Origin of the sequence: Amycolatopsis sp. cmx-11-32, from assembly GCF_047608695.1 — a bacterium.
GTDB lineage: Bacteria > Actinomycetota > Actinomycetes > Mycobacteriales > Pseudonocardiaceae > Amycolatopsis.
The window spans coordinates 115,344-229,680 of record NZ_JADNQN010000008.1; the positions used below are offsets into that span (position 1 = coordinate 115,344).

At 67.7% G+C, this 114,337-nt stretch carries 100 protein-coding genes, 1 tRNA gene and 6 pseudogenes (1 of these 107 running past the window's edge); 64 read left to right on the top strand and 43 right to left on the bottom strand.

Going from position 1 to position 114,337, the window contains the following annotated elements; translation table 11 throughout:
* Positions 1-396 precede the first annotated feature (396 nt).
* Together ACM6LR_RS24130 and ACM6LR_RS24135 are read right to left on the bottom strand one after the other, a co-directional pair.
* On the bottom strand, positions 397-855 hold the full coding sequence (locus ACM6LR_RS24130; RefSeq protein WP_414942850.1) for an ATP-binding cassette domain-containing protein: 459 nt from the start codon (positions 853-855) through the stop codon (positions 397-399).
* Between the two features lie 117 nt (positions 856-972).
* Positions 973-1,773, bottom strand: a complete 801-nt coding sequence (locus tag ACM6LR_RS24135; protein WP_414944546.1) for a CPBP family intramembrane glutamic endopeptidase — start codon at positions 1,771-1,773, stop codon at positions 973-975.
* Positions 1,774-1,906: 133 nt separating this feature from the next.
* Between ACM6LR_RS24135 and ACM6LR_RS24140 the strand changes: the two genes are divergently transcribed.
* The 4 genes from ACM6LR_RS24140 to ACM6LR_RS24155 all read left to right on the top strand — a co-directional run bounded on the left by ACM6LR_RS24140 (position 1,907) and on the right by ACM6LR_RS24155 (position 5,371).
* Entirely contained in the window at positions 1,907-3,190 is a 1,284-nt protein-coding gene (locus ACM6LR_RS24140) for a histidine kinase (RefSeq protein ID WP_414942848.1), read from the top strand.
* A complete protein-coding gene (locus ACM6LR_RS24145; protein ID WP_414942859.1) occupies positions 3,190-3,840 on the top strand; it encodes a response regulator in 651 nt (216 codons plus the stop codon). Before ACM6LR_RS24140 ends, ACM6LR_RS24145 begins: the two co-directional genes overlap by 1 nt.
* A 405-nt stretch (positions 3,841-4,245) precedes the next feature.
* Positions 4,246-4,617 (top strand): VOC family protein, encoded by a 372-nt coding sequence (locus tag ACM6LR_RS24150; protein ID WP_414944547.1) that lies wholly within the window; start codon positions 4,246-4,248, stop codon positions 4,615-4,617.
* Between the two features lie 73 nt (positions 4,618-4,690).
* Entirely contained in the window at positions 4,691-5,371 is a 681-nt protein-coding gene (locus ACM6LR_RS24155; protein ID WP_414942846.1) for an alpha/beta fold hydrolase, read from the top strand.
* Positions 5,372-6,665: 1,294 nt separating this feature from the next.
* On the opposite strand, the gene ACM6LR_RS24160 is transcribed toward ACM6LR_RS24155, so the two are convergent.
* From ACM6LR_RS24160 to ACM6LR_RS24170, 3 genes are read right to left on the bottom strand one after another with little or no spacing between them, the layout of a single operon-like run.
* Positions 6,666-7,178: a carboxymuconolactone decarboxylase family protein gene (locus tag ACM6LR_RS24160; RefSeq protein WP_414942845.1), complete on the bottom strand. Its 513-nt coding sequence runs from the start codon at positions 7,176-7,178 to the stop codon at positions 6,666-6,668.
* Between the two features lie 45 nt (positions 7,179-7,223).
* Positions 7,224-7,667, bottom strand: coding sequence for a DoxX family protein (locus tag ACM6LR_RS24165; protein ID WP_414942844.1), 444 nt, complete (start codon positions 7,665-7,667; stop codon positions 7,224-7,226).
* Between the two features lie 39 nt (positions 7,668-7,706).
* Complete coding sequence (locus tag ACM6LR_RS24170; RefSeq protein WP_414942843.1) at positions 7,707-8,879, bottom strand: serine hydrolase domain-containing protein; 1,173 nt, start codon at positions 8,877-8,879, stop codon at positions 7,707-7,709.
* A 206-nt stretch (positions 8,880-9,085) separates the two neighbouring features.
* Between ACM6LR_RS24170 and ACM6LR_RS24175 the strand changes: the two genes are divergently transcribed.
* Genes ACM6LR_RS24175 through ACM6LR_RS24185 form a run of 3 tightly spaced genes read left to right on the top strand, consistent with a single transcriptional unit; the run spans position 9,086 to position 10,794 of the window.
* Positions 9,086-9,967 (top strand): sigma-70 family RNA polymerase sigma factor, encoded by an 882-nt coding sequence (locus ACM6LR_RS24175; RefSeq protein ID WP_414942842.1) that lies wholly within the window; start codon positions 9,086-9,088, stop codon positions 9,965-9,967.
* 9 nt (positions 9,968-9,976) lie between these two features.
* Positions 9,977-10,405, top strand: a complete 429-nt coding sequence (locus ACM6LR_RS24180) for an LLM class flavin-dependent oxidoreductase (RefSeq protein ID WP_414944548.1) — start codon at positions 9,977-9,979, stop codon at positions 10,403-10,405.
* Positions 10,375-10,794, top strand: coding sequence for an LLM class flavin-dependent oxidoreductase (locus ACM6LR_RS24185; protein WP_414942840.1), 420 nt, complete (start codon positions 10,375-10,377; stop codon positions 10,792-10,794). The genes ACM6LR_RS24180 and ACM6LR_RS24185 overlap by 31 nt, the downstream gene beginning before the upstream one ends.
* Positions 10,795-11,124: 330 nt before the next feature.
* Here ACM6LR_RS24185 and ACM6LR_RS24190 read toward each other — a convergent pair whose 3' ends face one another.
* Complete coding sequence (locus tag ACM6LR_RS24190) at positions 11,125-11,490, bottom strand: hypothetical protein (RefSeq protein WP_414942839.1); 366 nt, start codon at positions 11,488-11,490, stop codon at positions 11,125-11,127.
* A 348-nt stretch (positions 11,491-11,838) separates the two neighbouring features.
* Here ACM6LR_RS24190 and ACM6LR_RS24195 point away from each other — a divergent pair, with 348 nt between their 5' ends.
* Both ACM6LR_RS24195 and ACM6LR_RS24200 read left to right on the top strand, forming a co-directional pair.
* On the top strand, positions 11,839-12,465 hold the full coding sequence (locus tag ACM6LR_RS24195) for a hypothetical protein (RefSeq protein WP_414944549.1): 627 nt from the start codon (positions 11,839-11,841) through the stop codon (positions 12,463-12,465).
* A gap of 732 nt (positions 12,466-13,197) precedes the next feature.
* The gene (locus ACM6LR_RS24200; RefSeq protein ID WP_414944550.1) at positions 13,198-13,533 is read left to right on the top strand and encodes a hypothetical protein; all 336 of its coding nucleotides are present in this window, start codon (positions 13,198-13,200) and stop codon (positions 13,531-13,533) included.
* 310 nt (positions 13,534-13,843) lie between these two features.
* Here the strand turns inward: ACM6LR_RS24200 and ACM6LR_RS24205 are convergent, their stop codons facing one another.
* On the bottom strand, positions 13,844-14,218 hold the full coding sequence (locus ACM6LR_RS24205) for a histone-like nucleoid-structuring protein Lsr2 (RefSeq protein ID WP_414944551.1): 375 nt from the start codon (positions 14,216-14,218) through the stop codon (positions 13,844-13,846).
* A 203-nt stretch (positions 14,219-14,421) separates the two neighbouring features.
* Entirely contained in the window at positions 14,422-14,712 is a 291-nt protein-coding gene (locus ACM6LR_RS24210) for a LysR substrate-binding domain-containing protein (protein WP_414942835.1), read from the bottom strand.
* Between the two features lie 42 nt (positions 14,713-14,754).
* Between ACM6LR_RS24210 and ACM6LR_RS24215 the strand changes: the two are divergent.
* Positions 14,755-15,061 (top strand): annotated as a pseudogene (locus ACM6LR_RS24215) (WhiB family transcriptional regulator).
* A 542-nt stretch (positions 15,062-15,603) separates the two neighbouring features.
* Here the strand turns inward: ACM6LR_RS24215 and ACM6LR_RS24220 are convergent.
* Positions 15,604-15,780, bottom strand: a complete 177-nt coding sequence (locus tag ACM6LR_RS24220) for a winged helix-turn-helix transcriptional regulator (RefSeq protein WP_414944552.1) — start codon at positions 15,778-15,780, stop codon at positions 15,604-15,606.
* The gene (locus ACM6LR_RS24225) at positions 15,735-16,508 is read right to left on the bottom strand and encodes an AfsR/SARP family transcriptional regulator (protein WP_414944632.1); all 774 of its coding nucleotides are present in this window, start codon (positions 16,506-16,508) and stop codon (positions 15,735-15,737) included. Before ACM6LR_RS24225 ends, ACM6LR_RS24220 begins: the two co-directional genes overlap by 46 nt.
* Positions 16,509-17,372: 864 nt before the next feature.
* On the opposite strand from ACM6LR_RS24225, the gene ACM6LR_RS24230 reads away from it, so the two are divergent.
* A complete protein-coding gene (locus ACM6LR_RS24230) occupies positions 17,373-17,852 on the top strand; it encodes a hypothetical protein (protein ID WP_414944553.1) in 480 nt (159 codons plus the stop codon).
* Positions 17,853-18,176: 324 nt separating this feature from the next.
* On the opposite strand, the gene ACM6LR_RS24235 is transcribed toward ACM6LR_RS24230, so the two are convergent.
* Entirely contained in the window at positions 18,177-19,655 is a 1,479-nt protein-coding gene (locus ACM6LR_RS24235; protein ID WP_414944554.1) for a S8 family peptidase, read from the bottom strand.
* A gap of 385 nt (positions 19,656-20,040) precedes the next feature.
* Here ACM6LR_RS24235 and ACM6LR_RS24240 point away from each other — a divergent pair, with 385 nt between their 5' ends.
* Complete coding sequence (locus ACM6LR_RS24240) at positions 20,041-20,313, top strand: hypothetical protein (RefSeq protein WP_414941187.1); 273 nt, start codon at positions 20,041-20,043, stop codon at positions 20,311-20,313.
* Positions 20,314-20,632: 319 nt separating this feature from the next.
* The gene (locus ACM6LR_RS24245) at positions 20,633-21,088 is read left to right on the top strand and encodes a hypothetical protein (protein WP_414941186.1); all 456 of its coding nucleotides are present in this window, start codon (positions 20,633-20,635) and stop codon (positions 21,086-21,088) included.
* Positions 21,089-21,227: 139 nt separating this feature from the next.
* On the opposite strand, the gene ACM6LR_RS24250 is transcribed toward ACM6LR_RS24245, so the two are convergent.
* Entirely contained in the window at positions 21,228-21,491 is a 264-nt protein-coding gene (locus ACM6LR_RS24250) for a hypothetical protein (protein WP_414944555.1), read from the bottom strand.
* A gap of 694 nt (positions 21,492-22,185) precedes the next feature.
* Here ACM6LR_RS24250 and ACM6LR_RS24255 point away from each other — a divergent pair.
* From ACM6LR_RS24255 to ACM6LR_RS24275, 5 genes are all read left to right on the top strand, one after another.
* On the top strand, positions 22,186-22,359 hold the full coding sequence (locus ACM6LR_RS24255; protein ID WP_414944556.1) for a hypothetical protein: 174 nt from the start codon (positions 22,186-22,188) through the stop codon (positions 22,357-22,359).
* A gap of 331 nt (positions 22,360-22,690) precedes the next feature.
* On the top strand, positions 22,691-23,047 hold the full coding sequence (locus tag ACM6LR_RS24260) for a peptidase inhibitor family I36 protein (RefSeq protein ID WP_414944557.1): 357 nt from the start codon (positions 22,691-22,693) through the stop codon (positions 23,045-23,047).
* A gap of 1,130 nt (positions 23,048-24,177) precedes the next feature.
* A complete protein-coding gene (locus tag ACM6LR_RS24265) occupies positions 24,178-24,324 on the top strand; it encodes a hypothetical protein (RefSeq protein ID WP_414941182.1) in 147 nt (48 codons plus the stop codon).
* 1,155 nt (positions 24,325-25,479) lie between these two features.
* Positions 25,480-25,722, top strand: a complete 243-nt coding sequence (locus ACM6LR_RS24270; RefSeq protein ID WP_414941199.1) for a UvrD-helicase domain-containing protein — start codon at positions 25,480-25,482, stop codon at positions 25,720-25,722.
* 505 nt (positions 25,723-26,227) lie between these two features.
* Complete coding sequence (locus ACM6LR_RS24275) at positions 26,228-26,677, top strand: 3'-5' exonuclease (protein ID WP_414944633.1); 450 nt, start codon at positions 26,228-26,230, stop codon at positions 26,675-26,677.
* Positions 26,678-27,261: 584 nt separating this feature from the next.
* Here the strand turns inward: ACM6LR_RS24275 and ACM6LR_RS24280 are convergent.
* Positions 27,262-27,334, bottom strand: a tRNA-Ala gene (locus ACM6LR_RS24280).
* A gap of 269 nt (positions 27,335-27,603) precedes the next feature.
* Here ACM6LR_RS24280 and ACM6LR_RS24285 point away from each other — a divergent pair.
* The 10 genes and pseudogenes from ACM6LR_RS24285 to ACM6LR_RS24330 all read left to right on the top strand — a co-directional run.
* Positions 27,604-28,059, top strand: a pseudogene (locus ACM6LR_RS24285) (RICIN domain-containing protein); the annotation flags it as partial.
* 649 nt (positions 28,060-28,708) lie between these two features.
* Positions 28,709-29,755 (top strand): hypothetical protein, encoded by a 1,047-nt coding sequence (locus ACM6LR_RS24290; protein WP_414944558.1) that lies wholly within the window; start codon positions 28,709-28,711, stop codon positions 29,753-29,755.
* Positions 29,756-29,860: 105 nt separating this feature from the next.
* On the top strand, positions 29,861-30,415 hold the full coding sequence (locus tag ACM6LR_RS24295; protein WP_414941180.1) for an HdeD family acid-resistance protein: 555 nt from the start codon (positions 29,861-29,863) through the stop codon (positions 30,413-30,415).
* 105 nt (positions 30,416-30,520) lie between these two features.
* Positions 30,521-32,176: an FAD-dependent oxidoreductase gene (locus ACM6LR_RS24300; RefSeq protein ID WP_414941179.1), complete on the top strand. Its 1,656-nt coding sequence runs from the start codon at positions 30,521-30,523 to the stop codon at positions 32,174-32,176.
* Positions 32,173-33,594, top strand: a complete 1,422-nt coding sequence (locus ACM6LR_RS24305) for an ATP-binding protein (protein ID WP_414941178.1) — start codon at positions 32,173-32,175, stop codon at positions 33,592-33,594. The genes ACM6LR_RS24300 and ACM6LR_RS24305 overlap by 4 nt, the downstream gene beginning before the upstream one ends.
* A 387-nt stretch (positions 33,595-33,981) precedes the next feature.
* Entirely contained in the window at positions 33,982-35,070 is a 1,089-nt protein-coding gene (locus ACM6LR_RS24310) for a hypothetical protein (protein ID WP_414944634.1), read from the top strand.
* On the top strand, positions 35,070-36,236 hold the full coding sequence (locus ACM6LR_RS24315) for a toxic anion resistance protein (protein WP_414941177.1): 1,167 nt from the start codon (positions 35,070-35,072) through the stop codon (positions 36,234-36,236). The genes ACM6LR_RS24310 and ACM6LR_RS24315 overlap by 1 nt, the downstream gene beginning before the upstream one ends.
* Positions 36,233-37,858, top strand: a complete 1,626-nt coding sequence (locus ACM6LR_RS24320; RefSeq protein ID WP_414941176.1) for a substrate-binding domain-containing protein — start codon at positions 36,233-36,235, stop codon at positions 37,856-37,858. The genes ACM6LR_RS24315 and ACM6LR_RS24320 overlap by 4 nt, the downstream gene beginning before the upstream one ends.
* Entirely contained in the window at positions 37,855-38,448 is a 594-nt protein-coding gene (locus ACM6LR_RS24325; RefSeq protein ID WP_414941175.1) for a hypothetical protein, read from the top strand. Before ACM6LR_RS24320 ends, ACM6LR_RS24325 begins: the two co-directional genes overlap by 4 nt.
* A gap of 136 nt (positions 38,449-38,584) precedes the next feature.
* A complete protein-coding gene (locus tag ACM6LR_RS24330; RefSeq protein ID WP_414944559.1) occupies positions 38,585-39,688 on the top strand; it encodes a peptidase inhibitor family I36 protein in 1,104 nt (367 codons plus the stop codon).
* Positions 39,689-39,736: 48 nt separating this feature from the next.
* On the opposite strand, the gene ACM6LR_RS24335 is transcribed toward ACM6LR_RS24330, so the two are convergent.
* From ACM6LR_RS24335 to ACM6LR_RS24350, 4 genes are all read right to left on the bottom strand, one after another.
* Positions 39,737-40,531, bottom strand: a complete 795-nt coding sequence (locus ACM6LR_RS24335) for a hypothetical protein (protein ID WP_414944560.1) — start codon at positions 40,529-40,531, stop codon at positions 39,737-39,739.
* A 46-nt stretch (positions 40,532-40,577) separates the two neighbouring features.
* Positions 40,578-40,871: a hypothetical protein gene (locus ACM6LR_RS24340; RefSeq protein ID WP_409491077.1), complete on the bottom strand. Its 294-nt coding sequence runs from the start codon at positions 40,869-40,871 to the stop codon at positions 40,578-40,580.
* A 169-nt stretch (positions 40,872-41,040) separates the two neighbouring features.
* On the bottom strand, positions 41,041-41,631 hold the full coding sequence (locus tag ACM6LR_RS24345) for a hypothetical protein (RefSeq protein ID WP_414944561.1): 591 nt from the start codon (positions 41,629-41,631) through the stop codon (positions 41,041-41,043).
* 7 nt (positions 41,632-41,638) lie between these two features.
* Positions 41,639-43,048: a M20/M25/M40 family metallo-hydrolase gene (locus ACM6LR_RS24350; protein ID WP_414944562.1), complete on the bottom strand. Its 1,410-nt coding sequence runs from the start codon at positions 43,046-43,048 to the stop codon at positions 41,639-41,641.
* A 188-nt stretch (positions 43,049-43,236) separates the two neighbouring features.
* On the opposite strand from ACM6LR_RS24350, the gene ACM6LR_RS24355 reads away from it, so the two are divergent.
* Positions 43,237-43,659, top strand: a complete 423-nt coding sequence (locus ACM6LR_RS24355; protein ID WP_414941170.1) for an HPF/RaiA family ribosome-associated protein — start codon at positions 43,237-43,239, stop codon at positions 43,657-43,659.
* 99 nt (positions 43,660-43,758) lie between these two features.
* Here the strand turns inward: ACM6LR_RS24355 and ACM6LR_RS24360 are convergent, their stop codons facing one another.
* Both ACM6LR_RS24360 and ACM6LR_RS24365 read right to left on the bottom strand, forming a co-directional pair.
* Positions 43,759-44,490, bottom strand: a complete 732-nt coding sequence (locus ACM6LR_RS24360) for an alpha/beta fold hydrolase (RefSeq protein WP_414944563.1) — start codon at positions 44,488-44,490, stop codon at positions 43,759-43,761.
* Entirely contained in the window at positions 44,487-44,663 is a 177-nt protein-coding gene (locus tag ACM6LR_RS24365; RefSeq protein ID WP_414944564.1) for a hypothetical protein, read from the bottom strand. The genes ACM6LR_RS24360 and ACM6LR_RS24365 overlap by 4 nt, the downstream gene beginning before the upstream one ends.
* Before the next feature lie 76 nt (positions 44,664-44,739).
* Here ACM6LR_RS24365 and ACM6LR_RS24370 point away from each other — a divergent pair, with 76 nt between their 5' ends.
* On the top strand, positions 44,740-45,366 hold the full coding sequence (locus tag ACM6LR_RS24370; protein WP_414941168.1) for a winged helix-turn-helix transcriptional regulator: 627 nt from the start codon (positions 44,740-44,742) through the stop codon (positions 45,364-45,366).
* A 31-nt stretch (positions 45,367-45,397) separates the two neighbouring features.
* Here ACM6LR_RS24370 and ACM6LR_RS24375 read toward each other — a convergent pair whose 3' ends face one another.
* The 4 genes from ACM6LR_RS24375 to ACM6LR_RS24390 form a co-directional block, all read right to left on the bottom strand.
* The gene (locus tag ACM6LR_RS24375) at positions 45,398-46,639 is read right to left on the bottom strand and encodes an RNA polymerase sigma factor (RefSeq protein ID WP_414941167.1); all 1,242 of its coding nucleotides are present in this window, start codon (positions 46,637-46,639) and stop codon (positions 45,398-45,400) included.
* Positions 46,636-46,959 carry a YciI family protein gene (locus ACM6LR_RS24380; RefSeq protein WP_414941166.1) on the bottom strand — a complete coding sequence of 108 codons (324 nt, stop codon included), beginning with the start codon at positions 46,957-46,959 and terminating at the stop codon, positions 46,636-46,638. Before ACM6LR_RS24380 ends, ACM6LR_RS24375 begins: the two co-directional genes overlap by 4 nt.
* Positions 46,960-47,199: 240 nt before the next feature.
* Positions 47,200-49,548: a LuxR C-terminal-related transcriptional regulator gene (locus ACM6LR_RS24385; RefSeq protein ID WP_414944565.1), complete on the bottom strand. Its 2,349-nt coding sequence runs from the start codon at positions 49,546-49,548 to the stop codon at positions 47,200-47,202.
* Positions 49,545-50,696: a molecular chaperone DnaK gene (locus tag ACM6LR_RS24390; RefSeq protein WP_414941165.1), complete on the bottom strand. Its 1,152-nt coding sequence runs from the start codon at positions 50,694-50,696 to the stop codon at positions 49,545-49,547. Before ACM6LR_RS24390 ends, ACM6LR_RS24385 begins: the two co-directional genes overlap by 4 nt.
* Positions 50,697-50,989: 293 nt before the next feature.
* Between ACM6LR_RS24390 and ACM6LR_RS24395 the strand changes: the two genes are divergently transcribed.
* From ACM6LR_RS24395 to ACM6LR_RS24405, 3 genes are all read left to right on the top strand, one after another.
* On the top strand, positions 50,990-52,021 hold the full coding sequence (locus ACM6LR_RS24395; RefSeq protein ID WP_414944566.1) for an IniB N-terminal domain-containing protein: 1,032 nt from the start codon (positions 50,990-50,992) through the stop codon (positions 52,019-52,021).
* Positions 52,022-52,142: 121 nt separating this feature from the next.
* Entirely contained in the window at positions 52,143-53,909 is a 1,767-nt protein-coding gene (locus ACM6LR_RS24400; protein WP_414944567.1) for a dynamin family protein, read from the top strand.
* Positions 53,906-55,111: a GTPase gene (locus ACM6LR_RS24405; RefSeq protein ID WP_414944568.1), complete on the top strand. Its 1,206-nt coding sequence runs from the start codon at positions 53,906-53,908 to the stop codon at positions 55,109-55,111. Before ACM6LR_RS24400 ends, ACM6LR_RS24405 begins: the two co-directional genes overlap by 4 nt.
* A 636-nt stretch (positions 55,112-55,747) precedes the next feature.
* On the opposite strand, the gene ACM6LR_RS24410 is transcribed toward ACM6LR_RS24405, so the two are convergent.
* Positions 55,748-56,149, bottom strand: a complete 402-nt coding sequence (locus ACM6LR_RS24410) for a PPOX class F420-dependent oxidoreductase (protein WP_414944569.1) — start codon at positions 56,147-56,149, stop codon at positions 55,748-55,750.
* Positions 56,150-56,288: 139 nt separating this feature from the next.
* On the opposite strand from ACM6LR_RS24410, the gene ACM6LR_RS24415 reads away from it, so the two are divergent.
* The gene (locus ACM6LR_RS24415; protein WP_414941160.1) at positions 56,289-57,506 is read left to right on the top strand and encodes a glycosyl hydrolase family 8; all 1,218 of its coding nucleotides are present in this window, start codon (positions 56,289-56,291) and stop codon (positions 57,504-57,506) included.
* A gap of 348 nt (positions 57,507-57,854) precedes the next feature.
* A pseudogene (locus ACM6LR_RS24420) lies at positions 57,855-58,380 on the top strand (helix-turn-helix transcriptional regulator); the annotation flags it as partial.
* Between the two features lie 78 nt (positions 58,381-58,458).
* Here ACM6LR_RS24420 and ACM6LR_RS24425 read toward each other — a convergent pair.
* Positions 58,459-59,628: a macrolide family glycosyltransferase gene (locus ACM6LR_RS24425; RefSeq protein WP_414944570.1), complete on the bottom strand. Its 1,170-nt coding sequence runs from the start codon at positions 59,626-59,628 to the stop codon at positions 58,459-58,461.
* Between the two features lie 189 nt (positions 59,629-59,817).
* On the opposite strand from ACM6LR_RS24425, the pseudogene ACM6LR_RS24430 reads away from it, so the two are divergent.
* The 7 genes and pseudogenes from ACM6LR_RS24430 to ACM6LR_RS24460 form a co-directional block, all read left to right on the top strand.
* Positions 59,818-60,529, top strand: a pseudogene (locus ACM6LR_RS24430) (alpha/beta hydrolase); the annotation flags it as partial.
* A 293-nt stretch (positions 60,530-60,822) separates the two neighbouring features.
* Positions 60,823-61,725, top strand: coding sequence for an ABC transporter ATP-binding protein (locus ACM6LR_RS24435; protein ID WP_414941158.1), 903 nt, complete (start codon positions 60,823-60,825; stop codon positions 61,723-61,725).
* A complete protein-coding gene (locus ACM6LR_RS24440; protein ID WP_414941157.1) occupies positions 61,722-62,453 on the top strand; it encodes an ABC transporter permease in 732 nt (243 codons plus the stop codon). The genes ACM6LR_RS24435 and ACM6LR_RS24440 overlap by 4 nt, the downstream gene beginning before the upstream one ends.
* Positions 62,454-62,524: 71 nt before the next feature.
* Positions 62,525-63,118 (top strand): hypothetical protein, encoded by a 594-nt coding sequence (locus tag ACM6LR_RS24445; protein ID WP_414941196.1) that lies wholly within the window; start codon positions 62,525-62,527, stop codon positions 63,116-63,118.
* On the top strand, positions 63,115-63,438 hold the full coding sequence (locus tag ACM6LR_RS24450; protein WP_414941156.1) for a transcriptional regulator: 324 nt from the start codon (positions 63,115-63,117) through the stop codon (positions 63,436-63,438). The genes ACM6LR_RS24445 and ACM6LR_RS24450 overlap by 4 nt, the downstream gene beginning before the upstream one ends.
* Positions 63,425-64,741, top strand: coding sequence for a DNA polymerase IV (locus tag ACM6LR_RS24455; RefSeq protein ID WP_414941155.1), 1,317 nt, complete (start codon positions 63,425-63,427; stop codon positions 64,739-64,741). The genes ACM6LR_RS24450 and ACM6LR_RS24455 overlap by 14 nt, the downstream gene beginning before the upstream one ends.
* A 169-nt stretch (positions 64,742-64,910) precedes the next feature.
* A complete protein-coding gene (locus tag ACM6LR_RS24460; protein WP_414941154.1) occupies positions 64,911-66,029 on the top strand; it encodes a CapA family protein in 1,119 nt (372 codons plus the stop codon).
* Positions 66,030-66,090: 61 nt separating this feature from the next.
* Here the strand turns inward: ACM6LR_RS24460 and ACM6LR_RS24465 are convergent, their stop codons facing one another.
* Together ACM6LR_RS24465 and ACM6LR_RS24470 are read right to left on the bottom strand one after the other, a co-directional pair.
* Positions 66,091-67,116: a family 2 encapsulin nanocompartment cargo protein polyprenyl transferase gene (locus ACM6LR_RS24465; protein WP_414941153.1), complete on the bottom strand. Its 1,026-nt coding sequence runs from the start codon at positions 67,114-67,116 to the stop codon at positions 66,091-66,093.
* An 11-nt stretch (positions 67,117-67,127) separates the two neighbouring features.
* Positions 67,128-67,241, bottom strand: a pseudogene (locus tag ACM6LR_RS24470) (hypothetical protein); the annotation flags it as partial.
* Positions 67,242-67,834: 593 nt separating this feature from the next.
* Here ACM6LR_RS24470 and ACM6LR_RS24475 point away from each other — a divergent pair.
* Both ACM6LR_RS24475 and ACM6LR_RS24480 read left to right on the top strand, forming a co-directional pair.
* A complete protein-coding gene (locus ACM6LR_RS24475; protein WP_414941152.1) occupies positions 67,835-68,599 on the top strand; it encodes a hypothetical protein in 765 nt (254 codons plus the stop codon).
* Between the two features lie 13 nt (positions 68,600-68,612).
* The gene (locus ACM6LR_RS24480; protein ID WP_414944571.1) at positions 68,613-69,827 is read left to right on the top strand and encodes a DUF6923 family protein; all 1,215 of its coding nucleotides are present in this window, start codon (positions 68,613-68,615) and stop codon (positions 69,825-69,827) included.
* A 1-nt stretch (position 69,828) separates the two neighbouring features.
* On the opposite strand, the gene ACM6LR_RS24485 is transcribed toward ACM6LR_RS24480, so the two are convergent.
* Positions 69,829-70,845, bottom strand: coding sequence for an autoinducer 2 ABC transporter substrate-binding protein (locus tag ACM6LR_RS24485; RefSeq protein ID WP_414941150.1), 1,017 nt, complete (start codon positions 70,843-70,845; stop codon positions 69,829-69,831).
* A 236-nt stretch (positions 70,846-71,081) separates the two neighbouring features.
* Here ACM6LR_RS24485 and ACM6LR_RS24490 point away from each other — a divergent pair, with 236 nt between their 5' ends.
* Positions 71,082-71,546, top strand: a complete 465-nt coding sequence (locus ACM6LR_RS24490) for a DUF4396 domain-containing protein (protein ID WP_414941149.1) — start codon at positions 71,082-71,084, stop codon at positions 71,544-71,546.
* A 186-nt stretch (positions 71,547-71,732) separates the two neighbouring features.
* Here ACM6LR_RS24490 and ACM6LR_RS24495 read toward each other — a convergent pair whose 3' ends face one another.
* Positions 71,733-72,959 carry a hypothetical protein gene (locus tag ACM6LR_RS24495; RefSeq protein WP_414941148.1) on the bottom strand — a complete coding sequence of 409 codons (1,227 nt, stop codon included), beginning with the start codon at positions 72,957-72,959 and terminating at the stop codon, positions 71,733-71,735.
* 123 nt (positions 72,960-73,082) lie between these two features.
* Positions 73,083-76,019, bottom strand: coding sequence for a BTAD domain-containing putative transcriptional regulator (locus tag ACM6LR_RS24500; protein WP_414944572.1), 2,937 nt, complete (start codon positions 76,017-76,019; stop codon positions 73,083-73,085).
* A gap of 143 nt (positions 76,020-76,162) precedes the next feature.
* On the opposite strand from ACM6LR_RS24500, the gene ACM6LR_RS24505 reads away from it, so the two are divergent.
* Entirely contained in the window at positions 76,163-76,819 is a 657-nt protein-coding gene (locus tag ACM6LR_RS24505; RefSeq protein WP_414941146.1) for a hypothetical protein, read from the top strand.
* 42 nt (positions 76,820-76,861) lie between these two features.
* Positions 76,862-78,433: an alkaline phosphatase D family protein gene (locus ACM6LR_RS24510; RefSeq protein ID WP_414941145.1), complete on the top strand. Its 1,572-nt coding sequence runs from the start codon at positions 76,862-76,864 to the stop codon at positions 78,431-78,433.
* Positions 78,434-78,521: 88 nt separating this feature from the next.
* Here the strand turns inward: ACM6LR_RS24510 and ACM6LR_RS24515 are convergent, their stop codons facing one another.
* Together ACM6LR_RS24515 and ACM6LR_RS24520 are read right to left on the bottom strand one after the other, a co-directional pair.
* Positions 78,522-79,526 (bottom strand): winged helix-turn-helix domain-containing protein, encoded by a 1,005-nt coding sequence (locus ACM6LR_RS24515; RefSeq protein ID WP_414941144.1) that lies wholly within the window; start codon positions 79,524-79,526, stop codon positions 78,522-78,524.
* 50 nt (positions 79,527-79,576) lie between these two features.
* A pseudogene (locus ACM6LR_RS24520) lies at positions 79,577-79,885 on the bottom strand (glycoside hydrolase family 88 protein); the annotation flags it as partial.
* Positions 79,886-80,072: 187 nt separating this feature from the next.
* Here ACM6LR_RS24520 and folP point away from each other — a divergent pair.
* Complete coding sequence (gene folP / locus ACM6LR_RS24525; protein ID WP_414941195.1) at positions 80,073-80,939, top strand: dihydropteroate synthase; 867 nt, start codon at positions 80,073-80,075, stop codon at positions 80,937-80,939.
* On the opposite strand, the gene ACM6LR_RS24530 is transcribed toward folP, so the two are convergent.
* A complete protein-coding gene (locus tag ACM6LR_RS24530) occupies positions 80,936-82,456 on the bottom strand; it encodes a sensor histidine kinase (RefSeq protein WP_414944635.1) in 1,521 nt (506 codons plus the stop codon). The genes folP and ACM6LR_RS24530 overlap by 4 nt on opposite strands.
* A gap of 229 nt (positions 82,457-82,685) precedes the next feature.
* Between ACM6LR_RS24530 and ACM6LR_RS24535 the strand changes: the two genes are divergently transcribed.
* From ACM6LR_RS24535 to ACM6LR_RS24550, 4 genes are all read left to right on the top strand, one after another.
* A complete protein-coding gene (locus ACM6LR_RS24535; protein ID WP_414941143.1) occupies positions 82,686-83,744 on the top strand; it encodes an ABC transporter substrate-binding protein in 1,059 nt (352 codons plus the stop codon).
* Positions 83,745-83,760: 16 nt separating this feature from the next.
* Positions 83,761-84,543, top strand: coding sequence for an ABC transporter ATP-binding protein (locus tag ACM6LR_RS24540; protein WP_414941142.1), 783 nt, complete (start codon positions 83,761-83,763; stop codon positions 84,541-84,543).
* Positions 84,530-85,414, top strand: coding sequence for an ABC transporter permease (locus ACM6LR_RS24545; RefSeq protein WP_414944573.1), 885 nt, complete (start codon positions 84,530-84,532; stop codon positions 85,412-85,414). The genes ACM6LR_RS24540 and ACM6LR_RS24545 overlap by 14 nt, the downstream gene beginning before the upstream one ends.
* 98 nt (positions 85,415-85,512) lie before the next feature.
* A complete protein-coding gene (locus ACM6LR_RS24550; protein WP_414941140.1) occupies positions 85,513-86,445 on the top strand; it encodes an acyl-ACP desaturase in 933 nt (310 codons plus the stop codon).
* A gap of 152 nt (positions 86,446-86,597) precedes the next feature.
* Here ACM6LR_RS24550 and ACM6LR_RS24555 read toward each other — a convergent pair whose 3' ends face one another.
* A complete protein-coding gene (locus ACM6LR_RS24555) occupies positions 86,598-88,253 on the bottom strand; it encodes a DEAD/DEAH box helicase (protein WP_414941139.1) in 1,656 nt (551 codons plus the stop codon).
* A 306-nt stretch (positions 88,254-88,559) separates the two neighbouring features.
* Between ACM6LR_RS24555 and ACM6LR_RS24560 the strand changes: the two genes are divergently transcribed.
* Together ACM6LR_RS24560 and ACM6LR_RS24565 are read left to right on the top strand one after the other, a co-directional pair.
* Positions 88,560-89,900: a serine hydrolase domain-containing protein gene (locus tag ACM6LR_RS24560; RefSeq protein WP_414944574.1), complete on the top strand. Its 1,341-nt coding sequence runs from the start codon at positions 88,560-88,562 to the stop codon at positions 89,898-89,900.
* A 24-nt stretch (positions 89,901-89,924) separates the two neighbouring features.
* Positions 89,925-91,655, top strand: a complete 1,731-nt coding sequence (locus ACM6LR_RS24565; protein WP_414944575.1) for an acyl-CoA dehydrogenase — start codon at positions 89,925-89,927, stop codon at positions 91,653-91,655.
* 100 nt (positions 91,656-91,755) lie between these two features.
* Here the strand turns inward: ACM6LR_RS24565 and ACM6LR_RS24570 are convergent, their stop codons facing one another.
* A complete protein-coding gene (locus tag ACM6LR_RS24570) occupies positions 91,756-94,149 on the bottom strand; it encodes a Tex family protein (RefSeq protein ID WP_414944576.1) in 2,394 nt (797 codons plus the stop codon).
* Positions 94,150-94,311: 162 nt separating this feature from the next.
* Here ACM6LR_RS24570 and ACM6LR_RS24575 point away from each other — a divergent pair, with 162 nt between their 5' ends.
* A complete protein-coding gene (locus tag ACM6LR_RS24575; protein ID WP_414941135.1) occupies positions 94,312-95,814 on the top strand; it encodes a chitinase in 1,503 nt (500 codons plus the stop codon).
* Between the two features lie 162 nt (positions 95,815-95,976).
* Here ACM6LR_RS24575 and ACM6LR_RS24580 read toward each other — a convergent pair whose 3' ends face one another.
* Positions 95,977-97,446, bottom strand: a complete 1,470-nt coding sequence (locus ACM6LR_RS24580; RefSeq protein ID WP_414944577.1) for a flavin-containing monooxygenase — start codon at positions 97,444-97,446, stop codon at positions 95,977-95,979.
* A gap of 131 nt (positions 97,447-97,577) precedes the next feature.
* On the bottom strand, positions 97,578-98,678 hold the full coding sequence (locus tag ACM6LR_RS24585) for a winged helix DNA-binding domain-containing protein (RefSeq protein WP_414944578.1): 1,101 nt from the start codon (positions 98,676-98,678) through the stop codon (positions 97,578-97,580).
* Positions 98,679-98,756: 78 nt separating this feature from the next.
* Here ACM6LR_RS24585 and ACM6LR_RS24590 point away from each other — a divergent pair, with 78 nt between their 5' ends.
* Positions 98,757-99,785 carry an AraC family transcriptional regulator ligand-binding domain-containing protein gene (locus ACM6LR_RS24590; RefSeq protein WP_414941130.1) on the top strand — a complete coding sequence of 343 codons (1,029 nt, stop codon included), beginning with the start codon at positions 98,757-98,759 and terminating at the stop codon, positions 99,783-99,785.
* On the opposite strand, the gene ACM6LR_RS24595 is transcribed toward ACM6LR_RS24590, so the two are convergent.
* Complete coding sequence (locus ACM6LR_RS24595) at positions 99,712-100,377, bottom strand: TetR/AcrR family transcriptional regulator (RefSeq protein WP_414941129.1); 666 nt, start codon at positions 100,375-100,377, stop codon at positions 99,712-99,714. The two genes, ACM6LR_RS24590 and ACM6LR_RS24595, sit on opposite strands and share 74 nt — an antisense overlap.
* 125 nt (positions 100,378-100,502) lie before the next feature.
* Between ACM6LR_RS24595 and ACM6LR_RS24600 the strand changes: the two genes are divergently transcribed.
* Positions 100,503-100,781: a hypothetical protein gene (locus tag ACM6LR_RS24600; protein ID WP_414944579.1), complete on the top strand. Its 279-nt coding sequence runs from the start codon at positions 100,503-100,505 to the stop codon at positions 100,779-100,781.
* A gap of 91 nt (positions 100,782-100,872) precedes the next feature.
* On the opposite strand, the gene ACM6LR_RS24605 is transcribed toward ACM6LR_RS24600, so the two are convergent.
* From ACM6LR_RS24605 to paaI, 3 genes are read right to left on the bottom strand one after another with little or no spacing between them, the layout of a single operon-like run.
* Positions 100,873-101,466 (bottom strand): TetR/AcrR family transcriptional regulator, encoded by a 594-nt coding sequence (locus ACM6LR_RS24605; protein WP_414944580.1) that lies wholly within the window; start codon positions 101,464-101,466, stop codon positions 100,873-100,875.
* Positions 101,463-102,746, bottom strand: a complete 1,284-nt coding sequence (paaK, locus tag ACM6LR_RS24610) for a phenylacetate--CoA ligase PaaK (RefSeq protein WP_414944581.1) — start codon at positions 102,744-102,746, stop codon at positions 101,463-101,465. Before paaK ends, ACM6LR_RS24605 begins: the two co-directional genes overlap by 4 nt.
* Positions 102,743-103,135 carry a hydroxyphenylacetyl-CoA thioesterase PaaI gene (gene paaI / locus ACM6LR_RS24615; protein WP_414941193.1) on the bottom strand — a complete coding sequence of 131 codons (393 nt, stop codon included), beginning with the start codon at positions 103,133-103,135 and terminating at the stop codon, positions 102,743-102,745. The genes paaK and paaI overlap by 4 nt, the downstream gene beginning before the upstream one ends.
* A gap of 211 nt (positions 103,136-103,346) precedes the next feature.
* Here paaI and paaZ point away from each other — a divergent pair, with 211 nt between their 5' ends.
* Genes paaZ through paaE form a run of 6 tightly spaced genes read left to right on the top strand, consistent with a single transcriptional unit; the run spans position 103,347 to position 109,007 of the window.
* On the top strand, positions 103,347-105,377 hold the full coding sequence (paaZ, locus tag ACM6LR_RS24620; protein ID WP_414941125.1) for a phenylacetic acid degradation bifunctional protein PaaZ: 2,031 nt from the start codon (positions 103,347-103,349) through the stop codon (positions 105,375-105,377).
* On the top strand, positions 105,374-106,312 hold the full coding sequence (gene paaA / locus ACM6LR_RS24625) for a 1,2-phenylacetyl-CoA epoxidase subunit PaaA (protein WP_414941124.1): 939 nt from the start codon (positions 105,374-105,376) through the stop codon (positions 106,310-106,312). Before paaZ ends, paaA begins: the two co-directional genes overlap by 4 nt.
* Positions 106,312-106,596, top strand: a complete 285-nt coding sequence (gene paaB, locus ACM6LR_RS24630; RefSeq protein WP_005168080.1) for a 1,2-phenylacetyl-CoA epoxidase subunit PaaB — start codon at positions 106,312-106,314, stop codon at positions 106,594-106,596. Before paaA ends, paaB begins: the two co-directional genes overlap by 1 nt.
* Position 106,597: 1 nt before the next feature.
* Positions 106,598-107,455 (top strand): 1,2-phenylacetyl-CoA epoxidase subunit PaaC, encoded by an 858-nt coding sequence (paaC, locus tag ACM6LR_RS24635; RefSeq protein WP_414944582.1) that lies wholly within the window; start codon positions 106,598-106,600, stop codon positions 107,453-107,455.
* Entirely contained in the window at positions 107,449-107,937 is a 489-nt protein-coding gene (gene paaD / locus ACM6LR_RS24640; protein WP_414944583.1) for a 1,2-phenylacetyl-CoA epoxidase subunit PaaD, read from the top strand. Before paaC ends, paaD begins: the two co-directional genes overlap by 7 nt.
* Positions 107,937-109,007: a 1,2-phenylacetyl-CoA epoxidase subunit PaaE gene (gene paaE, locus ACM6LR_RS24645; protein ID WP_414944584.1), complete on the top strand. Its 1,071-nt coding sequence runs from the start codon at positions 107,937-107,939 to the stop codon at positions 109,005-109,007. The genes paaD and paaE overlap by 1 nt, the downstream gene beginning before the upstream one ends.
* Before the next feature lie 104 nt (positions 109,008-109,111).
* Here paaE and ACM6LR_RS24650 read toward each other — a convergent pair whose 3' ends face one another.
* Positions 109,112-110,680: an ABC-F family ATP-binding cassette domain-containing protein gene (locus tag ACM6LR_RS24650; protein WP_414944585.1), complete on the bottom strand. Its 1,569-nt coding sequence runs from the start codon at positions 110,678-110,680 to the stop codon at positions 109,112-109,114.
* A gap of 118 nt (positions 110,681-110,798) precedes the next feature.
* Here ACM6LR_RS24650 and ACM6LR_RS24655 point away from each other — a divergent pair, with 118 nt between their 5' ends.
* Positions 110,799-111,887 (top strand): dihydrofolate reductase family protein, encoded by a 1,089-nt coding sequence (locus ACM6LR_RS24655; protein WP_414944586.1) that lies wholly within the window; start codon positions 110,799-110,801, stop codon positions 111,885-111,887.
* Between the two features lie 201 nt (positions 111,888-112,088).
* On the opposite strand, the gene cobN is transcribed toward ACM6LR_RS24655, so the two are convergent.
* Positions 112,089-114,337, bottom strand: the 3' portion of a protein-coding gene (gene cobN, locus ACM6LR_RS24660; protein ID WP_414944636.1) for a cobaltochelatase subunit CobN. It continues 1,333 nt past the right edge of the window; only the last 2,249 of its 3,582 coding nucleotides appear in the window; the start codon falls outside the window, past its right edge — the gene reads right to left on this strand; its stop codon occupies positions 112,089-112,091.

Here is a 114,337-nt window from a genome sequence, read left to right on the forward strand (position 1 = left end):
GGATTTGTGGTCGTTCTGTCCGTGCTGTTCGCCATAGCTGTTCGCTTTCTTGTCCTGAGGTCGACGGCGAGCAGCCCATCAGCTCAACCTAAGTTGAGGTCAAACGCGCTGGTGAAAGCATGTCTGTACGAGGTCGTCGAGCACGTGTGGTCGGTTCGGTCGCCGACCACGGCGGTCAAGTCGTCGCGGGCCGGTGGCTGCGGCCGACAACGACGGACCGATTTCAGTCACTCGGACTATGACGCTCCGCAGGAACTCCCTGAGGTCGCCTCCATGCTGTGGGCCGAGCCACTGCGCCCGCTCCAGCAATTCCAACAGGGCCTCGATCGCGCCCACACCCCGGAAACAGAAGAGCTTCCCCCGGTTGTCCGGGCACTCACCTGAGGTGACCGTCGGTCACCAGGGAGGATGTTCTGGTGTCTGCACCACACCCGCCTGAGTTTCGTCAGCGTGCGGTCGAGGTGAGAACCATGTCGTCACGCCGGAACTGCTGGAGAAACTGGGCATGGACCGGGAGACCGCGATCGAGCGGGCTGCTGACCGCCGGACAGTTCCCGTGGCTTGGGCCCGGTCACCGAGCCCGACGTCGGCCAGCGCCTGGCGCACCTCGCCCTTGGACACCCGCACACCGGCCATCTTCAGCGGGAAGGCCACATTCTGTTCGGCGGTGAGCGAACCGTTCAGGTTGAAGCTCTGGAACACGAAGCCGATCACGCGGCGACGCATGAGGGTAAGCACGTTGTCTGGTGCGGTGGTGATGTCCTGGCCGGCCAGCAGCACGCGACCGCTGGTGACCTTGTCCAGTCCGGCGGCGCAGTGCAGCAGGGTGGACTTGCCGGAGCCGGACGGTCCCATGATCGCGGTCCAGGTTCCCGCCAGGCGGGGCGAGGTTCACGTTGTCCAACGCCGCGACGCCATTCGCTCAGGATCCGTACAGTCGGCTGACCTGCTGTAGCTCTACCGCGTGACTGTTCACGGTCGCAACCTCCCGGTGGCCAGCACCCAGGCGGCGAGCACCGCCATCGGAATCGTCGTGAACACCGTGACGGCCGTGACGTTCACATCCGCCAGCAGGAAACCGGCCAGCAGACCCAGCACCATGTTGTTCCCGGCGTGGGCGAGGCTCGCCGTCCACACACTGCCGCCGCGCACCCGCAGCCAGCTCAGCAGAACCTCCTGGCACAGGAACGACAGCGTCCACACCGCGAGGCCCACCGCGACGTTCTCGAACTCGATGTATCCGACGAACGCGAGCGGGTAGTGCCACACCGCCCAGATCAGACCGGTCGCGCACGTCGCCGCCACTGGGCGGCCTTGGTACACCCGCTGCCGGAGATAGCTGGTCCACCCGAACTCCTCACCCCAGTAGATCGGTGCGAGCAGCGGAACCACGAGCAGCAGCACCGCTATCAGCGCCCAGCCGGGCAGACCGGCCACCTGGCCGTCCAGCGGGGACAGGCGCGCACCGAACAGCACGGCCACGGCGGCGGTGGCCGCGACGAGAGCGGCCGGCCCCAGCCATGCCACGAGGTACTGCGGCCACGCCTCGCGCAGCCGCAGCCGCAGGCCCGCGTCCGCGAATCCCTCACCGGTCACCCACCGCCGCACGACGAAGGCGGCCAGCGCCGGCGCGAACGCGAACGGCAGCTGCACCAACGGGTTCACCAGTGAGAAGCCGAGCGCCCACGCGCCGATCATGCCCAGCCACGCCAGGCCGAACGCGAGGCCGAGGAACACCGCCAACCCGCTCACACGGGTCTTGAGAACCATCATGTGCCAACAAGATCACCGGGATACGGGCGCGGTCACTGACAGCAAGGGGTCACTCGGAGGTAGTGCTAGGCCTACCTCCGGACTATGGCGAAGGGGCGGGACGCGCTCCGCCGAATGGATTACGGTTGGCCGGGTGATCAAGGCGGAACCGCGAACGGTGCGCGAAGCGCTTGCCACCAGGCGTTTCCTTTTCAGCGCCTGGCCGTGGCGCGCGTACGCCCACATGCTCGGTACGCCGGCGATCGCGTTCGTCGCGCTGATGCCTTTGGCGATACCCGCGGCGCCGTGGGTGCTGGTGGCGGTGGGCCGTCCGGCGCCGATGCCGTGGACGATGGCGCTGCTGCTCGTGCTCGTCGGCGGATTGCTGCTCACCGCGGCGTTGCCGTGGGTGGCGGCTCCGATGGCCCGGCTGGAGCGACGCCGACTGCGGCTGGTGGACGGCCGACCGCTGGGGGAGCCGCCGCGCGGACCCGTCAAGTACGCCGAGTCCGCGACCTGGCGAGCTGTCGCGTACCTGGTCCTGCTGGTCACCGTCGGTGCGCTGCTGTCGGCCGCCACCTGTGGTCTGCTGCTGTTCCTTGTCTTGCTGATCGTGTCGCCGTACCTGGTGGACGGCACTTCGCAAGTGACGCTCGGGTTCACCACCGTCACCACACAGGAAGCGGCGATCCCTTACGCCGTGGCCGCCGGCGTAGCCCTCCTGCTGTCGCCGTACCCGGTGGCCCTGCTGGCGTCGGCGAACGGCGCGGTGGCCCGTGCCCTCCTCCGCGACGACAGCGGACCGCTGCGCGCCGAGCTGGTCGAGGTCGCACGATCAAGAGCCCGGCTGGTGGATCTGTTCGAGACAGAACGCCGCCGCGTCGAACGTGACCTGCACGACGGCGCGCAACAGCGACTCGTCGGCCTCACCCTCCGGCTGGGATTGGCCAAAATGGACCTCCCACCCGATTCACCCGCGTACGCGGAAGTCACGGCCGCGCACGACGAGGCCAAGGAGCTGATGACCGAGCTGCGGGAGCTGGTCCGCGGCATCCATCCCAGGGTCCTCACCGACCGCGGCATCCCGGCGGCCTTGGGAGAATTGGCCGACCGTGCGCCCATTCCGGTGAGCGTGCGCACCGACGTGCCCGACCGCCTGCCCGCCCCGGTCGAGTCGATCGGGTACTTCGTCGTGGCGGAGGCGTTGACCAACGTGGCCAAACACGGTGACGCGACCGCTGCCGGCGTCTCCGCTTCCCATCAGGCCGGGACACTCGTTCTGGAGGTCAGTGACAACGGCGTCGGCGGCGCCGACCCGGCACGCGGTACCGGGTTGACCGGACTGGCGGACCGTGCGGCCGTGGTAGGCGGGCGGATGTTGCTGTCCAGCCCGCTGGGTGGCCCGACCGTAGTGCGCGTGGAGTTGCCGTGCCAGTGATTCGAGTCGTGCTCGCGGAGGACGGCGTGCTGCTGCGGGCCGGGTTGGCCGGGCTGTTGGAACGGTTCGGATTCGAGGTGCTCGCGCAGGTCAGCGACGCGGACGCGCTGGTGGTGGCAGTCGAGCGAACTCGACCCGACCTCGTGATCACGGACATCCGGATGCCGCCGTCGTTCACTGATGAGGGCCTGCGGGCCGCCGTGGCGCTGCGCCGGGCCGAGCCGGGACTGGCTGTCGTCGCCCTGAGCCAGTACGTGGAGCGCAGCTACGCCGCTGAACTGTTGGACTCCGGCGACGGCGCGCGGGTCGGGTACCTGCTCAAGGACCGGATCGTCGATGTGGAGGACTTCGTCGCGACACTGCGCCGAGTAATGGCGGGCGGCACGGTAGTCGACCCACAAGTGGTCCGCCAGCTACTGGTCCGTCGGCGTGACCCCCTGGCCCGGCTCTCGGCCCGTGAGCACGAGGTGCTGGCCCTGGTCGCCGAGGGCTACTCGAACGCCGCGATCGCGGCCAGGCTGGTCATCACCGAAGCAGCCGTTGGCAAGCACGTAGGCAACATCCTGGCCAAGCTCGACCTGCCACCGACCGAGGACACCAACCGGCGGGTGCTCGCCGTCCTGACCTACCTCCGAGCCACGGCCTTCTGACAAAGGACGCCCACACCAGCGCGTCGGCGACACTTTCAAAGACTGACCGCTCAACATCTCGCTCTGGTATCTGCTGTTTTTATCCGCTCATGCCGATTACAGGGTGCTCGTGACGCACAGACCGAGCCTAGACCGCCGAGTACACCGGGCAGTCGGTGGAGCTGATCACCATCGACTTCGACGGGGGCCGCTGGTTCGCCGGGCCCGAGGCGATGGCCTACGGCTTGGCCGAGGAGGTGATCGGTGGTCCGGCCGGGGCCCCGGAGGGCGGTGTGCCTAGTGCGGCTTTCACGTTCGAACGGCCAACGGGCAGTGACCCGCGTTGGCCCTGCCGCCGCTCGCGCTTCTCGGAAGACCGTACGGAACGAAGCGCGGAATGTCGTACCCACGTCCTACGGTAGGCCGATGGACTGGAAGATCGAACTCATCCCCGTTCCGGTGACCGACGTCGACCGGGCCAAGGCATTTTACGAGAAGGTCGGCTTCAACGCAGACCACGACCACAAAGTGCATGAAGGCCTGCGGTTCGTCCAGCTGACACCGCCCGGCTCGGCCTGCTCCATCGTGATCGGCGAAGGCATCACGGACAAGACGCCTGGCACGCAGGAGATCCAGGTCGTGGTCGCCCATGCGGAGGTGGCGCGCAAGCAGTTGCTCGACGCCGGTGTCGCCGCGAGCGAGGTGGACGTGCAGCCGTGGGGTAGCTTCGTCTACTTCCGCGATCCGGACGGCAACAGCTGGTCGCTACAGGCAATCGAGTCACGCCCCACCGGCTGATTCACGGTCTTCATATCCGGCTTCGCCCTACCAGCCCTGGCTATGCACTCACATGCCGGAAGGAAATCCACCCGTGACCACTTATCTGCTTGTACCCGGCGCCTGGCACGGCGGCTGGTGGTACGACCCCGTAGTCCCCGCTCTCAAGGAGGCCGGGCACACCGTCGTCGCGCTCACTCCCATGGGCCTGGATCCGGACGTGAACCCGCCACAACAGGTGATCACCCTGGACCACCACGTGCACCAGGCCATCCAGGCACTACGCGCAGTTCCCCCAGAGGTGGACGGCAAGCGCGATGCCGTCCTCGTCGGCCATAGCTACGGCGGAAGCATCATCAGCGGTGTCGCGGACGCCGAATGCGACCGAATCCGAGCACTGGTCTATCTGGACGCCCTGATCCCTGAAAACGGGGACTCCAGCTGGTCGATGACCAACGACGAGGAGCATGCCTGGTACGTCGACGGGTCGGCCCGTACCGGAGCTTTCGTTGATCCCTTGCCGTTTTTCGACAAGCGTGCACGCCCGCACCCGCTGGCCACCCTGATGCAAGCCGCAAAACTCACGGGGGCATGGCGCGACGTACCCGTCAAGCACTATGTCGAAGCGACAGGCTGGCCCGGCGAATCCCCGCTCGCGGCGATGACGGCGAAAGCACGCGCCGACGAAGAGTTCACTGTGCATACCTGGGATACCACACACAACTTCATGCACAACGCTTCAGAGCTCGTCCTGAAGCTCATCGTCGACCTCTAACCGGGGACCCTACTCGCAGGTGCCGCGACCTCGGTGCAGACCACACACGGAATGAGGTTTCGAGGACTTGCCGGGATCGGGCAACTGGCCGATCCCAGCGAGCCCGGTGCCCGCCGACCAAGTACCACCGAACGTCCTCTCGTGCCGCTTCGCGGGTGTTGTCAGTCTTTGTCGGTGATGCAGAGAACGGTGATCTCCGCGTTGGCGATGTCGGTCAGGACATAGGTGTGATCCCACGCCACGTCCTCGAACCAAGGAGTCCACACTTCGAGGCTGGTGTCCAGACAAAGTCCTCAAAGCGGTTCTGGGTCAACACCTCGGTGGCGGCACCGGAGAGTGCCATCGCGTCGCTCGACGGTCCGCGGTATCGCTCGTATGCGCCGCCGATGAGGATCACGTCGGCCAAGACGCCGTCCAGGCAGCGTGATCCGGCTTGCTGTCGCTGAAAACTGCCAACCTCGTGACGAAACGGACTCGGGATCTGAAGTTCGCTGAGTTCCTCTCGGAGCACCTTGCTGTCAGAGAGGACACGAAGAAGTTCGTGCGCCTCTGTTTGGCGGCGAGAGCGGAACCAGGCCTTCGTGTCCGAATCGCCGACCAAGCGCCAACGGCCGAACAGGGTACCCGCGGTTCACGTGGATCGCCGCCACTTGCTCCAGGTATCGATCCAACGCCGGGGCGGTCACGAGCACGGATGCCCAAGTGATGCCGTCCCGCTCGGCGATGACGTCGGGCAACTCGGGGCGCGGATCGTTCCCAGCCGCTCTCGTTCCGGTGGTTCGGCACGCGACGAGTTTGACAGCCACGTATGTTGATTCTTCTGCGGCACGTCCACCTCGTCGTTCACCGCGATTGGGCTCCGTTTCGTCTCCGTTTGCTCCAGTGTGCCGAAAGTAGGCTCCTGTTGGCCCTCGCCGGTGGCCGCACCCTGGTGGGCTCCGGTCGCGGCGCAGGGCGAGTTCCGGTTCGGGAGCGGCAGACGCACCCAGCGTAAATACACGCTGACACAAGCGCCCGCTACGTCGGCTCGTCGGTCGTCGCCGCTCAGCGCACCACTGAAAAAGCCCGCGCATGTCGTGCCGGACGAGCGCGGTGACTCATGACATGGCGATGGCGTGCTCTGCAGCTGGACCAGCTTACGCTCCAGAGCTAAAGAAGACCGGGACCGTCGCGGGCGCCGCTGCGGTGAAGAACCGAATCGTCGACGTCGGTGTCGTAGCGCGCAGGATGGCTCGCGCCGGGTCGGTGCCAGGGTGGCGCAGGTCGTCCCACCCCAGCACCGATCGTCCGACGGTCAGTCCTCCACGGGGGTCCACTGTTCGGCTGGAGACCGGCCGGGCAGCGGCTGCCCGATGAGGGCGAGCGGAACGAAGAAGTTCACCTGGCCGATGGCCATCGCCACCGTGGCCAGGGCTTTGTTGTCGTAGTGTTCGGTGGCCAGTGCGTAGAGCTTCTCGGGCACCCGTTCACCGTGCGATGCGGGCCGCAGGACGGCTTCGACCAGGGCGAGCGCGACGCGTTCGGCGTCTGTGAAATAGGGGGCATCACGCCAGGTCGCCACCGACACGATCCGCTCCTCGGATTCCCCGGTGGCGCGCAGGTTGCCCGCGTGCAGGATGGCCAGGTAGGTGCTGCCGACGAGCTGGCCGGCACGCAGCTGAATCAGCCCGATCGTCGTCCGCGGGACCGAGCCGTTTCCGGTGGCTTTGAATAATGCGGCACCGACCTCGCCGAGCTCGGGGACGAGCTGCTGGGGGTTGGGCAGACGGGAGCCGCTGCGCTGCTGGATCGTGAGGTTCGCGTTCATCGTTTTCCTTCTCTGTAGAGGTGAATCCGTCAGGGGTCGGTCTGGTCAGGCGGGCCGGGACCGGCGTCCCGCGGCGCCGAGTGCGCGCAGCGAGGCAGTGGCGGAGCTGCCCTGGGGCAGCCAGGCCCGCGCGGCGAAGGTGGCGGCGGCGAAGGACAGCGGCATGGCCCACTTGTCGGGGCCGTCGCCGACGGCCACGTGCGAGGCGGCGGCACCGCCGTAGACGAAAACCAGTCCGGCGTAGGCCCACTCCTTGGTGCGAGGGTGGCCGGGCGTCAGGATCGCGGCGAGCGCGGCGGTCTTGGCCACGCCCAGGATGGTCGCGAAGTACATCGGGTAGCCGAGGCGGTCGAAGGAATCGCGGACATACGAGATCCGAGCCAGATCCCAGTAGGCTCCGACGGCGGTTTCGGCCAGCACGGCGGTCACAGGAACCCAGCGAGCGAGTTTCAGGCCGCGGGAGATCATCGACGTGGTGCGGGTGGACATAGTGTGTTGCTCCTGATGAGTTGGTCGGTAGGTAGCGGGTCAGGCGGCCGTGGTGAGCGTGGTGTCGGTCGCGGCGCGGTGTACGGCGGCGGCCAGTCGTGCGTTTTCGGGGGCGTTGAACCCGAAGGCGGCGCGACGGCGGGTGTAGCCGTAGGTCAGGCCGCTGTGCGGGTCGGCGAATCCGTCCGAGCCCGCCGAGCCGGTGTGCCCGAACGCGTGGGCACCGAGGAACGGATACAGCAGGCTCTTGGCTTCGAAACCCAGTGCGTACGGCGCCTGCGTGCCGCGCACAAGGTCCGCGCCGACGGAGTGGATCGTGGAAATGGTGGCCATGGTGTCCAGTGACAGCAGCGCAGGCCGTCCGTCGACGCCGGTGACAGCCGCCGCGTACATCCGTGCCAGACCACCCGCACTGCCGACACCGCCGGCCGAGCCCTGCCCCAGGCGGCGCAGCTTCGCGTCGTTGGGCAGCGCCATGACGTCGGCGGGAGTGAATCCCCGCGCATTGAGGTTGTAGGAAATCCCGGCTACGCCGTACGGGCTCGGAGAGTTGGCGGCGAACGCCGCTTCCATCTCCGGCGTGGCCCGCCACGGTGTGATCGGCAGGTACCGGTGATCGAGTTCCTCAGGCAGGCCCAGGTAGACATCCAAGCCGTAGGGAGCGCGCACGCGCTCCTCGAACAACTCCTGCACGGTGCTACCGGCGACCGCGCGGACCACCTCGCCGAGGATCGCGTACATGACGAACCCGCCGTAGCCGTGCACGGTGCCCGGCGTGAACCAGGGCCGCTGCGCGACCAGGCGTTCGGCGATGACCTGTTCGTCGGCCAGTTCAGCGACGGTGAAACCGCCATCGGCGCCGACGATTCCGGATCGGTGCACGAGCACGTCGCGCACGGTGATCTGGTCCTTGCCCGCCGCGGCGAAGCGGGGCCAATAGTGGGCGACCGGTCGGTCGATGTCGAGCGCGCCGTCCTGGATGAGCAGCGCCATCACCAGCCCGGCGGCGCCCTTGCTCGTCGAGTGCAGGCCGGTCAGCGTGGTGTCGGTAACCTCCGGACCCGCCCACAAGTCCACTACCTGACGGCCGCGGACGTACGCGGCCACTTGCGCACCGGACTCCCCGTTCTCTTCGGCGACGACGGCGGCGAATTCTGCACGCACCCGCTCGTATCCGTCGGCGACGGTGCCGTGTACTTCGATCGCGTTCATGGTGATGCCTCCTTTCGGATCGGCTTCTGCGGCACTGACGTATGCCACGAGCAGAACGTGACCGCATAAACGAAAGCCGCTGGCAGGAGCACTGATTCCAGTTTCGGGTACCGCGGCGGCCATGCGATACGGGTACGCACAACGGATACAGTCACGTTTGTCCGCTCCGATTCGTCATCGGTACAAGACACATCGAGGAGGACTCCGTGCACGATGAGCAGTTGCTGGCCGACTGGTTCGAGGCCCACCGCACCCACCTGCGGGCGGTCGCCTACCGGATCCTCGGGTCACTCACCGAAGCCGACGACGCGGTTCAGGAGTCGTGGCTGCGGCTGGCCCGCACCGACACCACCGATGTCGGCAATATCGGCGGCTGGCTGACCACCGTCGTCGGACGCGTCTGCCTGGATATGCTGCGCACGCGCAAAACCCGCCACGAGGAACCCCTCGAAGCCGCCCACCTGCCCGATCCAGTGATCGTCAGCGAGACCACACCCGACCCCGAACACGAGGCACTGCTTGCCGACTCGGTCGGCTTGGCGCTGTTGGTGGTGCTGGACTCACTGAGCCCGGCCGAACGGCTCGCCTTCGTCCTGCACGACATGTTCGCCATGCCCTATGACGAGATCGCCCCGATCGTGGACCGTACCCCGCAGACCGCGAAGAAACTTGCCAGCCAAGCGCGGCGACGAGTCCAGGCCGCCACCGTGCCCCCCGGCCCGGACCTACCTCGGCAACGCCGCGTCGTGGACGCCTTCCTCACCGCCGCCCGCGGCGGCGATTTCGACGACCTGCTCCGCCTGCTCGACCCCGACGTGGTGTTGCGCGCTGATGTGGGCGAGGCGATGCGCGTGATCCGGGGCGCTACCGCCGTAGCCGGTCAGGCCGAAACCTTCCGGCGCATGGCCACCGCCTGCGCCACTCACTCCGCGATCGTCAACGGCCACGCCGGGCTGGTCAACACCCTTGATGGCAACCCGTTCTCGGTCATCGACTTCATCGTCACCGGCGGCCGCATCACCGCCATTGACATCCTCTCCGACCGCGAACGCCTCGCCGACCTGGACCTGACCGCGGTCCTCGGGTAGCTGTGTCGAATGGGTCGTGAGTATCGACTCCAGCGTGGTCCGGGCGCATCGGCATTCCGCCGGGGCCCGGGAAAAGGGGGATGCAGCAGGCATCCGCTCCCGGTGGCGAGCCTCGCGCAGACAGCGCAGACAGCGCAGACAGCGCAGACAGCGCAGACAGCGCAGACAGCGCAGACAGCGCAGGCGGCAACCGGCGGCCGATTCAGCCTCGGTTTAGGGCTTGGCTCGAAGGACTTTCACGAGCCGGTATGCGGCGTTGAGTACTCGCCGCCGATCCGACATTTGCGCGAGTACCTGACTATCTTGCGCCAGGTGTTCGCCGGTGAAGCCGTCGCCTACGTGGGCGAGACCCTTGAGCGCACCTACCTGCTGTGTCCTCTGTGGCCGGTGGTGAGAGTGTGCCGATCATGGTCGCGGCGATGGGACCACAGGCGTTGAGGGTAACCGGCGAGCTGGCGGATGGGACATTGCCGTTCTTGGCCGGTCCGCGAATATTCTCCGAGCAGATCGTCCCGGTGCTCACCAAGGCGGCTGAGGCCGCCGGTCGACCAGCGCCCAAGGTGCTGGCCGCGGTTCCGGTCATTGTCACCGACGAGCCGGAAGCCTTACGGACTATCGCCGTGGAGCAGCTGGCTTTTTACTCTCGGATTCTTTCGTACCAGAAGGTCTTGGCTGCGGAGGGAGTCGATCACCCGGCAGATCTGGCGATCATCGGTGATGATAAGACGGTCACCGACGGACTTCGGCGATACTACGATGCCGGGGCGACCGATATCTTGGCATCCAAGACGGGCCTCCGGTCTTCAAGCGACCGACTGCGGACGTGAAAGGTGCTCGGAGGACTCGGCCGGCTCGGTCGCCGGGACCGCGTCCGTGGCGGTCGCCGCAGCCTCCAGCATTAGGCGATCACACCCTCAATCCCGATCCGGTGCTTTGTCAGTGAGCCGTTGGCGTGACGGAGGCGTGTCGTTTCGCTGCATGCGGAGCGGCGAGGGCGCAGCACCGGTTCGGGGATCCGCCAGGCTGCTCAACGATGCCTTTTCTGGCCGATCGATTATGCATTCCTTATCGTTGGTCGGTAGTGATTGTCCGGCCAGGTACGGCACTGCCCAAAGTCGAACGGTCGCCGAATCCCGGTGACCGTACTGCCGGGCTTTCTAGGATATAGGCAGGTGTACGGGCCACATCTCGAGTATGTTCAGGCTGTGAATAGTGCTACCGGTGTGTCTTATGCTTCGATCCTTTGGGCTTCGGGGAGAAGCAGTGGTACCCACACCAGCAGGTACAGACTGCGGAAGGCGGCGTCTGTCCAGCCCGCTGGTGATCGCTCCCAGAATCGGCGCGGAGACGGCGAACGCCAGCGCGAAGGCGGTGACCAGCTGGCCGGCCGCGGCGATGCCGACCTCGAGATCGTCGGCGATCCGGGGAAGCAGCCCAGCGATGACAAAGCCGTCGGTGCCGACCGCGAACATGGCGATCGCCAGTGGTAGCAGCTTTCCGAACAGCCCGTTCTTCTTGTCCATTCGTACGTCTTCTCTCGTCGTGTGATCGGCTGGCCCGAACTCTGCCCCCGCTCGCTGTCCGGATGCTTTCTGTGCGCTTTCCAATGCTCAGAGGCGCTTCGCAGTACTGTGGGCTAGTGTAGTTCGGCGTGTTGGGACCACTGATCGTATAGCAGGAAGACGGGGAACCGGTGACCTTGCCGTCTGCTGATCTGCGGTCACTGCTGGCGGTGTTGCTGGTGCATGAAGGCGCACCGGTGCCTGTGGAACGCCTCGTTCGTGATCTGTGGCCCGACGCCGAACGCGACAATTCCAGCGCGCGCTGGACAACGCGGCCGAGCAGGGGCCACGGAAACCGCGTTACGGCTGGTGAACGCCCTAGCCTGGTATCTCCAGCTGCGCGGCAGCGTGCGGCAGGCGGCTCGCTGGGCAGGCCGGGCTCTCGCCATCCCAGGTGACGTATCGCCGGAACTGCGCGCGCGGGCGGGAAGCTGGGAGATCGGGATCTCGATCCTGCTCGGTGTCGAATCCAAGCCGGTCAGCCATGTCCGAAGCGCGATCGAGAGCTTCGACGGTGCTGACGACCCACTCGGACTCGCGATGGCGCAATGGTTCCTGGGATACGTCCTGCTGCACGTGGGACACCTCGATGTCAGCGAAGAACTGGCGGAACAATCTTCTACGGGCTTCCGATCGCTCGGTCATGACTGGGAAATCGCCGTCTCCGCGAGTCTGATCGCCCATCAGGCGATCCTGCGGGACAACGGGAAAACCGCCGCCACGGCCGCGGAGGAGGCGTTCGCCGGCTTTCGTGCGCTGGAGGACCGCGGCGGCGAACTCCTCACCATTTACCCTCGCGCCGTCCTCGCCGAGCACGACAAGGACATCGCGACAGCCGAGCGCCTTCATCGTGAAGGGCTCGAATTGGCCGGGCGGCTCGGCTCGGCGCGGTGGCCCGCGAACCGGCGCGGACAACGTGCCCGCTATCTTCGGTGAACTCGGCGGCATCGGTTTCCGGGGACAGGTTCGGGGGTGCTGGACGCGTCATAGAGAATCGACTGGACTGTTCGCGTGGGGGTCTCCTAACTGAAGCCGGGATGAAGTCGAGGGGCGTACACTTGGTATATGCATGCGTTTCCGCGGCACTTCCCGTACGCGGAAGCTCTGTCGTGAACGAGACGTCCTAGGGAACTTCGTGAAGAAAAATAAACTCTGCTCTTTCTGTTCAAGCTGACTGCTGCTCTCGCGGTGCTGTTCTTTCTTGTCTGCCCAGTCGTCATTGGCCTATTCTGAGATCTCTCGATCAGACGTCGAACCGCAAACCGTTGCTTGCGAAGATCGGATCGGCGTCTTCGCTTCGATTCGTGTGTGCAGGGACATGGCCGTGAACGCAGCCTTCCGTAACTGTGGAGGGTGGAGTAAGGTATACGTTGAACTGGACTACATTCATACCATCTGTCCCAGTGGCGGTATATGGGTCCAGCTGGGAACGAAGTGCGACACGTCGCGGAGTGACTTCCTCACGGGGATCACGGCATCGGGAGAGGTGTCGTATGTGCAGGCAACCCGGTAGCCACGAAAATGAGCCCGATTGTGGCTGTCTAGCGATGTGAGTCGGGCGGCTCTGGAAAGAAAAAGTGAGCTCATTGCTCGCTCGGAGAGCCGGCAGTTTCAAGATCCGATTGTTGAGGCGCCCGCCTGAGCCTGGCGGGAGCAGAGGAGGATGATGTGAGGAAGCTATTTACGCTGGCAGGCGCGGCCGCGGTGGGTGGCACGTTACTGCTCACAGCTCCGGCGAATGCCGCGCCGGTATGCCCTGAAGGCTGGGCATGTATCCAGCTCGGCGTCGCCACCGGCGGTCCCATGGTGCGGTTCAATACCGAGAACTGGCAGAACTTGGATAACCCGTTGTCTGAGAAGGGTTTCACGCTGGTGAACAACCAGCGTGACGGCGACGATGCGTGCGCTGCAACCGGCCCTGCCGGTACCGGAGCCGGCTTCTGTGTACTGCCTCATCGCCAGTTAACGGTGCGAGACGTCGTCGCCCGGTCCGTACGGGGATAGATTCCGATACCCGCCCGAACAACGGTCCACCGGGCGCGTGCCTCACAGCGCGAACGCAACGCGCTAATGGTGCAAAGAGCTGGGACCGCACCAGCCTTCCTGGTCGGTGCGGTCCCAGCCATCGCATCAAGGAGCCATGCCAATCCGTCGGCACGATCGGTCGACGCGTGTCCTCGCGAACATGTTCGCCCAAGTCTGATCAGGCTTCGAAGTGGTTGACGGGCCGAGTTGCGAGCCCGGTGACCTGAATGGGACAGATGAGTGAGCTGGTCACCGCCCATCCAGCGGAGCGGACGTTGACGGTGAGCTGTCAGCTATCGGCCTTCTTTCTTCGTGGAGCCCGCTTGCGCACCGGCTTCGCGGAAGCTTCTTTCGACGATTCCGGTTCACTGACGTCGGTCTGACCGTTGACGGCCTCGGCGTTGTCGAATGCCTCGAAGATCTTGTTCGGGATGCGTCCGCGTTCGGCGATGGCGTGACCGATCGACGCTGCCCACGCACGCACCTGCTGATCGCGCTCACGGTCGGCTGTCATCTTCGCGCGATTGCCGCCCTCGGTGGTCGGCTGACCGGCGGCCACCCGAAGCTTGCGCCCGCCGGTACGTGTGCCGGCTTCGATGTAACGCTCGAGTTCGTCCCGCAGTGCTTGGGCGTTCTCGTCTGAAAGGTCGATCTCGTACTGCACGCAGTCGAGCCCGAAGGGCAGCGCGGGTCTCTGCGCCACTGCGTCGTGCAGGTCAATCCGATCTGCTCGCCGGCTGACCCGATGAGATCTACGCCGAATACGCACCGCCCGAGATCGGCCCGGCGGCGCCCTTCTTCACACACCCGCCGAACGGTGCCATCGCGTATTACGACAACGCCTGATCCGAGAGGTCGGTGATCCTGCTACCCAGCGGTGTGGCCGGTCAATTCCCGGACCACCGTTGCGAATGCGGCGACCAGGGGGTTTCTGCTCGAGATGAGGAAGGCGAACGCGATCCGCAGGGGCTCGATGTCGGTGATCGGCCGCCAGACGAGGTCTGGTCGCGCGTAATATTCGGCCATCGACGCCGGTCCGATGCAGATGGCCAAGCCGCCCGCGACCTGCTCGAGCATTTCTTCAACGTTGTTGAGCCGATCGTTCCGCCGGGCGGGCGGCCGGTGCCGGGGAGGCGCCGGTTCGATCGAACTGAACACACTCCCGTGGTGTGTCGAACACCAGGGTAGGGAGCTGGGGGTATGGAGACCAAGCAGTCGAGGTGGCGGGTCAACGCGTCGTGCCGCGACACCGATCCGGACGGTTTGTTCCGTCCGGGGGGCGGAACACAACCGGGCCAAGGCGGTCAGCTTCGGTTTCCCGGTCAGGACGGAATGTCTCGCCGAAGCGCTCGGTGGCCGGATCAACTTCGGTATCTGGGGAGGTATGACCGAACGGGAACGGCGGGCGCTGCTGAGGCGGCGGCCGGACGTGACCAGCTGGGCGGACCTGCTTGAAGCGGCGAGACGCAGCTATACCGGAATGGGTGCGCTTGGGACCGGCACGTAGGTCTAGGTGGTGGCCCGCCACAGGCTGTCGGCCTGTTCCGCGGGGTGGCCGGGTCGGCGAGGAGGATGTTCGTCCGCGGCTCGCCTGCCGTCGCCTGCAGTCTGGGGTCGATGGCATACCGGAACGGGGTTGTGCCGTGCTCAGCAGCGAGTCGAGGATACGATCCGCCCTCGACGAAAGTTCATCTCGCCGCAGACTCAAGGCGTTTCTCTTGGTGAGGATTCCCTGTTTCAACTTCGGATACACGCGAAATCGAAATCGACCTGGTGCAGGCCATGGTATCCAAGTCATGCCGCTCTTCGGTGCCGACGGGATGTGTTCGACGCCTGCGTTTGCTCCCTCCACGCTTGTCGTCATGGCGGTCCAATTAGCTAAGTAGGCGATCGCCGCAGAGTCAACTCAGTCTTCTTGATGGAAGCTCTTCGGTTATGCGCTTGTCCAAAAGGGGCCCGACGGAAGTGATCTGCAACGAATCCTGAGCGACGATTCGTACTTTCGACACAGAATCTCCGGTCGCCTACTGGTGGAGCACCTGCGAGCGGTCACCACTTGATGTGTTCGATGCGATCGAGATGTTCCTCACCCCAGGCCCCGAGCGGTGTCATTGCGGTGTTGAGACTCTTTCCGAAATCAGGGAGGGAGTACTCCACCTTGGGTGGGACCTGGCGGTACATCACCCGGTGAACGAGGCCGGCGGTTTCCATCTCGCGCAGCTGCATGATTCCGGCCGGCAGCCGGACACCGCTGGATCGACGTCGTCGGCCAGGACCCGCATGTGGGCGGCGCGCAGTTCTTCGCCGGGATGGACCCCCAGCTCGTCAGCGAGTCGGCTGGCGATCGACGCGTACGTAGCCAGGGCTTCGGCCTGACGGCCAAGGACGTGGAGGACGTTAATGAGCTGTACCCAAAAGCGCTCACGGAGGGGAGCTTCGGTGGTCAGCCTGCGGAGTCTGCTCACCAGGTCGCGGTGCTCGCCAAGACGCAGCTTGACGTCGATGTAGGCTTCTTCGGCCTGCAAGCGCGATTCCGTAAGCCGACGGAAATCGGCTGATGGCGAGTAGTCGAAAGCGACGTCTTCGCAGGGCTCGCCGCGCCATAGCTCGAGCGCCGCGTGCAGTAACCGCGCGCGCTCGGAGTCGTCACGGCTGCTCGTCGCGGCGGCGACCAACTCCTCGAATCCTAGAAGGTCGAGTTGATGCGGAGTGATGGTCAGCTGGTATCCACTGGGAACAGTGTTCAGCAGGTCACGGGACGAGCCGAGTGCGGCGCGCAGTCGAGTCACGTAAAGCTGCACAGCCCGGCGAGGACACTCCGGCGGGTTCTCGCCCCACAATCGACAGGTCAGCTGAGTGATCGTCACAGGCCTGTTGGGCCTCAAGAGAAGAGACGTAAGCAACACTCGCAATTTTGGACTGCTGATCCTGACCGGCCCATTCCGATTTTTCACGCTCAAAGAGCCGAGAATCGCGAATTCGAATTCCTGTTCTGGTTTCCCGTGCGCATGGCATGAGCTGTCTTCAACCCCCAGCATAAGACAAGCTTCTCCTGTGTCGTCCGGTTTTCGAAGAAGTTTCCGCCGATCCTGAAATTAAGTAGATCTGAGGCGGTCATAGTTGATTCTTATCGGTCGGCGCGGGCCCCGCAAGCGGAAGCCGATGATTCTTCGGGCGCGACCGATGCAGGGTGATACATGATCGCGGAGGAGGGAGCCGCGGACCGGACTAGAGGCCGGGTGTACCGCCTCATCGCCGAGATGTCCTGGTCTCCGCAGCTCCCGCTGGGACCCGGGCGGCCGCGGAGACCAGAACTGCGCGGCCAACGGCGGATTCTGTCGGAGGCGGCGCCCTACCTTCACGTGTCCGGCTGGGGGACCCGAACGGGAAGGCGTGGCGCCGCCTTGGCCGCGGCTACCGACAGAAGGGGGTCGACGTCGAACCGGGAGCTGGGCGACGTGGAACCAAGTATCGACGCCAGCGGCTTCACGCTGGCTTCGGTCGAGCACATGGCAGGCGCGACCGCGAGCGGTCACCTGACCGACTGTGGATGGAGTCGCCGCGATGCCCCCGGCGTATGAACGCGGGTATTGGACCCTGATTCGTGCCGGCGCTTGCCGGGAGCAGGCCACTCCGGAAGGAAAGACTATGGAAAATCGAAGCACACCGCTCGACAGAGCGTCGATCCTACGGGCAGGCGGTATAGGGGCTGCGGCGCTCTTGGCTACTTCACTGGCTGGCGGGACAGCCTCCGCCGCGCCAGGGGCGACGCGCGAACACCCCAACAAATTGCTCCTGAGTGCCTGGTTTCCGGGAGTTTGCTGGAAGAAGCCGGAGCCGCGAACCCCACGGTGTCGTCGGTCCAGTCCGGTGGTGGTGAACGGACTATTTCGGGCTATTACGTCAAAGACGTGCGACGATGCCGCCGGGCACTGCGTTACTACTTCGCGAAATCTCCTACGCTGCGTGGGATCTGGCCGCTGATTGGATTGGGAGACCAGGCGATGACGGAGCTGGACGGGTCCAGCTCGACCACGATCATCGTCCAGGTTAAAAGAGTATTCCTCTCCGTGCAGTACGACGAAGCCGGCAAAGGTTTCTTTGGTGTCGCAGGACAAAGCCATCGCCTTCCTGCCTGCGGCGAGACGTTTCTTCCGCGGCCGGGCATCGTGTTCCTCGACGTCACGGACATCCCTCCCCGTACTTCAGCGCTGGCCTGGCATGTCAACAGCAGCCAGCGTCCCGCCGTCATGGCTATCCGGCAAGCAGCCGAGAAGGTGTATCCGACCGGCTTCTGAGCAGGGCAGCACGGTAGTGGTTCTCCTCCGACAGCGCCACTGCGCCGCCATGATCTGTGCAGTGGCGAGTCGGGCGGTGAGCTTTGGCAACTCTCGGAGTTCGTGGCGACCGTGCGCAAACGGGCAGCGTTGAGCCCTTCGTGCCTCGGAGGACCAGCCAGACTAACTCTCCGATAGTCCCTTGAGGACAGTCAAGGACGTCAAATGAATCCGCTACCCGCGTGAACGAAATCGGCTGATGGCACCCGAAAGGGGTGCCATCAGCCGACGGTCCTTCGCTCAGGTCGTTCTCGTCCGCCTCTTGCCTAGGCTGAAATCAAGGACTCAGCGGACTGCCTTGAGGGCGTTGACCAATCCCTTGCCGTAGAAACCGGCGCCGGTGGCCCCACCTTCGCAGACAGCGCGGAACTGACCGGTGCCACCCGGGTCATGGACACCACCTGCGGGGCAAGGCAGGACCTCCGCCCCAGCTTCAGCTGCTACCTTGAGGGCGTCGCCGAACAGCGCCGGATCGCGGCTCAAGTGCAACGCCAGTACGCCGGTGACGTGGGGTGCGGCCATGGAAGTGCCTTGTAGGTAGCCGTACTGCCCGCCGGGCAACGTGGAGAGCACCTGCCCGTTGGCGTCCGGGGTCGCCGGGATCTGGAACCTCCTGTCACCACCAGGACCGGTGAGATAGGCGAGTCCCGTGCCGTAGTTCGAGGCGTAATAGCGGGACTTCGCCGCCCCGACCGACGAGACTCCGACGACCCCCGGCAGTTCGGCGGGAAGCGTCAGACAGGAGGCGTCGGTGTTCCGGGTCACGGTGGGGCCATTGGTCGGGCTCTTCGAGTCGACGATGTCGTGGGCGAGGTCCCAGTTGTTGTTGCCCAGAGAACTGACCGCGGTGACCAAGCGCGCTGTGGCATACCGGACGGACCGGCGGACCGCCTCGGTGACCGCCGCCTGGTCGGGATCCGAGTTACACCACAGGTACCACGGGTCGATCGCGAGCGAGGTGTTGGCGATGTCGACGCCGTGATCGGCTGCCCAGATATACCCACAGATCGCGGATTCGGGGTAGATGAAGCCTTCTCGGCCGCCGACCTTGATCGAAGCGAGACGGACATTCGGCGCGACGCCGGCGACACCGATACCGTTCTTGGCCGCCGCCACGATGCCGGCCACGTGCGTACCGTGTCCGACGTCGTCCTGCCAGGCCGCTTCCGTCCTGTCGGGCACTCCGGCGTTGGCGCAGTTGACCGATGCGGCCTTGTCTATGTTGACCTTCAGGTCAGGGTGCGACGAGTCGATGCCGCTGTCCAGGATGCCGACGAGCACCTCCCGGCTACCCTGGTTGACCTCGTTGGCCTGGTCCGCGCCGATGAGCTTCATGTTCCACTGGTTGGCGGCCAGCGGTTCGGCCGCAGTCGAGGTGCGCTGATCGCCAGGGGTGTGCTCATCGAGCCTCGGCACGATGGATGCGGGAGCCTGAATTCGAGGTGCCAGTTCGGCCTTGTTCCTCGTAGCGCCGACTCCGGCGACACCATTCTCCTTCCGTACATTGGTGGCGAAGTCCGCTCGCTTGGAGCGTGCGATGATCACCCCGATCTGTGGCCATCGCTGCACGATGGAACCCTCGTGGGCGATGATCGCCATCTCGGCCAAGTCGAACGGCGCGGCCTTCGGCACGAGGACCGCGAAGTGCGCCCCGCCGGTCGTGTCGATCGGGAGCGACGGCGCGGCGTCAGCCGACGGGATCGCCGCCAGGCTGAGTCCTGCCGCGAGTGTTCCGGCGACGGCGAGCCCCTTGGCGCGCCTCATCGAACGGAAAGTGAGCATGCGGAAGCAAACCTCCATGATGAATTCCCCAGTTACGGTGCCGCGGCCGCACGACTATACGGCGGATATACGCGGTCGAGTCAGACTGGCAGCGGTGAACGAGCGCACGCAAGGGTCTGGCCATGCATAGTGGACCGGTGTCGATATCGGGGTGTATATGCTCTCCGTGCCTTTAAACGCGATCATATGCGCGGGTCGGAGACGTGCGCGGCGGCAAGAGACCAGCGCATTTCACCACGTTCCGTGTGAACCAGGCTCTCGAGAACGCGTCGTGAGCGCCGAAACAGACGATCTGGTCCGATATGACGTGCGGCTGGACACTTCGCCGCCACGGAGGCACGCTCGGCGATGAAAGCAGAAGGTGGACATGAGGATTCTGACGGTGCTCGCCGTCGCGCTGGCGGTTTTGACCGGCTGTGCAGGCGTTCCGGCCGACAAACCCGAGAGCACGACGGCCGGCCCGGCCCGCGCCTATGTCGAGGCCGTCAACGGCAAGGACTTGGAGCCTTTGGTCGCCGCGTTCACCGAAGAGGGTGAGGTCGTCGAAGTGACACGGCGGATCAAGGGGCCCGACGCAGTCAGAATGTGGGCGTCGGACGAGGTCATCGGCGGGACGCTTCGGGTCCTGCGGCCAAGGTAGATCTCAGTGGCGCGGCACTCGACGCTGAGCATGCCGATCAGCGTGACCGGGGATGGCGTCATTGCCCGTCGGGATACCTGCGTTCATGCTCAGGTGGCCCTTGGGACGACTGCGTGGAACTGCGGTGTGACGCTATGCGTTCACTGTTACCGCTACTGAGATCGGCCGATCTGATTACCCGCAGATGATCGTAGCTGACGCCGGCACGAAGTGGGATTGAAGCCGCGGGAATTTATGATGCTCTAGTCGGCAAGGTAGTTGGTGTTCACTCGTTCGACCTCTTGTCGATTTTCGTCCATCGCATAGCTCTCATGAAAAGGTGAAGGTATTGAGTGTCGGCCTTGTTCGCGGCTTCCTGGCTAAATTAGCAATCGCTTTTGTGGCCATCTTTTTGTGTATGTCCAGTCAGCAGGCTTTCGCGTCTCCGATGACGCCGACGTCTGCTGACGAAAATCAGACGGTGGCGTGCGAGAACTGGATCAAAATCGCTAATCCGTATCGCGACGGCAAAAATATCACCGTGCACGGTGAATTCCGTAACTGTGGGGCCTGGAGTAAAGTGTGCGTCGGGGTGAACTACTTCCACGTTATTTTCCCCGGCGGTGGGCAGTGGGTGCCACTGGGGAAGAGTTGCTCTTCGTCTACGGGTGATTACCTCACTATCCTCACCGCCACAGGAGGAGTGTCGTACACTCAGGCGCAAGGTTGGATTACCGGCTTCGATCATTCCGGACGACCGGTTTCTACTAAGACGAGTCCAGTAGTGATAGCGTAGTGGACCGTTTTATCGGCATGTCACATAGATAGCGACCTTGTGTCGCGCCTCGGTGCCCTGTCAGGGTGAACCGTCACGGGTTGGGCCCGCTTCGCGGGTCGAGTTCCCGCGCGAAAGAGCCGACGCCAGTTTCAAGATGTCATTGGCCTGCTTCAGTTCCTTGTTCTCCCTGCGCGGCCGGTCCAGTTTTCGCGCTCGGTCGCGGCCAGTTCGCCGGCCGCCCCGCGGGCGGGGTGTCCTGCTGGAAAGCTTTGACGATCCACACACGCAGTGCTTCCGGGTGCGCATAAGCCATCGGGCCGATGGCGTACGCGGCGGCATAGGCGGATCCGTACTCGTCCAGCCGATCCAGAGCCAGCAGGACAGCCTTCTCCCGAACCTCGGGCGGGTAACGCTTGGGCATGGTGACCCATGATCTTCAGAAAGGAAGCGGCCCCCAACCCGTGACGGTCCGCTTAGATTTGATGGCACTTTTTCGATGATCTTGGCACCCGGTTGACACCTTGCGGACGGTCGCGCCCGTGATGAAACGGCGTGGGGGAGGGCGGATCGTCCCGGTCAGCTCGACCGGGTGAGAGCACGGCAGGGCGGGTGATCGGCCGTACGAGGCGGTGTCGGGGGCGGCCAAGTCTGCCCTCATCGGGCTCGCCCGCAGTCTCGCCGTCGAGCTCGGCCACGAGGGGATCCTGGTAACGTGGTGAGCCCTGGCGCCATTCGGAGCCCGTTGCTCGATCAGTTCCTCGGCGAAGCGGGGGTCAGGGCGCTGGTCGGCACGGCTGCGAGCGGGAAGGTCAGCACGGCCGACGACATCGCGGCTGGCATCCTTTTCCCCGGCTCTTTCGCGAACGGCAACACGACTGGAGCCACACTGCCGGTCGATGGTGGGGTTTGAGTACCTCCGTCAGAGGTCGTGCGCGTTCCAGCCAGGCTCCAGAGGCGTGCTCCTGGGGATCGGAACGGCTGTGACCTCACCGGGCCAGACACGTTGCCCGGCGAGGTGGTGTGCGAAACCGGGGTCGGGCCGAGTGAAGGAACGAGGGGATCGCAGCCATGTCCAACCTGAATCGGCGGCAGGTACTGCCAGCTCCGGTGCGGCCGTGGCCGCACCGGACCTGGGCGCGCCCGGCGCCGTCGCACGCCTCGTGCCCGGCGCCGAACTGTTCTCCGACGACGACCTCGAGATGCTGCTCAACACCCTTGAGCACACTTTCGACGGCGAGGCGGTCCGCCGGGAGATAGCGTCCGATCCGAGCTGGAGGAACGGCGTTTAAAACCTGCTCTGTGAGTTCGCCGAGTTCGTTCTCATGCGCCGTCTCTCCGATGACTCAGAGTGACATTGGTCGCACCGCCTTAATGGGTTGAGACCCATCGGATTGTGTCGGCGTGAACGGGCGTCGGCCAAGAAGCCGAAATGAAGGTGCCTGCGGCTAACTTCTCCGAAGGATGCAGGGTCCTTCATTTCCTTGAGGCATCCGCGCTGGACCTGCGCGACGAACATCGCATTGGGCTTGGCTCGTGACCCGTTGGTGAAAGCGGTGAGACAACGATGATTCAGGCCGATTCGTTCGAACGGTCAAACTTGCCAAGAAGAAGGAAACGGTCATGTCGCTCTTGAAAAGATCCCTGGCGGTCGTGGCGATCGCGCTGTCCACTGTGGTCGTAAATGTGCCTTCGGCAGACGCCGCCACGGGGTACGATCGATGCCTTCCGGATCGTATGTGTCTGTTCGCGGAGGAGGACGGCCAAGGTGCGATGGCGTACTTCCAAATCGGTTCGCCGGACTTGGCGTTGCAGGACTTCGACAACCGTACTCGGAGCTGGCGTAACCGGCATACGAGCGCGTTCTGTATGTATGTCAACATAAACTACGACAACAGCGCCGGTGCGGGCACTTTCCAGGCGGGCACCCGGGGGAACGTCAGCGAAATCAATAAGTATAGCTCGCTTCGGCGCTGCTGAGCGCGGTCTATGGGTCACCTGGCCAGGTGGCCCATAGACCGCTACGGCCGACGCTGATCACGTAAAGTGATGTCGTCATTGCACCGCAGCTTGTTGATCATGTAATAGACGTACCATTCGATAGTAAGCTGTATATTGTATGAGGCCAGCAGGAACTCTGCGAACGTTATGTCGAGATTTCGCAGCGAGGCGGAACCGCGTTCGTGCAACCAGGGCGCGCGTAGACGGAAGCAGCGCACACGGCTATAGCGTCACGCGCGTAGCACTTGTCATCTGGATGCCAGGTCTCACAGTAAATCGCCGAATAGCGATAGTGCTTGTGGCGGCGAGTCGGGGCAGCGGGCATAATGGCCGCCTGGATACTTGCATAGCGGAAGTTCTGCGGAGTAGGTTCCTGTTGCGACGTGCAACGGTTCGTTCTCTCATCGTGTTAGGCTCTGGCGATTCGACGCGGCTCCCGCTGGCTGGCTGTCGTTGTGATGCTTGCCCTCGGCGTTGTATCGTTGAGCTCTGCATCCGCCGCACCTACCGGACCTGATGCTGATGCTGATGCGTCGCCGGCGCCGAACCCTGTGGACGCCGCGTCCGCTGGCCTGACTGCGTCACACAATGTTCGTAACACGGTTTCGCGCATCGCGAAGCCCCACTCGAACCTGGCTACCGGCGAAGGGCGATACAACAGCACGATTGAATGGTGAACAAAACCCTGACGGGCTCGATCACACTGCCAAAGACCGCGAACGCATATTTTTTTAGCATTTGGGTTCATGCCCGTGACCAGTACTGTGGAGCTGCTCCCTGAAGGAGATCAGGGTGGTTCTCTTTTGAAGGACCCTGGGGATGCCGGTGAGGTAGCTTCGCGCCCATTCCCCGACGGCAAGAAGTACTTTCTCGGTGATCGTAGACCTGACTTTGCGGCTCACAATCCGACTTAGCAAGACCCAGGTTGATGGCAAAGTCCTCGACGTCGGACCGGACTGCAAGACGCAAAGCCCGATGATCATCAAGATCAAAGGCCTGGTCGGACTGCAGGACACGGCGCCGCCTACCACGCTCAAGAGCTGGGGCTGGCCGCGGATGTCGCGGCGGCGTACGAGTCGGACCGGACGTCGTGGCGCCACCGCGACTACGTGCGCACGAGGATGGGCGTGGTCTACCAGCCCGCGACGGCGCGGGCGGTGGCCGAGGACGCGATCCGCACGGCGGTCACGACTAAGGACAATCCGGCCGATCTGATCAAACGTCGCGTTGGAGGAGCTGGTCCGGGCGCGGTGTGAGCTGCCGGGGTTCACCACGCTGGACAAGATGGTCTCGACGATCTCGCACCGAGACGAACACCGCGTTGTTCGCGATGGTCGCCGCGGCTGGACGCGGCGGACCGGCGGCGGCTTGCGCGGCTGGTGTGGCTGGACCCGACGTCGCGGCGCAGCGAGTTCGACCGGCTCAAGACGCCGTCGAAGGCGGGGCCGGAGCTTGCCGGTGCGGTGACATCGCTTGTTATTCGACATGCCACGGCGCCGCAAAGAAACCTCACATCGCAGGTGCAACCCGGCGGTACGTCCGCCACGTCTTCGATGCATGCGAAGATCGTGGTTGTCGAGCTTTCCGGTGAAGTTGATCCTCTTCGGTTTGGTAATCGTGGCCCTGAACGCCGCGTGCGGTCCGCCTCGCCTGGGTAACCGGATCGCGCTTCGTCTTGGGAGTTGGGTAGGGGTCCAGGGGGAAAATCTCCACCTCGCCTACGTCTCGTTGCGGGACGAGCGATGTCCGATGGGTGTCCAGTGCGCTTCAGGCCGGGCGCGCGATCGTGACGATGTCTTACGTGAAGCCGCAGACGAACCCGAGGGTGATGACGTTCACGATGGATGCCGTGTCCCGTCAGCCCAAAAACATTGGGGGATATTGGATCGACCACGTGGAACTTTCGTCCAGCGGAGCCGTTCTCTACCTGCGCCTCAGCCAGAGTGCGAGCTGATGTCGATATGTCTTCGTTGACGTGTTAACGGTTTCACGGAACTCCGAACAATTGGAGATTACCGCCTACGAAGATCGAAGCGCCACTCGAGCGTCAGGAGCGGACCTGGTACGGCAGCCGCAGCGTGTGATCTGGCGGTGTGTCGTGGGCATGAAGGCGGCCACCGCGTGATCGACTTCAAGGTGTGTTGGATCTCGAAGGGGACGCGGTGGCCGCGTTGTGGCCGGTGATCGTCTTGCTCGTTGGCGGGCGGGGTTTGATGATGTGTTCGCGCTGGTCGCGGGGCGTTTCGCGCAGGCGGACTCGCGGCGGCGGGCGCGGATGTATGTGCTGGGGCTGTTGTCGAAGGCGGAGCGGAATTACTCGTGGACGCTTGCCGAGCAGGCTGGTGACCTGACACCGGATGGCATGCAGCGGCTGCTGAACTTCTACCGCTGGGACGCCGGCGCCGTTCGTGATGATCTGCGTGGTCTTGTGCTGGAGCGCTCTGGATATCGAGCGGAACCGGCAGCAGCGAGGGCAGTTGCACTACGACGATCTACTCCGGCACGCCCAGCGGCTGCTGCGGATCAAACCGATTGCACACTTGTACCGGCAACACTACGGGACGCTGTTGGTTGATGAGTTCCAAGACTTTGTTCCCACAACAACTCGATATCGCGCCGCGCACGGTGGCGCACCACCGAACGTTTGCCGGTGACCCGCTGTAGGGCATCTTTACCTGGGCGGGCGCGCGGCCGGAACAGGTGGAGCCAGACCTGCGGCAGTTGTGCGGTGAGCCGAGGAGGTTAACGACCTCGTACCGATCGTCGCAGTCGGTTCTGGCGGTGGTGAATCCGGTCGCTGAGTTTATGGACAGTCCAGCGCTGGAGTCTGCGAGTCCTGGGCGGTGGTTTGAAGGTGGTGCGTCGACGGCGGCGGTGTTGCCCACCGAAGAAGCCGAGTCCGTGTGGATCGTGCAGACCGCGCGAGCCATCCTCGAGCGGAATCACCGAGCCACGATAGGGGTGATTGCTTGTGCGGGGTGGAGGCGCCAGTCCGTTGATGCCGTGTTCAGAGAGTCGGAGGTCGTCTCGACGCAGTGGGATCTGGCGATCGAGAACCCGCAGATCGTAGACACACTCAGGGAAGTGGCTAAAGAGTTGCCAGCCTCGGCGTCGGTGAACGACTTGGAACCAAAGCGCTCGCAGGTGTGCCGACTGCCGATGTCGATACCTATCAGGACATGCTCGAGGCGATGGACAGTTACGCGACTTCGCTTCACGTGCCGGGCTGCTGCTGAAGCGCTGGGGAAGTTGTCGATACGGGACCCCGGCGCGGTGATCGGGCCGGGGGTGCACTTGCTGAACGCGCACACTGGTAAGGGTCAGCAGTTCGACTGGGTGTTCATTCCCGGGTTCGAAGAGTTCCAAATTCCGAGCGGTCAGAAAGAGACTGTGGCCGATGAACGTGAAGAGCTTCGTGTGTTGTTGGTGATGCTCTCACGAGCTCGCCATGGGATCGTGCTGAGTCGTGCTGCTGAGCGGCTCTCCAAGAGGGGCCGGCTCTACGCGCCGGATACGAGTCGATGGTGGGCATCGGTGACCGCGGCGTGTGTGCTGTCGCCGCAAGAGTTGAAGCCATGTCCGTCGCTACCAGCCGCTCGAGGTGGATGAACGAGCTTCTGTGACGACTACCGCGGCTGGCTGACGTCAGTCTCGCGTGAGTGTCCAGATCAGCGTGACGCGAACTTGGGTGGGATCCAGCCGTCGGCGTCCTCGGTGATCGCTGCTGGGCTGTCAGGTCTCGCCAAAACCGAGGAATTGCCGCAGCCATGGCGTTGACCAAGCTGCTAGCCGAGCAGGGAAACGTCAAGGGGCTGATAAGGGAGGTGGCTGCCGGTACGTTGGGCGCGGTAGAGGCCTTACGCACCGTTCGTTCTCGCATGTCAACCTGACTCTCACGTGGGCAGGAAGCCCATGCGGAAGTTCAAACGGTCCTGGTGGCGGCAGAAGTGCTGTAGGGCAGACCGCATGTCGGGTCCGCACGCTGGGGTGCTCCGGAAGAAACTACCCGGTCGGCTTACATACTGGAGCAGATGATGTGACCCCAGTTGGTGCGGGCGGGGGTGACATGCTCCAGATTTGCTCCAGTTACTGAACGGTAACTGAAGTTAGCCACGTCAATTCTCAAAGTGGGGCAACGCGAAAAAACCGCCCTACCTCGGCTTATTTGCCAGGTGGGCGGTGTTTCGTCACTGTGGAGCTAAGGGGACTCGAACCCCTGACCCCCTCACTGCCAGTGAGGTGCGCTACCAGCTGCGCCATAGCCCCGAAGCGAAGTTGTACTCCGCATCTCGTGTGTCCATACATTACACCGCCCTCATAGGCTGTTCGCGTGGGGGTCACTCTGTGCGGTCTTACTTGCCGAAAGCGATGTTGACCTGCATCTTTTAGCCTTATTTTTAGACGTGTATTGACTTCACATGTGACCGCAGTTACGTTTTCGCCCATCGTGACGCCGAGGTCCCCGCCCGCTACGCCGCGTCTCCACTGGGCTTCGCCTCAGCTCGTCCTGCCCGAATGACGCGGAGGAGGTCCTGATGAGGGCGAGAGCAGCCTTGACAGCCCTGTTTTCCCTGGTCGGAGCGCTCATCGTAGTGGCTCCGGCGGCGCAGGCGGCCATCGTTCCCGATACCTGGTACACCGTGACGGCCACCAGTGGGAAGTGTGTGGACGCGCGGGCCGCCGGGTCGGCGAACGGGACGGTCGTCCAGCAGTACGCCTGCAACCAGACCTTCTCCCAGCAGTGGCAGTTCCAGCCGACGTCGGGCGGCTACTACCGGGTCGACACGCGCAACAACCCGGCGCGGGTTTGGGACGTCGCCGACGTGTCGACGGCTGACGGTGGGCTGATCCACCTGTGGGCCTACGGCGGCGGGAACAACCAGCAGTGGCAGCCGGTCGGGGAAACCGGTGGCGCGTACCACTTCGTCAGCCGCAACAGCGGCAAGTGCCTGGACATCCCCGGTGCCTCGACCGCGGACAGCGTGCAGCTGCAGCAGTACGCGTGCCACGGCTCTGGCGCGCAGTCGTTCCGGCTCACGCCGGTCACCGGCACCGCCAACCCCGACCTCGGGCCGAACGTGCTCGTCTTCGACCCCGGTATGTCGCAGTCGGCTATCCAGTCCCAGGTCAACAGCGTGTTCTCGCGCCAGGAAACCAACCAGTTCGGGACGAGCCGGTCCGCGTTGCTGTTCAAACCGGGCTCGTACAACGTCGACGTCAACGTCGGGTTCTACACGCAGGTGCTGGGGCTCGGGCTCTCTCCGGACAACGTGACGATCAACGGCGCGGTGCACGCGGAGGCCGACTGGTTCCAGGGCAACGCGACGCAGAACTTCTGGCGGGGCGCGGAAAACCTCTCGGTCAACCCCAACGGCGGCACCGATCGCTGGGCCGTTTCGCAGGCCGCTCCTTATCGCCGCATGCATGTCCGCGGCAATCTGCAGCTCGACGACGGCGGCTGGTCCAGCGGTGGCTGGATGTCCGACGTCAAGGTCGACGGCCAGGTCCGGTCCGGCTCGCAGCAGCAGTGGATCTCACGCAACTCGCAGTTCGGCGGCTGGAGCGGCTCCAACTGGAACATGGTGTTCGCCGGGGTCAACGGCGCCGTCGACCAGTTTCCCGAATCCGCCGTACACCACGGTGAACACGACGCCGGTCGTGCGGGAGAAGCCGTTCCTCTACGTCGACAACGCCGGGGCGTACCAGGTCTTCGTGCCTTCCAAACGAACCAATGCTTCGGGCATCACGTGGGGCGCCGATCAGCCGGGGTCGTCGCTGCCGATCAGCCGGTTCTTCATGGCGAAGCCCGGCACGACGGCGTCGCAGATCAACGCGGCCCTCGCCGAGGGCAAGGACCTCCTGATCACGCCGGGCGTCTACCACCTGACCGAGACGCTGCGCGTGACCAGGCCGGACACCGTCGTACTCGGCCTCGGCTTGGCGATGCTGATCCCGGACAACGGCATCACCGCCATGACGGTGGCCGACGTCGACGGCGTCAAGGTGGCGGGCGTGCTGATCGACGCGGGCACGAAGAATTCGACCACGCTGATGGAGGTCGGTCCGGCCAACGCCACGCGGGACCACGCGGCCAACCCGACGTCGCTGCACGACGTGTTCTTCCGCGTCGGCGGTGCGGGGGCAGGCAAGACCACGAACAGCCTGATGGTCAACAGCGACGACGTCATCGGCGACCACCTGTGGATCTGGCGTGCCGACCACGGCAGTGGGGTCGGGTGGAACACCAACCCCGCCGACACCGGCCTGATCGTGAACGGCGACGACGTCACGATGTACGGCCTGTTCGTCGAGCACTACCAGAAGTACCAGACGATCTGGAACGGCAACCGCGGCCGGACGTACTCCTACCAGAACGAAATGCCATACGACCCACCGAATCAGGCCGCCTGGATGAACGGATCGACGCGGGGTTACGCGGCCTACAAGGTCGCGGACTCGGTGACGGACCACGAGGCGTACGGGCTCGGAAGTTACTGCTACTTCACCGTGAATCCGAGCGTGGTCGCGGATCGCGCCATCGAAGCTCCGAACAACCCGAACGTCCGGTTCCGCAGCATGGTCGGCGTCTCCCTCGGCGGGAACGGGACCATCGGCCGGGTCGTCAACGACCGCGGCGGACCGGCCAATTCGGATACGAACGTGGCGAACCTGGTCGCGTATCCCTGACAAAGCCCCGGTGCGCGCCGTGATGGCGGTCGCGGCGCGCACCGGCCCTCACCCCAACGGGTGGTGTGCCGAGCGCTCTCCCGTCAACGCTTCGATACTCGGCGCATGCCTCTCGTCGGTCTCACCGTCGTCGAACCCCGCCTGGCCTGGCCGCTCGCCGCCGTCCGCGGGGTTTTCGCCATCCTGTTCGGCGTGCTCGCGCTGATCTGGCCGGGAGCGACCGTCCTCGCCCTGGCGATCATCTACGGCATTTACGCGATCTTCGACGGCATCGGCGGCCTGATGCAGGCCTTCCGGCCGGGCGACGCCGCGCATCGCGCCGCTTACGGAGTCCTCGGCGCGTTCGGCATCATCACCGGGGTGCTGGTCCTGATCTGGCCGGACATCACGGTGCTCGTGCTGGCCCTGCTCGTCGGTTTCTGGGCGATCTTCACCGGCATCATGGAGATCGTCGCCGCGATCCGGCTGCGCAAACAGATCGAGGGCGAGGCCTTCCTCATCGCCGCCGGCGCGCTGTCGCTCGTCGCGGGCATCGTGATCGTGGTCAACCCGCTGGCCGGCGCGTTCGGGATCGCGTTGCTGGTCGGGATCTACGCCCTGCTACACGGCGTGATGCTGCTCGTGCTGGCCTTCCGGCTGCGGAAACTCACCCGAGCCTGAAAGCCTGTCGCAAGTGGACGAGCACCGGCAGGCCGTCTTCTCGCCAGGCTTGGAAGGTGCCGTGAGCATCGACCGACGCTACGCCGGATCGCTTAGGCTGATCCGGTGAGCCAGCCGATCCTGTTGACCGTCGACGACGATCCCGCCGTATCCCGTTCGGTCGCCCGCGACCTGCGCAAACGGTACGGGAAGGACTACCGGATCATCCGGGCCGATTCCGGCGCCGACGCGCTCGACGCGCTGCGCGAGATCAAGCTGCGCGGCGACGCCGTGGCCGCCATCCTCGCCGACTACCGGATGCCGCAGATGGACGGAATCGCCTTCCTCGAGAAGGCGATGGACCTGTTCCCGAACGCCCGCCGCGCGCTGCTGACCGCCTACGCCGACACCGACGCCGCGATCCAGGCGATCAACGTGGTCGACGTCGACCACTACCTGCTCAAGCCGTGGAACCCGCCGGAGGAGAAGCTCTACCCGGTCATCGACGCGCTGGTGGAGACCTGGCGCGCGGTGGGGGAGCGGCCGGTCGACGAGATCAAGCTCATCGGCCACCGGTACTCGTCGCCGTCGTTCCACCTGCGCGACTTCCTCGCGCGCAACGCCGTGCCGTACCGCTGGTACTCCGTCGACGACGACGAGGGCCGCCGGATCCTGGAGGCCGCGGAAGCCGCGCCGCACGATATCCCGGTGCTGGTCACGCCGGACGGCACGGTGCTGCGCCAGCCGTCCGGACCGGAACTCGCCGACGCCGTCGGCCTGTCCACGCGGCCCGCGCAGGAGTTCTACGACCTGATCGTCATCGGCGGCGGGCCCGCCGGGCTCGGGGCGGCCGTGTACGGCGCGTCGGAGGGGCTGCGGACGGTCATCGTCGAGCGCAAGGCCACCGGCGGGCAGGCGGGCACCAGTTCGCGTATCGAGAACTACCTCGGCTTCCCGGACGGCGTCTCCGGCGCGCAGCTCACCGACCGCGCGCGGCGGCAGGCAGTGAAGTTCGGCGCCGAAGTGCTCACCACCCGCGACGTCGTGGGCCTGGAGGTGCGCGGTTCGGCGCGGGTCGTGCTGTTCGGCGACGGGACTGAGATCGCCGCGCATTCCGTGGTGCTGGCCAGCGGTGTCACCTACCGCGCCTTGGAGGCCAAGGGCATCGCCGACCTCGCCGGTCGCGGCGTCTACTACGGCTCCGCCGCCACCGAGGCGCCCGAGTGCAAGGGTGAGCACGTCTACATCGTCGGCGGCGCGAACTCGGCGGGCCAGGCGGCCGTCTTCTTCTCCAAGCACGCCGCCGAGGTCACCATCCTCGTCCGCGGCCAGTCGCTCGAAGCGTCGATGTCGCACTACCTGATCGAGCAGATCGCCGCGATCGGCAACATCCACGTCCGCACCCGGACCACGGTGATCGAGGCGCATGGCGAAGACCACCTCGAACAGCTGACCCTGTGCGAGAACGGCGACGCGACCGAGACCGTACCCACCGGCCACCTGTTCATCTTCATCGGCGCGGCGCCGCGCACCGACTGGCTGGGCACGGAAATCCAGCGCGACGACCGCGGTTTCGTGCGGACGGGGCCCGATCTGCTGACCGACGGCGCCCACCCGCCGGGCTGGCCGCTCGATCGCGACCCGCACTACCTCGAATCGTCCGTCCCCGGGGTGTTCGTGGCGGGCGACGTCCGCGCGGCGTCGGTGAAGCGCGTCGCTTCGGCCGTCGGCGAAGGCGCCATGGCGGTCACCTTGGTGCATCGGTATCTGGAGGAGCAATGAGCGTTCTGCCAAGGGAGGAACTGCGCGGGCTCTTCCTCTTCGAGCACCTCAGCGAGGAACAGCTCGACTGGATCGACGAACACGCCGTACTGGAGCAGTACACCGGTGGCACCACGATCATGCGTGAGGGTGATCCGGCCACCTGTTTCTATCTCCTGCTGTCCGGCGCGCTGAGGATGACGCGGCTCGTCGGCGGTACCGAGGTCGAGACGATCCGGTCCGACCAGCGCGGCGCGTATTGCGGCGCGACCCAGTTCTTCGTGCACCAGGAGACCGAACACACCTACGGCGCTTCGGTGCACGCGGTCAGCGACCTCACCTTCCTGACCTTGCCCGCGGCCGAGTTCGCCACCGAGTTCCGCCGCTGGTTCCCGATGGCGACGCATCTGCTGGAGGGCATGTATCTCGGCTGGCGCAACAGCGACACCGTGATCGGCTCGCGACGGCGGCTGCTCGCGCTCGGGGAGCTTTCCGCCGGGCTGACCCACGAACTCAACAACCCGGCCGCGGCCGCCGTGCGGGCGACGGCCTCGTTGCGAGAGCGAGTCGCCGGGATGCGGCACAAACTCGCGATGCTGGCGAAGAAGAACGTCGACCCCACGCTGCTGGAGCAGTTGCTCGAGATCCAGGAGCAGCTGGTCAAGCAGGTCGCCTCGGCGCCGAAGCTGACCGCGATGCAGCAGGCCGACCGCGAAGACGAGATCGGCGACTGGTTCGACGGCCATGGCATCGACCAGGGCTGGGACCTCGCCGACATCTACGTCCGCGCCGGGCTGACCGTGCCCGATCTCGGCAGGCTGCTCGATTCGGTCGGGGAGACCTTCCTCGACGGCGCCGTCCGCTGGCTGGCGTACGCGCTCGAGACCGAGATGTTGATGGGCGAGATCGAGGATTCGACGACGCGGATCTCGGTACTGGTCGGCAAAGCCAAGCAGTACTCCCAAATGGACCGCGCGCCGCACCAGTGGATCGACGTCCACGAAGGGCTCGACTCCACGCTCGTCATGCTGGCCGGGAAGATCACGCGGGGCATCCGCGTCGTGAAGGAGTACGACCACACGGTGCCGCGGATCCCGGCGTACGCGGGCGAACTGAACCAGGTCTGGACGAACATCATCGACAACGCGGTCGGTGCCATGGGCGCCGACGGCACCCTGACCCTGCGGACGTCCAAAGTGGACGATCACGTGCATGTAGAGATCGGCGACACCGGCCAGGGGATCCCGGCGGAAATCCGGCAGCGGATCTTCGAACCTTTCTTCACCACGAAACCGGTGGGGCAGGGGACCGGGCTGGGGCTGGACATCTCCTGGCGCATCGTCGTCGAGCGGCACCAGGGTGATCTCCGGGTCGACTCGGCACCCGGTGCCACGCGGTTCACCGTATGCCTGCCGGTCTCGGAGCAGTCCGTGATCTGACGGGGGCGTGGTGCCGGTGTCCGGTCCTGATGTCGGCCCGTGTCCCTCACCGTGTGGGTTTTGGCGTTAGCTGACCCAAATCCACACCCCCTTCCGACGCCACCGTTGCCTTACCCCTGTTCCATTGCTGAGCAGGTCCGAAACCGACTTCGCCGATGGAGGAATCGGGACACTGAACGTCCCGATTCCTCCATCGTCAGCCACCGGGTCACTCGCGAGCCACTGGACCGCGACGCCGCCCGCACCGTTTTCCTTCTATCCCACCATTTCGTCAGGATCTGACGACGTCTGCCGTTCATTGACCGTTCACTTCGAAATGGCTCGCCCGCGCGTCAAAAGAGGTGAACGGGCTGAAGGATCAGGCCTGTGAACGAGGGGGTGGGGTCGGTGAAACGCCGTCTGTCGATCGGCTTGGCCGTGGTGCTGCTGCTGGCCGTGGTGGCCGTGATCGTCTGGGGCCGGGGCGGTGACGAGAACACCGCGCGAGGTACCGACCTGACCACGGTGCGCGGGGTCATCGGTTCGGAGAAGCTCGCGTTCTTCTCCGACAAGCGGGTGTTGGACGCCTTCGCCAAACACGGGCTGAAGGTCGAGGTCGACACCGCGGGGTCGCGGCAGATCGCGAGCATGGACCTCGGCAAGTACGAGTTCGCGTTCCCGTCCTCGTCGCCCGCCGCGCAGCGGATCCAGCGCGACCACAAGGTGACCGGCGTGCACACGCCGTTCCACTCGCCGATGGCGATCGCGACGTTCGAGCCGATCGTGAACCTCCTGACCGCCAACGGGATCGTGCGCAAGGGCGCCGGGGACTACCAGGTGCTCGACGTCGCGAAGTACCTCGAACTCACGCGGAAAGGCACGCGCTGGGACCAGCTTCCCGGTAACACCGCCTTCCCGGCGCGCAAGAACGTGCTGGTCACGACCACGGACCCGCGTGAATCGAACTCGGCGGCGATGTACCTGTCGATCGTGTCCTTCGTCGCCAACGGGAACAATGTGGTCAGCACGCCCGAAGCCGAGGCGAAGGTGCTGCCCGGGGTGTCGAAGCTGTTCATCGACCAGGGCTACACGCAGAACAGCACCGAAGGCCCGTTCGAGGACTACCTCGCCGCGGGGATGGGCAAGACACCGATGGCGCTGATCTACGAATCGCAGTTCGTCGACAGACTGGTGCGCGCGGACGGCTCGATCCGGCCCGGCATGCGCCTGCTCTACATGGCGCCGACGGTGTACTCGAAGCACACGCTCGTGCCGTTGAAAGAAGGCGGCGATCAGGTGGGCAGGCTGCTGGCGACCGACCCGGAGCTGGGGAAACTCGCCGCCACCTTGGGTTTCCGCACCGGCGACCCGCGGTTGTTCGCCGACGTCGTCGCCGCGGCCAAGGCGCCGGTGCCCGCCGACCTGGTGGACGCCGTCGAACCGCCGTCGTACGAAACCCTGGAGCGCCTGCTCGACGCCGTGAAGAAGCAGTACTGATGGACGATTTCACGCTCACTCCACCCGAACCGGTGGGGGCGATCCCGGCCGAGCGGGCCGCCGGCCTGATCACCCTGGGCCCGGAGGTGCACGCCGAGGTCGCGAGGCGTGCCGAGAGTTTCGCCCAGCGGCTCGAAGCGCTCGACGTCCGATCGCCGGAGTTCACCCGCGTCCTGGACGAACTGCTCGCGGTCGGCGAGTCCGACATGCGCGCGGCGGCGTCGGTCGCGGGGGCACTGCTCGACCGGTCGACGCGGGCGCTGGCCGGGACTCGCGGGGAAATCGCGTCACCGCAACAACAGGCGACGGTGAGCCTGGCCGGATTGCGGCGGGCGGTGGCGGGGATCGACCCGGCGAAACTGCCGATCACCGGCCGCAAGCTGATGGGTCTGATCCCGGTCGCGGGCAGTGCGAAGAAGGCGCTTGACCGCTATCGCGCGGCCAACGAACCGGTGAACGCGCTGGTACTGGATCTGCGTGCGCGTCAGGACGTCTTGCGCCGCGACAACGCCGCGCTCAAAGGCGAACGGGAACGGTTGTGGGGGACGCTGGGCAAGCTGTCGGAAGCGGCCGCGTTCGCCGAGGCCGTCGATACGGCGATCGACCGACAGGCGGGCGTCTTCGACTTCACCGATCCCGCGCGGGCCAAGTCGTTGCGGGCAGACGCGCTGCACCCGATCCGGCAGCGGCACCAGGACCTGCTGACCCAGCTCGCGGTCAGCGCGCAGGGCTACCTGGCGCTGGATCTGGTGCGGCGCAACAACGACGAGCTGATCCGGGGGATTGAGCGGGCGGTGTCGACCACGGTCGCGGCGCTGCGGGTCGCGCTGCTGGTGAGCGGCGCGCTCGCCGGGCAGCGCGACGTCCTCGACGAGGTCCAGGCCGTACAGGCCACCACCGACGGGCTGATCCGGGGCAACGCCGAGATGCTGGAGCTGCGCAGCGCCGAGATCCAGCGCGCGGGCAGTGATCCGGCGGTCGCGGTGGCGACGATCCGCGAGTCGTTCGAGCGGATCTACCGCAGCATCGACGCGATCGACGAGTTCAAGGCGGGGGCCGTCTCGACGATGGCGGCGACCGTGGAGGCGTTGTCCGGTGAGATCCGGCGGGCCGAAGACCATCTCCGCCGGTCTCACGAGACGGCGACGGCCGAGGGGGCCTCATGAAACGCTGGGCGGTAGTCACACTGGTCGCGATCTGCGCGCTGTCACTCGCTTCCTGTGATTCGGGCGAAGGCGACACGCGGAACCTCGGGGAGGCCGAGCCGGGCACGCTGCGGGTGCTGGCGGGCAGCGAACTCGCGGACCTGCAGCCGTTGCTGGAACAGGAAGCGGCGGCGACCGGGGTCAAGGTCAAGTTCCAGTTCACCGGGACGCTGGAAGGCACCGAATCGCTGGCGAACGGGACGGTGGACGGTCAGTACGACGCCGTCTGGTTCTCGTCGAACCGTTACCCCGCAGCGGTTCCCGAAGCGGCGAAGCGGTTGGGTGAGCAGGTGAAGATCATGAGCTCGCCGGTGGTGCTCGGGCTTTCCGCGTCGGCGGCGCAGCGGCTCGGCTGGGCCGGAAGACCGGTGAGCTGGGGTGAGATCGCCGAGCAGGCCGGGAAGAAAGCCTTCACTTACGGCATGACCGATCCGTCGGCGTCGAACTCCGGCTTCTCGGCACTCGTCGGGGTGGCGTCGGCGCTCGCGGGCGCCGGGAACGCGATCGACGCGCGGCAGATCGCTTCCGTCACCCCGAAACTGACCGAGTTCTTCAGCGCGCAGGCGATGTCGGCGGGTTCGTCCGGCTGGCTTTCCGAGGCCTACCAACGCCGGGCGAGCGGGCAGGATCCCGGCAAGAAGGTCGACGGCCTGATCAACTACGAGTCCGTCCTGTTGTCGATGAACGCGAGCGGCAAGCTCCCCGAACCACTGACTCTGGTGTATCCCTCCGATGGTGTCGTCACCGCCGACTATCCGCTGACGTTGGTGCAGAGCGCGAACTCCGATGCGCGGGACGCGCACCGCAAGCTCGCCGAGCGGCTCCGGACGCCGGACACGCAGCGGAAGATCATGGAGACGACGCGGCGCCGCCCCGTTGTCCCTGGAGTCGGGTCAGGACAGCAGTTCACGCAGAAAGACCTTTTGGAGCTGCCGTTCCCCGCGACCCAGCAGGCCGTCGACGCGTTGCTGGGCGCCTACTTCGACAAGATCCGCCGTCCTTCGCGGACGCTGTACGTGCTCGACACCTCCGGTTCGATGGCGGGTGACCGGATCGATTCCCTGCGCGCCGCGCTGATCGGACTGACCGGCGCCGACGGTTCGCTGACCGGACGGTACCGCCGGTTCCGCAGCCGCGAAGAGGTCACGATGCTGCCGTTCGACACGGTTCCCGGCAGCCCGCAGACGTTCGCCGTCCCGGATGGCGATCCCCGGCCCGCGTTGGACAAGATCAAGCACTTCGCGGAAGGCCTCGACGCGAACGGCGGCACGGCGATCTACGACAGCCTCGAGCGCGCGTACAGCGTCATGGGCCCGCTGGTCGCGCGCGATCCCGACCGGTTCACCTCGATCGTGCTGATGACCGACGGGGAGAACGCGAGCGGGTCCACGTTCGAGGACTTCCAGCGGAAGTTCCCGGCGCTGCCGGAGGCGATGCGGCAAATCCCGGTGTTCACCGTGATCTTCGGCGAGGGCGACTCGGCCGAACTCGGCGAGGTCGCGAAACGCACCGGTGGCAACGTGTTCGACGCGCGAGGTGACGTGCTGCCCAAGGTGTTCCAGGAAATCCGCGGGTACCAATGATCCGGTACCTCGGCTCCACGAAGAACCTCGCCGGTTGCGTCGGCGGGCTGATCGGGCTCGCGCTGTACCTGACCGGCATCGTCGGCGGGCTGTGGCCCGTGGTCGTCGCCGGGCTGTACGGGGTGTTCGCCCTGCTCGCGCCGCCCGAACGGGTCCGGCTGGTGCCGGTGGACGCCGTCGCCGAGGCCGGGCAGTTGCGCGCGGACCTCGTTTCGCTGGTCGGCAAGGTGACCGCGCACGAGCAGCGGATGCCGGAGTCCTCTGTGGACGACGTGCGGCGGATCGCCGAGGTGCTCGAAGACCTTCTCTCGCGGCCGGATCGGTTGTCCGCCAACCCGGACGTCCAGCACTCCGTCACCAGGCTGGTGCGGACGGATCTGCCGCTTTCCGTGCAGACCTACCTCAATCTGCCGTGGTGGTTCGCCGCCAAACGGCGGGCGAGTGGCGAGCCGAGCGCGTCCGACGAACTCCTCGCGCAGCTGGAACTGCTGGAGACCGAAGCGCACCGGGTCGCGGAGCGGTTCTACGCCGGTGACGTCAATCAGCAGGCCGACCACACGCGATACCTGCGGGAGCGGGGCGAGGCCTGAGACGGGGTCCCGATCATCGGTAAGCGGGAACCAGTCTGCCGGTTGTTCTGCATGGGCAAGCCGGGGTTCCCTGCGCTGGACTGGGCGACGCCGATCCGGTCGTGGTCGGATTCCGTCTCTCCTAGGGAGCTCAGACGTGCGTAAGTACAGACTTGGGGCGGCCGTGCTGGCCGCGGTGATGGTATGCCTGGCCGGTGGTGTCCCGGCGAACGCCGAGCAGCGCGACGACCACTGCGTCGCCGACACGGCGAGCGGCGCGTTCCGGTGCTTCGGCAGCGTCGGTGAATCGCTCGCCGCGGCCTCGGCGGGCAAGGTGGGCGTCTCCGCCACGGTGATCAGCGTGCTGTACGAACACGCGAACTTCGGTGGCGCGAGCGTCGCCGTCACCGGGTCGCCATGCGTCGAGGGGACCAACCAGACCATCGGCTTCCTCGGCGGCTGGAACGACAAGATCTCCTCGTTCCAGACCTTTTACAACTGCTACATCACGATGTACTCGGACGCCGAATACCAGGGCGCCAGCCAGGAGTGGTACGCCAACGACAGCGGCAACTACGGGTCGAACATGAACGACCTCGGCAGCTCGGTGGTGTATTCGCGCGGACCCTCCCGCGCCGAACTGCTCAAGGACTGCGGCCGCGCCACCCGGGACTGCAACGCCCACGTCGACCAGCGCGGCCAGGACTTCTACGGCAACTGGGGTCGCGTGGACACGGTGTACAACTGCAGTGCCAACAAGATCACCCAGGTGATCGGCAAACGCGACACTCGCAGCGGGAAGAACACGGTCTCGAACGAGATCAGCGTGACCGCGGGCTTCGAGTTCCTCGTCGACTGGTCGGTCGCGTACAAGCGGACGTGGGGCCAGGAATGGGGCTGGGAGACCAGCGAGAGCGTCGAGACCCGGATCGAGGTCAACCCCGGTTACTGGGCGGGCCTGGACCGTTCGCCGGTGATGCGGGTGGCCAGCGGCTCGTACGACATGTGGTACAACAACCGCAAATGGGGGCACCACCAGTGGTATGTCTGGAACTTCAGCGGTGAGGGCCCCGCTCCCGGCGTTGTGGGCCAGACCAGGACGGTCGGCAAGAAGATGACCTCGGACGAGAAGAAGAAGGTCTGCGGGAAGTCCGCTGGGCTTGTGCGCTCCTCGGCCGGAACGCAGGCCGAAAGCGCCGCGACCGCCGCGACGCCGTCCGCGCCCGCGTTGCGTGTCGCGGAGGGACCGCTGCACAGCTGATCCACTGAATGCCGTCGATGACCCTCGCCGCCCCTGCGGTGGCGAGGGTCATCGGCCGCCGAGCTTCGGCAGGGTCAGCGTGGTCACCGCCGTCGTCACCCAGCCCAGCAGGTCGCCAAGCGGGACGGTGGACAGCTTTTCCGGCCATTCCTCGGCCAGCGCGTGCAGAACGAGGTGGCCGTCGTGTGCCTCCACCGCGGTGAGCCGGACCGCTCGCGGGAGTTCCGGCAGGGGAAGCACGATCGGTTTGAGGCGGGACGGCGGGCCGAACCGGCGCCGTCCGATGTGGACGGCCATCGGCCGCAGGACGACCGATTCGCCGTCCACAGTGGACTCCAAGGCGAGATGTCCCCAGCGGGGCCGCTTTTCCCAGCGGACGTGGAAATGGCCGTCCTCGCCGGGGGTCACGATGATACCTGGCCGGACCTCGGCCACGCGTGCCTGCAGGATTTCGGGGGCCAACCGGATCGCCATCTTCACCTGTTCGGGGATGGCGGCCGGGGATGGGAGTGAACGGAGCCGGACGTTCGACGCCAGCACGGTAATGCGCCTCAGCGGGGTTTCCGGCCAGTCGACGTCCTCCACGACGATGCGGACGTCGCCGATCCGGCCGGTGGCGGCCAGACTGAGGCTGTCGGCCTGGTAGTCGAGCCCGGTCAGGGTGAGCCCGACGTCGTGCCCGTCCACCTTGGCTGTGAGCCGTTGCCCGACCAGCTGTTCGGTCACGGTCTTCAGCAGTGCGGCGGGGGTCACCGGCACGTTCGGCAACAGCGCCCGCCCGGCGGCGGCCAGGCCGAACAGCTCGGGAAGGGGGTTCAGCTCGAACCATCTGCCTTCGCTCATCCGACCAGTGTCGCCGAACGGGACGCCGATTGCCGCCGCAGGGGGGTCAGCGGGCCGCGAAACGGGCGATGACGCCCGCCAGGATCACCCAGAACGCCGCGGCTAGACCGTAGTCGAGGATAACCGCGAGATTCGGGTCACTCACCGGGAAGAGTCCCGGCCAGAACAACGCCAGCGGCTTCGCCAGCGCCTGGATGAAGATGAAGAAGCCGTTGCCCGCGTTGGCTCCCGCGAGCACCATGACCATGTACAGCAGCTCGATGAAAGCGAACAGCGCGCCGACAGCGGTGATGACGCGTACGGCGGTGTTGCTCCTACTGGTGGTTCGCCATCTGGACATGGCTGAAAAGTTCCCCGATCGGGCGATGACAAACGTTTCAGCGGCCAAGTTGCGCCGATCGGCCGTACCCACCTACTCCTCGTAGGCCGCCAGTGACTGTGCGATGGCCTAATCCTGGACCGCGACGCCGACGGACTTGCCACCGCGCACATCCGGCGGTTGCTCGGGGTTAGTCGCCCAGGGGTGCGCCCCGCCACTGCCAGCCGGCACGGGAGGGGCGCCCGGGAAGTTCCGTCCGGTCCGTCGCCCACAGCAACGCGGTCCAGGGATCGATGTCGATGGTGTCGATGTCCGGGAACATCCGCGTGAGGACGCGTGAACAGATGTCGCGAGGCGGATCGAGGGCGACTTCGAGTCCCCTTGCCATGTCTTCGCCGTGAACCAGGGCCTCGACGCAGCCCATTCCGGCGAAGCCCTCGATGTCGGCGTAACCGCTCGGGTGGTAAGCGCGGACGTCCGGGGTCACCGTGCGCAGGGTGGCGCTCAGGATGCCGCCGCCGACGGTGATGAACTCCAGCATCTGCGCCGGCGTCGCCGACTGGTCGGCGACGGACTCGAAGCACACGAAACGCGGCGTCGACGGTCGGGCGATCAGCAATCCGGCGTAGGAGATGAGACAGTCGCCGAGGTGCTCGGCCGTCCGCCAGGCGTTCAGTTCGCCAGTGCCCGGCGCCGACGACCAGTCGTGGGTCGACGCCTTTCGCAGGCCGCTCACCACACTGGTCACCGCCGCGTCGAGATCGTCGGGCGTGATCGTCATCGGGGCATCAGCTCAAGGGCGTCGGAAACGCGACCGGAGAACGGCGGCCGTTCTTCCCGACCGCCCGAACGCCGAAGAACACGTTGTCCTTCGACAGCTCCACCTTAGCCTCGGTCTTGTCACCGACCCTGATGGAGTGCGTCCATTCGGCCGCCGTCGTCTCCCGCCAGACGACCTCGTAGCCGGCGAGATCCGGGTCGGTTCCGCGCCGCCACACCAGATCCGTGTCGTTCGTCAGCCGGTTCGTCCGGATCCGGACCTCCTCGGGGGTGCCGGGCGCGGTCGCCAGCGACCACATCGTGGCCGCGTTCACCCGCGCGACCCTGGCGATGAACGGGAAATCGCAGAACTCCGGCAGGTCGCCGAACTGCTCGCCGTTCTCCACCCGGACGTCCTGGTGCTGATGCGCGAAGTCCTCGTGTGGCTCGGTGAACCGCGCCGCCGGATACCCCTGCTCCAGGAACGGGATGTGGTCACCACCCCGGAGGTAGCGGTCGCGCCGGTAGATCACCCGCACGGACATGCCGGTCGCTTCGTTCTCCGCGACCGACCGTACGAACCGTGCCAGCTGACGGGAGGGTGAATCGTTCTCGCCGCCGACGGAGCGCCGGATTTCGGCCTGCGCCGGGGTTTCCGACGTCGGCACGCCCTCGGCGAACAACCGGATCGTGCGCGGATCCCGCGTCCCGTCGTCCGCGCGGCTCGAACCGACGATGTCGTTGGTGAACATCCCCTGCACGTTCGTGCCCGCCGCCTTGTAGAGCGTGGCCAGGTGCCGCGCGCCGAACAGGCCCTGTTCTTCGCCCGCGACCGCCGCGAACACGATGGTCGCGGCCGGGCGGCGAGTGGCGAGCACCCGGGCGAGTTCCATCGCGACGGCCACTCCGGAGGCGTCGTCGTCGGCGCCGGGCGCGTCCTTCGTCGCGTCGAGCGGATCCGAACACCGCGAGTCGTAGTGGCCCGACACGACGTAGACCCGTTCTGGCGTGGTCGATCCGCGCAGCGTGGCGACGATGTTGGTGATGGTGGTGGCGACAGGGATCCGGGGCGGGGTGGGCGGCTGCACGTACGACTGCGACTCGACCTTCATCCGGCCGCCCGACTTTTCCGCGGACTTCCGCATCTCCGCGAGGATCCAGTCGCGGGCGGCGCCGATTCCCCGGACCGGATCGGTCTGCGAGGACAACGTGTGCCGCGTCCCGAAGGCGGCGAGCCTGCGCACGGTGGCCTCGATGCGGTGCTCGTCGATCTCTCGCAGGATCGCTCGGAGTTCCGCGTCGGGCCGTTGCGGTGGAACGGATCCGCCGGGCCCTCGATCGCCGAGCTGCTCGGCACCGGCCGGCACGCCGGTGAGGGCGACCGCGGACAGCGCGGCCGACGTGGACAGGAACACTCGTCTGGACCTCTCCTGAGCCATCCTTCGTTCCTACGCGCCCTGGCATCGGGCGTCTACCCGCGAAAAGGATGAGCGCGGCAGGCGGTGGATGGGGGAGGAAGCAGCCGGTTGCCGAGACTTGACCGCCCATCTCCATGTCGCCGGGGTTTGAGCCGGCCGTCCTCGTGGTATTGACGGAGATCAAGGCTGTCCCGTTTTGGAGGGTGCTCGTGCAGATCCAAGTCAACACCGATCACAAAATCCACGGTGGCGAAGGATTGGCCGCTTATGTGACCACCGATCTGGAGAACAGCCTGTCCCGGTTCGCTGGATGGCTGACCCGGGTCGAGGTACACCTCAGCGAGGACGGAGGCGGCAAGCCGGAGGACAAGAAGTGCGTGATCGAGGCGCGGCCCGGTGGTAAACAACCGGTCGCGGTCACCCACCACGCGGCTACCGTGGACGACGCGTACGCCGGGGCGGCGAGCAAACTGCTGCGGGTGCTGGATTCCCAGTACAGCCGCGCCCACGACCACAAGGGCAGCGACAGCATCCGTCACATGCCCGCGCCGGAGGACCTGGAGCAGGTCGGCGTGATCGAGGACGAGTCCGCGGGTCTGAGCAAGGTGACACAGAACCCCCAGGCGACTTGACAGACGACAGCTCGACCGGCGGGCCGCTCTCCACCGGCGTTGACCGACACGAGATCTGGGCGTCGGTCCGATCCATGCCGTGAAAGTGGCTTACATGTCCTACGCGCGGCTCGTTTCCCCGCGCTGTGTCGCGGTCCAGCCGCGGATCGCGGCGACGAACTCCTCTGGTGCGTCGGATTCCACGTAGGTGCCGGCGCCCTCGACGATCACGGTCTTGTGGTCGGTGAAGGTCGCTTCCAGGCGCTCGCGTTCTTGTCGACGGAAGGCGATGTCTTTGTCACCCCACAGGATCAGTGTGGGGAGTTGGGCGACGTCGGCGAGACCGGCTTCGACCTCGGCGAAGAAGGCCCGGCTGCTGAGGACCCGGCGGGGGAATACAGCGGAGGCCTGGCGTCGCTCGGGGGTGGCCATGGCCCGCCGGTAGTGGGTCATCTCGGGTGCGGTCGGCTTCCGCCGCCGGTGACCGAGGGGGACGAACACGTTGACGACGAAGTTCAGCCGCCGGGCCAGGAAGCGGCCTGCAGGGCCGCCGAAGACGCGTGAAAAGTACTCGAAGTGGAAGACGCCGTTGACCGGCCATGCCCAGGTGTCGGCGAGCACCAACCGGTCGAAGACGCCTGGCCGTCGCTGCGCGGCGGCCAGGCCGATCAGGCCACCCCAGTCCTGTCCGACCAGAGTGACCTCATTCAGGCCGAGCGCGTCGACGAACGCGGTGACCACGTCCGCGTGTTCCTCGGGCCAGTAGCGATAGCCGGGCTTCGCCGTCGACAGCCCGAAGCCCGGGTAGTCGAGGGCGATGCACCGGAAGTCGTCGCGCAACGCGCGGATCACGTCGCGCCAGAGGAAAGACCAGTCGGGTTGCCGTGCAGGAGCAGCAATGTGGGGCCTGACCCCTCGTCGACGTAGTGCACGGTGTGCCCGTCGATAGCGACGAAACGGCTCTTGAACGGGAACAGGTCGTCGTCGACCCAGGAGGGCCGCACGCTCCTGGAGGTATCGACCATGACAGCCCTCTCCGCTCGGTTTCACGCTAGACTTGAGCTTGTCACGCGCACTTGAGTTAATCAAGCGAGGGATCCGATGCGTAGCTATGGTCAGTACTGCGGGCTCGCCCGGTCCCTCGAGGTCGTCGGCGACCGGTGGAACCTGCTCATCGTCCGCCAGCTCCTCATCGCCCCCGCCCGCTACCGGGACCTGATCGACGGCCTTCCCGGCATCGCGACCAACCTGCTCGCGGACCGCCTCCGCGACCTCGAAGCCTCGGGCGTGGTCGAGCGGCGACTGTCCGGGGAGGGCAGCGTGGTCGAGTACGCCCTCACGCCGTGGGGTGCCGAGCTGAGGCAGCCGATCGAGAGCCTGATCCGCTGGTCCACCCCGTTGATGGTCCGCGGCCCCGGCGGCGACTCCTTCCGCCCCGAGTGGCTCGCCCTCGCCGTCCCGGCTCTGCTCGACGCCAGGGTCAAGGTCCGCGCCCCGGCGACGGTCGGCCTCGAGATCGGCGACCCGCCCCTCCAGCTCCACGCGACGCACTCCGGCTTCGAAGTCGGTCCGCAGGACGGCCGCGACCTCGACGCGACCGTCCGCGCCGACCCCGCCCATGTCCTCGCCTTGGCCGCCGGGGCTCTCACCCTCAGCGACGCCCGCGCCCTCGGGCTGGTCGAGATCGACGGCGACGAGTCCGTCGTCCGCACCGTCTTCGCCGCCTGACGAGACTCCCGATCCTGCCGGACTGACGACATCACCCTGGCGACAGTTGGTCGCGGCGGCGGGTCAGGTAGGCGGTCTCGGCGGTGTTGCCCGCCAGCTCGATGGCTTTGTCGTACGCCGCGCGCGACTGCTGACTGCGGCCAAGCCGGCGCAGCAGGTCGGCGCGGGTGGCGTGGTGGGCGTGATAGCCGGCCAACGGTTCGGCAAGACGGTCGACGATGGCCAGTGCCACCTCCGGTCCGTCGAGTTCGGCGACCGCGATGGCCCGGTTGAGGGCGACGATCGGCGAGGGATCGAGGTGGACGAGCTGGTCGTAGAGGGCGACGATCTGCGACCAGTCGGTGTCGCGGACGTCGCGGGCGGAGGTGTGCACGGCGTTGACCGCGGCCATGATCTGGTAGCAGCCCGGAGCGACCCCTGCGGAGGCGGCGGCGAGGCGCTCGCGCACCAGCCGGTGGCCCTCGGCGATCAGTGCCGTGTCCCAGGCCCCGCGGTCCTGCTCGTCGAGAATGACCAGTTCGCCGCCTGCCGAGACCCGGGCGGTGCGACGGGCCTCGATGAGCAGCATCAGCGCCAGCAGCCCGGCCACCTCACCGTCCCGCGGCATGAGGGCACGGATCAGGCGGGTGAGCCGGATCGCCTCGGCGGTCAGGTCGTGACGGACCGGATCGGTGTCGGGGCCGGTCGCCAGGTAGCCCTCGTTGAAGACGAGGAAGAGGACGGCGAGTACGCCGGAGACGCGCGACGGCAGATCCTCCGCGGTCGGCACGCGATAGGGGATGCGGGTCGCCTTGATCTTGGCTTTCGCGCGGGTGATCCGCTGCTCCAAGGTGGTTTCCCGGACCAGGAAGGCGCGGGCGATCTCGGGAACGGTCAGCCCCCCGAGCAGGCGCAGGGTCAGCGCCACGCGGGCTTGCGTCGCCAGCGCCGGGTGACAGCAGGTGAAGATCAGCCGGAGCCGGTCGTCGTCGATGGCGCCGAGAGACTCGTGCGGGTCGTCGTCGTACACCGTCCGAGCCTCCTTCTGCTTGTCGTCGCGTTTGTTCTCACGCCGGATCCGGTCGATGGCCTTGCGGTTGGCGGTGGTGGTCAGCCAGGCGCCGGGGTTAGGGGGTACGCCGTCGGACGGCCACCGCTCGACGGCGGTCGCGAACGCCTCGGCGGCCGCCTCCTCGGCGATGTCGAGGTCACCGAAGCGCCTGGCCAGGGCGGCGACCACCCGGGCCCACTCCTCGTGGTGGACCCTGGTGATCGCCTTCTCGACGTCGCTCACCGGAACGGCCGCACCTCGATCTTGCGATCGCAGACCTTCGACGCCTCGGTGGCGAGCTTGAGCGCCACGTCCAGATCGGGGGCCTCCCACACCCAGACGCCGGCGAGGTACTCCTTCGACTCCACGAACGGCCCGTCGCTGAACACCGGCCGCTCGCCCCGGTTGTCGATGACCGTGGCCGTGTCGGTGTCCGCGAGCCCGCCCGCGAAAACCCAGTGGCCCTCGGCGATCAGTCGTTCGTTGAACTCGCTGATGGCAGGCTCCCGGTCGGTGCTGCCGGGGTTGCTCTTGTCGTCGATCACGGAAACCAGGTACTTCATCGGAAGATCATCTCCTGTGGCGTCTGGACAGCGTGGTCGTTCAGGCCGTCGCGTACCGCGGGCGCCCGGCCGGCCGGTGGACCCGGATCGTCACGTCCTTCGAGTCCGTCGGCCGAACAGGAAAGCCTCGGCGCGCTGCCTGACCGCGGTTTCCTTGCCTGGGCGCCGCCCCTTCGCAGGCGGCCTCACCCTTGCTACGAACGCCACCACCCCGATCCGACAACTCGTCTCGGGCTTCTTTCAAGAACTTTCCGGAAGCATCTCCCGCAACATCGCCAGCAGCTCCCGCCGGTCCCCGGCCCCGAGTTTCCCCCGGATCCGGGCCATGTGGTGCTCCACGGTCTTCCCCGAGATGAACAGCTTGCTCCCGGCCTGTTTGTACGTCAGCCCGTCGACGACGAGCCGCGCGACCTCCAGTTCCCGTTCGCTCAAAGCGTTCAGCCCGGTAGCCGCGACGGGTTCCGGAGCGCGGCCCTGGAACTGCCTGGCCGCTTCGAGCAACTGGACCATCGCCTTGCGGTCCGAGGTCCGGATCGCCGCCTGCCCGGCCAGCCGGGAAGCGTCCCAGCAGAGCCCGAGTTCGTGCAGTTCCGACGCGGACGCGGTGATCGTTTCGGGGTCGAAGGTCCCGGTCAGGACCGCGAGCCAGCCGGTCGCGGCGGAGGCGAGTGCCGCCGGATACCGTCCGCAGGAAGCGAAGTCGTTCAGCGCGGCCAGATGTTCACCGGCCGACGCGTGATTCTCGACGGTGATGGCGGCGTGCAGTTCGTGCCAGCGCAACGTCGCTGTCCACAGTGGAGGGTTGCCGAGCGCGTCGAGCACCGTATGCGCCCGCTCCAGCTGCCCGGCCAGTTTGGCGCTCGCGCCGCCCCGCGCGGCCGCGATCGCGAGTTCTCCCAGCGGCAGCAACGAATACAGGTTCGGCTGCTGTCGCATCGAAGCCTGGTACGCCCGGTCCCAGGACCGTTGCAGCCAGGGAAGGTCGCTCGCCCGTCGCGCCAGGCCCAGTTGGAGGGTGGCGGCGAAGAGTTCGTCGCGGGCTTCGAGACCCTCCGGTGGCATCAAGGCCTCGGCGGCCGTCTTGAGGTCGCCCGCGGTCATCGCGACCCAGCCGAGCAGCAGCCGGTGCCGTTTCGCGAGCAGGTCGCCGCCGATCCGCCCGCTCACCGCGCGGCTCAGCACCGACTCGGCCAGCGCGAGTTCGCCGGAATGCAGGCCCACCAACGCCGCGAGGGCCGCCGGGCTGTCCGGCAGGGGTGCCGGCGCCCCCGCCGACTCCAACATCGACGCCGCGCCGAGCAGGGCCGACAGGGTTTCGGAGCCGCAGCCGGACACCGAATCGGTGACGGCGCGCGCGGTGCGTGAGGCGGCGCCCGCGAACAGGGTCGGGACTTCGGGGGTCTCCAGCACGCCACGGGCGGCTTCGAGTTTTCCGGTGCCCAGCAAGGCGATCGCGGCGAACGCCTTCGACCCGGCCCGGCCGGACCATTGATAGAGCTCCGCGCTGTGCGCCAGTTCGCCGCGATGCGCCAGCACGGTCGCGGCCACTTCGGCGCCCGCGGCCCTGGCGTCCGTATCCGACGTACTGCCGAGCATGCCGTCACCCAGCCGGAGCGCGGTGTCGAGATCACCGGCCAGCGCCGCGGCGTGCGCCCAGCCGACGGTGAGCGCCGCGCCGCGCCCACCGGCCTCGGACGCGGCTTCGTAGAACCGCGCCGCGAGTTTCGTGTCGTCGGGCATCGCCTCACGCGCGGCCGCCTCGAACGCCGCCGCCGCGCTCGCACCCGAACTTCCCGTTCCCAGCAGGGAACGAGCGAGGTCCAGTACCGGAAGCCCGTCACGCAACTGGAGTTCCACCAGCCGCTGCAGCACCGTCAGCCGACGCCCCGGCGAACCCCAGACGCGGACGGCTTCGGCGGCGATCGGCAGCAGGACGTCGCCCTCGCCGAGGAGTCCGGTCGCCCTGGCGCCGTCGAAGATCTCGGGCAGGCCCTCGCGATCGCGGTTGAGCAGCGCCGCCAGCAGATCGAGATTCCGGCTGGCACCGGCTTCGGCCGCGATGAGGTAGCGGTGCACGTCGTCGTCCAGTTGTTCCAGCTCGCCGCGGAAGTCCGCGAGCCTGCCGGTGACGGCGCGAAGCACGAGTCCCGGCACACCACCGGTTCTGGCGTGAACCTCTTCGGCCGTGGCCGCGTCACCGCCGGCGTACTCGACGAGCCGTCGGACGTCATCGACGCCGAGCGCGCCCAAGGACACCGATCTGCCGAAGGAGTCGGCGAGTGCGCGCAAGGTGGTGGTCCGCGCCGTCGGGCGGAAGGCCAGTACGACGGGCGTGGTCGTTTCTTCCGCCAGTGCCCTGATCTTCGCGATCTCGTCGTCGCCGAGCTGGTCGGCGTCGTCGACCAGAAGAGCCTCGACCCCGGCACCCGCGTAGTGGCGCCCGAGGAGACCGAGCAGATGGGTCTTCCCGTGCCCGCCGGGGGCGACGACGGTGACCCGCACCGGTAATTCCGGGGCGGCGGTCACCTCGTCGAGCAGGCGCCGGGCACCCGGATGGATGATGCCGGGTTTGTCTAGCAGTGCGTTCAACAGCGACCTTCGGGTGAGGTGGCGGCACCGGGGGTGGGCGGTGCGCAGGAACTCGAAGTGGTGGGAGGAGCTTCGGGACCCTTGTCCGCGGTGGCTTCTCGAGTGGTCAAGGTGAGCAGCAGGGCGGTCGCGGCCAGCACCGCGACCGCGGCTGCGGCGACGAGGGGCTTGCGACGGCTGAGCAGTTTCGCCGCCCCGGTGCGTTCTGGCAACGGAAACGGGGTGATGTCGACCGGCGGCCGTTCGGGCCGCTCGGTGAGCTCTCCTGGCGCGTCGACCCGGGGGAGCAGGGTGGTCTCCGCGGTTGCCACCGAGGCCGAGGCGATCGAGTGCGAACCGCCGGGTTGGGGAACGTCACGTCGTGCGGCGATGTTGGCCGCGCCGGTCGCCACCGTCAGCACGGGATCGCTGGAGGCGAAGACGGGGCATGGCGTCCGGCCGGGAACCGGCGGGGCCTCGCCGCAGAACACGATGCCCGCCAACGCCGTCGGCTGGATCCCGGCGCCGTGCGCGAGTTCGAAGACCTTGCCGACGGCCTCGCCGGGGTCGACGCCTTCCACCGTCTTGACCGGCTGCCAGCCGTTGATCCCGGCGGCGGCGATCGTGACCACCGCGCCGTCCGGGCCGAACTCGCAGATCCCGGCGGTGACCTCGCCTTGCGGGGCGAGGTACGCGTGGAGTGCGGCGATGGGCGCCGGTACCAGCGTGGCGTGGGGGTATCCGGCTTCGGTCAGTGCCCGGTGCAGCAGGTCGCGGCGGAACGAGCCCCAGCCGACGGGGTGCGTGAGCACGATGTGCCGCGGTTTCTCACCGAAGCGCTCGGCCGCCTGATCCACCGCCGCGTCCACGAGGACGGCGCTGAGGGATTCGGCGGGGAACCGTTCGCGGCCGACGATCACCGGGACGTCGTCGCCGATCCGCTCGTGGAACCCGGTCAGCAGCCGAGCGGGGGCCGACCGACCCTCGTCGACGGCGGCGTCCCCGGTGAGCAGGTAGCCGTCGTCGTCGAGGAACACCGCGGACGCCGCCGACGGGCGGCGCCCGCCGAGCCACGACGGTTCGGGCACGCCCCAGCCGTCGCCCTGGTTCACACAGGTGGCGGCGGTGGTGCGGGTCGAGGCGATATCGATGCCGAGGACGTAGGGCAACGCGCATCCTCCTTCGCTTGACCAGCCCCTGAGGGCCAACTAGGGCCAATCACCCGAACGGCTTTACCCATTCGGGTGAGTGTTGGCATTAAACCCAACCGGGTGCGTCTCGCTTAAGCCCCTAACGCCCTAACGATGTCATACCGATCCCCTATCGGCTGAGTGAGTGACGACCAGGAGTGATCCCCGATGTGCTGAGAGGTACCCCCGCACTAGCTTCGGTTACTGCGACCAGCCGTGCCGTCGGCGCGCTGCGCTTGCCCACCGACCTAGACCACCAGGAGAGTCCTTCCATGGGTTCCGTCCAGACCCTGCACGACTTCACGCTGAACCTGCTGAACGACACCGCCGCCCGCGTGGCGTTCGCCAACGACCCGCAGCAGGTCCTCGCCGAGGCTGGCCTCGGCGACATCAACGCCGCCGACGTGCACGAGGTCGTCCCGCTGGTGCTCGACTTCGTCCCGGTCGACACCGCCACCGACAACCTGGCGGGCTTCGGCGGCGTCGCGAACGTCGTCAACGGCACCGACGGCGAGTGCGCCGACGGTGTCCAGGGCGCGATCGAGCAGCTCACCGCGCTGACCGCCGGCCTGCCGGTCGACGTTCCCGGCGTCGGCACCCTGCCGGGCCTGCCCGAGGCCGGTCTCCCGGGTCTCCCGTCCGTGCCGGGCCTGCCCGAGGTGGGCCTGCCCGCCGTCCCGGTCGTGTCCGACGTGACCGACGTGTCGAACGCCGCCGCCGGCGTGACCGCCCTCGCGCAGAACACCGTCGGCAGCTTCGGGCTGACCGACGACCTCGCGCTCGGCCTCGACGCCGCTTCCCTCGGCCAGGCCGCCGGTGTCGCCAACGGCGCCATCGCCAACGGTGCCATCGCCAACGGTGCCATCGGCACCGCGACCGACCTCGTCCACGACGTCTCGATCGTGGACGCCGCCGGAGTTCCGGCCGTCGACGCGGTTCCGGCCGTCGGTGACCTGAACACCGCCCTGCCCGGCGTCGATGGTGTCGTGGGCGGTTCCCCGGCCGTCCTGTCCCAGGTCGGCGACCTGACCAGCGTCATCGGCAAGGTCGGCGTCGCCGACGTCACCACCAAGGTGCACGACGTCGCGAACAACTACACAGGCGACATCGCCAACAACCACGGCGACGTGACCGGCAACATCGCGGGCAACGTCGCCAACGACGTCGCCAACGTCGCGAACCACGCTGGTGTCTCCGACGTCCACGACGTGGTCTCCGGGGTCGGCAACATCGGCCACAACATCGGCGACATCAACATCGGTGCCGGCGACATCGCCTCGGGCAACGACATTCACATCGGCTGAGCCGAATATTTTTCATTTTCGTGCCCGGGCCCCGCGACCACACCAGGTCGCGGGGCCCGCACGCCCGTGTTGGCTCATGCCACATTGATTCCACGCTTGGTTAAGGGAACACTGCATCCCCGTGACAGCCCCCGCCTGGCTCGACTTGCTCAACGAGACCTTGGACGCCTGTGCCGCCCACGGTCGCGCCGACCTGGCCGAACGCCTCCGGCGCAGACGGGACCGGCAGGTGCCGGGCACCCGGATCGCGGTGGTCGGTTTTCCCAAGCAGGGCAAGGGGTACCTGCTCAACGCGCTGCTGAACGCCCCGGTCTGCGCGGTCGGGGACGCGAGCACACCCGCCGTCCCCACCGAGATCGGGTACGCCCACGATCCCGCCGCCACCCTGGTCGGGCACGCCCGTGAACGCGTGCCGGTCGGTGACCTCGCCAAGGAACTCGGGGTCCGGCCGCCCGGTTCGCTGCGCCGGGTCGAGGTCGGCCTGCCGCGCGAACTGCTCGGCACGGGACTGGTGCTGGTGGACACCCCGGCGATCGGGGACCCCCGCTCGCCGAGGACGGCGGCCACCCTCGACGTCCTCGCCGACGCGCACGCGGTGATCCTCGTCTCCGACGCGACACAGGAACTCCAGCCCGCCGAACTCGCGCTGGCCCGGCACATCCGGACCTGGTGCCCGGCATTGGTGCTGGCGCTGACCAAGATCGACGTCAGCCCCGACTGGCGGGAACTCGCCGCCCGCAACCGCGCCGCGCTTTCACAGACCGGCGTCGTCGCCGACGTGTTCCCCGTGTCCGCGACAGTGCGCCAAGCCGCCGCCAAGGCCGGTGACACCGACCTCAATGGACGGTCCGGTTACCCGGAACTCCTGAACTGGGTGGGGGAACAGGCCGCGCGCCCGATCGAACGCACCCGGGCGCTCGCCGCCGCGGTGAGCGTCCGCGCGGCGGCGGTCGAACTGGTCGAGACGCTGCAGACACGGCTCGACGCCTTCTCGCAGGACAGCGGGGTCGACCAGGTCACCCTGCTGCACCAGGCACAACGGCGTACCGAGGAGCTGCGGCGGCAGAACGTCCGCTGGCAGAACATATTGTCGGACGAGATCACCGACCTGGTCTCCGACGCCGAATACGACCTACGTGAGCGGACCCGGGTGATCGTGCGGCATATCGACCGCACCTTCGACGAAGGCGACCCGGTGCAGATCTGGCCGGATTTCCAGACCTGGCTGGAAGAGAACCTCGCCGAGGCCGTCGAGACGAACTACAACTGGGTGTCCGACCGGTCGACGTGGATCGCGCACGCGGTCGCCACCGGTTTCGGCGCACGGTACGGCCAGGCCCCGGTTCTGCCGCTGACCGGGTCCGGAGTGGACTCGATCCCCGAAGTCGGCACCCCCAAGATCGAGCGATTCAAGATCGGCCAGAAACTCTTCACCGGGTTGCGTGGTTCCTACGGCGGCGTGCTGATGTTCGGACTGGTCACCAGTCTCGCCGGGCTGCCGCTGATCAACCCGGTGTCCCTCGGCGCCGGTGTCGCGTTCGCCACCAAGAGCGTGCGCGACGAAGGCGGGATGCGGTTGCAACGGCGCCAGGCACTGGCGAAGGCCGCGGCGCAGCGCCACGTCGACGACGTGTTCATCCGGTTCAGCAAGGAGATCAAGGACGAGATCCGCCAGGTCCAGCGGCGGTTGCGTGACCATTTCACCGCGCTGTCGGACGACCTCGCGGAAGAGCTGACGCGCCAACGGGAACTGATCATCGCCGGATCCGCCGAACGCGACCGGCGTACGCAGCGGGTCAAGAAGGAGATCGACCGGCTCGCCGCGCTGCACCGGAAGGCGGGGGCGCTCGGCAGTGGCGCCGCGCCACGCCGGGAGCTTTCCGCGTGACGGCGCTCGACGTCCGTGAACTGCTGAGTGACGCCGTCGTGCTCTACCGGGAGCGCCCGCACGCGGTGGCGATGCTGCGGGAATGCCTGGAGCGACTGGAGGAGCCGCTACGGGTCGGCTTCGTCGGCACACCGGGGACCGGCAAGTCCACTTTGGTCTCCGCGCTGGCGGAATGGCCGACGAGGGCACTGCGTGAACTCGAGCTGTTCGACACCCCGGCACCCGCCGAGCACGTCGACGCGACGGTGCGCCTGGTGCGCCACCTCGAACCGGACGAACTCGCCGGTGCCCGGCCGGTGGGCGGTTCGGCGTTCGCACGGCAGAGCGCGGTGAACTCGGTACTGGTACTCGGCCGGGCCGACGAGGTCGGTGCCGGCCGGATCGACGCCTTGCTCACCGCGAAACAGCTGGCGCGGCGGGCTTGGCGCGAGGACCCGAATTGCGCGGGCTTCCAAGGCGTCATCGCGGTCGCGGGGCAACTGGGATACGCGGGCCGGGCGTTGCGGGACGACGAGTTCGAGGCGCTGCGCGCACTGGCCTCGATCTCCCGTCCGGATCTGGAGCGCTATCTCCTGTCCGTGGATTCCTTTGTGGACGATCCGTTCCCGGTGCGGATCCCACCGGAGTCGAGGAAACATCTGGTGGCGCGGTTCGGGCTCTACGGTGTCCGGCTGGCGATCACCCTGATCCGCACCGGCTGCGAGAGCAGGCTGAAACTTTCGGCGGAACTCGTGCACCGCAGCGGTCTCGGCGACCTGCGGGACACGCTAGCGGGATGCTTCGTCGCCAGGGCCGAAGCGCTGAAGGCACGCACGGCGGTGCTGCGGCTGGAAGGCCTGCTCGCCACCGAACCGCTCCCGCACGGTGACCGGCTGGCCGCGCGGGTGGAGCGGTTCGCCGCCGCCGCACACGATTTCCGGGAGTTGCGGCTCATCGCCGACGTCCGCGGCGGGCGCACGGCCTTGTCCGGAGAGATCGCCGAGGAGGCCACCCGGTTGCTCGGCGCGCAAGGAGTCGCGCCCACCGAACGGCTCGGCCTCGAACCCGGCGCGGATCCGGCCGAGATCCACGCGGCTGCCGAGAGCGCGCTCGCCGCATGGCGGCACGAGGCGGAACGGGCCGACACCGCGCACGCCGAACGCGCCGCCGCGCGGGTGATCGTGCGTTCGGTGGAAGGACTGCTCAGCCTGTTCGTCGCCTGAGCGCGGGTCCGTGAAGGGCTCCTCGCCTACTTTCAGGGTCAGGGTCCCGGCGAAGTCGAGGTCTTACCGGTCAGGCGGCTCTTCGTCGCTGCATGAGGCTGTTGATGAAGGAATGGGGACGTTGAGTATCCCCATTCCTTCATCGTCGCGGGGGCGCACCGGTCGCGGAGCTTCATCAACAGCGCTGACCAGCAGCTCCGCGACTTTGCCGAGACCTTGCGCCAGGAAGGGGGCCTTCATGTACTTCGAGCCACCCAGGGCGCCGGTCCCGAGTGGCGTTTCGGGTCAGTGAGGAGTAAGTCCCGCACGAGGAGTCCCTGTGACCACCAGATCCGGAGAGGGGTGTGTGGAAATAGGGACACTCAAAGTCCCTCTTTCCACACACCCCTCTCCGAGACGCTCAGTGCCCCCAATGCGTCATTGGGGCAGTGGCCGGGCGGGGCAGCCACCCGCCAAGTTCTCGCTGCTCGGGTTCGGCGCGGGAAGGTCGATGCCCGGCTCGTCGCGCGCATCACCGAACGGTGGACGTACACGCTCCCGGCCGTGATCGCCGCTGCGGTGTCTTGCTGTTCGCCGCCGGTGATCAGTCCCTGCTCGCCGTCAGCGCCCTCATCATCGCCGCGACCGGTTCGCCGGTTAGGCGTTGCCGAGTATCCGGGTCACGGTGATCTCGATGACCACGCGCTCCGGGTTCGGTTTGGGCTGCCGGTACCGCGCGGCGTAGCGGTTCTCGGCGTCGCGGACCGACTCCGGATCTTCGCGCAGCACCGCGCGACCCTCCAATGTGGACCATCGGGGCCCGGCGATCTGGCAGGCGGCGACCGGAATGCCCTGTTCGTCCGCTTCCTTGATCATGCGGGCCTTTTTGGACGAGCGGAACGTGATCACGCGGGCGATCCCGGCCTCGAAGTCCACCGTGACCCCGACGGCGACGACATGCGGGGTCCCGTCGGGGCGGACGGTGGTCAGCGTGGCGAGATGCCGCTCGGTCCAGAATTCCCGGAAGGTCTCGCCGCGCGCGCTCAAGTCGATCGTCATGCGCTCACGCTAGGGCACGGTCACGCAAGCGTCATTTGAGGTAATAGTAAGGAAACTTTCTTAACTCTCTTGTTTTTGGCCGATCCGGATGTCACTCTCGAAACGCGCCGCCGCCACCAACGACGTTTCCGGAGGAGCCATGAGAAAGACCGTTCGGACAGTGCTGGCCGCGGCCGCGCTGACCGCCGGGCTGGTCGCCACGACCGCCCCCGCCACCGCGGCCACCACTCAAGGAACCCCCTATCTGCCTGGCGTTCTGCGCCCGTCGGTGTCCCAGGCGACGCAGGACGCGGCGCTCGCCAAGTACTACGACTTCTGGAAGAAGAACTTCCTCACCACCAAGTGCGGGTCGGGCACCTACGCGGTCAAGGCCCCGGACGCCGACCACGCGTTCGTCGCCGAGGGTCAGGGCTACGGCATGACCATCGCGGCGATGATGGGCGGCAAGGATCCGCAGGCCCGCGCCGTGGTCGACGGCATCCTGAAGTTCGTGAAGGCGCACCCTTCGTCGATCGATAAGGATTTGCACGCCGCCGAGCAGGACGCCAGCTGCAAGAGCGTCAACGGTACCGACTCGGCGACCGACGGTGACCTCGAAATCGCCTACGGCCTGCTCCTCGCCGACAAGGTCTGGGGCAGCGGCGGTTCGGTGAACTACAAGGCCGAGGCACTGCGGATCATCAAGGCGATCAAGCGCAGCGAGGTGCACCCCACCACCAAGTTCATGCGGCTGGCAGACTGGGCCGACAGCGGCAAGTACATCAACAGCTCCCGATCCTCGGACTGGATGCCGGGTCACCTCCGTGCGTTCGAGAAGGCCACCGGTGACTCGTTCTGGGGCCAGGTCCGGACCCGGCAGGAGCAGGCCGTCACCCAGCTTCAGCAGCAGTACGCGCCGAAGACCGGGCTGATCCCGGACTTCGTCGTCAACACCAACTCCACGCCGAAGCCGGCCCCGGCGGACTTCCTCGAAGGCAAGGACGACAAGTACAGCTACAACGCCTGCCGCGACCCGTGGCGCCTCGGGGTCGACGGCATCACCGTGTCGGGGAGCCCGGCGCAGGGTCAGGTGCGGAAGATGAACACCTGGATCCAGCAGACGACCGGCGGCGACCCGGCCAAGATCACCACCGGCTACACGCTGTCGGGCGCCAAGATCTCGGGCGAGTCGGGCCAGCACCCCTGCTTCACCGCGTCGTTCGCCATCGCGGCGATGAACGACCCGGGCAGCCAGGCCTGGCTGGACAAGCTGTGGACCTCGATCACGACGTGGTCGCCGAACGCCAAGGACTACTACGGCACCGGCATCACCTTGCAGGTCCTGCTCATCCTCTCGGGAAACTACATCGCTGTCTGATGTCATGTGTGAAGGCCCCCTTCCCCTCGGCTCAGCCGAGGGGAAGGGAGCCTTCACGTATGACCCGGGCGTCCACCGCGGCGCTGCAACGGCTGAGGAAACCGGTCGCCGTCTCCGAAGCGCCGGTTGTCGCGTCGGCGGGCTCCGGTGACTTGCTCACCGCACTCGTCCCGGCGGTGCACGCGCTAGTGTCGCGTGATCCTGCTTGCTTGACGTTGGGTTTCGTTCCTCAGACGGCGATCTCGCGTGATCAGACGGCGGTTACGCGTGATTGGACGGCGATCTCCGGAGATCGCCGTCTTATCACGGGTAAGACCTGCAGGATCACACGACGCTAGCGGCGATGCTGGGCCGGGCAACGAAGTCCTGTTGCGCGATCTGAGCAGGCTGCCGGACTCGATCGTCGCCATCGCGGGTGACCTCACCGGCAGGACGGTCGGCGCCCGATGACGGATCTCCTGCTGGGCCTGGTCCGCCGCGGCACCACGCAGGACCTGACGAACTACGAGACCCACGGCCCCGACGGGCGCGCGATCCGGTCTTCGACGCTGTTCCTGCGGGACGCCGACGGGGTCGCGATCGGCTGCTTGTGCGTCAACCGGCTGACCGACGGCGCCCCACGGGCCGACGGGCACGAACCCGAGACGTTCCCGCCGGACGTCGACAGCCTGCAACGGTTCCTGATCGGGCGCGCGGTGACGAAGGCCGGGATCCCGGTGGACCTGATGAAGAAACGGCACAGGCGGCCGCGGTCCGGGAACTGGACGAGGCGGGGTTCTTCCTCATCAAGGACTGGGTGGACCACCTCGCCGGTGAACTCGACGTCACGCGGTACACGATCTACAACTACCTGAACGAGATCCGGGCGACCTGACGCTCCTGCGCGTGAGATGAACGGGGCTTTCATCTCGAAATTCGCAATGAAAGTCCCGTTCATCTCGTCAAGGTGACGCTACTTCAGGAAGGACTCCACGGCGTCGGCCGCCCGGTCGACCCCGCCGTTCCCCCGCGTTTCGGCCCGGACCTCGGCCAGACGTGCGGCGACCGAGGGTGACCCGGCCACCCGCTCGACCGCGGCCCGCAGCACCGACGCCGTCACGTCCGAGGCCGCGAGTTCCTCACCGACACCCAGTTCCGCCAGTTTCGCCGCGTTGCCGAAACCGTCGGTGGCCAGCGGGATCGCGACGGTCGGCACGCCGTACCACAGCGATTCCGTGCTGCCGCCCATGCCGGCATGCGTGATGAACGCCGACGCGGCCTCCAGTACCGCGAGTTGCGGGACGAACGGGAGCGCCTCGATGTGCTCCGGCAGCGGTCCGAGGTCGGCCGGATCGGTCTGCCCGATCGAGATGACCACGTGCCAGTCGGAGTCGCGGAACCCGTCCACACAGGCGCGGAAAAGGTCGATCTGGTCGGTGAACGCCGTGCCGAGGGACATCAGCAGGACCTTCTTGCCACTCGAAGGCGGTGTCCAGCTCCGGTCGGCAAGGCGTTCCGGGTCCAGTGCCGGGCCGACGAACCGGACCGACGACGGAACCCGCTCGACGTGGGGCTGCATCGCCCTCGGCAGCAGCGCGAGAACCTGCTCGGGATGACAGATCCAGTCCCAGGCGTCGGCCTCGATGCCGTTCTCGTTCAGCCACCGGGTGAAAGTGGCGAAATAGTCCTTCCCGGTCGGCGAGCTGCGAATCGAATCGAGGAGCTCGCCCATGTCCTCTTCGTAGCCGTCCCAGGCGACATACGTCGGGGACAGCTGCACCGCCGGAACGCCGTAGCGCCTGCTCAGTAGCGGCGCCGGGAGCCCGCCGATGTCGTACAGCAGCAGATCCGGGCGGTTCTCGTCGTAGAAATCGGTCAGCAACGGCATCGCCTGGATGCCCTCGTCGAGGAAGACCCGCATCTGCGACGCCGGGTCCTCCGGCCACGCCGACTGGTCGCCGAGCGGGAGGATCGACGGATGCGGGACGACCTCGGCCCCGGTCGGTTCGATCAGCCCGGTGAGCGGCTCGCCCACGACGTAGCTGACGCGGTGCCCGCGAGCGACCAGCTCACGGACGACGGCCAGCGAGGGGTAGATGTGGCTCGGCGCGGTGCAGCCGATCATCGCGATGTGCTTCTGCATGATGTCCTGTCTGGATCCATGAACGGATGTCAGACGGCGCGCAGAAAAGGGGCCACCCGATCGCGGGCGGCCCTGCGGTCACGCCGTCTCAGGCGGTGCGCATCCGGATGTGGTAGGTCATGATCGAAACCCTAGCGCGTACCGCTGGGCCTCCCAACCGATTAACCGGTGGCCCGGTTTGCCGCCGGGTCGCACGACGTCTACCGCCTCGGCAAGACCCCGGCCGGCGGCTACATCGGGCCGGACGAGTTCCTCGAGGTGTTCAACCGCCTCTTACTACCAGCTGTGCTGGACGCTGCTCGGTGACGCGCTGGCGAAGTTCGTCGACAAGGGTGACTGGCAGACGATAAAGGGGCTGTTCGAAGGCTTCGGCGGCCGCGGCGACGACAACGGTTACGCCGTCTACCTCGCCGTCCAGTGCGCGGACGTGAAGTGGCCGCGGAGCTGGCAGCAGTGGAAGCACGACAACTGGCGGACCTACCAGAAGGCGCCGTACTTCACCTGGCCCGCGAAGCCCGGCAAGCCGGTCAAGGTCGACGGCAAGAAGGTGCCGAGTGTGCTGATGATCGGTGAGACGCTCGACGCGGTGACGACGTACGAAGGCAGCCTTGAGGTCCGTAGCCGGTTCCCCGGCGCTCGCCTGATCGGTGAGCCGGGCGGTACGAGTCACGCCATCAGCCCCCGCGGCAATGCGTGCGTCGACAACCGGATCGCCGACTACCTGGCGACCGGTGCGCTGCCCGACCGCAAGCCGGGGCGGACGGCCGACCTCGAATGCGCGCCGCTGCCGCCTCCGGCCCCGACTGCTTCAGCACCTCAGGCAGCCACCTCCCGGGTGCCCGTCCAGCTCCAAGTACGCGAAGGCCGCCTTCCTTCCGCCCAGGTACAAGGTCCCGGCTAAGTCGAGGTCTTACAGGCCAGCCGGGTCACACCGGTTGCGGAGCTTGATCAACAGAGGTTCAGGGACATGCCTCCCTCCAGCACGCCTGAGAGGGGAAGATTTCGGACGTTCACCGTCCCAAATCCTCCCCACTCGGCCCTTGCGGGCACCAGAACGTCAAGCCCGGGTTACTGCCTGTAGCGCTGACCAGCGGCTCTACGACTTTGCCGAGCCTTCGCTTTCCTCGGCAGGGGACTTTGTGTTACAAAGTAGAAGTGAGCTTTGTAGTTCAGAGTGCTTGAAGGAGGAAAGTCATGACGGACGCGTTCAGCCTCGAAGGGCTGGTGAAGCGCTTCGGTGACGTCCTGGCCGTCGACGACGTCAGTGTGCGGGCCGCACCGGGGGAGGTGGTGGCGCTGCTCGGGCCGAACGGTGCTGGCAAGTCGACCACGATCGACATGCTGCTGGGCCTGACCAGGCCGGATTCGGGCCAGGTGCGGGTCGCCGGGCTCGGCGCGGCGGCGGCGATGGACCGGGGCATGGTCGGCGCGATGGCGCAGAACGGGACGCTGCTCAGGGACGCCACGGTCGCCGAACTCGTCGGCCTGTTCGCGTCGCTGCACCGGGATCCGCTGCCGATCCGCGAGGTGCTCAAGCGTGCCGGGGTCACCGAGTACGCGAACCGCCGCTGCGGAAAGCTCTCCGGCGGCGAGCAGCAGCGGGTGCGGTTCGCGCTCGCGCTGGTCGGCGATCCGGATCTGCTGGTGCTCGACGAGCCGACCGCGGCCATGGACGTCGACGGCCGGCGCCGGTTCTGGGCGTCGATGCGCGAGTACACCGAGACGGGCCGGACGGTCCTCTTCGCGACGCATTACCTCGCCGAAGCCGAGGACTACGCGGACCGCGTCGTGCTGATGCGGCACGGCCAGGTGGTCGCGGACGGGCCGGTCGGCGACGTCAGAGCCGCGGTCGCCGGCCGGATACTGCGGGCCGTCGTCCCGGATGCCACCGAAGCCGCGCTGGCCACGCTGCCCGGAGTGTCGCGCGCGGTACTGCGGGCCGGGCACGCGGAACTGCACTGCGCCGATTCCGACGCCGCCATCCGCGGTCTGCTGCGCGGGTTCCCGCTCGCCGCGAACATCGAAATCACCGCCGTGGGACTGGAAGAAGCCTTCATCGCGCTGACCGCGGATGAGACCGAGGGAGCGTTGCGATGAACATGAACTACCTGACGCTGGAGATCAAACGCATCGTCCGCAGCCCGCAGTTCGCGCTGTTCACCATCGGTATGCCGCTGGTGATGTTCCTGTTGTTCGGCGGCATCTTCGGCGCCCGCGAGATCGCTCCCGGCGTCTCGACCGCGACGGTGACCATGGTGAACATGGCCGCGTACGGCGCCATGACCGCCGCGCTGTTCACCGGCACCCGCGTCGCCACCGAACGCACCGATGGCTGGCAACGCACCCTGAGGTTGACGCCGATGCGGGCGCCGGGCTACCTGATGGTCAAGGTGACAGCGGGGTTGTTCGTCGCGCTGCCCGTGCTGCTGGTGATCTTCGCGGCCGGGATGATTCGCGGCATCCGGCTCGAAACCGGCCAGTGGCTGACGATCTTCGGCACGCTGTGGCTCGGGACGCTGCCCTTCGCGGTGCTGGGCCTGATGATCGGCCTGTTCGGCAAGGGTGACACCGTGCAGGCGGTGACCGGCGCGCTGATGCTGCCGCTGGGCATGTTCGGCGGGCTGTGGATCCCGCTGCAGATCCTGCCGGGCTGGATGAACACCGCCGGGCACATCATGCCGACGTACTGGCTCGGCGAGATCGGCCGCGCGCCGGTGCTCGGCGGTTCGGGCACGCTGACCGCCGCCGGAGTGCTCGTGGCCTGGCTGGTGGTGCCCGCGCTCGTGGTGATGGCGAGGTTCCGGCTTGACACGGCCAGGCTGTGACCGCGTGTTAGCTTTCCGAAGTGCCGGAAGATGAGCGGGCTGTGTCTGAGCGGGACGACGACGCGCGGCCGATGACACCCGAGGAGTCGCTCGCACTCATCGCCAGGCAGACGGAGGACACCCAGCGTGAGATCGGGCCGAGGCCTGCCGTGCTGCTCGCCGTCTGGGGTCTGGTGTGGCTGTTCGGGTTCGGCCTCGTCTACGTCTCCGCTCCGCCCACCTCACTGATGCCGTTGTGGGTCGCCGCGGTGATCGTCGTCGCCGGTTTCGCCGGAGCCATGACGTATTCGGCGATCTACGGCATCCGGGCGGGCCGCGGCGTGCGCGGGCCGTCCCGGCTCGTCGGGGCGATGTATGGGTGGAGCTGGATGATCGCGTTCGGCGGGCTGACGGTGGTGAACACCGCGCTGATCCGCCTCGGCCTCGGCACCGAGCTGATCCCGTTGCTGTGGTCCGGGACCTCGCTCATGCTGACCGGCCTGATGTACCTCGCCGGCGGAATGCTGTGGCAGAGCAAACTGCAGTACGGCCTCGGCGTGTGGATCATCGTGTGCGGCGCGGCGAGCGTGCTGGCCGGGGGACCGCACAACTTCCTCGTGCTGAGCCTGGCGGGCGGCGGTGGCTTCCTGGTGGCGTCGCTGGTCTACCTGGTGCGGTCGCGATGAGCGAAGACGGGTTGCCCCAGCTCGATCCGGTGATCCACGCGCAGGCGCGGTTGCGGGTCACCGTGGCGCTGTCGAGCCTCGGACCGGGGGACAGCATCACCTTTCCGCGCCTGCAGCAGCTTCTGGACATGACGCCGGGCAACCTGTCGACGCATCTGCGCAAACTCGAGGACGCCGGCTACGTCGAGATCACCAAGGCCTTCGAACATCGCACGCCGGTGACGCTGGTCGAGCTGACCACCCGGGGCCGGGCCGCGTTCGAGGAGTACACGAAGGCCCTGCACCGTCTTCTCGAGGTACCGGGCGATGGGCGTTCATGACCGGTGGGTCATCCACCTCGACATGGACGCGTTCTACGCCTCCTGTGAACAGCTGACCCGGCCGACCCTGGCCCACCGCCCCGTGCTCGTCGGCGGCGCGGGCCCGCGTGGCGTGGTCGCCGGGGCGAGTTACCAGGCGCGTGAGCACGGCATCTCCTCGGCGATGCCGATGTCGCAGGCCCGGCGGTTGTTGCCGCCCAACGGGGTCATCCTGCCACCGCGGTTCGAACTGTACGAACTGCTGAGCACGCGGGTGTTCGATCTCGTCGCCCGGTACGCGCCCGTGCTGGAACGGATCTCCCTCGACGAGGCCTTCGCTGAACCGCCTTCGCTGGCCGGGGCGTCGTCGGCCGACGTGCGTGAGTTCGGTGCTCGCCTGCGGGAGCACATCCGGTCCGAAATCGGCTTGGTGGCGTCGATCGGGGCGGCTTCGGGGAAGCAGGTCGCGAAGGTCGCGTCGGACGAGGCCAAACCGGACGGGCTGCTCGTCGTCGACCAGGGCACCGAACGTGCGTTTCTCGCGCCGCTGCCGACCAGGGCGCTGTGGGGGATCGGCCCGGTCGCGGAAGGGAAACTGCGGGCGATCGGCGTCCGGACGCTGGGCCGGCTGGCCGCGCTCTCCGACGCCGACGCGGTGTCCACTTTGGGCAGTGTGGTCGGGCGGGACCTGCGGCGGCTGGCCACCGGCGTCGACGACCGGCCGGTGTCCGACCGCGCGGAGCTCAAGCAGGTCAGCGCGGAGACGACCTTCGACCGGGACCTGATCGACCTGGCCAGCCTGCGGCGCGAGGTCCGCGATCTCGCCGTCCACGCGCACAAACGGCTCGTCAACGCCGAGCGGGTCGCGCGGACGGTGGTGGTGAAACTGCGGCACACCGATTTCAGCACGGTGACGCGTTCGGAGACGATGGCCTCGCCCACCGACGAATTCGACCAGCTCGCCTCGATGGCGGAACGGCTGCTGATCGACCCGACCGACTTCGGCGGGGTGCGGCTGGCCGGGGTCGCGTTCTCCGGGCTTTCCGTGCCGCATCAGGATCCGCTGTTCACCCTTTCCGTTCCGGTGACCGACACGCCGTCGGTCTCGCGAGCGCCCGCGCCGGTGCCTGTGGTCTCCTCGACCTGGCGGCCGGGGGACGACGTGGCGCACGATGCGCATGGCACCGGCTGGGTGCAGGGGGCAGGGCACGGCCGGGTGACCGTGCGGTTCGAGACGCGGTCCAGCGGGCCGGGCGTCGCGCGGACTTTCCTCCAGGACGATCCGGCCCTCCGCCGGGGGGCCCCTTCCGATTGCCTCGCCTAAATCCCCGCGTTTCGTCCTCTGGTTGCGGTAGTTGCGCGTGCAAGGACCGCAACCAGAGGACGAAACGCGGAGGGATCGGCGGCGCGGGCGGTGTCTTTTCCGGGCGATGTCACGCTCCGCTCGGTGTAGGGCAGGATGAAGGCGGTATGTCACCCGATCGAGGGAACCGATGTTCAGCTCCCGCGCCCGTCAGACCACCGTTCTCCTCGGTGCGGCCGCACTGCTCGCCGCGTGCAGTGCCACTCCCGAGCCGCAGCAGCCCGCCGCGTCGACCACACGGTCTTCAACGCCGGACGCATCCTTCACGGTGGTCGCGACCGGCGACGTGCTGATCCACCCCGCGCTGACCGACCAGGCGAAGGAAGACGGTGGCGGCGAGATCGACTACCGGCCGCTGCTGGCCGGGATCAAGCCGCTGATCTCCGGGGCCGACCTCGGCATCTGCCACCTCGAGACCCCGCTCGCGCCGAAGGGCGGGCCGTACAGCGGGTACCCGTCGTTCAGTGCGCCGCCCGAAATCGTCGACGCGCTCAAGGACACCGGGTACGACAACTGCTCGACGGCGTCCAACCACACGATCGACCAGGGCGTGGACGGCGCGACGCGGACGCTCGACAAACTCGACGAGGCGGGGATCAAACACACCGGTTCGGCACGCTCGGCCGAAGAAGCGAAGAAGCCGCTGATCGTCGACGTCAACGGTGTCAAGGTCGCCCAGATCTCCTTCGCCTACGGGTTCAACGGGATCAAGGTGCCTTCCGGGAAACCCTGGCTGGTGAACCAGATCGACGCCGAAGAGGTGATCGCCGACGCCAAGGCCGCGCGGAAGGCCGGTGCTCAGGTCGTCCTCGCGAGCCTGCACTGGGGCACCGAATACCAGCACGAGCCGAACGCGGAACAGCGTTCTCTGGCGAAGAAATTGCTCGGTGATGACTCGATCGACCTGATCATCGGCCATCACGCGCACGTCGTGCAGCCCTTCGAGCAGATCAACGGCAAGTGGGTCGCCTACGGTCTCGGCAACAGCGTCGCCCGGCATTCGGAGCCCAGAGGCTCGACCGAACAGGGCGCGGCCGCGCGGTTCCGGTTCGTGCGGGACGGGGAGCGCTGGAAGGTCGACAAGGCCGAGTACGTCCCGACGCTGGTCCAGCTCGGCCCGCCGATCCGGTTGCTCGACCTGACCGCGGGGCAGAGCGGGGACGCCGGGGTGGCCGCGCTCGAAAACACCGACGAGGTCGTCCTCAGCCGTGGCGCCGGTGACCAGGGCCTGACCCGTCCCGGTCGTTGAGCGGAACACGGGTGGGCTGGGCCCTTCGTCCGGCCCACCCGTGTCTTCTTCGCGCCCGCCTTCAATATTGTCGTCGCACCACCAGTTTCGCGAGGGCCGCGAGCTCGGCTCCTGGGCGGGGCACCGGGTTCGAGACGGCGAGATGGTGCAGCGCGCCGGTCAGGAGTGCGTCGGCCTGCTCCTGGCTCCACGTCCGGCCGCCCGCCCGTTCCACCAGCTCCGCCGCGTGGGGCAATTCCGCGGCGTCGAGGTTTTCCTTGCGGTACAAGACATCCAGTTCTCGCCCGGCATCCGTCCCGGAGTGGAGTGCGGCTACCACCGGCAGGGACTTCTTCCGGTTGGAGAGATCCGAGTGCACCGGTTTCCCGGTCACCGCCGGATCACCCCAGATCCCGAGTAGATCGTCGATGTGCTGGAACGCCAGCCCGAGTGCCCTCCCGTACTCGGTCAGCCGGTCGACCTGATCCTGCCTCCCTTCCCCGGCGAGCGCGCCGAGCGTGCATGACGCCCCGAGCAACGCGCCGGTCTTCCCCTCGGCCATCCGTACGCATTCGGTGGTGTCGACGTCACCGCGTTCTTCGAACTTCAGATCCGCGCTCTGCCCTTCCAGCAGGTCGATCACGGCCGTGCTCAGCACTCGCAGCGCTGTTCGCCCGAAGGGGGACAGCACCTCGAAGGCCTGGGTCAGCAGTGCGTCCCCGGCGAGGATGGCGGCGCCGGTGCCGAAGACGGTCCAGGCCGTCGGGCGGTGCCGCCGGGTGGTGTCGGAGTCCATCACGTCGTCGTGCAGCAGCGAGAAGTTGTGCACCATCTCCACCGCGACCCCCACCGGGACGGCGACTTCGACGTCGCCGCCGACAGCCTCCGCGGCCAGGAGGGCGAGCGCGGGCCGCAACGCCTTGCCCCCGTCCGCGGTGGACGGACGGCCGTGCTCGTCCCACCAGCCGAAGTGGTATCCGGCGATCAGCCGCATGGACTCCGGCAGCTTCCCGACCGCTTCCCGCAGCGCCGGATCGAGCAGATTCCGGCTCCACGTCAGAACTTCGCCTGCCGGTCGGGCACCGGTGCGGGTGTCGATGGTCGTCAACGGACTCCCTCTCAGCCTTCACGCCCGAGTTCGGCGTTCTCCAGGATTCCCAGCGCGTCGGGCACCAAGACCGCCGCCGAGTAGTACGCGCTCACCAGGTAGCCGATGATCGCCTGTTCACCGACCACGGACCCAGCGGCCACCGCGACGAGATGCCCTGCGTCCGCGGGGCCGACCTGGTGGTGATGGCCAGTGTTCGCGCGGCGGTCTTGCCGAGGCTCAGTTGCGGGTTGTCCGTGATCGTCACCGAGGAATCCACCTATCGTCATGGCGGGTGTCCCCGCCCTGGTGAACTGCAGTTCTCACAAAGTTCGCGGATACCCACTCGAATGGGGAGGCGCGAAATGAACATAGCAAGCGGCAATGCCCGCACAAACACACGATCGGGTAGCCGGGTACGTTCACCTGTTTGCCGGGTCGGCCCGTTGAAACGTTCCCACTTCGACTGTTCGGGCGGCAAGTTTTTGAAGAATGTCGGCATACGGCGAGGTTGGTGACGTCCCGTGGTGGTTGATCACCCGGTCGTGGAGCCGTGATCTCACAGTGGTGACGGGTCTTCCCGGCGCGTGGCGAAAATCGTTTCGCGGTATGGGAAAATGGGCCGAGACGGTGACGATCCCCCTTTTTTCTCCGCCGCCAGTATGAATTGATTCAACTACCCTTCTCGGACGGCGGCCCGTGAACTAGTTTCGACAGTCTTCACGGGGTAAGGAGTCGAATGGGTATTTACCTGACCGGCATCGCCTGGGTCGCCGGCGCGGCGGTCCTCGCGGGATTCGTCGGTTACCTCGTCCGCAAGATCGGCTGGGACGAAGGACGGCCGGACAACAACGACGCCGCGGGCCAGGTGTTCACCATCGTCGGCGGCCTGCACGCGGTCCTGGTCGCGTTCATCCTGATCTCCCTCTTCGACTCCACGAGCGCGGCGCGCGAAGGCTCCTATCACGAGGCGGACAGCCTGGTCGCCGCCGTCTGGGCCGCCGATTCACTGGGGACGGAGGTCAAGGACGAGGTCCGGAAGCTGAGCGCGGAGTACATCTCCACGGTCGAACGGCGGGAGTGGCCGTTGATGGCCGCGGGCGGGGAGACCGTTCCCGGCACCGGCTGGACACAACTCGACCAGCTGCGGAAGGCGGTGGACAAGGCTCCCTCGGACGACGACTGGGTCCGGGAGCGCAAGGCCGAGGCGGCCGCCCAGCTCTGGCAGGTCTACGAGGCGAGGCAGGATCGGCTCAGCGCCGTCGAGGGCGGCAAGGTCGGCGGTGTCGTCTGGTTCGCGCTCATTCTCGGCAGCCTCATTTCGGTACTGCTGCCCAACCTGTTCGGCGGCACCCGGCTGGCCGCGCATCTGGTCATCGTCTCCACCCTGGCAGGCACGGTCACGCTGCTGCTGTTCGCGATCTACCAGCTGCAAAACCCGTTCGGCGGCGGGGTGCGGATCCCGCCCGACGCGTTCACCGCCGCGCTGACAAGGATCTCCTGAGCACGTGGACGCGGTGACGAGGGCAGCCGCGGTGGTGGCCGTTTCGGGGCTGGTGGGCGCGTCGGCGCTGCTCGCCCCGATGACCGCGCGCGCCGCCGAGAGCTGCCTGGTGGTGCAGGCCGAGTCGGGTTCGCACGGGAAGTCGAAGCTGCGCTGGCTCGACGTCGGATCGGGGACCACTTCGCGAGTGACCGATCCGGGGTACCGGCTCAACGCGCTCGGTTACTCCGCGACCAGGGACCTGGTCTTCGGTGTCGCCGAAGGACTCAGCCGGGGCGCGCACGCGGTGACGATCGATCGTGACGGCGGCACCCGGGATCTCGGCCCGATCACCCGCGCCGGGAACCGGCTGCCGGTGTGGAGTCCTGTCGCGGGGGCGACCGCCGGTGCGATCGGCGGGAATTCCTGGTACCTGCTCAGAAACGGCACACTGTACACAGTGGACTTGACGCCGGGGAAGCGGTACCTGCGGGTGATCCGGACGGTGTTCCTGCGGCCGATCTCCCTCGCCCACGACGTCAACGACTTCGCGTACCACAACGGACTGCTCTACGGAGTTTCCACCACCTGGCGCGGGAAGGGCGCCGTGATCACCATCGACCCGGCGTCCGGCAAGGTCCGTGAAGCCGACGACGCCCGGTTCCCGCCCGCCGACGTCTACGGTTCCGTCGTGCTCGCCCGCGACGGCGCTTTGTACGCCACGGCGAACCGGATCGGCGGGCGAAGCGTGCTTTATCGCCTGGATCGAAGCGGGCAGGTGACCGTGGTGCGTTCGGCCGCACCGCTGGCGGCCTCGGACGCCGCGGGCTGTCTCACCGCGCCCGAAGCCCCCGAACCACCGAACCCGGAACCGCCCAAGCCGACTCCCACTCCCACTCCGACACCCACTCCGACTCCTGCCCCCACTCCTGTTCCGACGCCGACTCCGACACCCAGCCCGACCTCCACCCCGGTGCCGTCGCCGCGTTCCAGCCCGACCCCGACCCCGAGCCCGAGCCCGACGCCCACGTCGTCGCCGAGCCCGGCGCCCACTCCCGCGCCCGAGGTGGTCCCGCCGCCCGTCCCCGTGCCGAAGCCGACACGTGCGGCCCCGCCCAGGGAACGCGAGGAGGCGGCGGAGACCGACCCGCACGCCCGCATGAAGGAGAAGCGCCGGTGGGGCCTGACCGCGCTGGTCCTGATCCTCGGCGGCGCTGCGGCGGCGGGTGCCGTCCGGCGGGCCCGGTGAGTCAGTACTTGAACTGGTCCACGTTCTCGCGCGTGATCAGCAGCGGGTCGCCCAGCAGCACGGTCTTCGTGACCTCTTCGTACTTGATCGCCGGGAGCTCGAGGTTGACCTTGTTCGACGGGCCGAGCCGTTTGTCTTCGGCGATCTGCTTACCGGCCCACGCGGTGAGGTAGCCGAGCGATTCGACGTTCCACAGCACGGAAAGCGACGCGGAACCGTCCAAGAGGTACGGCTTGATCGCCTGCGGTGTGCCGACACCGACGGTGAAGACGCGGCCGATCTTCTGCTGCGAACGGACGGCTTCGGCGACACCGGGCGCGGACGTCGTGCACTCGCCGACGAGGCCGGTGAGGTCCGGGTACTTGGTCATCAGGGCCTTGGCCATCGCGGTGGCGGTGTCCTTGTCCTCGCCGGCGTAGACCGTCTCGACGAGCTGCGCATGGGGATACTCGGTAGCGGTATACGCACGCTGAACGGCGATCCACGCGTTGAGGTTCTCGGCGGTCTCGCCGCACGAGACGATCGCGTACTTGCCCGCCTTGCCCATCTTCGTCATCAGGGCGTCGGTGAGTGCTTTGCCGATGCCCTCCGGCGTCGCCTGGTTGACGAAGAGTTCGCGATCGGTACCGGGCGCGTCGGTGTCCGAAGTGATCACATGGACACCCTTGGCGCGCGCGTCGGTGATCGCCGGCGCCATCGTGCCGGGGTCGTTCGGGGCGATCGCGATAACGTCCACCCGCTGGTCGACGAGGCCGCGCACGATCGAGATCTGTGCGGCGGGGTCGACCGTCGCCGGACCGGTCGAGGTCCATTCGACACCGAGTTGCTTGGCCGCGGCCATCCCGCCGGTGTTCATCGCCTCGAAGTACGGGATGCCCGCGACCTTCGGCACGAACGCGATCCTGATCGGTTTGGCCGCCACCCCGTCGGGCTCGTCACCGCCGCAGCCGGTCAGCCCGAACACCATGCCCAAAGCGAACACAGCGGCAACGACGAGCGTCTTCGTCGGCCCTCGCATCTCCACCCCATAGTCACGGAACAACCTGAACCAGCCGATCGGTCTGCGCGCGGTGGAGACCTCCGGCGAAACTAGGGTCTCCGGTTACCCCGGTCAACCGGATGAGCGCAAAGGGTTACGGAAGTGAGTTCATCGACCTGGTCCGATTACCAAATCAGCTTACGGGGGTGACGGTCAGCGACCGGGAGGCGCGGATCACCGCACCAGGTATACGGGTGGGGGGTATATTGCTTCGTATGAACGAGACACGGCATGGCGCAAGCTGGTCGGTGGCGGCGTCGGCGACCCTGCACTGCCTCACCGGCTGTGCGATCGGCGAGGTACTCGGCATGGTGATCGGCACGGCGCTCGGTCTGCACAACGCGGCGACGATCGTTCTGTCCGTCGCGCTGGCCTTCGTCTTCGGTTACGCGCTGACGATGCGTGGCGTGCTGAAGTCGGGTCTCGCGTTCGGTGCCGCGCTCAAGGTGGCGCTGGCCGCCGACACCGTGTCGATCGCGGTCATGGAGATCGTCGACAACGGGATCATGGTGGTGGTGCCGGGCGCCATGGACGCCGGGCTCGCGAGCCTGCTGTTCTGGGGCGCGCTGGCGTTCTCGCTGGTCGTCGCGTTCGTGCTGACGGTGCCGGTGAACAAGTGGATGATCGGGCGCGGGCTGGGACACGCGAAGGTCCACGCGGGACACGGTGGGACGTCGTGAAAGGACGGTCAGAGCGGATGAGGCAAAGGTGACGTGGCTGAGGGGCACTGCCCCCAATGCCACCTTGGAGACGCTCAGTCCTGCGGTGTGTCGTACCGCGTGAGCTTGCCTGCGACCGTGAGCGGCCTCCCATGAAAAGCGAAGGCCCGGCGTTATGGGGTACGCCGGGCCTTCGCGGTCAGGGGGTCACGCGCACTTGGGCGCGACCGGCAGGTCCGATCCGGTCTTCAGGTAGGTGTCGGAGACGTAGTGCCCCGGGCCGATCCGGTCCCAGATGTTGCTGGTGCCGAACTTGCCGGTGACGGTCTCGCCCTCGACGTAGCACTCGATGGTGACCTTGGCGTAGTTCGCCGCGAGGCCCTTGATCGCCGCCGTGGTGCTCGCCGAGGCCCGGATGTTCATCGGGTCGCCCGCCGTGCTGACGACGCCGGTCGGGCCGGAGCCGGTCCACAGGTAGGAGACGTTGACCCAGCCGTTGTCCGACATCTTCAGGCCGTCCCAGAAGGTGCCGTCCGCGAGGTCGATGCCCGCCGGGTTGGCCACCTTGCGGCCGAACTCGTCCTTGCCGCCGTTGTAGCCGTCCTGGTACGCGGCCTGCGCTTCGGGCTTGCCCTGCGGCAGGTTCTTCCACATCTGACGGGTGGCCGACGGGTTCCAGTAGTCGTCCTTGGTGTTCCACGGGCCGACGTCCCACACCGGTGCGTACTCGCAGCGGCTGTTGTCGGTGCGGCAGATGCGGACGGTGTAGTTACCGGTGTTTTTGGGCGCCAGGCCGCGGCCGGAGGGCAGGGCGACGAAGTGGTCGCGGGACTTGATCACGTGCCCGTTGGCGGTGGTGCCGCCGACGAGGCCTTCGCGGGTGGCGAAGACCCTGGACGTCAGCGGGGCCGCGGCCGCGCCGATCGCGTTGGCCTGCGGGCCGAGTTCACCCTGGAGCGTGACGTCACTGACCTTCGCGGTCACTCCGTCGTTCAGGGTGCGCAGTCCGATCCGGACCTGGACGGTGGAGACCGCAGTGGACAGCTGGGCGGCGCCACCCTCGGTGGGTGTCCATTCGGTCCAGTCGCCCGCGTTGAGCTTCCCTCGGACGTCGACCTCGACTTCGGTGCCCTTCGGCGCGTCGGCGGTCACCCGGGCGATGACGCGGTTCACCGGCTTTCCGAGCTGCTGTTCGGCCGGCAGCAGGTAACCCTGGCTGCCGATCGAGTCGGGTTTTCTGTGCCAGGCGGCGTTTTCCAGGCTGAGCACGCCACCGTCGCTGCGGACGTTGACGTCATCGCCGTCCACAATGGACAGGTCGGCGCGCCAGCTCCCTTCGGGTGCCGCGTTCGCGGGGCTGGCGGCCAGCGCGGTGACCGCCCCCATGGCCAGCACGGCCGCCATCACGCGGCGGGCCTTCACGGTCCGGACCATTCCGGTCTCCCTTCGAGCACTCTCGGTTGCTACGAAGGGAGCTTCGCCGGGACCTGTACACGATTGATACAAACGCGATCCGGCCCCTGGTATCGCTACCAGGGGCCGGATCGTCCAAGAGGGTCAGGCGCTCGCGGAGTCGCTGTAGGAGGCTTCTGCGGATTCCTGAAGACGCGAGGCGAGCGCGGATTCCTGTGGCCGCGCGGAGAGTTCCCGCCACAACGCCAGCGCGCGTTCCGAATACGTCCGTGACCGTTCGGGCTGGCTCAACGCCTCATGCAGTTGCCCGAGCAACTGGGACACCTCGGCCTCGGACCGGCGGTCCCCGTTGCGCCGGTGCACGCTCAGCGAATTGACCAGCAGCAGTTGCGCGTGGGCCAGATCGCCGCTGTGCAGATACAGCTCGCCGAGGTTCTGGTTCGCGTACCCGACGCAATGGGCGTCGCCGAGTTCGTTGAAGATCGCGATGGCCCGGTCGACCCGCTCCCGCGCCCCGGCGAGATTGCCCTGATGCTGCCGCAGCATCGCGAGCCGCTTCAGCGCGTGCGCCTCCCGATGCCGATCACCGATGTTCGCGGACTGTTCGAGCGCTTCGGTGAACCAGCGTTCCGCCTCGGCGAACCGGCGACGAGCCAGCCACACCGCGCCGATCGCGATCCGTGCGACGGCCTCGCCGTGCGGGTCACCGGCCGCCGAGAACTGGTCGAGTGCCGCGTGACAGTGCTCCAGCGCGACGGTGTCTTCGCCCTTGATCCGCAGCACGGTGCCGAGCCCGGCCAGCGCGATCGCCGCCCCCCGCGCGTCGCCGATCTTGTCGAACAGCAGCTGCGACTGCTCGAACGCGACCAGCGCTTCGGCATAGCTGTCCTGGTACAGCTGGACCTGGCCGAGGTTGCGCTGGATGATCGCCTCCCCGCGGAGCTCACCGGACCGGCGGGCGGCGGCGAGTGCCACGGCGTGCGTGTGCAGCCAGTCGTCCTGGTGCCCGCGCTGGTCGAAGTACGGCGCCAGTGCGGCGGCGAGGCGCCAGGCCAGCGCGTCGAAACCGAGGTCGGCGGCCAGCGAGACGGCGGCGACGCAGGTGTGCCGCTCGGCGGAGAACCACGCGGCCGGATCCCCGACCAGCCGCTCGGTCCCCGGCGGGAGCGCGGGCTGGGCGACCGTGCCGCCGGAGTAGAGCCCGAAGAAATGGATCGGCATCCGGTCCGCGGCTTCGACCGCGAGCGCGAGATATCCCTCCAGCACCCGTTTCGTGGCGTCGCGTGCCTTCGCCGGGACTTCCTGAGCACGCAGTTCGGCGGCGTAGCACCGCAACAGGTCGTGCAGGCGATAGCGGGGTTCGCCGGTGCCGTCCGAGCCGATGAGTTCGACCAGGTGGGCGTCCACCAGCACATCGAGGACGTCGTCGGCGTGGGTGCGGCCGAGCAGGGCCGCGACCACCCAGGAGGGGAACTGGACCGAGCCGAGCCCGCCGAGGCCGCGGAACGCGGTCGCCGCCGACATCGGCAGGAGATCGTAGCTGAGCGTGACACTGGCCCGGACGGCCAGGTCACCGACGCGCAGTTCGTCCAGTCTTCGTCTTTCGTCCCGCAACCGGTCCGCCAGCACGCGCAGCGTCCAGCCCGGCCGGTGGGTCAGCTTCGCCCCGGCGACCCGGATCGCCAGCGGCAGGTGACCGCAGTGGCGCAGGATCGCGGTCGCGCACTCCGGCTCGGCGGCGACCCGATCGGTGCCCACGATGCCCTTGAGTAGTTCGGCGGCCTCCGCCTCGGGCAGGAGGTCGATGTCGACCGGGGTGGCCCCGGCCAGATCCGGCATCCGCATCCGGCTGGTGATCAGTACCGCGCAGGCGCCCGCGCCGGGCAGGAGCGGCCGGACCTGCGCCGCGCTGCCCGCGTCGTCGAGGACGACGCACATCCGGGTGTTCGCCAGCCGGGATCGCAGCAACGCCGCGCGTTCGGCGAGATCACGCGGCAGACCCGCGTCCGGGACCCCCAGCGCGCGGAGCAACTCGGCGAGCACGGTCATCGGCGGCCGCGGTGAGGTCGACGTCCCGGCGAGGTCGACGTGCAACTGGCCGTCGGGGAAGTCTTCCCGTACCGCGTGCGCCACCCGGATCGCGACCGAGGACTTGCCGACCCCCGGCGCCCCCGAAAGCACCGCGATGGCGGGCTTTCCCTGTTCACGGCGGTCGTTGAGGAGACCGACGAGTTCGCCGACCACCTCTTCGCGACCGGTGAAGTCCGGCAGGTCCAGTGGTAGCTGGCAGACCGGCGCCATCGGCCGGGTGACGGCGATGGCCACGGTGTCCGGGGCCACCAGCGAAGCCCGCAGTTCCCGCAGCCGTGGCCCCGGTTCGGTGCCGAGTTCCTCGGCCAGCACCCGCTCGGCCGTTTCGTAGGCCTCGATCGCGTCGGTCGTGCGGCCGTCGGCCCGCAGCGCGACGATCAGCCGCTGCCAGAGTTCCTCGCGCAGCGGATGCTCGGTGACCAGGCCGCGCAGTTCGGCGACGACTTCGGAGGTACGGCCGAGTTCGATCCTCGCCCGCAGCCGCTGTTCCTGTACCGCGAGCCGCAATTCCGTCAGCCGGGCCACGGTCGCGCCCCAGCCGTGGTCGTGGGGGAGCCCTTCGAGGACTTCGCCACGCCACAACGCTTCGGCTTGATCCAGCAGGTCGAGCGCGGATTCGGCATCCCCGTGGCCGAGCGCGTCCTGTGCGCGGGCGGCCAATTCGCCGAAGCTGATGTGGTCGATCTCCGCGGGCGTGGCTTTGAGGATGTAACCGGACGCCCGGCTGCCGATGCGTTCCCCCAGTCCTGGATCGCGGTCGGCGAGACGTTTGCGGAGCGAATGGACGTAGGTGCGGATGTTCGCCGCCGCCGAACGCGGAGCCGACGAGGGCCACAGGACCTCGATCAGCAGTTCGGTGGAGACGACGACGTTGGGCTGGAGCAGCAGTGCGGCGAGCAGCAGACGCGGTTTGGGGCCGCCGAGCGGCACCACCTGTCCGTCCACCGCCACTTCCAGCGGACCGAGAACGCGAAACCCGAGAATCGTCACCTAAACCGCCAATACGGCAGGAGCCCCATATCCGCTGATAATATTACCGTCCCGCCATGGTGGCTAGATCCATTCGCATGCATGTGCAGACAGCGGGTCGGCGTTTGTACGGGATGTGTACGACGCCGGTTGACGCTGAAGCGATGAAGCGTTCAAGTGTCCGGCGACTCGCCGGTTTCTTCCTCGTGCTGGCGACGGCGGGCGCCTTCGGGCTCGCCGTCGCGACTCCCGCGCTGGCCGCGGCCACCGGGACCGTGAAGACGGCGGGTGATCCGCTGAACGTGCGCCGCGCCCCGAGCACCGCTTCGAGCGCGGTGCGCACCGTGGCCAACGGCGCCACGGTGACCATCGACTGCCAGACGCAAGGGACCGAGGTCACCGGTCCCTTGGGCAAGACGACGTTGTGGGACTACGTTCCCGCGCTCGGCGGCTACATCTCGGACGGCTACGTCTACACCGGCTCCGACCAGCGGATCGCGCCCGACTGCGGGGTCGGTTCCGGCAGCGCCGAGTGTTCCACCGGCGTCTGCGCCGGCGAAGGGCAGTTCCGTTCATCGGATGCTCACTTCCTGGTCTACGACAAGGACGCCGACGGCAAGTCCGCCGTGGTCGCCTATTGGCTGAAGGGTGGCGCCGGGCCGTTCTACGTCTGGGCTTCCGGCGGTAACGGCACGCACGTCGACAAGGTTGTTCCGGTCGCGAAGGGTTCGTGGGTCTATTACAAGGTCTGCGTCGCCGACGCTTCCGCGAATCCGACCCTCGAGGCCTGTAGTGGCGGCATCACCGATTACGCCGCGTGAAATCCCTCCCCGTTCTTCCCCACTTCGAAAGGTTGAATTCTCATGGGTCAGGTGAACCGGCGGGCGGTACTCCTCGGTGGGGCCGCGGCGGTTTCGGCGGCGGCGTTATCGTCGACGGTGCCTTCGTGGGCGAACGCGAGAACGATGGCGGCGGCGCCCGCCATCCGCGACCCGTTCCAGCTCGGTGTCGCCTCCGGTGACCCCCTGCCGGACAGCGTCGTGCTGTGGACGCGGCTCGCTCCCGCCCCGCTGAACCCCGACGGTTTCGGCGGTATGCCGGACGCTTCGTACACAGTGGACTGGGAGATCGCGAACGACCAGGCGTTCTCCTCGATCGCGCAGAAGGGCACCGCTACCGCGGCCCGCGCCTCCGGGCACAGCGTGCACATCGAACCGGCCGGGCTCGAAGCGGGACGCGAGTACTTCTACCGCTTCAAGACCAGCGGCTTCATCTCCCCGGTCGGCCGGACCAGGACCGCGCCCGCCGCCGGTGCCACCGTCGACCAGCTGAAGTACTGTTTCTCCTCCTGCCAGCACTGGGAGGAGGGCTGGTACCACTCGTACAAGGGGATGCTCGCCGACGACCCGGATCTGGTGCTGTTCCTCGGCGACTACCTGTACGAGAAGAAGTCCGGCCGCGTGGCCGCCGAGCGCAACCCGCGCAAACTGGCCTTCACCGACGAGGTGAAGACGCTGGCGCAGTACCGCGCGCGGCACGCCCAGCACAAGACCGACGCCGACCTGCAGAACGCGCACGCGATGGCGCCGTGGATGGTGGTCTTCGACGACCACGAGGTGATGAACAACTGGAACGGCACCACCGCCCCGGCGACGGCGGACCGCAAGACCGCCGGCTTCCAGGCGTTCTACGAGAACATGCCGATCCGGGCGACCGCCAAGCCGAGCGGCGCGACGATCCGCCTGTACCGGCAGTTCGGCTGGGGCAACCTCGCCCGGTTCCATCTGCTCGACACCCGCCAGTACCGCAACGCGCAGGTCACCGACCCGTCCGGTGCGGCGGGCCCGGCGTGCACCGACATGCGGGCGACGTCGCGCAGCATCCTGGGCACGGCGCAGGAGGCTTGGCTGCTGAAGGCGCTGGAGACGCACCCGGCGAAGTGGGACTTCCTCGGCCAGCAGGTCTTCTTCGCCACCCGTGACGGCGACGGCAACAAGGCGACCTGTGAGAGCCCCGACTCCTGGCAGGGTTACGAGGCGTCCCGCGACCGGATCGCGAAGGGCATCGTGGATCGCAAGGTGCCGAACCCGATCGTGCTGACCGGCGACGTCCACCGGCACTGGGCGGCCGATCTGCGCCGCGACTACTTCAACCACAGCGACCCGGTGTTCGGTTCGGAACTGGTGACGACCTCGGTCACGAGCAACAGTGACACCGCGACCGATCCGTCGTCGGCCTGGCTCTCGAACAACCCGCACATCAAGTACTGCCGGGGAAAGCGCGGTTACGTCCGGGTGACGGCGTCGCAAGCGCAGATGCGGGCGGATTTCATGACGGTTTCGGACACCACCGAGTACGACTTCTCGAAGGTGACCCTCGCGGCGGACCGCAGCTATGTCGTCGAAGCCGGAAAGCCAGGCCTGCAGAGAGTTTAAGGAGCTGAAGGGGACTTTCCCCGCATCTCACGCGGTGAAAGCTCCCTTCACCGCGTCGCACGCGGTGAAGGGCCCCTTCAGCTCTTCCTCAGGACAGCAGGCTCACCAGCGCGTCACCGCGAGGAGTCCGGACCACGAGGACGACCTGGCCCTCGCGGTGCCGCTGGATCAGGCCCGCCGACACGAGCTGTTCGCAGTGATAGGTCGCGGTGCTCGCGGCGCAGGACAGCAGATTCGCGATCTCGCCCATCCGGGCGGGTTTTCCCAAATGCCGCAACAGTTTCGCGCGGTGGACGCCGACCACCAGGTCGAGCCCTTCGGCACCGGGGCTCGCTTCGGCCTTGCCGTTCTCGAGCAGGCTGTCCAGCCCCGGCAGGGGGTAACCGATCCAGATGGCGTCCTCTTCGTCGAAGTTGGACACCACCGACCGGGAGCCCGCGAGCATCGGGACGAGGATCAGCTTGCGGCCGCGGACGGCGTACCGCGCCGGTTCGGCGTCGGGCAGCAGCAGTGAGCCGTTGCCGAACCGGAAATGGGGTCGCAGCAGGCCGAGCACCGCGTCGGTCCCGCCGCGGACGGAGGCGACGCCGATCCGTTCGATCTCGCGGTCGAGCAGGGGCCGGGCCTTGGTCCACAGGTTCTCGGTCGCCACCCTGGTCGCGGTGAAGGCGTCCGCGAGCGAGGCGACCCAGCGTCTCGGATGGTCGGCGGCCTGCCGCCACTGCGCGGGCAACCGGTCGCCGAAGACCTCTTCCAGGCCTTTCAGGACGTCGGCCTCCGTCAGATCGCGCAGCATCTCCGTCTGAGCGGCGGCGGAAACGTCCCCGGCGGGGCTGATCGGCACGATGAAGTCCGGTTGCACGGAGGTGCCACGGCGGGCGAGGGCGCTCGCCGCGCGGTACCCCTGCTCCGGGATCGCCGAACCCACCTGGCGGCGCCAGGGGGCGGGCAGGCCGCGGTCGTAGCCGCCGACGACTTCGACGAGCAGGGAAACCAGTGAGATGTGCGGGGAAACCGTCACACTGACCGGGATCTTGCTGGTGTCACCGAGTTCGAGCCGGGTATAGGAGGCCTGGGGCGGCGTCTCGCGCATCCGGTCGTCCCTCCTGGGATTGGGGCGTCGCAGCACGCGATGTTAGCGCCTCAGGTCAATACCCTGCACCGCCCGGAAAAACCCAGTTGCTCATTCATGATGAGGAACGCGCCGAGACCGTGGAAATCGTTGGTATTGCGCTTGCGCCCGTAGTAATACGCGGTGTCGCCGACATTCGCGCCCTCGGAGATGTTCTTGATATCCGCCAATCCGTCGGCACCGGCCGAAACCTGGGACAGGACTCCGCGGTAGCCCTTCGCGGCCACCGGTCCGTACTCCGTGCCGATGTGACCGTGTTCCGCGGCCCCGGAGAGCAGGAACGTGTACATCGCCGACGCCGAGGTCTCCAGCCAGTTGTCCGGCCAGCTCTGGGGCGGAACTTTCCTTGCGGGACAACGTCTACCTGTCCTCTCGACGGCGAGTCCAGAGAAATCTGCCTGATGTCATATATCAGATATGCCACTCGAGCGGCCGCTCCCGCTGTCCGGGACGGTCCCGGTGGGCGGCACCCTCTCGGAAGGCGGTCCGCTCGCCTACGATCGGTACGTGAACGAGCTGACCTTCCGCGGGCGCCACGTCGCCCGGGACCGCGCCCTGGTCATGGCGATCGTCAACCGCACCCCCGATTCCTTCTACGACAGGGGTGCGACCTTCTCGGACCCGGACGCGCTCGCCGCCGTCGCGCGGGCGGTGGCGGAGGGGGCCGACATCGTCGACATCGGCGGGGTGAAGGCCGGCCCCGGCGCGGAGGTCGACGTCGAGGAAGAGATCCGACGGGTGGTCCCGTTCGTCGAGCGGATCCGCGAACTGCATCCCGACCTGGTGATCAGCGTCGACACCTGGCGGCACGAGGTGGGCAGGCGCTCGGCGGAGGCGGGCGCGGACCTGATCAACGACACCTGGGCGGGGGCCGATCCGAAACTGGCCGAGGTCGCGGCGGAATTCGGCACCGGCTACGTCTGCTCGCACACCGGGAAGGCCGTCCCGCGCACCCGCCCGTTCCGGGTGAACTACCCGGACGTCGTCGCCGAAGTCGTCGCGGAGACGACGGCCCACGCCGAAGCGGTCGTCGCGCTCGGTGTCCCGCGCGAGGGCGTGCTGATCGACCCGACCCACGACTTCGGCAAGAACACGTGGCACAGCCTTGCGCTGCTCCGGCACGCGCGGGACCTGGCCGACACCGGCTGGCCGGTGCTGATGGCACTGTCCAATAAGGACTTCGTCGGGGAGACGCTCGGGGTGGAACTCGCGGAGCGGGTCGACGGGACCCTCGCCGCGACGGCCTGGGCGGTGGCCGAGGGAGCGAAGGTGTTCCGGGTGCACGAGGTGAAACGCACCCGGCAGGTGCTGGAGATGATCGCGTCGATCCAGGGGGAGCGGCCGCCCGCGCGCGCGATCCGCGGCCTGGCCTAGGGCTCCAGCGGGACGACGGCCGAGACCGTGCTGCCGGATACTGGCTCGCCGACGACGGTGAGCTCACCACCGAGCGCGCGGACACGGTCGCGGAGGCCGTGCAGCCCGGATCCGCCGTCGATGTCGGCCGCGCCGGTACCGTCGTCGCGCACGTCCACCCGCAGACGGCCCTCCTCGACGCCGATACGCACGCGGACCTCCCGCGCCCGCGCGTGCTTCAGGGCGTTGGTGACCGCTTCGGAGACGACGAAGTACGCCGTCGCCTCGACGGCGCCGCTGAGCCGGGGCACGTCCGCGGCGTCGAGGCCGACCGCGAGCGGGATCCGGTCCAGCAGTGACCGGACCGCGGCGATCAGCCCGGCGTCGGTGAGGATCGCGGGCCGGAGCCCGTGCGCGAGTTCACGCAGTTCGGTGACGGTGGCCTGCAGTTCGTCGATGGTGCCTTTCAGCAGGGTCGCGACGGGCGGGGTCAGCTCACCGCCGAGCCGTCGTTCGGCCATGCGCAGCAACAGCACGACGCTCACCAGCCGCTGCTGCGCGCCGTCGTGCAGATCGCGTTCCACGCGCCGCCGCTCGTCGTCGGCGGCGGCCACGATGCGGGCGCGGGAGGCCTGGACCTCGACGAGGCGCTCCTCCAGTTCCGCGGCGAGACGCTGGTTGTCCAGTACCAGCCCGGCGGCGGCGTTGAGCGCGTCGATCGACCGGCTGTCCTTCCACACCTCGTCGTCCTGCACGAGCGCGGCCAGCCCGGTGCCGTCGCGTTCCAGCAGGAGCCGGATCATCTCCGCGTTGCCGACCCGTGCCCGCAGCACCCCGATCAGAAACGCCAGCGGCCACAGGCAGAACGAGATCCGGTAGACGTCCAGCAGCGGGTCGGAGACCGGGTGCCCGGAGCCGAGCGCGCTGCCGACCGTGGTGCTCACCGCGCCGATCACGGCGATCGCGACGACCGGGGAGAGCAGCCGCCGCTGCGGGAGACGGCCCGTGAGCCAGCGGTAGAGCAACACCACGACGACGCCGCCGCCGATCAGCGCGCCGACCAGTTCGAGGAGCCGTTTGACCAGTTGCTCGGCCTCCGGGGAGGCCGCGACCGCGGCGAGGTTCTTCGGATCGTCGTTGACCAGCAAGCCGAGCACCGCCGCCCCGAAGACCACGGTGTAGGCCGAGAAGACCAGCACGCGTTCCCAGCGGGACCTGAGTTTCCCGTGCGGGAAGACGACCACGAGATGCGCGATCACCGGACTGGACGCGGCCGTGAGCGCCAGGCCGGCGGTACGCGCGAGCGGGTCACCGGCGAACTGCAGGTCCTCGGCGAACAACGCGAGCCCGGCCAGCGCGATGAGCAGGCCGATCGGATTCGAGGCGCGGCGTACGTGCGCGACGGAGCCGGCCAGGAGGAAGAGGAACCCCGTCGCCGTCGACAGGGTGGTGTCGAGCGCGGTGTGCGTGCCGTCGGCCAGCTTGAGCGCCATCGCGAGGACGCCCATCCCGATCCCGGCGGTCAGCACACCCGCCATCGCGAGGGTCCGAGGGTGGTTCACCACTAGGCGTGGTTCGCCCGTTCGGCCCGGACCGTTACACCCGGAGAACACCGGAGCTGTCTTGGCATGTGGAACAGCTGTCTCGTCTGGTGTCAAGCGTTCTCGGCATCTTTCCCGTCATTCGGATGGCGATGCAGGCAGGCGGGTGAACATGCGACTCTCGCCACCACCCGACCCGAGTCGAACCCCCGAAAGGCGACCTTCCGTGCGCACCCACCACAGAACCCGCTTGCTGGCCGCGGCCTTCGCCGCACTGACCCTGGCCGGCGGTATCGCGGGGTGTTCGCGCGCCGACCGGGGCACCCAGGTGGAGCAGAAGAGCCAGGGCGCGGCGGGCGAGGTGCGCGTCGGGTACTTCCCGAACGTGACGCACGCTCCCGCGCTGATCGGGGTGAAGAACGGTTTCTTCGCCAAGGAACTCGGCTCGACGAAGCTCACCCCCCAGACGTTCAACGCCGGGCCCGAAGAGGTCAACGCGCTGCTCGGCAACTCACTCGACATCGCCTTCATCGGTTCCGGGCCCGCGATCAACGCCTTCACCAAGTCCAAGGGCGCCATCCAGCTCGTCTCCGGCGCGGTCACCGGCGGCGCGCAGCTGGTGGTGAAGCCCGAGATCACCACGCCCGAGCAGCTCACCGGCAAGAACATCGCGACGCCGTCGCTGGCGAACACCCAGGACGTCGCGCTCAAGAAGTTCGTCGCCGAGAAGAAGCTGCCCGACGTCAAGATCACCAACCTCGACAACCCGAAAACGTTCGACGCCTTCAAGAAGGGCGAGCTCGACGGCGGCTGGCTGCCGGAGCCGTGGTCCTCGCGGCTGGTGCTGGACGCGGGCGCGAAGGTACTGCTGGACGAGAAGACCCTGTGGCCGGAAGGCAAGTTCCCGACCACGGTCGTGATCGTCCGCAGCGAGTTCCTGCAGCAGCACCCGGAGACCGTCACCGCCATCCTCAAGGGTGAACTTGCCGCCATCGACTGGGCGAAGACCAACCCCGCCGAGGCGAAGAAGGTGGTCAACGGAGAACTCGAGGTGCTCGCGGGCAGCACACTGAACGAGGCCGTTCTCGACCGCGCGTTCTCCGCCATCGAACTCGGCATCGACCCGGTGGCGTCGACCTTCACCCAGCTCGCGCGGGACTCGGTGACCGCGGGCGTGGTGAAGTCCGCGGTGGACCTCAAGGGGTTCGCCGATTTCGGCCCGCTCAACGCCGTGCTCTCCGAGCAGGGCAAGCCCGGCGTGGACGCGCCAGGGCTGACGAAGTGACCGGAGGGGATCAGCGATGACGACCACCTTGGAACCTGGCCTGTCCACCGGTGTCGCCGTGCGTCTCGACGGTGTCCGGAAGGTGTTCGGCCCGACCGGTCGCGCCGTCGTGGCCCTCGACGGGATGGACCTCACGGTCGCCCCCGGCGAGTTCGTCTGCCTGCTCGGCGCTTCCGGCTGCGGCAAGAGCACCCTGCTGAACCTGGTCGCCGGCCTCGACCGGCCGACCTCGGGTTCGATCACCCTGGAGACCTCCCGCCCCGCGGTGATGTTCCAGGAGGCCGCGCTGATGCCGTGGCTGACCGCGGCCCGCAACGTGGAACTGCCGCTGCGGCTGGCCGGTTTCGGCCGGACCGAGCGCCGTGAGAAGGCGGCCGAACTGCTCGAACTCGTCCGCCTCGGCGGCGCGGGCGACAAGCGGCCGCACGAACTGTCCGGCGGGATGCGGCAGCGCGTCGCGCTCGCCAGGGCGCTGGCCGCGACCCTGCGCGTCGGCGGTGACCCGGAGCAGTCGCTGCTGCTGATGGACGAGCCGTTCGCCGCGCTCGACGCCATCACCCGCGACGTCCTGCAGGGCGAACTGCTGCGCGTCTACCGCAGCACCGGCACCTCGGTGCTGTTCGTGACGCACGACGTCCGCGAGGCCGTCCGGCTCGGCCAGCGGGTCGTGCTGCTCTCGTCGCGGCCGGGCCGGGTCGTGCGGGAATGGCGCGACGTCCAGGCCTCCGACGCCGAAGAGTTGACGCTGGAGATCACCGGTCACCTCCGGGAGGTGATCAGTACCCATGCCGCGGCTTGACCGCCCCGACACCGCGGCGGACGAGGCCGTCGGCGCGGGCCTCGACTCGCTCGACACCCCCACCGGCGAGCGCCGGGAAAGCCAGGGGAAGCGGTTCCTGCGCGGTTTCGTGCCGCCGTTGGTCTTCCTGGCCCTGCTGGTCGTGCTCTGGCAGTTCCTGTGGGCCGCCGCGTTCTGGCCGGAGTCGATGCTGCCCGCGCCGCTCGCGGTGTGGGACGAACTCGTCGACATCACGAGCACGGGCGAGATCTTCGAGTTCGTCTGGACGTCGGTGCACCGGGCCGCGCTGGGCTTCCTGATCGGCGTGGTCATCGGCACCCCGCTCGGCCTGCTGGTGGCGAAGGCCCGGCTCGTCCGGGCGGCCGTCGGGCCGTTTCTGACCGGGCTGCAGAGCCTCCCGTCGGTGGCGTGGGTGCCGGCGGCGATCCTGTGGTTCGGTCTGAACGACGCCTCGATCTACTTCGTCGTCCTGCTGGGTTCGGTGCCGTCGATCGCGAACGGCCTCGTCTCGGGCATCGACCAGATCCCGCCGATCCTGCCGCGCGTCGGCCAGGTGATGGGGGCGAGCCGGTTCTCCTCGGCCCGGCACATCCTGCTGCCCGCCGCGTTGCCCGGCTTCCTGGCCGGGCTCAAGCAAGGCTGGGCGTTCTCGTGGCGTTCGCTGATGGCCGCCGAGCTGATCGCGCTGTCCCCGGCCTTGGGCAAGGGGCTCGGCGCTTACCTGAACGAGGGCTCGTCGTTCAACAGCATGGAAGGCGTGATCTCGGCGATCTTCCTGATCCTGCTGGTCGGCGTCGGGATCGAGTTGCTGGTGTTCCGTCCGCTGGAACGGTCGGTCCTGCGGGCGCGGGGGCTGACGGCGTCGCTTTAGGTCTCGCGCGTTCATCTTCCGGAGGTGGCCTACCTACGACACCGTAAGTTACGGTGTCGTAGGTAGGAGTTTTCCGTTGTCCCGGAAGGACGAAACGCATGGCGGTCCCCGAAAGCACCCGGCTGATGCTCGAGCTCGAGGGGACGGTCGAGGAGAATCTCAACCGACATCTCGAGGTCGCGAAGGAATGGATGCCGCACGAGTACGTGCCGTGGAGCGAGGGCAAGAACTTCGCCGAACTCGGTGGCGAGCCGTGGGATCCCGAGCAGTCGCGGGTGTCGCCGATCGCGCGGACCTCGCTGGAGGTCAACCTGCTCACGGAGGACAACCTCCCGAGCTATCACCGCGAGATCGAGCGCGCCTTCGGACGCGACGGCGCGTGGGGCACCTGGGTACACCGCTGGACCGCCGAAGAGGGCAGGCACGGCATCTGCATCCGCGACTACCTGCTGGTGACGCGCGCGGTGGACCCGGTCGAGCTGGAGCGGGCGCGGATGCAGACCATGCAGGCCGGGTACGACAGCGGTGACAAAGCTTTGCTGAACGTCTTCGCGTACGTGTCGTTCCAGGAGCTGGCGACGCGGCTTTCGCACCGCAACACCGGGCGGTACACGGAGGATCCGTTGTGCGAGAAGCTGCTCTCACGGGTCGCGATGGACGAGAACCTGCACATGATCTTTTACCGCAACCTCGTGAAGGCGTCGCTGGAGCTTTCACCCGACGCGATGATGCGCGCCATCACCGACGAGGTCGTCCAGTTCCAGATGCCGGGCGCGGTGATCCCGAGCTTCGTGCGGAAGGCCGCGCTGATCGCGAAGGCGGGTATCTACGACCTGCGGATCCACCACGACGAAGTGATCTGGCCGCTGCTGCGGCAGTGGAAGATCTTCGAGCTGGAAGGGCTCGGCGAGGAGGGCGAGAAGGCTCGCGACGAACTCGACCAGTTCCTCAAGGCTCTCGACACGCAGGCGTCACGATTCGAAGAGCGCCGCGCGGCCGCTGCGGCCCGCGCCGCCGCCCGACACCCGTGACCAAACCGGCTCGCCGATGCCGTGTCGTCCATCCGATCACGCGTGCTGTCCGGCTGATCACGCGTGATGTCCGCGGGATCACGCGTGCTGTCCGGCTGATCACGCGTGACGTCCACGGGGTCACGCGTGATCAGCCAGCGAAGCGGCGAGAGCTAGCGAGGGCGGCGAGCGCCGGCGCGCGTTCCCGAGGAGAAAGCGGCGGCACCGCCACGGCGGGCCGGAGCGCCACCGGACTGGTTCCGCGAGGACTGGGACGCGGCACCGGAAGCCCGGCGCGGCTGGGACTCGGCGGCACCGCGACGGCCCCCCTGACCACCCTGGCCGCCCTTGGGCGCACCTTCGCGACGTCCGGTGCTCTCGGCCGCACGACGTCCTTGACCGGCGGGCGCCCCGCCACGGCGGTCGCCTTCGGTCCGCGGCTGACGCGAACGGCCTTCCGAAGATCCACTAGCGCCACCACGACCCCGGCCGCCGCCGGAAGCACCCCGGCCACCGGCGGAGGGGCCACGGCCGCGGCCGGTCCTGGTGCCCCGGTTGACAGGGCGCTCTTCTTCCTCCCCCTTGGCGCGGATGGCCTCGCCGCCGGCGGTGACCTTCTTCGGACGCGTGTCCACGATCGGCCGTCGCGGCGACGCGGTGAACGAACGCTCGCCGGGAGCCAGCTCCGACAGCAGCGGGTGGCCGGGGCCGAGCTGCGTCGTGGTCGGCTTGATGCCCGCCTTTCGGGTGAGGTCGCGGACGTCGCGGACCTGCGCGTCGGTCATCAGCGTGACGACGGTGCCGGACGCCCCGGCCCGCGCGGTCCGGCCGGACCGGTGCAGGTACGCCTTGTGCTCGACCGGCGGGTCGGCGTGGATGACGAGGGTGACGTCGTCGACGTGGATGCCGCGCGCGGCGATGTCGGTCGCGACCAGCGTCTTCGCCGCGCCGGATGAGAACGCCTCCAGGTTGCGCGTCCGCGCGGTCTGGCCGAGATTGCCGTGCAGTTCGACCGCCGGCACGCCGGAGGCCATGAGCTTGCGCGTCAGCTGCTTGGCGCGGTGCTTCGTCCGGGTGAACACCAGCGTGCGGCCCGGTGCGGCGGTGAGGTCGATCAGCACCGGGAGCCGGTGGGTCTCCTCCAGGTGCAGCACGTGGTGCCGCATGGTCGAGACCGGCGACTGGGCCGAGTCGACGCTGTGCGTGACCGGGTCGTGCATGAAGCGCTTGACCAGTACGTCGACGCCCGCGTCGAGGGTCGCGGAGAACAGCAGCCGTTGCCCGCGTTCCGGGGTCTCGCCCATGATGCGCCGGACGTCGGGCAGGAAGCCGAGGTCGGCCATGTGGTCGGCCTCGTCCAGCACGGTGATCTCGATGTTGTCGAGTTTCGCCTCACCCGAGCGCATGTGGTCGGCGAGCCTGCCGGGGCAGGCGACGACGATGTCGACGCCGTCACGCAGCCGGGTGATCTGCGGGTTGGGGCTGACGCCGCCGAAGATGGTGGTGACCTTGAGGCCGAGCGGCTTGGCCAGCGGCAGGAACGACGCCTCGATCTGGGTGGCCAGCTCGCGGGTCGGCGCCAGTACCAGCGCACGCGGACGGCCGGGGCGGCGCCGCGTCGGACCGGCGGCGAGCCGGGCGAGGACGGGCAGCACGAAGCCGTAGGTCTTGCCGGAGCCGGTGCGGCCGCGGCCGAGGACGTCCCGGCCTGCCAGCGAATGCGGCAGCGTGGCGGCCTGGATCGGGAAAGGGCTGGTGACGCCCTGCTCGGCGAGCGAGTCCACGAGGGTCTTGGGCAGGCCGAGTTCGAGGAAAGTAGGTGTGCTCATAAGCGTATGGGCGCGTGTGCGCCCTGGTATCTCCGTAAGGATAGGAACGGTTGTCCTGCCCGGCGCAGACCTCGGGGGGCCGCGGCGCGTGGTCATTCGACAACGAAACGCGGCCCGAGGCAGAACTGAGCGGACCGCAGCGCAAGTGTACTTGGTCGTGATCTCCCGGGCTACGTGATATCGCCCGCACCCCGGTTCGCGCCACCCCACGAACTGGACGGGCGATGTTCGTCCGTTTCCACGAGTCCGGCGCCCGGACCCGGTGAAACGCTGGTCGGACCAGCCCCGGCGTGAAAGGTGATGCGAGTGTCGAAGAGCGTTCAGGAACTCCAAGGTCGTCTCGGCGAGTGGGCGCGTGAGGCGAGTGTCCCCGGAGCCGTGGTGGGGGTGTCGCACCACGGCGAAGAATCGGTCTTCGCCACCGGGGTGTCCAGTGCGGACACCGAATTGCCCGTCGACACCGGCACGCTGTTCATGATCGGCTCCACCAGCAAGACCTTCGCCGCCGCCGTGGTGCTGGCACTGGTCGAAGACGGGGTGCTGGACCTGGACAAGCCAGTCATCCACTATCTCCCCGGACTCCGGCTGGCGGATCCGGAGGCACGAAAGACGGTGACCCTGCGGCATCTGCTCACGCACTCCGCCGGCTTTTTCGGCGACGTGGACTTCACCACTGGATGGGGTGACAACGCCCTCGCCCTGGCGATCGATCGGTTCGGCGACCTGCCGCAGGTGTTTCCGCCCGGCGAGGCGTTCTCCTATTGCAACGCCGGATTCCAGCTGGCCGGGCGGGTCGCGGAGGCGGAGTCCGGTGCCACCTTCGAAGACCTGGTCCGCACTCGGCTGCTCGAACCGCTCGGCATGACCGACTCGTTCTACTTCCCGTGGGAGGTGCTCACCCGCCGTCACGCCGTCGGCCACGCGCTGGGTGAAAAGGGGCCCTCCGTCGAGCACACCGTGGGCCTGACCCGCGCGGACAGCGCCAGCGGCGGGTTGTGGTCCACCGCCGCGGACCAGCTGAATTGGGCGCGGTTCTTCCTGTCCGGTGAGTCGAAGGGCGAGGCGCCGCTCAGCGCCGAGACCCGGGATCTCCTGCGCGCGCCGCAGCGGAGCGCGGCCGTGCCGTTCGACGAGGTCGGGCTGAGCTGGCTGCGTACGAGCCACGGCGACGCGCGGCTGGTCCGGCACGGTGGCAACGTCGGCAACCTGCAGATTTCGGAGTTCGTCACGCTGCCTGAGGAGGACTTCGCGGTCACCGTGCTGACCAACAGCGCGGGTGGCGGCGTGCTCGGCCCCCGGATCGTCGACTGGTGTCTGGAGAATTTGGTCGGGCTGCCCCCGATCGCGAGCGCGCCGGCGGTGCCTCGGCCGGATTTCGCCGAGTACCTCGGCCGCTATGAGACCGGTGACCTGGGGTTCGAGGTCACGGACCGGGACGGCGACCTGTGGGGGCAGTTGATCGTGAACATCGAGGACATTCCATCGCCGCCCGCCTACGAGGTCGTCTTCGTCGGTGAAGACGTGCTGGCCAAGGCCGCCGACACCCGTCGTCCCGCCGCGCGCTTCCTGCGGAACGACCACGGGGAGGTGACTTCGGTCGAGTTCAGTGGCCGGACGGCGAGGCGGCGCGCTACGGTTACCGGGTAGTAACTTCGGCGACCAGGAGTGACGATGAGCGAAAAGGCGACCGCGTTGTTGCTGAATCCGGGTGGGTACGACCCACGGCAGTTCGACCCGGAGACGCGTCGCCTGCTGCGTGCCACCATCGAGTGGTTCGAACAGCGTGGCAAGCGCAAGCTCACCGCGGACTATCACGAGCGGACCTTCTACGCGGACTTCATCGAGTTCGCGGGCAAGGAAGGCCTGTTCTCGACGTTCCTCACTCCCGGTGCCAACGCCGACGGCGACCCGGACAAGCGCTGGGACACCGCGCGCGTCGCGGCGCTGTCGGAAATCCTCGGTTTCTACGGCTTGAACTACTGGTACCCGTGGCAGGTCACCATCCTCGGCCTCGGCCCGGTGTGGCAGAGCGCGAACGAGGCCGCCCGCAAACGTGCGGCGGACTCGCTCGCGGCCGGGGGTGTCGCCGCGTTCGGACTGTCCGAAAAGGAGCACGGCGCCGACATCTACTCGTCGGACCTCGTGCTGACCCCGGACGGTGAGGGCGGCTACCGCGCCAACGGTTCGAAGTACTACATCGGCAACGGCAACTGCGCGCGGACCGTGTCGGTGTTCGGCCGCGTCGACGGTGTCGAGGGTCCGGACCAGTACGTGTTCTTCTACGCGGATTCGGCGCACCCGAACTACCGCGTGGTGAAGAACGTGGTGCCGTCACAGATGTACGTCGCCGAGTTCGAGCTCAACGACTACCCGGTGTCCGAAGAGGACATTCTGCACGTCGGCGCCGAGGCGTTCTCCGCGGCACTGAACACGGTCAACATCGGCAAGTTCAACCTGTGCTTCGGCGGTATCGGGATGTCGACGCACTCGCTGTACGAGGCGATCACGCACGCGCACAACCGTGAGCTCTACGGCAAGAAGGTCACCGATTTCCCGCACGTGCGCCGGGAATTCGTCGAGGCGTACACGCGGCTCGTCGCGATGAAGCTGTTCTCCGACCGCGCTGTCGACTACTTCCGCAGCGCGAACCCGGACGACCGCCGGTACCTGCTGTTCAACCCGATCACCAAGATGAAGGTGACCACCGAGGCGCAGAAGGTCATCGGCCTGGTCGCGGATGTCGTGGCGGCCAAGGGTTTCGAGACCGACACCTACCTCGCGATGGCCAAGAACGACATCGACGGCCTGCCGAAGCTGGAAGGCACGGTGGCGGTGAACCTCGCACTGATCGCGAAGTTCGTGCCCGCGTACCTGTTCGCGCCGCAGGCCTACGAGCCGGTGCCGACGCGGTCCGACGCCGCCGACGACGAGTTCCTGTTCCGCCAGGGCCCCGCGCGCGGGCTGTCCAAGGTGCGGTTCCACGACTGGCGCGAGGCCTACGCCAATGCGTCCGCGATCCCGAACGTCGCGCGGTTCACCGAGCAGGCCGAGGCGTTGGTGAAGTTGTTCACCGACGCCACGCCGGACGAGGCCCAGCAGCAGGACCTCGACTTCGGGCTCGCGCTGACCGAGCTGTTCACGCTGGTCGTCTACGGGCAGCTGGTGCTGGAGCAGGCGGAGATCACCGGCATCGAGACCGAGGTCGTCGACCAGATTTTCGGCGTCCTGGTGCAGGACTTCAGTGTCGCCGCGATCGATCTGCACGGGAAGTCGTCCTCGACCGAGGCGCAGCAGGCGCTCGCGCTGGCCTCGGTGCGGAAGCCGGTCGTCGACGCGGCCCGTTTCGACCACGTGTGGTCGCTGGTGCGGGACCTTTCCGGCGCCTACGCGATGAACCCCTGAGCTGAAGGGGACTTTCCCCGCATCTGACGCGACGAAGGACGCTTTCCTCACATGAGATGCGGGGAAAGCGTCCTTCAGCCGCTTCTAACGTGCCCGGCTCCTACTTGCCGTAGCCGGCCTTCCGGAGCGCGTCCGCCAGCGAGCCGCCCCCCGAGTTCCCGCCCTTGTCTCGACCGCCTCGATTACCGCCGCCCTGGCCGCCACGCTGACCGCCACCTTGACGCTGGCCACCGCCGCCCTGACCGCGGTCACGACCACCGCCGCCACCACCACCGCCGCCCTGCTCGCGAGCGGGACGGCCGGGCTCGTCGTCCAGGCGCAGCGTCAGCGAGATCCGCTTGCGCGGCACGTCGACTTCCAGCACCTTCACCTTGACGATGTCGCCGGGCTTCACGACCTCACGCGGGTCCTTGACGAAGTTCTTCGACAGCGCCGAGACGTGCGCGAGGCCGTCCTGGTGCACGCCGACGTCGATGAACGCGCCGAACGCGGCCACGTTCGTCACGACGCCTTCCAGCCGCATGCCCGGCTTGAGGTCGCCGATCTTCTCGACGCCCTCGGCGAAGGTCGCGGTCTTGAACGCCGGACGCGGGTCGCGGCCCGGTTTGTCGAGTTCGGCGAGGATGTCGGTCACCGTCGGCAGGCCGAAGGTGTCGTCGACGAACTCGGACGGCTTCAGCGCCTGCAGTGTCCGCGAGTTGCCGATCAGCGCGCGGAGGTCGGTCCCGGTCGAGGACAGGATCCGCCGCACCACCGGATAGGCCTCCGGGTGCACCGAGGACGAGTCGAGCGGGTCGTCGCCGTCCGGGATCCGGAGGAAGCCCGCGCACTGCTCGAAGGCCTTGGGACCCAGCCGCGCGACCTCCTTGAGCCCGGTCCGCGTCTTGAACGGGCCGTTCTCGTCACGGTGCGCCACGATGTTCTCGGCCAGGCTCGTCGTGATACCCGAGACACGGGTCAGCAGCGGCGCCGACGCGGTGTTGACGTCCACGCCGACCGCGTTCACGCAGTCTTCGACCACCGCGTCGAGTGACCGCGACAGCGAGATCTCGGACAGGTCGTGCTGGTACTGCCCGACACCGATCGACTTCGGGTCGATCTTCACCAGTTCGGCCAGCGGGTCCTGCAGCCGCCGCGCGATGGAGACCGCGCCGCGCAGCGAGACGTCCATGCCCGGCAGTTCCTGCGACGCGAACGCCGACGCCGAGTACACCGACGCGCCTGCCTCGGAGACGACGGCCTTGGTCAGCTTCAGCTCCGGGTGCTTCTTGATCAGCTCACCGGCGAGCTTGTCGGTTTCCCGTGACGCGGTGCCGTTGCCGATCGAGATCAGGTCGACCTTGTGCCGGGCGCACAGCGCGGCGAGTTCGGCGATCGACTGGTCCCACTTGTTGGCGGGCTGGTGCGGGTAGATCACGTGGGTGCCGACGACCTTGCCGGTGTCGTCGACGACGGCGACCTTCACACCGGTGCGGAAACCGGGGTCGAGGCCCATCGTGGCGCGGGTACCCGCCGGGGCGGCGAGCAGCAGGTCGCGCAGGTTCGCGGCGAACACGCGGACGGCGTCGTCCTCGGCCGACTGACGCAGCCGCATCCGCAGGTCGATGCCCAGGTGCAGCAGGATCTTGGTGCGCCACGCCCAGCGGACGGTGTCGCCGAGCCACTTGTCGCCGGGGCGGCCCTCGTTCGCGATGCCGAACTTGTGCGCGATGCGGGTCTCGTAGTCGGTCGGCCCGGTCCTCGGCTCTTCGGACGGCTCCTCCGACTCCATGGAGAGGTCGAGGATCTCTTCCTTCTCGCCGCGGAACATCGCGAGAATCCGGTGGGAGGGGAGCTTGGTGTAGGGCTCGGAGAACTCGAAGTAGTCGGAGAACTTCGCGCCTTCATCGGCCTTGCCGTCGCGGACCTTGGCGGCCAGGCGGCCCTGTGACCACATCTTCTCGCGCAGCTCGCCGATCAGGTCGGCGTCTTCGGCGAAGCGTTCCACCAGGATCGAACGGGCGCCGTCCAGCGCGGCCTGCGCGTCCGCGACACCCTTGTCGGCGTCGACGAACACCGCGGCGGCGGCCTGCGGGTCGGTGTTCGGGTCGCTCAGCAGCCCGTCGGCGAGCGGCTCCAGACCGGCCTCACGGGCGATCATCGCCTTCGTCCGCCGCTTGGGCTTGTACGGCAGGTAAATGTCCTCGAGACGGGACTTGGTGTCCGCCGCCACGATCGACGCTTCGAGCGCCTCGTCCAGCTTGCCCTGGCTACGAATCGACTCCAGCACCGCGACCCGGCGCTCGTTGAGTTCCCGCAGGTAGCGGAGGCGTTCTTCGAGCGTGCGCAGCTGGGCGTCGTCCAGCATCCCGGTGACCTCTTTGCGGTACCGGGCGATGAACGGCACGGTCGATCCGCCGTCCAGCAGGTCGACGGCCGCCTTGACCTGCCCCTCGCGCACGCCGAGTTCTTCGGCGATCTTCTGCTCGACTGTCTGCAGGCCCTGCACGCTCACTCCCACGCTCCTGAAATCCGCCCTCGGGTGCTCTCGGACCCTGCATTCTGCCGCTTCCGCCGAGCCGACTTTCGTATGGCCTCCTCTAACCGAACCCTTGACAGTTGTATTGGTCTAGTCCATTTTGATGTGGCCGACATCACCCGTTCGTGGAGGCCAGCTGTGAAAGTCAAGCCGAAACACGCGTTCCTAGCCCTGCTGTCGTCACTGGCCGTGTGCCTGGGGGTGACTTTCGCGGTCTCGGGCAGTGCCTCGGCCGCCAACATCCTGACCAACCCGGGCTTCGAACTCGGGACCACGAGTGGCTGGACCTGTTCCGGCGCGTCCTCGGTGGTCACCACGCCGGTCCACTCGGGCACCCGCGCGCTCAGCGCGACCCCGGCGGGCCAGAACAACGCCCGCTGCACGCAGAGCGTGCCGGTGAAGGCCAACACCGCGTACACGCTTTCGGCGTGGGTGCAGGGCAGCTACACCTATCTGGGCGTCACGGGCACCGGGACGGGTGACAAGAACACCTGGACCCCCGGCGGCGCCAGCTGGAGCCAGCTCTCGCTGAGCTTCACCACCGGGGCGGCCACCACCAGCGTCGACATCTACCTGCACGGCTGGTACGGCCAGCCCGCCTACTTCGCGGACGACGTCAACCTCGACGGACCCGGCGGCTCGCCGACCACAACCCCGACGACACCGACGACGACCACCACGAGCAACTCGCCGACCACGACCACCACCCCGACGACACCGACGACCACGACGACCAACCCGAACCCCGGCAACCTGCCGAAGCACGTGATCACCGGGTACTGGCAGAACTTCTACAACGGCGCGAAGGCGCTCAAACTCGCTGACGTCCCGACGAAATACAACATCATCGCCGTGTCCTTCGCCGACGCGACGGCCACGCCGGGCGCGGTCACCTTCACCCTCGACTCGGGTCTGTCGAGCCAGCTCGGTGGCTACACCGACGCGCAGTTCAAGGCCGACATCAAGACGGCGCAGGCGCGCGGGCAGAAGGTCATCCTGTCGGTCGGTGGTGAGAAGGGCACGATCCGCGTCGACTCCTCGGCCGCGGCGACCAACTTCTCCAACAGCATGAAGTCGCTCATCGCGACCTACGGTTTCGACGGCGTCGACATCGACCTCGAGAACGGCGTCAACGCGACCTACATGGCGCAGTCGCTGCGGGCGATCCACGCCGCGGGCGGCACGGTCATCACCATGGCGCCGCAGACGATCGACATGCAGAACCCGGCGGCCGAGTACTTCAAGCTGGCGCTGAACGTCAAGGACATCCTGACGATCGTGAACATGCAGTACTACAACAGCGGCGCGATGCTCGGCTGCGACCAGAAGGTCTACTCGCAGGGCACGGTCGACTTCCTCACCGCGCTGGCCTGCATCCAGCTGCAGAGCGGCCTGCGTGCCGACCAGGTCGGTCTCGGCCTGCCCGCCTCGGGTTCCGCCGCGGGTGGTGGCTACCAGGCGCCCGGCAACACGGTCAACGCGCTGAACTGCCTGGCGAAGGGCACGAACTGCGGTTCGTTCAAGCCTTCGACGACCTACCCGACGATCCGGGGCGCGATGACCTGGTCGATCAACTGGGACGCCTCGCAGGGCTACGCCTGGTCGAACACGGTGAGCGCGGGCCTGGCAGGCCTCCCGTGATGATCCGCTAGACCGGGGCGGGTGCCGGCGTCGCGCGGGCGACGGCACCCGCCTCTTCCATGCCCGCGTTTAGTCCTCTAGTTGCGGTACTTGCGCACGCAAGTACCGCAACTAGAGGACTAAACGCCGCCGAACCCGGAGCCAATCACAGTACGTCGTGGTTCATCGCGGTCCCGCCGTCCGGTAGTCGCCGAGGTCGAGCGTCTTCGTCCGGCGGTCGTACTCGGTCACCAGGCCCGGCCAGTTCGTGCTCACCCTGCCGTTCTCCTGGCGGTACCAGCTGGCGCAGGTCGTCCAGACGCTGTGGCCGAGCCGTCGCTGAATTTCCTTGTCGTAGCGGTCTTCCACCTCGGGCGCGACGTCCATATAGGACACCTCGGGCCGGTTGAGGTGTTCGACGGCCTGCCGGATGTAGCGTGCCTGCCGTTCGATCATGTAGATGATGGAGCCCGCGCCGAGGTTCGTGTTGGGACCGTAGACGCAGAACAGGTTCGGGAAACCCGGTACGGTCATGCCGAGGTACGCCCGCGCGCCGCCCTTCCACGCATCGGACAGCGACCGGCCGCCGAGACCTCGCACCTTGAGTTCGCCCAGGAAATCCGTTGCCGCGAAACCGGTTCCGTAGACGATGACGTCGGCCTCGTGCTCGACGCCGTCCTCGGTGAGCAGCCCGGACGGCGTGATCGCGCTGATGCGGCGCGTCTCCACCGCGACGTTGTGCTGCGCGAGTGCGGGCAGGTACTCGTTGGTGAACAGGATCCGCTTGCAGCCAAGGGGATAGTCCGGGGTGAGCTTCTCGCGTAGCGCCCGGTCCTTGATGTGGCGGCGGCGCAACTGGGCCGTCCGCAGTTCGAAGACCTTGGCCAGCAAAGGATGCTTAATCATCGCGTAGGTCGCGTACTCGGCGAGGAGGAAGATCCGGAGCCTGCCGAGCAGCTGCGTGGCCGGAAGGTGCCGGAACAGCCGCTGCTGCCAGCGCCGGTAGCGGGTGTCCCGTTTGGCCAAGATGTAGGGCGCGGTGCGCTGGAACACCGTCAGTTCACCGGCCTGGCGCTGGAGTTCGGGCACGAACTGGATCGCGCTCGCGCCGGTGCCGATCACCGTGACCTTCTTGCCGCGCAGGTCGACGTCGTGCTCCCAGCGCGCGGAGTGGAAACTGGCGCCCTCGAAGGTGTCCTGGCCGGGGATGTCCGGCTGGACCGGCCGCGAAAGCTGTCCGACGGCGGGGACGAAGACCTTTGCCTCGAAGGTCTCGCCGCCCGCGGTCTCCACACGCCAGAGCCCGCGTTTGTCGTCGAATGCCGCGCCGGTGGCCCTGGTGCCGAAGCGGATGTGCGGTTCGAGTCCGTAGCGACGCACCACGCGTTCGAGGTACTCGTGGATGTCGGGTTGCAGCGAGAACCGCCTCGGCCAGTCGGGATTGGGCTCGTAGGAGAACGAGTACAGCGGCGACGGGATGTCGCAGCCCGCGCCGGGATAGGTGTTCTCCCGCCAGACGCCGCCCGGTTCGGCGGCGCTCTCCAGGATGACGAAGTCGTCGATCCCGGCGCGTTTGAGTTCGATCGCCGTCCCGACCCCGCCGAACCCCGCGCCGACGATCAGCACGCTTGTCTTCGATGCCCCAGTGCCCATGACGATCGAAGTTACGCAGGGGTCAGCCCGCCCGGAAGTGCCCGACCGGCCACTGAATCGAGATTTCCGGCCACGCCCCTTGTCGCGATTAGTCCTCTAGTTGCGGTAGTTGGTAGTACGAACTAGCGCAACTAGAGGACTAATTGCACCGTGTGGGTCTCGGCCTTCGGATGCGCCCAGGTCAGGAGGGAGTGAGCGGAGCTTTCGAGTGTGTCCAGGTCGCGCTTGGGGATGCGTTCGAACGGCGTGATCGCGACCGAAGCGGCCTTTTTCGCCACCTTGATCTCCCAGCTGCCCTTCACGAATCCGTCGACCAGGATGGTGCCCTTGACCAGGCCGTTCTGCGTGATGACGACCTTGCGGTGCTCGTCGCTGATCACCCGGGTGCGGTCAGCGTAGGACAGGACGGTCTGGTCGAACGGCCCCAGTAACCGCACCGGCGCGGGAGTCTCGGGATCCGGGCGCGGAGCGTCAGGCAAGTCGAACAGTTCGCGTCCGTTCTCGTCGCGGAACGTCCGCAGTTCCGGCCGCAGCCGCTCGGCGACCTCGCCGAGTTTCGTGATCCCGGCCCACGCCTGCGCGTCCTGGACGCTCGCGGGCCCGAACGCGGCCAGGTAGCGTTGGAACATCGCTTCCGGCGATGGCGTCGCGTCCGGTTCGGCGCCGAGCCAGTCCCGGGTGGTCTGGTACGTCGGCTGCCCGGACTTCCCCCAGATCCCGCGCGGCGGGATCTGCACCAGCGGCAGCAGCGCCCGCGCGACGTGCACCAGCGCCGACGGTCCCGCGCTTTCCCAGCGGCCCGCGAGTTCCGCGCCGAGTTCCGCGGACGACAACGGGCGCTCGCCGAGCAGTTTGCGCGCGGTGCGGGCGATCTCCTGGTGATCGAGACCCTTGATCTCCGGGGTGAACTGGGTGTTGTCCATCGAGCGGTCGTAGAGGGGCTGCACGACCGGCCGCCACGCCAGCGCGTCCGACGGCGTGACCAGGTGGACCGTGCCGCGCATGAGCGCGATCCGCACGACACTCCTGTCGAGCAGCAGGTTCGCCAGATCTTCCTGGCGGAACCCGTGCAACCGCGTCCACAGCGCGAAGTACGGCGGGTTCGGCGCCTGCGCCTGCAAGCCGGCGAGATGCTCGACCGCTTCGAGCGCGGTCATTTTCGAACGCCGGAGCAGCAGTTGCCGGTCCAGCATGGCGCGGTTCAGGGCGCGCCTGCTCAACGTGTCGGACATGCCGCTCACCTTAAACGGGATCGAGGACAGTTCCGGTCCTCAATGCGAGAGCTGCTGCCGGGATTCATAATCCCGGCCATGGAACTACCGCCGCCGGTGATCCGGGACTGGGACTACCCGCGCGGCACGGCGAGCATCGTGCTCATGGCCCGCTTCGCGGCCGAGAACGGCGTCGAGGGGCTGAAGGCCTACGAGCGCGCTCCGGTGGACGGTCAAGTCGACGCGCGCCAGGAACTCGCGGTGGTCCGCGACCTGATCCGGGGCCTCGGCGGCGGGGACGACGTCGCGCTGCGGCTGAGCAGACGGTACCGCGTCAGCGCGTTCGGCATCTTCGGCTTCGCGTGCATCAGCAGCCCGACGCTGGGCGACGCGATGCGGTTCGCCCTGCGCTACCTGGACCTGAGCTTCACTTTCTGCATCCCGCACGTGACCGTCGAGGCCGGGCGGCTCGCGCTGACCATGGACGACAGTCGCGTGCCCGGCGACGTCGCCCGCTTCCTGGTACTGCGCGACCTCGGCGCCATCCACACCGTCATGCGCGACATCCTGCCGGACATCTCCCTGCGCTCCTTGGCGTTCCGGCACGAGCGACCATCCACAGTGGACGAATACGTGCGGACCTTCGGGCTGGCGCCGTCGTTCTCGGCGCTGTCGCACGTCGCCGCGCTCGACCCGCTCTTCCTCGACAGACCGCTGCCGCAGGCCAACGACCAGACGGTCGCGGTCTGTGCCGCGCAATGCGATCTGCTGGTGTCCCGGAAACGGGAGCGGTCCGGGATCGCCCAGCAGGTCAGGGAACGGCTGGTGCGGCTCGGCGGGGTGGACGCCGGGATGGACGAGGTCGCGCGACGGCTCGCGCTCAGCCCTCGCACGCTGCGGCGAAGGCTGTTCGAGGCCGGGACAGGCTACCGCGCGCTGCTGGACGAGGTCCGCCAGGCGCTGGCGGAGGAGATGCTCGACACCGGCGCGCTCAGCGTCGAGGACGTCGCGCTGCGGCTGGGCTACGCCGAGGCGTCGAGTTTCATCTACGCCTTCAAACGCTGGAAGGGGATGACTCCGGCGGCCTATGCCCGGCGGAACGCGTTGCGAGCACGGCCGGGTAGGTGACCCGAAGCAGGTGCCCGATCGAATCGGTCAGGAAGATCCGCAGTTCCTCCCGGCCGAGGGTGCCGCGGATCAGCCACTCGCGTGACGCGGCGCGCAGCATCCCGCCGTAGGAACGGATCATCGCGCGGAGTTCTTCGCGGCCCTCGGTGATGTCACTCATCAGCGCGGCCGCGAGCACGCGGTCGGCGGCGATCTCGTCGCCCTCCAGCATGATCCGCTCGACGTCCGGGTCGCGGCCGACGGCCTCCTGGCCGATCGCGGTCAGCCACGCCTGCTCGTTGCGTTCGACGACCTCGATCCAGTGCCGCACGCTGATCGCGAGCCGCTCCTCGGCGGTCGTGTCTGGCAGGTTCTCGATCACCGGCGCCGGCACGATCATCATCTGCCGGACGACTTCCAGGTACAGCTCCCGTTTGCCGCCGAAGTAGTGGTTGATCAGCGGCCTCGCCACCCCGGCGGCCTTCGCGATGTCCGACGTCGACACGGAGGCGTACGTGCCCGCGCCGAACAGCCGCCGCGCCGCCGCCAGGATCTCGGCACGCCGGGCGGCCGGTTCGAGGCGGCGCCGCCGGATCTCCGGGTCGGTGCTCATGGGCCGAGCGTAACCGTTTCACGTGAGCGCTTGCCGTTACTCATTCGGAACAACCGGTAGGTAACCCTCCGGGGTCCGGCGGCGACGTTCGGGGCGGGGGGACCGTGTGGCATGGGCAGGGACGAATGACCAGTGCTGAGCGCGATCCGGTCCGCCGTGCGGGACGGTGGGTCAGTGTGCGTCTGCGGCACCGCGACGTCCTCATCCGAGGTGACATCGCGGACGAACGCGTCTCCTACGCGGGGATCGTGATCACCAGTTTCGAGAACGGTATCGAGGTCGGCGAACGCTGGATCCCGCTCGGCGTCGATCCGTCGGAGGCGGACGACGAACAGCTCATCCAGCAGTTGCGGGACGCGCTGATCTGGCAGGCGCGGCGCCCGCCCCAGGCCGCGGGGGAGTAGCCGAAGGGAACTTTCCCCGCATCTGATGGGGGGAAAGCGCCCTTCACCGCGTCACACGCGGGAAAGTCCCCTTCAGCTCCGCGGGAGAGGGTCACTGCGTCCGGAGGCCGTCGAACGCGATCTTGCACACCGCGTCCGCCAGTTCCGTCCCCGCCGAACCCCGGCGCGGCCGGTACCACTCGATCAGCGAGTTCACCATGCCGTACAGCAGCCGAGCGGTGACCGCGGGATCGATGTCGGGCCGCACGTCGCCCTCGGTTTCGGCCTGTTTCACCAGTTCCGTGACCAGCCGGTCGAATTCGCGCCGCCGCGCCAGCGCCGCCCGCTCGATCTTGGTGTTGCCCCGCACCCGCAGCAGCAGCGTCACGAACGGCAGTTGCTCGACCAGCACGAGAACACTGCCCCGCACCAGATGCTCGAGTTTCTCGATCGCCTTGCCCTCGAAGGACTCCGTCTCGGCGGCGACGGCGAACAGGCCGTTCAGCGCGCGGTCGACGGCGAGCCGCAGCAACTCCTCCTTGCTCGGCACGTGATGGTAGATCGCGGATTTCGTGATGCCGAGCTTGCGGGAGAGGTCCTCCATGCTGGTGCCGTCGTAGCCGCGTTCGTTGAACAGCCTGACCGCGACCTGCAGCAGCGACTCGAGGTCGTAGCCGGGGCGTCCCCGGCGGGCGGGGGTGGTCACCCGCGGTCCCGCTCGTCGAGTACGCGCCGCATCTTGCCAAGCGACCGCTCCAGGGTGTCCGGGTCGACCACCTCGACGCCGACGCTCACGCCGACCCCGTCCTTGACCCCGGCGATCAGCCGGGCGGCGGCCTGTTCGCGCTGCCCGGCGGATACGTCCGGACGCGCTTCGACGCGGACGGTCAGGTGGTCCATCCGGCCCTTCGTGGACCGGATCAGCTGGAAATGCGGCGCGAGCGCGGGGGTCACCAGCACGACTTCCTCGATCTGCGTGGGGAAGACGTTGACGCCACGCAGGATGATCATGTCATCGCTGCGCCCGGTCACCTTCTCCATCCGCCGGTACGACGGCCGCGCGGTGCCCGGCAGCAGCCGGGTGAGGTCACGGGTGCGGTACCGGATGATCGGCAGCGCCTGTTTGGTGAGCGAGGTGAACAGCAGTTCGCCGGTGTCGTCGATGGGCTTCTCGGTGAACGGGTCGATCACTTCGGGGTAGAAGTGGTCCTCCCAGATGTGCAGGCCGTCCTTGGTCTCGACGCATTCCTGCGCGACGCCGGGGCCCATCACCTCGGACAGGCCGTAGATGTCGACGGCGTCGATGCCGACGCGGTCCTCGATCTCCGTGCGCATCTGCTCGGTCCACGGCTCCGCGCCGAAGATGCCGACCTTGAGCGAACTCGACCGCGCGTCGATGCCCCGTCGCTCGAACTCGTCGAGCAGCGTGAGCAGGTACGACGGGGTGACCATGATGATCTCGGGTTTGAAGTCGGTGATGATCTGCACCTGGCGCGCGGTCATCCCGCCGGACGCGGGGATCACCGTGCAGCCCAGTTTTTCGGCGCCGTAGTGCGCGCCGAGACCGCCGGTGAACAACCCGTAGCCGTAGGCCACGTGGACCTTGTCGCCCGGCCGCCCGCCCGCCGCGCGGATCGACCGCGCCATCACCGTGGCCCAGGTGTCGATGTCCTCGGCGGTGTAGCCGACGACGGTCGGTTTGCCGGTGGTGCCGCTGGACGCGTGAATCCGGCTCACCTGTGACTCGGGGACGGCGAACATGCCGAACGGGTAGTTGTCGCGCAGGTCCTGTTTGGTGGTGAACGGGAACTTCGCCAGGTCTTTCAGCGCCTTGCAGTCGTCCGGGCGGACGCCCGCCTCGTCGAACTTCCTGGTGTAGAACGGCACGTTGTCGTAGGCGTGCCGCAGCGTCCACCGAAGGCGCGTCAGTTGCAGCGCCTGGAGTTCGTCGATGGTCAGGTTTTCGGCGTCGTCGCTGAAAGTCATCGGTTGGGTGCCTTCTCGATGATGCGGCTGCGGCCGCGGAACTCGGCGACGACTTCCGGCCCTTCAGGGGTCTCCCGGTGCACGGTGACGTCGTAGATGCCGTTGCGGCCGTAGCGGGTCCGCTCGGTGGCGGTGGCGACGAGGTGGTCGCCGAGCCGTCCGGCGGCGATGAAGGAGATCTCCGCGCCGGAAGCGACGGTCGCCGGGCCGTGGCTGTTGCAGGCGCAGGCGAACGTCGTGTCGGCGAGCAGGAACACGTAGCCACCGTGCGCGATGTCGTGTCCGTTCACCATCGTCTCGGTGATCTTCATGGAGGCGACCGCGTGCCCTTCGGCGGCCTTGATCAGCTCGATGCCCAGCGCGTTCGACGCCCGGTCGCCGGTGAACATCGCGTGGGCCGCGTTGGTAGTCAAGGCACCGCCTCGTGAGTTACTGACCGAATGGACGGTTGTTGAAGGGTGTCGCCAGTAAAGGTGCGACGTCGCGCAGATGTCAAGGGTCCACCGCCGTCCGGGGGTTTGCAAGTGCCGGGTCACGAGCTAGAGTGAATTACTGAACGGACGGTCTGTAATTAAACCCACCACGTGAAGGGTCGACCCCATGGCTTTGCTGCGCAGCTACGTCTCCGGCGGATGGCACACGTCGGAAAACGACGGCGTACCGCTGCACGACGCCTCGACCGGTGAGGAGGTCGCCCGTGTCTCGTCCGACGGCATCGACTTCGCGGCCGCACTGGACCACGGCCGCCGCACCGGCGGTCCCGCGCTGCGTGAGCTGACCTTCCACCAGCGTGCCGCGCTGCTGAAGGCGCTGGCCTCCCACCTGCGTGAACACCGCGGCGAGCTGTACGCGCTGTCGGCCAGGACCGGCGCGACCAAGGGCGACTCGATGGTCGACATCGACGGCGGCATCGGCGTGCTGTTCGCCTACTCCAGCAAGGGCAAGCGCGAGCTGCCGAACGACACCGTCTACGTCGACGGCAACGTCGAGCCGCTGAGCAAGGGCGGAACTTTCGTCGCCCAGCACATCGCCGTGCCGCTGCGCGGTGTCGCCGTCCAGATCAACGCGTTCAACTTCCCCGTCTGGGGCCCGCTGGAGAAGTTCGCGCCCGCGTTCCTCGCCGGGGTGCCGAGTCTGATCAAGCCCGCCAGTCAGACCGCGTACCTGACCGCGCGGCTGGTCGAGATCATCATCGAGTCCGGCATCCTGCCCGAGGGCACACTGCAGTTCGTCGCGGGCAGCGTCGGCGACCTGCTCGACCACGTCACCGCGCAGGACCTCGTCTCGTTCACCGGCTCCGCGTCCACCGCGCAGAAGCTCCGCGTGCACCCGGCGGTCGTGCGCAACTCCGTCCGGTTCAACGCCGAGGCCGACTCACTGAACCTGTCGATCCTCGGCCCGGACGCCGAACCCGGCACCACCGAGTTCGACCTGTTCGTCAAGCAGCTCACCACCGAGATGACGGTCAAGGCGGGTCAGAAGTGCACCGCCATCCGCCGCGCCTTCGTGCCCGCCGGCCTGCTGGACGCCGTCGCCGAGGCCGCGAGCGCGCGGTTGGCGAAGGTCACCGTCGGCAACCCGACGGCCGAAGGTGTGCGCATGGGCGCGCTGGCCAGCCTGGAGCAGCGTGAGGAGGTCCGGCGGTCGCTGAAGGCGCTGCTGGACGTCGGCACGGTCGTCTTCGGCGACCCGGAGCAGGTCGAGGTCGTCGGCGCGGACGCCGAGCGTGGCGCCTTCCTCTCGCCGGTCCTGTTGAAGGCCGACCCCGAGCGTTCCGAGCCGCACGAGGTCGAGGCGTTCGGCCCGGTGTCGACGCTGCTGCCCTACACCTCGACCGAGCAGGTCATCGAGCTCGCCGCGCGGGGTGGCGGCAGCCTGGTCGGCTCGATCGTCACCGCCGACGCGGGGTTCGCCCGCGAGGTCGTCCTCGGTGTCGCGCCGTACCACGGCCGCCTGCTGGTGCTGGACGCCGACGACGCCAAGGAGTCGACGGGCCACGGTTCGCCGATGCCGCAGCTGGTCCACGGCGGTCCCGGCCGCGCCGGTGGCGGCGAGGAGATGGGCGGCGTCCGCGGCGTGCTGCACCATATGCAGCGCACCGCCGTCCAGGGCAGTCCGAAAGTGCTCAGCGCCGTCACCGGCCGCTGGGTCGCCGGCGCCCCGCGCACCGAAGGCGACGTCCACCCGTTCCGGAAGTCCTTGGCGGAGCTGAAGATCGGTGACTCCGTCGTCGCCGGGCCGCGCGAGGTCCTGCAATCCGACGTCGACCACTTCGCCGAGTTCACCGGCGACACCTTCTACGCCCACACCGATCCCGAGGCCGCGGCGGCGAACCCGCTGTTCGGCGGGATCGTGGCGCACGGGTACCTCGTGGTGTCCTTCGCCGCGGGCCTGTTCGTCTCGCCGGAACCCGGCCCGGTGCTGGCCAACTACGGCCTGGAGAACCTGCGGTTCCTCACCCCGGTCAAGGTCGGCGACACCCTCACGGTGACCCTGACCGCCAAGCAGATCACCCCGCGCATCGACCAGGAGTACGGCGAGGTCCGCTGGGACGCCGACGTCACCAACGCCGACGGTGACTCGGTCGCCAAGTACGACGTCCTCACCCTGGTGGCGAAGGAGCAGTCATGACGGCCACATTGCCGGAGGAAGATCTCGAACGGCACTTCGAGGCGACCATCGAGCGCGACCAGCGCATCGAGCCCCGCGACTGGGTGCCCGAGGGCTACCGCAAGACGATGATCCGCCAGATCGCGCAGCACGCGCATTCGGAGATCATCGGCATGCAACCCGAGGGCAACTGGATCACCCGCGCGCCTTCCTTGCGGCGCAAGGCGATCCTGCTGGCGAAGGTGCAGGACGAGGCCGGGCACGGGCTGTACCTGTACTCGGCGGCGGCCACACTCGGCGCCGACCGCGCGGATCTGACCGACAAGCTGATCAACGGCAGGCAGAAGTACTCGTCGATCTTCAACTACCCGGCGCTGACCTTCGCCGACGTCGGCGTGGTCGGCTGGCTGGTCGACGGCGCGGCGATCTGCAACCAGGTCCCGCTGTGCCGCAGCTCGTACGGGCCGTACGCCCGCGCCATGATCCGCATCTGCAAGGAGGAGTCCTTCCATCAGCGGCAGGGCTTCGAACTGCTGATGACGATGATGCGGGGCACCGAGAAGCAGCGCGCGATGGTGCAGGAGGCGGTGAACCGCTGGTGGTGGCCGTCGCTGATGATGTTCGGCCCGCCGGACGCGGACTCGCCGAACACCGCGCAGTCGATGGCTTGGAAGGTCAAGCGGCACACCAACGACGAGCTGCGGCAGCGCTTTGTCGACATGTCCATTCCGCAGGCCGAGGCCCTGGGTGTCACCTTTCCGGACCCGGACCTGAAGTGGAACGCCGAACGCGGGCACTACGACTTCGGCGCCGTCGACTGGGACGAGTTCAAGAACGTGTTGAAGGGCAACGGCCCCTGCAACGCTCAGCGCGTCGCGCACCGGCGGCGGGCACAGGAAGACGGCGCTTGGGTGCGCGAGGCAGCCTCGGCGCACGCAGCGAAGAAGGGTTCGTGATGAAACACGACTGGCCGTTGTACGAGGTGTTCGTCCGGGGCAAGCGCGGCCTGAACCACGTGCACGTGGGTTCGCTGCACGCGGCGGACGACGACATGGCGTTGCACCACGCGCGGGATCTGTACACCCGCCGCAACGAAGGCGTGTCGATCTGGGTCGTGCGGGCTTCGGACATCACGGCGTCCTCTCCGGACGAGAAGGATCCGTTCTTCGCGCCCAGCGGCGACAAGGTGTACCGGCACCCGACGTTCTACGACATCCCCGACAACGTCCCCCACATCTGACATGAGCTTCGACAACGCCTATGAGGCGATCACCGAAGAAAACGACTCCCGCTGGGCGTTCGGCACCGGGTTCGAGGATCCGCTGTCCGGTGTGGACACCACGGTCCCGTCCGGTGTGGACGGTCACCGCCTCGCCGCCTACTGCCTGATGCTCGGCGACGACGCGCTGATCTTCTCGCACCGGCTGCAGGAGTGGTGCACGAACGCGCCCGAACTCGAGGACGAGGTCGCGATCGCCAACATCGCGCTCGACCTGCTCGGGCAGGCGCGGCTGCTGCTGGCCCGCGCGGGCAAGGCCGACGGGAGCGAGCGCTCGGAGGATTCCTACGCGTTCTTCCGGAGTGAGCAGGAGTACCGCAACGTCCGGCTCACCGAACTCGAAGGCGGGCACTTCGGACATCTGATCGCGCGGCTGCTGGTTTTCTCCATCTGGCGGCTCGCGCTGCTACAACAGCTTCAGTCCTCTGTGGACCCCGTGCTCGCGGCCATCGCGGACAAGGGCGTCAAAGAGGTCGCCTACCACCGCGACTACGCGGCACAGTGGGCGGTCCGGCTGGGTGACGGAACCGAGTTGTCGCGCACCCGCATGCAGGAAGGTCTCGACGCGGTCTGGCCCTACACCGGCGAGCTTTTCACGGCACACGAGGTCGAATTCGTCGCGGCACCGTCGCTGCGGCCCGAGTTCGACGCGATCCTGGACCAGGTGCTCGCCGCCGCGACCCTGACGCGGCCCGAAATCGGCGCGCTCGCCGGGGTGTCGGGCCGGATGGGCCGCGACGGCGTGCACACCGAGCGGATGGGCTTCCTGCTGGCTGAGCTGCAGAGCGTCGCCAGGGAACATCCGGACGCGACATGGTGACCGCGTACGCCGTGGCGGCCACGGTCACCGATCCGGAACTGCCGATGCTCACCCTCGCCGACCTCGGCGTCCTGCGCGAAGTGTCCGAATCCGGCGGTCGCGTGGTCGTCGCGATCACCCCGACCTACACCGGTTGCCCGGCGATGGACACCATGCGTGACGACCTCGTCCACGCGCTGACCAACGCGGGCTACGGCGAGGTCGAGGTCCGCACGGTGCTGCGGCCGGCGTGGTCCACCGACTGGATCACCGACGACGGCAAACGGAAGCTGGCCGAGGCCGGGATCGCGCCGCCGGGGGCCGCGCCGCGGCGGACCGGCCCGATCCCGCTCACGTTGAGCCCGCCGGTGTCCTCGGTCCGGTGCCCGCATTGTGGTTCCGCGGATACCGAGGAGCAGTCCCGGTTCAGCGCGACAGCGTGCAAAGCCCTGCGCCGCTGCCGGTTCTGCCTCGAACCGTTCGAACACGTCAAGGAGATCTAGTGACTGCCACTCTCCGCCGCACGGGCTTTCACACCCTGAAGGTGTCCGACGTCCAGCGCCTGTGCGACGACGCCGTCGCGGTGACCTTCGACGTGCCCGAAGACCTCGCGGACACCTTCCGCTTCAAGGCGGGTCAGTCGCTGACCCTGCGCCGCGAGATCGACGGCCGCGACGAACGCCGGTCGTACTCGATCTGCGCGCCCGCCGGCGCGGCGCCACGCGTCGGCATACGCGAGGTGCCGGGTGGGCTGTTCTCGTCGTGGCTCGTGCGCGACGTGCGGCCCGGCGACGAGATCGAGGTCGCGGCGCCGACCGGTCATTTCACCCCGGACCTGGCAGCGGCGGGGCATCACGTGCTCGTCGCGGCCGGATCCGGGATCACGCCGGTGCTGTCGATCGCGTCTTCGCTGCTCGGCGATTCCGATGCCACGGTGACCGTGCTTTACGGCAACCGCCGCACGGACACCGTCATGTTCGCCGACGACCTCGCGGACCTGAAGGACCGTTATCCCGCGCGGCTCGAACTCGTCCATGTCCTCTCCCGCGAGCCGCGTGAGGCCGAACTGTTCACCGGCCGCCTCGACGTCGAGAAGCTGCGGCGCCTGTGCACGGTGCTGATCCCGGTCGAGGACGTCGCGCACTGGTGGCTTTGCGGACCGTTCGAGATGGTGACCGGCGCGCAGGAACTGCTGCGCTCGCTGGACGTCCCCGACGAGAACATCCATCAGGAACTGTTCTATGTGGACACCCCGCCGGAGCCGGTGCACCACGTCGATCCGGCCGTCGTGGGGTCCGCCAGCGAGGTCACGCTGGTCCTCGACGGCCGGTCGACGACGATGACACTGCCGCGCGACTCCTCCCTGCTCGACGGCGCGCAGAAGTACCGGCCGGACCTGCCGTTCGCTTGCAAGGGCGGGGTATGCGGGACCTGCCGGGCGAAGATCTGCGACGGCAAGGTGGACATGCGGCGCAACTTCGCACTGGAGAAGGCCGAAGTCGACGCCGGGTTCGTGCTCACCTGCCAGTCCGTGCCCGTCTCCGAGGCCGTCACCGTGGACTTCGACGCCTAACAGCGATCTCGCGTGTTTGAACCCGTAACACGCCACTGTAGGTGTTACGGGGCCAACCACACGCACCGGGCATGTCGCGAAAGACGCCACCTTCGCCGCAACCCTCAATAGATTTCCAACCATCGGGTGATGCCGAGGTCCTTCAGGAACGGCCGGTCGTGGCTCGCCACGATCAGCGCGCCCCGATAGGCCCGCAACGCCTCGGTGAGTCGCCTGACACTCGCCAGGTCGAGGTTGTTCGTCGGTTCGTCGAGCAGCAGCAGTTTCGGTGTCGGTTCCGTGAGCAGCAACGCCGCCAGCGCCGCGCGGAACCGTTCCCCGCCGGACAGTGACGCCACCTCACGGTCGGCCGTCGCGCCCCGGAACAGGAACCGGGCCAGCCGGGCGCGGATCTCGTTGTCGGTGAGCGACGGCGCGACGGTCCGGACGTTGTCCACTATGGACAGTGTGTCGTCGAGGACGTCGAGCCGCTGGGGGAGAAGCCGGGCGGGGACGAACAGCCCCACCTCGCCCGAACGCGGCGGGAGTTCGCCGGTGATCGTGCGGAGCAGGGTGGTCTTGCCGGAACCGTTCGGGCCGACGAGCGCGATCCGCTCGGGCCCCATGACGTGCAGGTTCACCGGCGGGCCGAACCGGGGGACGGCGTCGATCCGGAGCACGTCGTTCCCCGGGAACACCAGGGTTTCCGGGAGTTCGACCCGGATCTCGGCGTCCTCGCGCACCAGTTTCTCGGCGGCTTTCAGTGTTTCGACAGCGCCTTCCAGCCTGTCGGTGTGCAGGTTCCGGTGCTTGCCCGCCGCGATCTGCGCGTCCTCCTGGCGTTTGCGCATCCGGACCTTGGGTTCGCGTTTCTGATCCCACATCTTCTGGCCGTAGCGGGCCCGCCGGGCGAGCTTCATCCCGGCCTCGATCAGCTCCCGCTTCTGTCGTTTGACGTCGGATTCCGCAGCCCGGACATGCCGCCGCGCGGCTTCCTGGGCCACCTCGACGGCGTGCTCGTAGTCCGCGAGGTTTCCGCCGTAGGTGGTGACGTCGCCGTCGCGGATCTCGTCGATCCGGTCGACCAGCTGGAGCAGCTCGCGGTCGTGGGAGACCACCACGAGGATCCCGCTCCAGCCCGCCACCTCCCGGTGCACGACTTCACGGGCCCGAAGGTCGAGGTTGTTCGTGGGTTCGTCGAGCAGCAGCACGGCCGGTCGGCGCAGGAGCAGGGCGGCCAGCCCGAGCAGCGTGAGTTCGCCGCCGGACAGTTCGCCCGCCCGCTCGTCCAGGCGGACGGCACCCAAACCGAGCCTGTCGAGGATCGCGCGAGTGCGTTCCTCGACGTCCCAGTTGTCGCCGATGGTGGCGAAATCCTCTTCGGTGGCGTCACCACTCTCGACAGCCCTGATCGCCGCGCGGATCGCGGTGACGCCCAGCACGTCGTCGACGCGGCGGCCGGTGTCGAGGATGAGGTTCTGCGGCAGGTAGCCGATTTCCCCCGGCGCGGTGACCGAGCCGGACTCGGGCCGCAGCCTGCCCGCGAGCAGCCTGAGCAGGGTGGACTTGCCGGAACCGTTCGTGCCGACAAGGCCGGTGCGGCCGATACCTACGGTGAGCGAGAGGTGTTCGAAGACCGGGCCGCCGTCGGGCCAGGTGAAGGTGACGTCGGAAAGCGTCAGTGAAGTAGACATGAGACTCCCTGCGAAGGAGGTGGAATGCGGGCGCAGGTCCGTCTCACAAGATCATCGGGCCAGGATAGACCGCGCGCGGCTCCGGTGCGACCGATTTGGCGGGGGCATACTGGCGGACGTGATCGAACGCCCCCACGTCCTGCTGTCCGCCGCGGTCTCCCTGGACGGCTACCTCGACGACGCGACCGACACCCGGTTGGTGCTGTCCAACGAGGACGACTGGGCGAGGGTGGACGGGCTGCGCGCGGCCTCGGACGCGATCCTGGTCGGCGCGAACACCGTCCGGGCCGACAATCCCCGGCTGCTGGTCCGCTCACCCGGACTGGTTCGCGAGCGGGTCGCCGCCGGGCGGTCGGAACAGCCGGTCAAGGTCACGCTCACGCGGAGCGGGTCACTCGATCCGGCGGCGCAGTTCTTCACCGTCGGTGACGCGGAGAAGCTGGTCTATGCCCCGCCAGGCGTCGTCACCGGGGTGAAGGCGACCGTGGTCGAAGCTTTCGGCCTGCGGGAAATGCTGGCCGACCTCCACGCCCGCGGCGTGCGGCGGCTGATGGTCGAGGGCGGCGGCGCGATCCACACGCAGTTCCTCACCGAGGGACTGGTCGACGAACTGCACTTGGCCATCGCACCGTTCTTCGTCGGCGACCCGCGAGCGCCGAGGTTCACCGGGCCCGGCGCGTCCCCCCGAGGGCTGACGCTGACCCGGACGACGAAGCTGGGTGACATGGCCGTGCTGGAGTACCACGCCACGCCCGAACCGTCCGAAGTGGACATTCTGCGGCTGCGTGAGGCCATCGCCTTGGCCGACAACTGCCCGCCGCGCACTTTCCGCGTCGGCGCGGTCATCGCCGACACCGACGGCGAAGTGATCTCCACCGGCTACTCGGGCGACGGCGATCCGAACGACCACGCCGAAGAAGCCGCGCTCGCCAAGCTCGAACCAGGAGACCCGAGGCTGGCGGAGGCGACGATGTACACGTCGCTGGAGCCGTGCAGCTCCCGGACCTCACATCCGAGGAGCTGCACCCAGCTCATCCTCGACGCCGGTATCCCGCGCGTCGTGTTCGCCTGGCGCGAGCCGTCGGTGTTCGTCGACTGCGTCGGCGCCGAAACGCTGGAAGCGGCCGGACGCCGGGTGATCGAGGTACCAGCCCTCGCCGCCGACGTCCGCCGCGCGAACACCCATATCCCGGGTGTCCGCCCCTGACCTACTTGCAGGCGTCGCAGCAGCCGCAGCCCTGACCGGTGCAAGCCGAGCAGCAACCGTGGCGAAGCACGACCTTCAACAAGCGCTTGATCATCGCTGTCCTTCCGATCGTTGACGTCCCACCGCCCCTGTCACGCTAAGTTCTGCGCATACGACAGTGGTACCGCCGGGAGGGCCAAGAGACTGCTCCAGCGGGTGACGTCAGGATTCGAGGTCCCCCTCCAACGAGAGGTAGACCTCGCGCAGCTGAGCCAAAAGATCGGCGTCCGGCTCCGCCCAGAGCCCTCGATCGGCCGCCTCGTTCAGGCGCTCGATGATGCCGCGCAGCGCCCACGGATTGGCCTGGCGCAAGAACTCCTGATTGACCTCGTCCAGTACGTAGGATTCGGTGAGCTTCTCGTACATCCAGTCGCCGACCACCCCGGCGGTGGCGTCGAAACCGAAGAGGTAATCGACCGTCGCCGCCAGCTCGAAGGCGCCCTTGTAGCCGTGCTTGCGCATCGCGGCCAGCCAGCGCGGGTTGACCACGCGGGCGCGGAAGACGCGGGCGGTCTCCTCGCCGAGGGTGCGGGTGCGGACGGCGTCCGGAGTGGTGCTGTCGCCGACGTAGGACGCCGGAGCGGTCCCGGTGAGCGCGCGGACCGTCGCGATCATCCCGCCGTGGTACTGGAAGTAGTCGTCGGAATCGGCGATGTCATGCTCACGGGTGTCGGTGTTCTTGGCCGCGACCACGATCCGCTTGTACGAGTTCTCCATGTCCTCGCGCGCCGGCCTGCCGTCGAGGTCTCGGCCGTAGGCGAAGCCGCCCCAGACCGCGTAGACCTCGGCGAGATCCTTGTCGTCGCGCCAGTTCCCGGAGTCCATCAGCGGCAGCAGGCCAGCGCCGTACGCGCCGGGCTTGGAGCCGAAGATCCTCGTGGTGGCCCGGCGTTCGTCACCGTGCGCGGCCAGATCCGCGCGCGTGTGGGCGCGCACGAAGTTCTGCTCGTCCGGTTCGTCGAGGTTCGCCACGAGACGGACGGCGTCGTCCATCAGGGCGATCACGTGCGGGAAGGCGTCGCGGAAGAAACCGCTGATCCGCACGGTGACGTCGACGCGCGGGCGGCCGAGTTCGGCGAGCGGGATGGCCTCGATCCCGGTGACACGGCGCGACGCCTCGTCCCAGACCGGCTGGACACCCAGCAGCGCCAGGACTTCCGCCGCGTCGTCGCCCGAGGTGCGCATGGCCGACGTGCCCCAGACCGAGAGGCCGACCGAACGCGGCCAGTCGCCGGTGTCCTCCTTGTAGCGGCGAAGAAGTGAGTCGGCCAGTGCCTGCCCGGTCTCCCACGCGAGACGGCTCGGGATGGCCTTCGGGTCGACGGTGTAGAAGTTCCGGCCGGTCGGCAGCACGTTGATCAAGCCGCGCAGGGGAGAACCGCTGGGGCCCGCCGGGATGTAGCCGCCGTCCAGCGCGTGGAGCACGGCGTCGATCTCGGCGCCGGTGCCCGCCAGGCGCGGCACGACCTCGGTGGCGGCGAAGGTCAGCACGCGGGCGACCTCCTGGTGTTCCGGGACGTCGGCGACGACCTCGGCGACGGCGGCGGGAGACCAGTCGCGGGCCTCCATCGCCTCGACGAGCGAGCGCGCCTTCTGCTCGATGGCGTCCACTTCGGACAGTGGGGCGTCGCTGTTCTCCTTCAACCCCAAGGCGGAGCGAAGGCCCGGAACGGCACCCTGTTTGCCGCCCCACATCTGCTGGGCACGCAGCATCGCGAGCACGAGGTTGATCCGCGCCGCACCTTCCGGCGCGGCACCGAGGATGTGCAGGCCGTCGCGGATCTGGGCGTCCTTGACCTCGCACAGCCAGCCGTCGATGTGCAGCAGGAAGTCGTCGAACTCCGCGTCGTGCGGGCGTTCCTCGACACCGAGGTCGTGGTCGAGCTTCGCGGCCTGGATCAGCGTCCAGATCTGCGCGCGGACCGCGGGCAGCTTCGCCGGGTCCATCGCGGCGATGTTGGCGTGCTCGTCGAGAAGCTGTTCCAGGCGGGCCATGTCGCCGTAGCTCTCGGCGCGGGCCATCGGCGGGATCAGATGGTCGACGATCGTGGCGTGCGCGCGCCGTTTCGCCTGCGCGCCCTCACCGGGGTCGTTGATCAGGAACGGGTAGATCAGCGGCAGGTTGCCGAGGACGGCGTCCGGCGCGCAGGAGTCCGAGAGGCCCGCGGTCTTGCCGGGAAGCCATTCCAGCGAACCGTGCTTGCCGAGGTGGACGACGGCGTGCGCGCCGAACTCCTCCTCCAGCCAGCGGTAGGCGGCGAAATAGTGGTGGCTCGGCGGGAGGTCCGGGTTGTGGTAGATCGCCACCGGGTTCTCGCCGAACCCGCGGGGCGGCTGGATCATCAGGATGACGTTGCCGGACTGTAGCGACGCCAGGACGATGTCGCCGTTGTCGACGTAGAGCTCGCCGG

Bases quoted from the DNA above. Each gene is read 5' to 3' on its own strand.
- ACM6LR_RS24130 (WP_414942850.1), bottom strand. From the start codon at position 855: ATGGGACCGTCCGGCTCCGGCAAGTCCACCCTGCTGCACTGCGCCGCC.
- ACM6LR_RS24135 (WP_414944546.1), bottom strand. From the start codon at position 1,773: ATGATGGTTCTCAAGACCCGTGTGAGCGGGTTGGCGGTGTTCCTCGGC.
- ACM6LR_RS24150 (WP_414944547.1), top strand. From the start codon at position 4,246: ATGGACTGGAAGATCGAACTCATCCCCGTTCCGGTGACCGACGTCGAC.
- ACM6LR_RS24160 (WP_414942845.1), bottom strand. From the start codon at position 7,178: ATGAACGCGAACCTCACGATCCAGCAGCGCAGCGGCTCCCGTCTGCCC.
- ACM6LR_RS24165 (WP_414942844.1), bottom strand. From the start codon at position 7,667: ATGTCCACCCGCACCACGTCGATGATCTCCCGCGGCCTGAAACTCGCT.
- ACM6LR_RS24170 (WP_414942843.1), bottom strand. From the start codon at position 8,879: ATGAACGCGATCGAAGTACACGGCACCGTCGCCGACGGATACGAGCGG.
- ACM6LR_RS24180 (WP_414944548.1), top strand. From the start codon at position 9,977: ATGGGTCGTGAGTATCGACTCCAGCGTGGTCCGGGCGCATCGGCATTC.
- ACM6LR_RS24185 (WP_414942840.1), top strand. From the start codon at position 10,375: ATGGTCGCGGCGATGGGACCACAGGCGTTGAGGGTAACCGGCGAGCTG.
- ACM6LR_RS24190 (WP_414942839.1), bottom strand. From the start codon at position 11,490: ATGGACAAGAAGAACGGGCTGTTCGGAAAGCTGCTACCACTGGCGATC.
- ACM6LR_RS24220 (WP_414944552.1), bottom strand. From the start codon at position 15,780: ATGCAGCTGCGCGAGATGGAAACCGCCGGCCTCGTTCACCGGGTGATG.
- ACM6LR_RS24235 (WP_414944554.1), bottom strand. From the start codon at position 19,655: ATGAGGCGCGCCAAGGGGCTCGCCGTCGCCGGAACACTCGCGGCAGGA.
- ACM6LR_RS24240 (WP_414941187.1), top strand. From the start codon at position 20,041: ATGAGGATTCTGACGGTGCTCGCCGTCGCGCTGGCGGTTTTGACCGGC.
- ACM6LR_RS24250 (WP_414944555.1), bottom strand. From the start codon at position 21,491: ATGCCCAAGCGTTACCCGCCCGAGGTTCGGGAGAAGGCTGTCCTGCTG.
- ACM6LR_RS24260 (WP_414944557.1), top strand. From the start codon at position 22,691: ATGTCGCTCTTGAAAAGATCCCTGGCGGTCGTGGCGATCGCGCTGTCC.
- ACM6LR_RS24270 (WP_414941199.1), top strand. From the start codon at position 25,480: ATGATCTGCGTGGTCTTGTGCTGGAGCGCTCTGGATATCGAGCGGAAC.
- ACM6LR_RS24275 (WP_414944633.1), top strand. From the start codon at position 26,228: ATGTCGATACCTATCAGGACATGCTCGAGGCGATGGACAGTTACGCGA.
- ACM6LR_RS24295 (WP_414941180.1), top strand. From the start codon at position 29,861: ATGCCTCTCGTCGGTCTCACCGTCGTCGAACCCCGCCTGGCCTGGCCG.
- ACM6LR_RS24305 (WP_414941178.1), top strand. From the start codon at position 32,173: ATGAGCGTTCTGCCAAGGGAGGAACTGCGCGGGCTCTTCCTCTTCGAG.
- ACM6LR_RS24315 (WP_414941177.1), top strand. From the start codon at position 35,070: ATGGACGATTTCACGCTCACTCCACCCGAACCGGTGGGGGCGATCCCG.
- ACM6LR_RS24320 (WP_414941176.1), top strand. From the start codon at position 36,233: ATGAAACGCTGGGCGGTAGTCACACTGGTCGCGATCTGCGCGCTGTCA.
- ACM6LR_RS24325 (WP_414941175.1), top strand. From the start codon at position 37,855: ATGATCCGGTACCTCGGCTCCACGAAGAACCTCGCCGGTTGCGTCGGC.
- ACM6LR_RS24335 (WP_414944560.1), bottom strand. From the start codon at position 40,531: ATGAGCGAAGGCAGATGGTTCGAGCTGAACCCCCTTCCCGAGCTGTTC.
- ACM6LR_RS24340 (WP_409491077.1), bottom strand. From the start codon at position 40,871: ATGTCCAGATGGCGAACCACCAGTAGGAGCAACACCGCCGTACGCGTC.
- ACM6LR_RS24345 (WP_414944561.1), bottom strand. From the start codon at position 41,631: ATGACGATCACGCCCGACGATCTCGACGCGGCGGTGACCAGTGTGGTG.
- ACM6LR_RS24350 (WP_414944562.1), bottom strand. From the start codon at position 43,048: ATGGCTCAGGAGAGGTCCAGACGAGTGTTCCTGTCCACGTCGGCCGCG.
- ACM6LR_RS24365 (WP_414944564.1), bottom strand. From the start codon at position 44,663: ATGGTCGATACCTCCAGGAGCGTGCGGCCCTCCTGGGTCGACGACGAC.
- ACM6LR_RS24370 (WP_414941168.1), top strand. From the start codon at position 44,740: ATGCGTAGCTATGGTCAGTACTGCGGGCTCGCCCGGTCCCTCGAGGTC.
- ACM6LR_RS24380 (WP_414941166.1), bottom strand. From the start codon at position 46,959: ATGAAGTACCTGGTTTCCGTGATCGACGACAAGAGCAACCCCGGCAGC.
- ACM6LR_RS24395 (WP_414944566.1), top strand. From the start codon at position 50,990: ATGGGTTCCGTCCAGACCCTGCACGACTTCACGCTGAACCTGCTGAAC.
- ACM6LR_RS24410 (WP_414944569.1), bottom strand. From the start codon at position 56,149: ATGACGATCGACTTGAGCGCGCGCGGCGAGACCTTCCGGGAATTCTGG.
- ACM6LR_RS24415 (WP_414941160.1), top strand. From the start codon at position 56,289: ATGAGAAAGACCGTTCGGACAGTGCTGGCCGCGGCCGCGCTGACCGCC.
- ACM6LR_RS24425 (WP_414944570.1), bottom strand. From the start codon at position 59,628: ATGCAGAAGCACATCGCGATGATCGGCTGCACCGCGCCGAGCCACATC.
- ACM6LR_RS24435 (WP_414941158.1), top strand. From the start codon at position 60,823: ATGACGGACGCGTTCAGCCTCGAAGGGCTGGTGAAGCGCTTCGGTGAC.
- ACM6LR_RS24440 (WP_414941157.1), top strand. From the start codon at position 61,722: ATGAACATGAACTACCTGACGCTGGAGATCAAACGCATCGTCCGCAGC.
- ACM6LR_RS24445 (WP_414941196.1), top strand. From the start codon at position 62,525: ATGACACCCGAGGAGTCGCTCGCACTCATCGCCAGGCAGACGGAGGAC.
- ACM6LR_RS24450 (WP_414941156.1), top strand. From the start codon at position 63,115: ATGAGCGAAGACGGGTTGCCCCAGCTCGATCCGGTGATCCACGCGCAG.
- ACM6LR_RS24455 (WP_414941155.1), top strand. From the start codon at position 63,425: ATGGGCGTTCATGACCGGTGGGTCATCCACCTCGACATGGACGCGTTC.
- ACM6LR_RS24460 (WP_414941154.1), top strand. From the start codon at position 64,911: ATGTTCAGCTCCCGCGCCCGTCAGACCACCGTTCTCCTCGGTGCGGCC.
- ACM6LR_RS24475 (WP_414941152.1), top strand. From the start codon at position 67,835: ATGGGTATTTACCTGACCGGCATCGCCTGGGTCGCCGGCGCGGCGGTC.
- ACM6LR_RS24485 (WP_414941150.1), bottom strand. From the start codon at position 70,845: ATGCGAGGGCCGACGAAGACGCTCGTCGTTGCCGCTGTGTTCGCTTTG.
- ACM6LR_RS24490 (WP_414941149.1), top strand. From the start codon at position 71,082: ATGAACGAGACACGGCATGGCGCAAGCTGGTCGGTGGCGGCGTCGGCG.
- ACM6LR_RS24495 (WP_414941148.1), bottom strand. From the start codon at position 72,959: ATGGTCCGGACCGTGAAGGCCCGCCGCGTGATGGCGGCCGTGCTGGCC.
- ACM6LR_RS24505 (WP_414941146.1), top strand. From the start codon at position 76,163: ATGAAGCGTTCAAGTGTCCGGCGACTCGCCGGTTTCTTCCTCGTGCTG.
- ACM6LR_RS24510 (WP_414941145.1), top strand. From the start codon at position 76,862: ATGGGTCAGGTGAACCGGCGGGCGGTACTCCTCGGTGGGGCCGCGGCG.
- ACM6LR_RS24515 (WP_414941144.1), bottom strand. From the start codon at position 79,526: ATGCGCGAGACGCCGCCCCAGGCCTCCTATACCCGGCTCGAACTCGGT.
- ACM6LR_RS24530 (WP_414944635.1), bottom strand. From the start codon at position 82,456: ATGGCGGGTGTGCTGACCGCCGGGATCGGGATGGGCGTCCTCGCGATG.
- ACM6LR_RS24540 (WP_414941142.1), top strand. From the start codon at position 83,761: ATGACGACCACCTTGGAACCTGGCCTGTCCACCGGTGTCGCCGTGCGT.
- ACM6LR_RS24545 (WP_414944573.1), top strand. From the start codon at position 84,530: ATGCCGCGGCTTGACCGCCCCGACACCGCGGCGGACGAGGCCGTCGGC.
- ACM6LR_RS24550 (WP_414941140.1), top strand. From the start codon at position 85,513: ATGGCGGTCCCCGAAAGCACCCGGCTGATGCTCGAGCTCGAGGGGACG.
- ACM6LR_RS24555 (WP_414941139.1), bottom strand. From the start codon at position 88,253: ATGAGCACACCTACTTTCCTCGAACTCGGCCTGCCCAAGACCCTCGTG.
- ACM6LR_RS24565 (WP_414944575.1), top strand. From the start codon at position 89,925: ATGAGCGAAAAGGCGACCGCGTTGTTGCTGAATCCGGGTGGGTACGAC.
- ACM6LR_RS24580 (WP_414944577.1), bottom strand. From the start codon at position 97,446: ATGGGCACTGGGGCATCGAAGACAAGCGTGCTGATCGTCGGCGCGGGG.
- ACM6LR_RS24585 (WP_414944578.1), bottom strand. From the start codon at position 98,678: ATGTCCGACACGTTGAGCAGGCGCGCCCTGAACCGCGCCATGCTGGAC.
- ACM6LR_RS24590 (WP_414941130.1), top strand. From the start codon at position 98,757: ATGGAACTACCGCCGCCGGTGATCCGGGACTGGGACTACCCGCGCGGC.
- ACM6LR_RS24595 (WP_414941129.1), bottom strand. From the start codon at position 100,377: ATGAGCACCGACCCGGAGATCCGGCGGCGCCGCCTCGAACCGGCCGCC.
- ACM6LR_RS24600 (WP_414944579.1), top strand. From the start codon at position 100,503: ATGACCAGTGCTGAGCGCGATCCGGTCCGCCGTGCGGGACGGTGGGTC.
- paaK (WP_414944581.1), bottom strand. From the start codon at position 102,746: ATGACTTTCAGCGACGACGCCGAAAACCTGACCATCGACGAACTCCAG.
- paaI (WP_414941193.1), bottom strand. From the start codon at position 103,135: ATGTTCACCGGCGACCGGGCGTCGAACGCGCTGGGCATCGAGCTGATC.
- paaZ (WP_414941125.1), top strand. From the start codon at position 103,347: ATGGCTTTGCTGCGCAGCTACGTCTCCGGCGGATGGCACACGTCGGAA.
- paaA (WP_414941124.1), top strand. From the start codon at position 105,374: ATGACGGCCACATTGCCGGAGGAAGATCTCGAACGGCACTTCGAGGCG.
- paaB (WP_005168080.1), top strand. From the start codon at position 106,312: ATGAAACACGACTGGCCGTTGTACGAGGTGTTCGTCCGGGGCAAGCGC.
- paaC (WP_414944582.1), top strand. From the start codon at position 106,598: ATGAGCTTCGACAACGCCTATGAGGCGATCACCGAAGAAAACGACTCC.
- paaD (WP_414944583.1), top strand. From the start codon at position 107,449: ATGGTGACCGCGTACGCCGTGGCGGCCACGGTCACCGATCCGGAACTG.
- ACM6LR_RS24650 (WP_414944585.1), bottom strand. From the start codon at position 110,680: ATGTCTACTTCACTGACGCTTTCCGACGTCACCTTCACCTGGCCCGAC.